Annotated in this window: 109 protein-coding genes and 3 riboswitches (2 of these 112 running past the window's edge); of the genes, 54 read left to right on the top strand and 55 right to left on the bottom strand. The window is 73.4% G+C overall.

Annotated elements, in window-relative coordinates:
• Nucleotides 1-555: the 5' portion of a 3'-5' exonuclease gene (locus tag ABEB06_RS11440; RefSeq protein WP_345696728.1), read on the bottom strand. 63 nt of this gene lie to the left of the window's left edge; only the first 555 of its 618 coding nucleotides appear in the window; it begins with the start codon at nt 553-555; its stop codon lies beyond the left edge, outside the window.
• A 60-nt stretch (nt 556-615) separates the two neighbouring features.
• Between ABEB06_RS11440 and ABEB06_RS11435 the strand changes: the two genes are divergently transcribed.
• Nucleotides 616-804, top strand: coding sequence for a DUF6011 domain-containing protein (locus tag ABEB06_RS11435; RefSeq protein ID WP_345696727.1), 189 nt, complete (start codon nt 616-618; stop codon nt 802-804).
• Between the two features lie 61 nt (nt 805-865).
• Nucleotides 866-1,333: a MarR family winged helix-turn-helix transcriptional regulator gene (locus ABEB06_RS11430; RefSeq protein ID WP_345696726.1), complete on the top strand. Its 468-nt coding sequence runs from the start codon at nt 866-868 to the stop codon at nt 1,331-1,333.
• Nucleotides 1,334-1,442: 109 nt separating this feature from the next.
• Here ABEB06_RS11430 and ABEB06_RS11425 read toward each other — a convergent pair whose 3' ends face one another.
• Nucleotides 1,443-1,811: a DoxX family protein gene (locus ABEB06_RS11425; protein WP_345696725.1), complete on the bottom strand. Its 369-nt coding sequence runs from the start codon at nt 1,809-1,811 to the stop codon at nt 1,443-1,445.
• Between the two features lie 85 nt (nt 1,812-1,896).
• A complete protein-coding gene (locus tag ABEB06_RS11420; RefSeq protein ID WP_345696724.1) occupies nt 1,897-4,227 on the bottom strand; it encodes an ATP-binding protein in 2,331 nt (776 codons plus the stop codon).
• A gap of 207 nt (nt 4,228-4,434) precedes the next feature.
• On the opposite strand from ABEB06_RS11420, the gene ABEB06_RS11415 reads away from it, so the two are divergent.
• Entirely contained in the window at nt 4,435-5,058 is a 624-nt protein-coding gene (locus tag ABEB06_RS11415) for a hypothetical protein (protein ID WP_345696723.1), read from the top strand.
• 121 nt (nt 5,059-5,179) lie between these two features.
• Here ABEB06_RS11415 and ABEB06_RS11410 read toward each other — a convergent pair whose 3' ends face one another.
• Nucleotides 5,180-5,617 (bottom strand): MFS transporter, encoded by a 438-nt coding sequence (locus ABEB06_RS11410; protein WP_425559612.1) that lies wholly within the window; start codon nt 5,615-5,617, stop codon nt 5,180-5,182.
• A 142-nt stretch (nt 5,618-5,759) separates the two neighbouring features.
• Nucleotides 5,760-5,945, bottom strand: coding sequence for a hypothetical protein (locus ABEB06_RS11405; protein ID WP_345696722.1), 186 nt, complete (start codon nt 5,943-5,945; stop codon nt 5,760-5,762).
• Nucleotides 5,946-5,985: 40 nt separating this feature from the next.
• Between ABEB06_RS11405 and ABEB06_RS11400 the strand changes: the two genes are divergently transcribed.
• Nucleotides 5,986-6,330, top strand: coding sequence for a hypothetical protein (locus tag ABEB06_RS11400; protein ID WP_345696721.1), 345 nt, complete (start codon nt 5,986-5,988; stop codon nt 6,328-6,330).
• 347 nt (nt 6,331-6,677) lie between these two features.
• On the opposite strand, the gene ABEB06_RS11395 is transcribed toward ABEB06_RS11400, so the two are convergent.
• Together ABEB06_RS11395 and glnA are read right to left on the bottom strand one after the other, a co-directional pair.
• Nucleotides 6,678-7,028: a DUF6247 family protein gene (locus ABEB06_RS11395; protein ID WP_345696720.1), complete on the bottom strand. Its 351-nt coding sequence runs from the start codon at nt 7,026-7,028 to the stop codon at nt 6,678-6,680.
• 225 nt (nt 7,029-7,253) lie between these two features.
• Nucleotides 7,254-8,666, bottom strand: a complete 1,413-nt coding sequence (gene glnA, locus ABEB06_RS11390) for a type I glutamate--ammonia ligase (protein ID WP_345696719.1) — start codon at nt 8,664-8,666, stop codon at nt 7,254-7,256.
• A gap of 336 nt (nt 8,667-9,002) precedes the next feature.
• On the opposite strand from glnA, the gene ABEB06_RS11385 reads away from it, so the two are divergent.
• Entirely contained in the window at nt 9,003-9,470 is a 468-nt protein-coding gene (locus ABEB06_RS11385; protein WP_345696718.1) for an RDD family protein, read from the top strand.
• Nucleotides 9,471-9,552: 82 nt separating this feature from the next.
• Here the strand turns inward: ABEB06_RS11385 and ABEB06_RS11380 are convergent, their stop codons facing one another.
• The 7 genes from ABEB06_RS11380 to ABEB06_RS11350 form a co-directional block, all read right to left on the bottom strand.
• A complete protein-coding gene (locus ABEB06_RS11380; protein ID WP_393074431.1) occupies nt 9,553-10,251 on the bottom strand; it encodes a DUF4191 domain-containing protein in 699 nt (232 codons plus the stop codon).
• A 133-nt stretch (nt 10,252-10,384) separates the two neighbouring features.
• Nucleotides 10,385-10,537 carry a hypothetical protein gene (locus ABEB06_RS11375; protein WP_345696716.1) on the bottom strand — a complete coding sequence of 51 codons (153 nt, stop codon included), beginning with the start codon at nt 10,535-10,537 and terminating at the stop codon, nt 10,385-10,387.
• 133 nt (nt 10,538-10,670) lie between these two features.
• Nucleotides 10,671-11,624, bottom strand: a complete 954-nt coding sequence (gene lipA / locus ABEB06_RS11370; protein WP_345696715.1) for a lipoyl synthase — start codon at nt 11,622-11,624, stop codon at nt 10,671-10,673.
• Nucleotides 11,625-11,745: 121 nt separating this feature from the next.
• Nucleotides 11,746-12,516: a lipoyl(octanoyl) transferase LipB gene (gene lipB / locus ABEB06_RS11365; RefSeq protein WP_425559770.1), complete on the bottom strand. Its 771-nt coding sequence runs from the start codon at nt 12,514-12,516 to the stop codon at nt 11,746-11,748.
• A 99-nt stretch (nt 12,517-12,615) separates the two neighbouring features.
• Nucleotides 12,616-14,514: a helix-turn-helix domain-containing protein gene (locus tag ABEB06_RS11360; protein WP_345696713.1), complete on the bottom strand. Its 1,899-nt coding sequence runs from the start codon at nt 14,512-14,514 to the stop codon at nt 12,616-12,618.
• An 80-nt stretch (nt 14,515-14,594) separates the two neighbouring features.
• Nucleotides 14,595-15,938, bottom strand: coding sequence for an MFS transporter (locus tag ABEB06_RS11355; RefSeq protein ID WP_345696712.1), 1,344 nt, complete (start codon nt 15,936-15,938; stop codon nt 14,595-14,597).
• A 59-nt stretch (nt 15,939-15,997) separates the two neighbouring features.
• Nucleotides 15,998-16,759, bottom strand: coding sequence for a 3-hydroxybutyrate dehydrogenase (locus ABEB06_RS11350; protein WP_345696711.1), 762 nt, complete (start codon nt 16,757-16,759; stop codon nt 15,998-16,000).
• Between the two features lie 297 nt (nt 16,760-17,056).
• Between ABEB06_RS11350 and ABEB06_RS11345 the strand changes: the two genes are divergently transcribed.
• Together ABEB06_RS11345 and ABEB06_RS11340 are read left to right on the top strand one after the other, a co-directional pair.
• Entirely contained in the window at nt 17,057-18,757 is a 1,701-nt protein-coding gene (locus tag ABEB06_RS11345) for an NsdA family TPR-like regulatory protein (RefSeq protein ID WP_345696710.1), read from the top strand.
• Nucleotides 18,758-19,399: 642 nt separating this feature from the next.
• A complete protein-coding gene (locus tag ABEB06_RS11340) occupies nt 19,400-19,795 on the top strand; it encodes a hypothetical protein (RefSeq protein WP_345696709.1) in 396 nt (131 codons plus the stop codon).
• 95 nt (nt 19,796-19,890) lie between these two features.
• Here ABEB06_RS11340 and ABEB06_RS11335 read toward each other — a convergent pair whose 3' ends face one another.
• Complete coding sequence (locus ABEB06_RS11335) at nt 19,891-21,294, bottom strand: NAD(P)/FAD-dependent oxidoreductase (RefSeq protein WP_345696708.1); 1,404 nt, start codon at nt 21,292-21,294, stop codon at nt 19,891-19,893.
• A gap of 327 nt (nt 21,295-21,621) precedes the next feature.
• Complete coding sequence (locus ABEB06_RS11330; protein WP_345696707.1) at nt 21,622-22,527, bottom strand: TIGR01777 family oxidoreductase; 906 nt, start codon at nt 22,525-22,527, stop codon at nt 21,622-21,624.
• Nucleotides 22,528-22,611: 84 nt separating this feature from the next.
• Here ABEB06_RS11330 and ABEB06_RS11325 point away from each other — a divergent pair, with 84 nt between their 5' ends.
• Together ABEB06_RS11325 and ABEB06_RS11320 are read left to right on the top strand one after the other, a co-directional pair.
• The gene (locus ABEB06_RS11325; protein ID WP_425559611.1) at nt 22,612-23,118 is read left to right on the top strand and encodes a GNAT family N-acetyltransferase; all 507 of its coding nucleotides are present in this window, start codon (nt 22,612-22,614) and stop codon (nt 23,116-23,118) included.
• A 236-nt stretch (nt 23,119-23,354) separates the two neighbouring features.
• Complete coding sequence (locus ABEB06_RS11320; protein ID WP_345696705.1) at nt 23,355-24,290, top strand: DUF2510 domain-containing protein; 936 nt, start codon at nt 23,355-23,357, stop codon at nt 24,288-24,290.
• A 42-nt stretch (nt 24,291-24,332) separates the two neighbouring features.
• Here ABEB06_RS11320 and ABEB06_RS11315 read toward each other — a convergent pair whose 3' ends face one another.
• The 4 genes from ABEB06_RS11315 to ABEB06_RS11300 all read right to left on the bottom strand — a co-directional run bounded on the left by ABEB06_RS11315 (nt 24,333) and on the right by ABEB06_RS11300 (nt 30,066).
• The gene (locus ABEB06_RS11315; RefSeq protein WP_345696704.1) at nt 24,333-24,848 is read right to left on the bottom strand and encodes a DUF4240 domain-containing protein; all 516 of its coding nucleotides are present in this window, start codon (nt 24,846-24,848) and stop codon (nt 24,333-24,335) included.
• Nucleotides 24,849-24,963: 115 nt separating this feature from the next.
• Nucleotides 24,964-26,724 carry a 2-oxoglutarate dehydrogenase, E2 component, dihydrolipoamide succinyltransferase gene (sucB, locus tag ABEB06_RS11310; RefSeq protein WP_345696703.1) on the bottom strand — a complete coding sequence of 587 codons (1,761 nt, stop codon included), beginning with the start codon at nt 26,722-26,724 and terminating at the stop codon, nt 24,964-24,966.
• Between the two features lie 69 nt (nt 26,725-26,793).
• A complete protein-coding gene (lpdA, locus tag ABEB06_RS11305; RefSeq protein WP_345696702.1) occupies nt 26,794-28,200 on the bottom strand; it encodes a dihydrolipoyl dehydrogenase in 1,407 nt (468 codons plus the stop codon).
• Between the two features lie 369 nt (nt 28,201-28,569).
• On the bottom strand, nt 28,570-30,066 hold the full coding sequence (locus tag ABEB06_RS11300) for a leucyl aminopeptidase (protein WP_345696701.1): 1,497 nt from the start codon (nt 30,064-30,066) through the stop codon (nt 28,570-28,572).
• Between the two features lie 279 nt (nt 30,067-30,345).
• Between ABEB06_RS11300 and ABEB06_RS11295 the strand changes: the two genes are divergently transcribed.
• The 3 genes from ABEB06_RS11295 to ABEB06_RS11285 are packed head-to-tail and all read left to right on the top strand — an operon-like array spanning nt 30,346 to nt 36,802.
• Complete coding sequence (locus tag ABEB06_RS11295; RefSeq protein ID WP_345696700.1) at nt 30,346-30,966, top strand: hypothetical protein; 621 nt, start codon at nt 30,346-30,348, stop codon at nt 30,964-30,966.
• Nucleotides 30,966-33,476: a putative T7SS-secreted protein gene (locus tag ABEB06_RS11290; RefSeq protein ID WP_345696699.1), complete on the top strand. Its 2,511-nt coding sequence runs from the start codon at nt 30,966-30,968 to the stop codon at nt 33,474-33,476. The genes ABEB06_RS11295 and ABEB06_RS11290 overlap by 1 nt, the downstream gene beginning before the upstream one ends.
• Nucleotides 33,477-33,496: 20 nt before the next feature.
• On the top strand, nt 33,497-36,802 hold the full coding sequence (locus ABEB06_RS11285; RefSeq protein WP_345696698.1) for a hypothetical protein: 3,306 nt from the start codon (nt 33,497-33,499) through the stop codon (nt 36,800-36,802).
• 188 nt (nt 36,803-36,990) lie between these two features.
• On the opposite strand, the gene ABEB06_RS11280 is transcribed toward ABEB06_RS11285, so the two are convergent.
• The 4 genes from ABEB06_RS11280 to cobU are packed head-to-tail and all read right to left on the bottom strand — an operon-like array spanning nt 36,991 to nt 40,618.
• Complete coding sequence (locus ABEB06_RS11280) at nt 36,991-38,115, bottom strand: ADP-ribosylglycohydrolase family protein (protein WP_345696697.1); 1,125 nt, start codon at nt 38,113-38,115, stop codon at nt 36,991-36,993.
• Between the two features lie 24 nt (nt 38,116-38,139).
• The gene (locus ABEB06_RS11275; protein ID WP_345696696.1) at nt 38,140-38,919 is read right to left on the bottom strand and encodes an adenosylcobinamide-GDP ribazoletransferase; all 780 of its coding nucleotides are present in this window, start codon (nt 38,917-38,919) and stop codon (nt 38,140-38,142) included.
• Nucleotides 38,920-38,927: 8 nt separating this feature from the next.
• Nucleotides 38,928-40,046 carry a nicotinate-nucleotide--dimethylbenzimidazole phosphoribosyltransferase gene (locus tag ABEB06_RS11270; protein ID WP_345696695.1) on the bottom strand — a complete coding sequence of 373 codons (1,119 nt, stop codon included), beginning with the start codon at nt 40,044-40,046 and terminating at the stop codon, nt 38,928-38,930.
• An 11-nt stretch (nt 40,047-40,057) separates the two neighbouring features.
• Nucleotides 40,058-40,618 (bottom strand): bifunctional adenosylcobinamide kinase/adenosylcobinamide-phosphate guanylyltransferase, encoded by a 561-nt coding sequence (cobU, locus tag ABEB06_RS11265; RefSeq protein WP_345696694.1) that lies wholly within the window; start codon nt 40,616-40,618, stop codon nt 40,058-40,060.
• A gap of 111 nt (nt 40,619-40,729) precedes the next feature.
• On the opposite strand from cobU, the gene ABEB06_RS11260 reads away from it, so the two are divergent.
• Nucleotides 40,730-40,933 (top strand): hypothetical protein, encoded by a 204-nt coding sequence (locus ABEB06_RS11260; RefSeq protein ID WP_345696693.1) that lies wholly within the window; start codon nt 40,730-40,732, stop codon nt 40,931-40,933.
• Nucleotides 40,934-40,950: 17 nt separating this feature from the next.
• Here ABEB06_RS11260 and ABEB06_RS11255 read toward each other — a convergent pair whose 3' ends face one another.
• Both ABEB06_RS11255 and ABEB06_RS11250 read right to left on the bottom strand, forming a co-directional pair.
• Nucleotides 40,951-41,661: a methyltransferase domain-containing protein gene (locus ABEB06_RS11255; protein WP_345701812.1), complete on the bottom strand. Its 711-nt coding sequence runs from the start codon at nt 41,659-41,661 to the stop codon at nt 40,951-40,953.
• Nucleotides 41,662-41,846: 185 nt separating this feature from the next.
• Nucleotides 41,847-42,401, bottom strand: a complete 555-nt coding sequence (locus ABEB06_RS11250; protein ID WP_345696692.1) for a DUF3043 domain-containing protein — start codon at nt 42,399-42,401, stop codon at nt 41,847-41,849.
• Nucleotides 42,402-42,724: 323 nt separating this feature from the next.
• Between ABEB06_RS11250 and ABEB06_RS11245 the strand changes: the two genes are divergently transcribed.
• On the top strand, nt 42,725-43,507 hold the full coding sequence (locus ABEB06_RS11245; protein ID WP_345696691.1) for a PspA/IM30 family protein: 783 nt from the start codon (nt 42,725-42,727) through the stop codon (nt 43,505-43,507).
• A gap of 23 nt (nt 43,508-43,530) precedes the next feature.
• Nucleotides 43,531-43,824, top strand: coding sequence for a PspA-associated protein PspAA (pspAA, locus tag ABEB06_RS11240; RefSeq protein ID WP_345696690.1), 294 nt, complete (start codon nt 43,531-43,533; stop codon nt 43,822-43,824).
• 67 nt (nt 43,825-43,891) lie between these two features.
• Here pspAA and nadA read toward each other — a convergent pair whose 3' ends face one another.
• On the bottom strand, nt 43,892-45,076 hold the full coding sequence (gene nadA, locus ABEB06_RS11235; RefSeq protein ID WP_345696689.1) for a quinolinate synthase NadA: 1,185 nt from the start codon (nt 45,074-45,076) through the stop codon (nt 43,892-43,894).
• A gap of 182 nt (nt 45,077-45,258) precedes the next feature.
• Here nadA and ABEB06_RS11230 point away from each other — a divergent pair, with 182 nt between their 5' ends.
• From ABEB06_RS11230 to ABEB06_RS11220, 3 genes are all read left to right on the top strand, one after another.
• Nucleotides 45,259-46,185, top strand: a complete 927-nt coding sequence (locus ABEB06_RS11230; RefSeq protein WP_345696688.1) for an NADP-dependent oxidoreductase — start codon at nt 45,259-45,261, stop codon at nt 46,183-46,185.
• Between the two features lie 84 nt (nt 46,186-46,269).
• Nucleotides 46,270-46,734: an Lrp/AsnC family transcriptional regulator gene (locus ABEB06_RS11225; RefSeq protein WP_345696687.1), complete on the top strand. Its 465-nt coding sequence runs from the start codon at nt 46,270-46,272 to the stop codon at nt 46,732-46,734.
• A gap of 178 nt (nt 46,735-46,912) precedes the next feature.
• The gene (locus tag ABEB06_RS11220) at nt 46,913-48,295 is read left to right on the top strand and encodes a pyridoxal phosphate-dependent decarboxylase family protein (RefSeq protein ID WP_345696686.1); all 1,383 of its coding nucleotides are present in this window, start codon (nt 46,913-46,915) and stop codon (nt 48,293-48,295) included.
• Nucleotides 48,296-48,305: 10 nt separating this feature from the next.
• Here the strand turns inward: ABEB06_RS11220 and ABEB06_RS11215 are convergent, their stop codons facing one another.
• The gene (locus tag ABEB06_RS11215) at nt 48,306-49,187 is read right to left on the bottom strand and encodes a GNAT family N-acetyltransferase (protein WP_345696685.1); all 882 of its coding nucleotides are present in this window, start codon (nt 49,185-49,187) and stop codon (nt 48,306-48,308) included.
• A gap of 207 nt (nt 49,188-49,394) precedes the next feature.
• Between ABEB06_RS11215 and ABEB06_RS11210 the strand changes: the two genes are divergently transcribed.
• Nucleotides 49,395-49,748, top strand: a complete 354-nt coding sequence (locus ABEB06_RS11210) for a HesB/IscA family protein (RefSeq protein WP_253799021.1) — start codon at nt 49,395-49,397, stop codon at nt 49,746-49,748.
• A gap of 72 nt (nt 49,749-49,820) precedes the next feature.
• Here ABEB06_RS11210 and ABEB06_RS11205 read toward each other — a convergent pair whose 3' ends face one another.
• Nucleotides 49,821-50,402: a hypothetical protein gene (locus ABEB06_RS11205; protein ID WP_345696684.1), complete on the bottom strand. Its 582-nt coding sequence runs from the start codon at nt 50,400-50,402 to the stop codon at nt 49,821-49,823.
• 103 nt (nt 50,403-50,505) lie between these two features.
• A complete protein-coding gene (locus ABEB06_RS11200; protein ID WP_345696683.1) occupies nt 50,506-50,724 on the bottom strand; it encodes a hypothetical protein in 219 nt (72 codons plus the stop codon).
• 228 nt (nt 50,725-50,952) lie between these two features.
• Here ABEB06_RS11200 and ABEB06_RS11195 point away from each other — a divergent pair, with 228 nt between their 5' ends.
• Nucleotides 50,953-51,930, top strand: coding sequence for a carbohydrate kinase family protein (locus tag ABEB06_RS11195; RefSeq protein WP_345696682.1), 978 nt, complete (start codon nt 50,953-50,955; stop codon nt 51,928-51,930).
• Between the two features lie 104 nt (nt 51,931-52,034).
• Here ABEB06_RS11195 and ABEB06_RS11190 read toward each other — a convergent pair whose 3' ends face one another.
• Nucleotides 52,035-53,402 (bottom strand): cysteine desulfurase/sulfurtransferase TusA family protein, encoded by a 1,368-nt coding sequence (locus tag ABEB06_RS11190; RefSeq protein WP_425559610.1) that lies wholly within the window; start codon nt 53,400-53,402, stop codon nt 52,035-52,037.
• 306 nt (nt 53,403-53,708) lie between these two features.
• Here ABEB06_RS11190 and ctaC point away from each other — a divergent pair, with 306 nt between their 5' ends.
• From ctaC to ABEB06_RS11170, 4 genes are all read left to right on the top strand, one after another.
• Nucleotides 53,709-54,560 (top strand): aa3-type cytochrome oxidase subunit II, encoded by an 852-nt coding sequence (gene ctaC, locus ABEB06_RS11185; RefSeq protein ID WP_345696681.1) that lies wholly within the window; start codon nt 53,709-53,711, stop codon nt 54,558-54,560.
• Entirely contained in the window at nt 54,557-56,332 is a 1,776-nt protein-coding gene (gene ctaD, locus ABEB06_RS11180) for an aa3-type cytochrome oxidase subunit I (RefSeq protein ID WP_425559609.1), read from the top strand. The genes ctaC and ctaD overlap by 4 nt, the downstream gene beginning before the upstream one ends.
• Nucleotides 56,332-56,748, top strand: coding sequence for a cytochrome c oxidase subunit 4 (locus tag ABEB06_RS11175; protein WP_345696680.1), 417 nt, complete (start codon nt 56,332-56,334; stop codon nt 56,746-56,748). Before ctaD ends, ABEB06_RS11175 begins: the two co-directional genes overlap by 1 nt.
• Nucleotides 56,749-56,945: 197 nt before the next feature.
• A complete protein-coding gene (locus ABEB06_RS11170) occupies nt 56,946-58,166 on the top strand; it encodes a L,D-transpeptidase (RefSeq protein WP_425559769.1) in 1,221 nt (406 codons plus the stop codon).
• Here ABEB06_RS11170 and ABEB06_RS11165 read toward each other — a convergent pair.
• From ABEB06_RS11165 to ctaE, 5 genes are all read right to left on the bottom strand, one after another.
• Nucleotides 58,163-58,537 carry a GntR family transcriptional regulator gene (locus ABEB06_RS11165; RefSeq protein ID WP_345696678.1) on the bottom strand — a complete coding sequence of 125 codons (375 nt, stop codon included), beginning with the start codon at nt 58,535-58,537 and terminating at the stop codon, nt 58,163-58,165. The two genes, ABEB06_RS11170 and ABEB06_RS11165, sit on opposite strands and share 4 nt — an antisense overlap.
• A 78-nt stretch (nt 58,538-58,615) precedes the next feature.
• Complete coding sequence (gene qcrB / locus ABEB06_RS11160) at nt 58,616-60,277, bottom strand: cytochrome bc1 complex cytochrome b subunit (RefSeq protein ID WP_345696677.1); 1,662 nt, start codon at nt 60,275-60,277, stop codon at nt 58,616-58,618.
• Nucleotides 60,274-61,338, bottom strand: coding sequence for a cytochrome bc1 complex Rieske iron-sulfur subunit (gene qcrA / locus ABEB06_RS11155; protein WP_345696676.1), 1,065 nt, complete (start codon nt 61,336-61,338; stop codon nt 60,274-60,276). Before qcrA ends, qcrB begins: the two co-directional genes overlap by 4 nt.
• Complete coding sequence (qcrC, locus tag ABEB06_RS11150; protein ID WP_345696675.1) at nt 61,335-62,159, bottom strand: cytochrome bc1 complex diheme cytochrome c subunit; 825 nt, start codon at nt 62,157-62,159, stop codon at nt 61,335-61,337. Before qcrC ends, qcrA begins: the two co-directional genes overlap by 4 nt.
• Nucleotides 62,160-62,247: 88 nt before the next feature.
• Nucleotides 62,248-62,868: an aa3-type cytochrome oxidase subunit III gene (gene ctaE, locus ABEB06_RS11145; protein ID WP_345696674.1), complete on the bottom strand. Its 621-nt coding sequence runs from the start codon at nt 62,866-62,868 to the stop codon at nt 62,248-62,250.
• A 288-nt stretch (nt 62,869-63,156) separates the two neighbouring features.
• Here ctaE and ABEB06_RS11140 point away from each other — a divergent pair, with 288 nt between their 5' ends.
• The 3 genes from ABEB06_RS11140 (at nt 63,157) to ABEB06_RS11130 (ending at nt 66,379) form a co-directional block, all read left to right on the top strand.
• Nucleotides 63,157-63,582 carry a response regulator gene (locus ABEB06_RS11140; RefSeq protein ID WP_345696673.1) on the top strand — a complete coding sequence of 142 codons (426 nt, stop codon included), beginning with the start codon at nt 63,157-63,159 and terminating at the stop codon, nt 63,580-63,582.
• Between the two features lie 129 nt (nt 63,583-63,711).
• Nucleotides 63,712-64,785 (top strand): anthranilate phosphoribosyltransferase, encoded by a 1,074-nt coding sequence (gene trpD / locus ABEB06_RS11135; protein ID WP_345696672.1) that lies wholly within the window; start codon nt 63,712-63,714, stop codon nt 64,783-64,785.
• Between the two features lie 67 nt (nt 64,786-64,852).
• Nucleotides 64,853-64,970: riboswitch (SAM riboswitch) on the top strand.
• A gap of 47 nt (nt 64,971-65,017) precedes the next feature.
• A complete protein-coding gene (locus ABEB06_RS11130; protein WP_345696671.1) occupies nt 65,018-66,379 on the top strand; it encodes an aminotransferase class V-fold PLP-dependent enzyme in 1,362 nt (453 codons plus the stop codon).
• 7 nt (nt 66,380-66,386) lie between these two features.
• Here the strand turns inward: ABEB06_RS11130 and ABEB06_RS11125 are convergent, their stop codons facing one another.
• Entirely contained in the window at nt 66,387-66,668 is a 282-nt protein-coding gene (locus ABEB06_RS11125) for an Lrp/AsnC family transcriptional regulator (protein WP_345696670.1), read from the bottom strand.
• Nucleotides 66,665-67,519 (bottom strand): rhomboid family intramembrane serine protease, encoded by an 855-nt coding sequence (locus ABEB06_RS11120; protein ID WP_345696669.1) that lies wholly within the window; start codon nt 67,517-67,519, stop codon nt 66,665-66,667. Before ABEB06_RS11120 ends, ABEB06_RS11125 begins: the two co-directional genes overlap by 4 nt.
• Before the next feature lie 147 nt (nt 67,520-67,666).
• Here ABEB06_RS11120 and ABEB06_RS11115 point away from each other — a divergent pair, with 147 nt between their 5' ends.
• From ABEB06_RS11115 to ABEB06_RS11090, 6 genes are all read left to right on the top strand, one after another.
• On the top strand, nt 67,667-67,933 hold the full coding sequence (locus ABEB06_RS11115; protein WP_345696668.1) for a hypothetical protein: 267 nt from the start codon (nt 67,667-67,669) through the stop codon (nt 67,931-67,933).
• 180 nt (nt 67,934-68,113) lie between these two features.
• A complete protein-coding gene (locus ABEB06_RS11110; protein ID WP_345701809.1) occupies nt 68,114-69,475 on the top strand; it encodes an NYN domain-containing protein in 1,362 nt (453 codons plus the stop codon).
• 205 nt (nt 69,476-69,680) lie between these two features.
• Nucleotides 69,681-70,709 (top strand): C40 family peptidase, encoded by a 1,029-nt coding sequence (locus ABEB06_RS11105; protein ID WP_345696667.1) that lies wholly within the window; start codon nt 69,681-69,683, stop codon nt 70,707-70,709.
• Nucleotides 70,710-71,037: 328 nt separating this feature from the next.
• A riboswitch (cyclic di-AMP (ydaO/yuaA leader) is annotated at nt 71,038-71,192 on the top strand.
• Nucleotides 71,193-71,202: 10 nt separating this feature from the next.
• Nucleotides 71,203-72,273, top strand: coding sequence for a C40 family peptidase (locus ABEB06_RS11100; RefSeq protein ID WP_345696666.1), 1,071 nt, complete (start codon nt 71,203-71,205; stop codon nt 72,271-72,273).
• Between the two features lie 144 nt (nt 72,274-72,417).
• Nucleotides 72,418-73,461, top strand: a complete 1,044-nt coding sequence (locus tag ABEB06_RS11095) for a C40 family peptidase (RefSeq protein ID WP_345696665.1) — start codon at nt 72,418-72,420, stop codon at nt 73,459-73,461.
• A 125-nt stretch (nt 73,462-73,586) separates the two neighbouring features.
• Nucleotides 73,587-74,792, top strand: coding sequence for a hypothetical protein (locus ABEB06_RS11090; protein WP_345696664.1), 1,206 nt, complete (start codon nt 73,587-73,589; stop codon nt 74,790-74,792).
• Nucleotides 74,793-74,882: 90 nt separating this feature from the next.
• Here the strand turns inward: ABEB06_RS11090 and ABEB06_RS11085 are convergent, their stop codons facing one another.
• Nucleotides 74,883-75,797, bottom strand: a complete 915-nt coding sequence (locus ABEB06_RS11085; RefSeq protein WP_345696663.1) for a carbohydrate kinase family protein — start codon at nt 75,795-75,797, stop codon at nt 74,883-74,885.
• A 53-nt stretch (nt 75,798-75,850) separates the two neighbouring features.
• Nucleotides 75,851-77,224: a glycosyltransferase 87 family protein gene (locus ABEB06_RS11080; RefSeq protein ID WP_345696662.1), complete on the bottom strand. Its 1,374-nt coding sequence runs from the start codon at nt 77,222-77,224 to the stop codon at nt 75,851-75,853.
• 184 nt (nt 77,225-77,408) lie between these two features.
• Here ABEB06_RS11080 and ABEB06_RS11075 point away from each other — a divergent pair, with 184 nt between their 5' ends.
• A complete protein-coding gene (locus tag ABEB06_RS11075) occupies nt 77,409-78,548 on the top strand; it encodes a glycosyltransferase family 4 protein (protein WP_345696661.1) in 1,140 nt (379 codons plus the stop codon).
• 96 nt (nt 78,549-78,644) lie between these two features.
• On the opposite strand, the gene ABEB06_RS11070 is transcribed toward ABEB06_RS11075, so the two are convergent.
• Both ABEB06_RS11070 and ABEB06_RS11065 read right to left on the bottom strand, forming a co-directional pair.
• The gene (locus ABEB06_RS11070) at nt 78,645-78,992 is read right to left on the bottom strand and encodes a DoxX family protein (RefSeq protein WP_345696660.1); all 348 of its coding nucleotides are present in this window, start codon (nt 78,990-78,992) and stop codon (nt 78,645-78,647) included.
• Between the two features lie 109 nt (nt 78,993-79,101).
• Nucleotides 79,102-80,895 (bottom strand): AMP-dependent synthetase/ligase, encoded by a 1,794-nt coding sequence (locus tag ABEB06_RS11065; RefSeq protein ID WP_345696659.1) that lies wholly within the window; start codon nt 80,893-80,895, stop codon nt 79,102-79,104.
• A gap of 232 nt (nt 80,896-81,127) precedes the next feature.
• Between ABEB06_RS11065 and ABEB06_RS11060 the strand changes: the two genes are divergently transcribed.
• The 7 genes from ABEB06_RS11060 to ABEB06_RS11030 all read left to right on the top strand — a co-directional run bounded on the left by ABEB06_RS11060 (nt 81,128) and on the right by ABEB06_RS11030 (nt 87,275).
• Nucleotides 81,128-81,562, top strand: a complete 435-nt coding sequence (locus tag ABEB06_RS11060) for an SRPBCC family protein (protein ID WP_345696658.1) — start codon at nt 81,128-81,130, stop codon at nt 81,560-81,562.
• An 8-nt stretch (nt 81,563-81,570) separates the two neighbouring features.
• Entirely contained in the window at nt 81,571-82,752 is a 1,182-nt protein-coding gene (locus tag ABEB06_RS11055) for an ArsA family ATPase (RefSeq protein ID WP_345696657.1), read from the top strand.
• A 32-nt stretch (nt 82,753-82,784) separates the two neighbouring features.
• Nucleotides 82,785-83,048 (top strand): DUF5304 family protein, encoded by a 264-nt coding sequence (locus ABEB06_RS11050; RefSeq protein WP_425559608.1) that lies wholly within the window; start codon nt 82,785-82,787, stop codon nt 83,046-83,048.
• A 193-nt stretch (nt 83,049-83,241) separates the two neighbouring features.
• Nucleotides 83,242-84,183 carry an ROK family glucokinase gene (locus tag ABEB06_RS11045; RefSeq protein WP_345696654.1) on the top strand — a complete coding sequence of 314 codons (942 nt, stop codon included), beginning with the start codon at nt 83,242-83,244 and terminating at the stop codon, nt 84,181-84,183.
• A 110-nt stretch (nt 84,184-84,293) separates the two neighbouring features.
• A complete protein-coding gene (locus tag ABEB06_RS11040) occupies nt 84,294-85,004 on the top strand; it encodes an endonuclease/exonuclease/phosphatase family protein (protein ID WP_345696653.1) in 711 nt (236 codons plus the stop codon).
• Nucleotides 85,005-85,025: 21 nt separating this feature from the next.
• Nucleotides 85,026-86,030, top strand: a complete 1,005-nt coding sequence (gene galE, locus ABEB06_RS11035) for a UDP-glucose 4-epimerase GalE (RefSeq protein ID WP_345696652.1) — start codon at nt 85,026-85,028, stop codon at nt 86,028-86,030.
• Nucleotides 86,031-86,066: 36 nt separating this feature from the next.
• Nucleotides 86,067-87,275, top strand: coding sequence for a low temperature requirement protein A (locus ABEB06_RS11030; protein WP_345696651.1), 1,209 nt, complete (start codon nt 86,067-86,069; stop codon nt 87,273-87,275).
• A gap of 105 nt (nt 87,276-87,380) precedes the next feature.
• On the opposite strand, the gene ABEB06_RS11025 is transcribed toward ABEB06_RS11030, so the two are convergent.
• The gene (locus ABEB06_RS11025; RefSeq protein ID WP_345696650.1) at nt 87,381-88,154 is read right to left on the bottom strand and encodes a hypothetical protein; all 774 of its coding nucleotides are present in this window, start codon (nt 88,152-88,154) and stop codon (nt 87,381-87,383) included.
• 19 nt (nt 88,155-88,173) lie between these two features.
• A complete protein-coding gene (locus tag ABEB06_RS11020; protein WP_345696649.1) occupies nt 88,174-88,959 on the bottom strand; it encodes an alpha/beta hydrolase in 786 nt (261 codons plus the stop codon).
• Nucleotides 88,960-89,208: 249 nt separating this feature from the next.
• Between ABEB06_RS11020 and ABEB06_RS11015 the strand changes: the two genes are divergently transcribed.
• From ABEB06_RS11015 to ABEB06_RS11005, 3 genes are all read left to right on the top strand, one after another.
• On the top strand, nt 89,209-90,021 hold the full coding sequence (locus ABEB06_RS11015) for a lysophospholipid acyltransferase family protein (RefSeq protein WP_345701808.1): 813 nt from the start codon (nt 89,209-89,211) through the stop codon (nt 90,019-90,021).
• A 151-nt stretch (nt 90,022-90,172) separates the two neighbouring features.
• Entirely contained in the window at nt 90,173-91,294 is a 1,122-nt protein-coding gene (gene macS, locus ABEB06_RS11010; protein WP_345701807.1) for a MacS family sensor histidine kinase, read from the top strand.
• Nucleotides 91,294-91,968, top strand: coding sequence for a response regulator (locus ABEB06_RS11005; RefSeq protein WP_345696648.1), 675 nt, complete (start codon nt 91,294-91,296; stop codon nt 91,966-91,968). The genes macS and ABEB06_RS11005 overlap by 1 nt, the downstream gene beginning before the upstream one ends.
• A gap of 15 nt (nt 91,969-91,983) precedes the next feature.
• Here the strand turns inward: ABEB06_RS11005 and ABEB06_RS11000 are convergent, their stop codons facing one another.
• The 3 genes from ABEB06_RS11000 to ABEB06_RS10990 all read right to left on the bottom strand — a co-directional run bounded on the left by ABEB06_RS11000 (nt 91,984) and on the right by ABEB06_RS10990 (nt 95,054).
• Nucleotides 91,984-92,121, bottom strand: coding sequence for a hypothetical protein (locus ABEB06_RS11000; RefSeq protein ID WP_345696647.1), 138 nt, complete (start codon nt 92,119-92,121; stop codon nt 91,984-91,986).
• 4 nt (nt 92,122-92,125) lie between these two features.
• Entirely contained in the window at nt 92,126-92,650 is a 525-nt protein-coding gene (locus tag ABEB06_RS10995; RefSeq protein ID WP_345696646.1) for a hypothetical protein, read from the bottom strand.
• 451 nt (nt 92,651-93,101) lie between these two features.
• Entirely contained in the window at nt 93,102-95,054 is a 1,953-nt protein-coding gene (locus ABEB06_RS10990) for an anthranilate synthase family protein (RefSeq protein ID WP_345696645.1), read from the bottom strand.
• 304 nt (nt 95,055-95,358) lie between these two features.
• Between ABEB06_RS10990 and ABEB06_RS10985 the strand changes: the two genes are divergently transcribed.
• Both ABEB06_RS10985 and ABEB06_RS10980 read left to right on the top strand, forming a co-directional pair.
• Nucleotides 95,359-96,690: a class II 3-deoxy-7-phosphoheptulonate synthase gene (locus tag ABEB06_RS10985; protein ID WP_345696644.1), complete on the top strand. Its 1,332-nt coding sequence runs from the start codon at nt 95,359-95,361 to the stop codon at nt 96,688-96,690.
• Nucleotides 96,691-96,814: 124 nt separating this feature from the next.
• Entirely contained in the window at nt 96,815-97,048 is a 234-nt protein-coding gene (locus ABEB06_RS10980; RefSeq protein ID WP_345696643.1) for a (2Fe-2S)-binding protein, read from the top strand.
• Nucleotides 97,049-97,091: 43 nt separating this feature from the next.
• Here ABEB06_RS10980 and bfr read toward each other — a convergent pair whose 3' ends face one another.
• On the bottom strand, nt 97,092-97,571 hold the full coding sequence (gene bfr, locus ABEB06_RS10975) for a bacterioferritin (protein WP_345696642.1): 480 nt from the start codon (nt 97,569-97,571) through the stop codon (nt 97,092-97,094).
• A 173-nt stretch (nt 97,572-97,744) separates the two neighbouring features.
• Here bfr and ABEB06_RS10970 point away from each other — a divergent pair, with 173 nt between their 5' ends.
• Nucleotides 97,745-98,374: a sulfite oxidase-like oxidoreductase gene (locus ABEB06_RS10970; protein ID WP_345696641.1), complete on the top strand. Its 630-nt coding sequence runs from the start codon at nt 97,745-97,747 to the stop codon at nt 98,372-98,374.
• A 5-nt stretch (nt 98,375-98,379) separates the two neighbouring features.
• Here ABEB06_RS10970 and pknB read toward each other — a convergent pair whose 3' ends face one another.
• From pknB to thiO, 4 genes are all read right to left on the bottom strand, one after another.
• Nucleotides 98,380-100,113: a Stk1 family PASTA domain-containing Ser/Thr kinase gene (gene pknB, locus ABEB06_RS10965; RefSeq protein ID WP_345701806.1), complete on the bottom strand. Its 1,734-nt coding sequence runs from the start codon at nt 100,111-100,113 to the stop codon at nt 98,380-98,382.
• A gap of 21 nt (nt 100,114-100,134) precedes the next feature.
• Nucleotides 100,135-100,932, bottom strand: a complete 798-nt coding sequence (locus ABEB06_RS10960; RefSeq protein WP_345696640.1) for a thiazole synthase — start codon at nt 100,930-100,932, stop codon at nt 100,135-100,137.
• 5 nt (nt 100,933-100,937) lie between these two features.
• Nucleotides 100,938-101,147, bottom strand: a complete 210-nt coding sequence (gene thiS, locus ABEB06_RS10955) for a sulfur carrier protein ThiS (RefSeq protein ID WP_345696639.1) — start codon at nt 101,145-101,147, stop codon at nt 100,938-100,940.
• Nucleotides 101,144-102,292, bottom strand: coding sequence for a glycine oxidase ThiO (gene thiO / locus ABEB06_RS10950; RefSeq protein ID WP_345696638.1), 1,149 nt, complete (start codon nt 102,290-102,292; stop codon nt 101,144-101,146). Before thiO ends, thiS begins: the two co-directional genes overlap by 4 nt.
• A riboswitch (TPP riboswitch) is annotated at nt 102,287-102,399 on the bottom strand. (Overlaps the previous gene by 6 nt.)
• A 69-nt stretch (nt 102,400-102,468) precedes the next feature.
• Here thiO and ABEB06_RS10945 point away from each other — a divergent pair.
• From ABEB06_RS10945 to thiE, 3 genes are read left to right on the top strand one after another with little or no spacing between them, the layout of a single operon-like run.
• The gene (locus ABEB06_RS10945) at nt 102,469-103,674 is read left to right on the top strand and encodes an NAD(P)/FAD-dependent oxidoreductase (protein ID WP_345696637.1); all 1,206 of its coding nucleotides are present in this window, start codon (nt 102,469-102,471) and stop codon (nt 103,672-103,674) included.
• Nucleotides 103,675-103,701: 27 nt separating this feature from the next.
• On the top strand, nt 103,702-104,067 hold the full coding sequence (locus ABEB06_RS10940) for an Rv2175c family DNA-binding protein (protein ID WP_345696636.1): 366 nt from the start codon (nt 103,702-103,704) through the stop codon (nt 104,065-104,067).
• Nucleotides 104,064-104,708, top strand: a complete 645-nt coding sequence (gene thiE / locus ABEB06_RS10935) for a thiamine phosphate synthase (protein WP_345696635.1) — start codon at nt 104,064-104,066, stop codon at nt 104,706-104,708. Before ABEB06_RS10940 ends, thiE begins: the two co-directional genes overlap by 4 nt.
• A gap of 34 nt (nt 104,709-104,742) precedes the next feature.
• On the opposite strand, the gene ABEB06_RS10930 is transcribed toward thiE, so the two are convergent.
• On the bottom strand, nt 104,743-105,837 hold the full coding sequence (locus tag ABEB06_RS10930) for a polyprenyl synthetase family protein (RefSeq protein ID WP_345696634.1): 1,095 nt from the start codon (nt 105,835-105,837) through the stop codon (nt 104,743-104,745).
• 157 nt (nt 105,838-105,994) lie between these two features.
• On the opposite strand from ABEB06_RS10930, the gene metF reads away from it, so the two are divergent.
• On the top strand, nt 105,995-106,909 hold the full coding sequence (gene metF, locus ABEB06_RS10925; RefSeq protein WP_345696633.1) for a methylenetetrahydrofolate reductase [NAD(P)H]: 915 nt from the start codon (nt 105,995-105,997) through the stop codon (nt 106,907-106,909).
• Between the two features lie 105 nt (nt 106,910-107,014).
• Nucleotides 107,015-107,809 (top strand): hypothetical protein, encoded by a 795-nt coding sequence (locus tag ABEB06_RS10920; RefSeq protein WP_345696632.1) that lies wholly within the window; start codon nt 107,015-107,017, stop codon nt 107,807-107,809.
• 1 nt (nt 107,810) lies between these two features.
• Here ABEB06_RS10920 and ABEB06_RS10915 read toward each other — a convergent pair whose 3' ends face one another.
• Nucleotides 107,811-109,187, bottom strand: coding sequence for a phytoene desaturase family protein (locus tag ABEB06_RS10915; RefSeq protein ID WP_345696631.1), 1,377 nt, complete (start codon nt 109,185-109,187; stop codon nt 107,811-107,813).
• A gap of 36 nt (nt 109,188-109,223) precedes the next feature.
• Nucleotides 109,224-109,832 carry a DUF4126 domain-containing protein gene (locus ABEB06_RS10910; RefSeq protein ID WP_345696630.1) on the bottom strand — a complete coding sequence of 203 codons (609 nt, stop codon included), beginning with the start codon at nt 109,830-109,832 and terminating at the stop codon, nt 109,224-109,226.
• 556 nt (nt 109,833-110,388) lie between these two features.
• On the opposite strand from ABEB06_RS10910, the gene ABEB06_RS10905 reads away from it, so the two are divergent.
• The gene (locus tag ABEB06_RS10905; protein ID WP_425559607.1) at nt 110,389-110,922 is read left to right on the top strand and encodes an SAV_6107 family HEPN domain-containing protein; all 534 of its coding nucleotides are present in this window, start codon (nt 110,389-110,391) and stop codon (nt 110,920-110,922) included.
• Between the two features lie 72 nt (nt 110,923-110,994).
• On the top strand, nt 110,995-111,542 hold the 5' portion of the coding sequence (locus tag ABEB06_RS10900; RefSeq protein WP_345696629.1) for a methyltransferase domain-containing protein. It continues 205 nt past the right edge of the window; only the first 548 of its 753 coding nucleotides appear in the window; it begins with the start codon at nt 110,995-110,997; its stop codon lies off the right edge, out of view.

Below are 111,542 nucleotides of genomic sequence, written 5' to 3'. Positions count from 1 at the left end.
GGCGTCGTCGAGCGCGTGGTGGGTGTGCGGGAGGTCGGGCAGCAGCCCCCGCGCCATCGAGCGCTTGCCGACGGAGGCCAGCGGGACGCCGGCGCGCGCCGCGTACAGCGTCTTCACGTCCAGGCAGCCGGAGTGGCCGAACGGGCTGCCGCCGGTGAACCGCACCAGGTACCAGGAGAGGAATAGCCAGTCGTACGGCGCCGGGTAGCCGACCATCACCGGCCGGTACCGGCGGCCGTCCGGGCCGGTGCGCAGCCGCTCCACCCAGTCGGTGAACGCCCGCATCGCCGCCGCGGGGTCCGTGCCGTCGCGCAGCAGCGCCGTGCGGTCCAGGCCGGAGACGGCCAGCGCCTGCGGGTCCCACTGCTCGCTGATCGGCCGCAGTTCCCGGTAGAAGCCCTGCTTGCCGTCCGCCCGGCGGAAGCCGTCCGCGTCGTGCCACCCGGCGGTCACCGCGCCCAGGCTCACCATCGAGTACGGGCCCGGGATCGGGCCGTCCGCCTCGATGTCGACCGACACGTAGACGGTGGGGGTGAGGCGCTGTTTCTCCGGCATGCGGGGATTGTGCCGGGCGGCCGGGCCCGAGGCGAGCGCTTTTCCCGGCACACTGGTGCGATGCCCGATCCCGCCCTGCTGCCGCCGATCCCGCCCGCGCCCCGGACCACGGTCCGCTGCCGCCGCTGCGGGCGGCCCCTGCACGACCCCGAGTCCCGGATCCTGCGCCTCGGCCCGGAGTGCCGCACTCCGGACCCGGCCTCGGCGGCGGTCCCCGGCGACCAGGACACGCTGCCCGGGCTGGAGTAGCCGCCGCCGACCCCGCGCGTTTGGGTGACACATCAACCACAACCCCGGATACCCTGGGCGCATGGACGAGACGGCGCTGGGGTGGTCGGCGGAGGAGCAGCAGGCGTGGCGCGGCTTCGTGCGCATGAACGAGCGGCTGGTCGGGCGGCTGTCCCGCCGGCTGCTGGCGGAGTCGCGGCTGTCCCCCGCGGACTTCGCGGTGCTGGCGCACCTCTCCGAGGCGCCGGACGGGCGGCAGCGGGCCCAGGACCTGGCCCGGTCGGTGGAGTGGGAGAAGAGCCGGATGTCCCACCACATCGCCCGGATGGTGGGGCGCGGACTGGTGGTCCGGGAGGGGTGCACGGAGGACGGGCGCGGCGCGTTCGTGGCGCTCACCGAGGCCGGCCGGGCGGCGATCGAGGCGGCCGCGCCGCTGCACGTGACCGCGGTGCGGGAGCTGTTCCTCGATCAGGTCACCCCGGCCGAGCTGCGGATGCTGGCCCGGCTCTCCGAGCGGGTGGTCGAGGCGCTGGACGAGGAACCGGCCTGACCGGGGACTGCCCCGCCTACCCGGACTGCCAGGCCTGACCGGACTACCCGGCCTGACCGGACTGCCCGGTCGGCCCGGCCTCGGCGGTCGGTCGGGCCCGAGCGGTCGGTCAGGCGGCCAGGCCGAGGGTGATCGCGGTGGCGGCGGCGAGCAGGGCCAGCACGATCGGTGCGACGGCGCCGCCGCGGGTCTCGGGGTCGGCGTAGTCGCCGGCCTTGGCGTGGAAGGCGACGGCGCCGACCATGATCGCGGCGAAGCCGATCGCGGCGGCGATCCCGAGCGGCGCCCAGAAGACGCCGACCACCAGGCCGACCACGGCGGCGACCTCGGCGAGGCCGATGAAGCGGATCAGGCCGGCGCTCAGGCCCGCCTGCTGCAGGCCGGCCGAGGCGGGGCCCTTGAGCAGGGTCTTGGGCGCGCCCGCGGCCAGCGAGACGAGGGCGAGCAGCACGCTGAGGACGGTGGCGGCGACGGACATGGCGGATCCCTCCGGGGACGGTTGACGTGTCAACCACGGATCGTAGGATCCGTTGGTTGACACGTCAACCGTTCCGGGGCGCCGGTCAGGCGCCGGACCGGTCGGCGAGTCCGCGCAGGGCGTCCACCGCCTCCTGCCGGCGGGGGCTGTTGAGTTCGACCAGCGAGTCCCGGGCGTCGAGCAGCAGCTGCCACGCCTCCCCGGTGGGGCCCAGTTCCGCCAGCACCAGGCCGAGGTCGAGCCGGGCGGGTTCGCTCCACGACCGCATCCGGGCCGCCTCGAAGCGCGCCAGGGCGAACCGCAGCGGCTCCTCGGCCTCCGCCCACCGGCCCAGCGCCGCCAGGTCGCTGCCGATCTGCTGGCGGGCCACCGCGAGGTACAGCCCGACCAGTTCGTCCGGCTGGCCGGGCAGCCCGGCCCGGCAGATCGCCTCGGTGCGCCGGTGGATCTCCAGCGCCTCGGCGGCCCGCCCGGCGTGCCGCAGGCCGGTCCCGAGCGTGTTGAGCACGGTCAGTTCGCCGAGCTTGGACTGCGGCGAGGGGTCGGCGCCCAGGTGGACGGCGGCCTCCCGCAGCCGCTCGTGCGACTCCTCGATCCGGCCCAGGTGGTGCAGCGCCCCGGCGCTGTAGCCGAGCGCCCAGCCGCACTGCTGACGGTCGCCCAGCTCGCGGGCGACGGCGAGCGCCGCGTCGGCGGCCGCCTGCCCCGACGCGTAGTCGAAGACGCAGAGGTTGAACGCCCAGGCAAGGTAGTTGAGGTGGACGGCCTCCTCGCGGCGGCTGCCGAGCGCCCGGGCCGCCCCCACCGAGTGCCCGAACACCTCCGGCCACAGCTCCCAGTGCTGGTTCCGGTCGGAGAACCAGTGCATCGCCCCGGCGGTGTCCAGCACCTGGCGGTGCCGGCCGGCCGCCGCGGCCCGGCGCAGCGAGGCGAGCCACTGCTCGCGCTCGGCCTCCAGCCAGGCCCGGGCCTGCTCCCGGTCGGCGGGCGCGCTCGCCGGGTCGGGGTCGGTGCGGGTCTCCTCCGCGGCGGCCGCGGGGCGGGGCTCGGCGTCGAAGAACAGCGCGGCGGCGGCCGCCCGGCGCAGCATCCAGCGGTCGGTGCGGTCCTGCGCGGCGGCGGCCCGCTCCGGTCCGTCCTCCGCCTCCACCTGCTCCCGGGCGAAGAGCCGCAGCAGGTCGTGGAAGCGGTACCGGTCGGCGGCCGGGTCGGACTGCAGCAGGCCGGCGTCCACCAGTTCGTCGGCGCGGCGGGAGGCCCGGGCCCGCGGCAGGTCGGCGAGGAGCGCGGCGGTCTCCGGGCCGAAGTCCCCGCCGGCGGCGAGCGAGGCCCGGCGCAGCACCCTGCGGGCCTCCTCGTCCAGCTGCTGGTAGGAGAGCGCGAAGGCCGCCCTGACCTCCAGGCTGCCGGCCTTCAGCAGGTCCAGGCGGCTGCTCTGCTCGGCGAGCTGGGCGGCCAGCTTGGCGAGCCGCTCGTGCGGCCGGCCGACCAGCCGCTGGCCGGCGATCCGGACGGCGAGCGGCAGCTGCCCGCACCGGTCGGCGAGGTCGCGGGCGGCCTGGGCCTCCCGGCCGACCCGGTCGGTGCCGAGGATCCGGGTGAGCAGCTCGACCGACTCCTCGCGGCGCAGCAGGCCGAGTTCGACCCGGTGGACCGCCTCCAGGCCGGCCAGCGCGTGCCGGCTGGTGACCAGGGTCAGCGAGCGGCCGGTGGCCGGCAGCAGCGGCCGGACCTGTTCCTCGTCGGCCGCGTTGTCCAGCAGCAGGAGCAGCCGGCGCCCGCCGGTGAGCTCGCGCAGCAGCCCGGCCCGGTCCTCGGTGCCGGCGGGCAGGGCGCCCTCCGGGGTGCCGAGGGCGCGCAGCAGGCGGGCCAGCGCGTCCCGCGGTGCGGTCGGCTCCGGGCCCATGCCGTGCAGGTCGACGGCGTACTGGCCGTCCGGGAAGTGCTCCGCCAGGTGGTGGGCGGCGTGCACCGCGAAGGTGGTCTTGCCGAGCCCGGGCTGGCCGGAGACCAGGACCACCGGCGGATGGGCCGGGTCGGGGTCGGCGGCGAGCACGAGCAGCCGGTCCAGTGCCCGGTGACGGGCCGTGAAGTCGCCGATGTCCCGGGGCAGCGCCAGGGTGTTGCGGTGCGCGGGCGGCGGCTCCTCGGCCCGGGGGCGGGGCCGGCCGAGGCTCGCGGTGCGCTCCAGCCGCTCGGCGTCGGCCGCGTCCAGCCGCAGCGCCTCGGCGAGCGCCTGGACGGTGCGGCGCTGCGGGCCGCGGGTGCGTCCGCGCTCCAGGTCGGCCAGCGCGCGGACGCTGACCCCGGCGGCGTGGGCCAGCTCCTCCTGGCTGAGGCCGGCCGCGGCCCGCAGCTCCAGCAGCAGCCGCCCGAGCTCCCCCCGGCCGGGCGCGCCGGTCTCCTCGGTGTCCATCGACGCTCCCCGCTGCCGGCGTGCCCGACCCGGTGTCGCGACCCCCGGCAGAAGTATGGCGGACCGCATTCCTGCCGGTGGAACCGCCTGGGCGGGGTCGCCGGCACGTGGTCGACTGGCCGCCGGGGGATGCGGTCGCTCTTGCCGCTGCGGCGGCGAGGGCCGTCCGCCCCCGCCGTCCGCACCGCCGATCCGGGGAATGCCACTGTGTCTGTCCGTCGTCCCGCCGCCAGCCTCCTGCTCGCCGCCGCCGCCCTCGCCCTGACCGCCTGCAGCTCGGGCGGGACGCCGGCGGCCGCCGGATCCTCGGCGACGCCCGCGGCGACCGTCGCCGCGGGCGCGGGCGCGAGTGCCGGCGCGACCGCGGGCAGCGGAGCGGGTACGGGCACCGGCACGGCCACGGCGAAGCCGACCGCGGGCTCCACCGCCAAGCCCTCCGCCAAGCCCGTCCCGGCCGGCGACTGCACCGCGGCCGCGCAGCGCCCCGGCGGCCACAAGGTGATCAGCGCGACCGTCGCCTGGGGCGGCCCGGACCGGATCGGCGCCGCGCCGACCCGCTTCGTCTGCGGCAAGGACGTCCCCGGGGAGGGCCACTGGGAGGCGACCACCGGCGACGACACCTACTTCTTCGCCCCGGGTGCCACCGCCGAGCTGCTGGTCGGCACCCAGGCCAAGGAGGTCCCGGTCGCCCGCGCGCTGCAGCAGGTCGTCGCCTGCGCCACCGACAACAAGGCCTCCCAGGGCGAGTACGGCTGCTACGGCAACCTGTACGAGGTCACCCTGGACGGCGCCGGGAAGATCACCCGGATCGCCGCCATGTACCGCGCCTGACCCGGCGTCCGCCGGGGCCGGCCGGGCCGGGGCGGCGCGTCGCCGGCACCCGACCCGCCGGCGACGCGGCGTCAGCCGCCCAGGTGCGGGCTGTAGAGCGCCGACAGGAAACGGGTGGTCATCACCGCGTACCCGGCGCGCCCGCCACCGGCCAGCGACACCACGGCCGGGGCCAGGCCGCCCGCACCAGGATGCCGACCGTCAGGCAGACGATCCGCCAGACCATGATCCGGGTCCGCACCTCCGGGTGCCCCGACATCTCCGCCGGCAGCGCCACGTACGGCACCTGGAAGAGCGAGAACGCGCTCGACGCCAGCACGAAGGTCACCGCGACCCAGGCCGCCGCGCCCGCACCGGTCACCGGCGACAGGAACATCGCGGCGAACGCGGCCGGCAGCGCCAGCGTGCCCGCCAGCAGGATCCGCGTCCGGCGGCCGGTGCGCAGCGCCTCCCGGTCGCTCGCCGCGCCCACCATCGGGTTGAGCACCGCGTCCCAGACCTTCGGCAGCGCGACCACCAGGCCGGCCGCGCCCGCGGGCACCCCCAGGCCGTCCGTCATGAAGTACAGCAGCAGCAGGCCGGCACGGTCGAGTAGATGCCGGTGCCCACCGAGCCCAGCGCGTACCCGGCCAGCGCCCGCCGCCCCGGCCCGGCGCCGGCCACCGGGGTCCGCCCCGGCTCGGCCCCCGGCCCGGGCCCGCTCACCGGGGGCCGTCCAGGTCCAGCTCCCGGACCACCAGCTGCCGCAGGTGCGCCCGGAAGCGCGGCACCTGGGCGCGGATCATCGACCGGCAGAAGCCGTGCGTGGTCCACAGCACGGTCCACACGGCGAGCTCCGCCCGCTCCGGGTCCAGGCCGGGCAGCGCCTTCGCCAGCGCGTCGCGCACCGACTCCAGCAGCGGCCGGTTGTACAGCTGGATCAGTCGGATGTTCGCCAGCGTGAGCGACTGCGCCGAGTACTGCGCCCTGATTGAGTACTACGCAGCCGAAGGCGCCGTATTGGAGGCCAGGCGTGGTCGTCTCCGCAACGCCTTGGTGCACGGCAACCCGGCCAGCTTCGCGATTGTCGAGTCCGTGCGCGAGCATGCCGAGTTCCTGAGCGGCACTGCCCTCAACCTTGGCCTCGAGTCATACGTCGAGGGCGCGGTGCCCGCTGTCGCGCTGGCGAAGCGGACTGATGAGTTCACCGCGATGCAGGCAGGTCAGGACGCCGCCGGCTACTGGCGGGCTCGACTCACCGCCGAACCTGCGACGAGCGCGAACCCGTCATAGGCGCCGACTTCGGCGCACCGGCGCCACCTCGCCGTCGTCCCTTCGAACCACTGACCACCCTGCTCGGCCGCGAACCACCAAGATCACCGACAGGGTCGAGCTCAGAGTACGGTGACCTGGACGATGAATACCCGTTCGAGCCGCGGGGCGATGAAGTAGTGGAACATCCCGCCAGGACGTCCACCGCCTCCATGCTCGGCCCGGTTCCCTCGAAGGTCGTTCCGTCCAGGTAGAGAGCTTCGGCCATTCTCACCAGCTCGTCGGCTCGCTTCGCCACCTCGGCCAGGAATTCGGCGGGTGCGCCAGCGGCCACGGACGCGGCATCGGGTGGTACTCCCAGGACCAGCTCAACCCCGGACCGCCTGGGTGGCGGCGCGGAGGATCTCGCTCGAGACCGTCAGGTGGTCACGGGCTTCCTCCGGAGCGTCCGCCTGTTGTGCCAGGTACAGACTCCGGTGGTACTTCCGTGCCGTCTCGGGGAAGCGCTCGATCTCGACCATCGCGGACCAGTGCACCAGGAAGGCGTGGACCGGGGTGAGGCTGTCCAACTCGGCGGCTCGGTTGAAGGCTTTCTCCAGGTCTGCCTGCATCTTCGGCAGGAGGTTCGGTGCCACGACCGCCAGGGCGGCCTTCAACGCTGCCGGCGTCTTCGTAGGCCTGGGGATGAGTTCCTCGGCGTGGTGCGCTGCTGTGCTCAATGTGTCCTCCACGGGGTGCCCCGGCCGGTACGGCAGGCGGGCCCGTTCAGCGGTCGGAACCAGCCGTGCCGGCGCCCCCGGTGGCGCTCACGACGGAGCCTGGCAGGTGGCCGGTTCCGGAGATCCCGGCGTTCCCGGCCGGACTGTGTTTCCGCAGGACAGCGCGTCGCCGACCTGCGGGAACGCGAAACTCAACGTTCGCGTTCCCGCAGGTCGGAGGTGCCTCTACAGGTCGTAGTAGAGCTCGAACTCGTGCGGGTGCGGGCGCAGTGCGATCGGGGCGATCTCGTTGGTGCGCTTGTAGTCGATCCAGGTCTCGATCAGGTCGGAGGTGAAGACGCCTCCGGCCAGCAGGTACTCGTGGTCGGCCTCGAGGGCTTCGAGGACGGCGGGGAGGGAGGAGGGGACCTGGGGGACGGCGGCGTGCTCGTCGGGGGCGAGCTCGTAGAGGTCCTTGTCGACGGGCTCGAGCGGCTCGATCTTGTTCTTGATGCCGTCGAGGCCGGCCATCAGCATGGCGGCGAAGGCCAGGTACGGGTTGGACGCCGGGTCGGGCGCGCGGAACTCGATGCGCTTGGCCTTGGCGTTGGACCCGGTGATCGGGATGCGGATGGCGGCGGACCGGTTGCGCTGCGAGTAGACCAGGTTGACCGGGGCCTCGAAGCCGGGCACCAGGCGGTGGTAGGAGTTCACCGAGGGGTTGGTGAAGGCGAGCAGCGAGGGGGCGTGCCGCAGGATGCCGCCGATGTAGTAGCGGGCCATGTCGGACAGGCCGGCGTAGCCCTGCTCGTCGTAGAAGAGCGGGGAGCCCTCGGTCCACAGCGACTGGTGGACGTGCATGCCGGAGCCGTTGTCGCCGAAGATCGGCTTGGGCATGAAGGTGGCGGTCTTGCCGTTCCGCCAGGCGACGTTCTTGATGATGTACTTGAACAGCATCAGGTCGTCGGCGGCGTGCAGCAGGGTGTTGAACTTGTAGTTGATCTCCGCCTGGCCGGCGGTGCCGACCTCGTGGTGCTGGCGCTCCACCTGGAGTCCGGCCTTGGCGAGTTCGAGGGACATCTCGGCGCGCAGGTCGGCGAAGTGGTCGACCGGCGGGACGGGGAAGTAGCCGCCCTTGAACTTGACCTTGTAGCCGCGCGCGTCGCCCTCGGCGGAGCCGCTGTTCCAGGCGCCCGCCTCGGAGTCGATGTGGTAGTACGACTGGTGGGCGGCGGTCTCGAAGCGGACCGAGTCGAAGACGTAGAACTCCGCCTCCGGGCCGAAGTACGCGGTGTCCGCGATGCCGGAGGAGGCCAGGTACGCCTCGGCCTTGCGGGCGACGTTGCGCGGGTCGCGGCTGTAGGCCTCGCCGGTGATCGGGTCCTGGATGAAGAAGTTGATGTTGAGGTGCTTCTCGGCGCGGAAGGGGTCGAGCCGGGCGGTCTGGAGGTCCGGTACGAGGGCCATGTCGGACTCGTGGATCGCCTGGAAGCCGCGGATCGAGGAGCCGTCGAACATCAGGGTCTCGGACGGGTCGAAGGTGGCCGCGGGCACCGCGAAGTGCTGCAGGACGCCCGGCAGGTCGCAGAACCGGACGTCGACGAACTTGATGTCGTTGTCCGAGATGTACTGCTTCACCTCGTCGGCGTTGGTGAACATCCATCCTCCTCAGCTGCGGTCTGGTGGCTCACGTTAGGGACGGGCCGTTTCCGGCTGGTGACTCCACCGTTTCCTGAATGTTAACCGGCCCGGCTGAACGGGCGGCAAAGGCGTACGGTTCCGGGCAAATCGCCGCCCCCGTGGGCGCCCTGCCGGTCGAGTGGTCTAGACCTCCACCGGCAGTCGGAGCAACGCGATTCACCCCGCCGGGGCGCGACCCCGGCGCGGCACCGGCAGCGGCGCGGACACGACCCCGCAGCGGCACGGACGCGGCACCGGACGCGCAACGGGGAGGGCTGGCGAAGATCGCTGGTAAGCCCCGGTTAGTGTGGATTCGTGGACACCAGAGAAGCGTTGGGATCGTGGATCGACGGCCCGAAGGCCGCCGCCGAGAAGATGGGCGCCGACTTCGGGTACCGCGGCGAGCGCCTCGGCCTGCCCAAGGAGGGCCCGGGCTCGGTGGCCGGCGTCGGCCGCCGGCTGGGCGCCCTGTGCGTCGACAGCTGGCTGTGCAGCCTGGTCGCGTACGGGCTGCTCTCCGGCGGAGACCTGAACGGTGCCAACCGCTGGACCCTCCCGCTGTTCTACGTGGTCTGCGTGGTCCTGCTGGCGACCACCGGCACCACCCTGGGCAAGCGGCTGTTCGGCCTGCGGGTGGTCCGGCTGGACGGCGCCCGAGCGACCATCCCGCAGGTGCTGCTGCGCACCCTGCTGCTGTGCCTGGTGATCCCGGCCGCCGTCTGGGACCGCGACACCCGAGGCCTGCACGACAAGGCGGTCGGCACCGTCGAGGTCCGCATCTGACCCCGTACGGCACGGGACAGTCGAACGGCCCCGCCGCGATCAGGATCGCGGCGGGGCCGTGGTGTCGGTGGGGGAGCGGAGGTCAGCGGACCTGGCCGCCCTTCGGCATCCGGGCGCCCTTGGGCATCGGGCCCTTGGGGATCGGCGCCTTGGAGAGCAGGTCGCCGAGGGCCCGCAGCCGGTCGTTGGTCTCGGTGACCTGGGCGGCGGAGATCGAGCGCGGCAGACGCATCAGGTGGATCTGCAGCTTCTTCAGCGGGATCTCGCCCTCGCCGGTGCCGACCATGATGTCGTGCACCGGGATGTCGCCGACGACCTTGGCCATCTTCTTCTTCTCGGACGCCAGCAGCGGCCGCACCCGGTTCGGGTTGCCCTCACCGATCAGCGCGATGCCGGCCCGGCCCACGGCGCGGTACACCGCGTCCTGGTTGCGGGTGACCGCGACCGGGGTGGTGTTGGCGCTCCAGCCGCGGCGGATGTTGTTCAGCACGGCCGCCACGGCGCCCGGCTGGCCCTCCATCTGCCCGAACGCGGCCTTCTCGGCCCGGCGCCCGAAGACGATCGCCATGGCCAGGAAGGCCACGATGAAGCCCAGGATGCCCAGGTAGATGGGGTGACCGATCGCAAAGCCGATGGCGAGGAACACGCCGAAGGTCAGCAGGCCGACGCCGGCGATGATCAGGCCGATCTTGGTGTCGACCTTCTTGGTCATTTGGTACGCCAGGCGGATCTGCTTCAGCCGCCCGGGAGTCTCGGATGTTTCCCTCGCCATAACGCTCATGGTACGTGGGGTGCCTGCGGTTAATCCAAGGGCGGTGCCGGTTCGTGACCCTGGACTTCCCCCTACCGGGCGTGCACGGGCCTTCCCGGTGCTTCCCGGTCCTCCCAGGCGCTTCCCAGTGCCTCCCGGAGCCTCAGGCCGAGCGGGACAGCTTCACGGCCGGCTGGTCCCGGTCCGCCGCCCAGCGGCGGTTCTCGCAGACCGCGGCCCAGGCGTTGCGCCGCGCACCGCGGATCAGGACGAGGTTCTCGGCGTACTTCAGCGCGGATCGGATGCCGCTGCGCATGACCACCACTCCTTGTGCGGGTACCCCCTCAGGGTCGCCGCCCGGTGTTACCGGACGGTGACCCGACCATCAATACCGCATGAAGGAAGGGCGGGCCCCGGTGGACCCGCCCTTCCGGTGAAAAGGTGGGAAATCAGACCGCGGCCTGCTCCCGGTGGGCCAGCGCCTGCCGGTACAGCCGGCCGGCCCGGTAGGAGGAGCGCACCAGCGGTCCGGACATCACACCGGCGAAGCCGAGCTCCTCGGCCTCCTGCTGCAGCTCGACGAACTCGTGCGGCTTCACCCAGCGCTCGACGGGGTGGTGGCGCACCGAGGGGCGCAGGTACTGGGTGATGGTGATCAGCTCGCAGCCGGCGCCGACCAGGTCGGCCAGCGCCTGGCTGACCTCCTCGCGGGTCTCGCCCATGCCGAGGATCAGGTTGGACTTGGTGACCAGCCCGGCCGCGCGGGCCTGGGTGATGACGTCCAGCGAGCGCTCGTAGCGGAACGCCGGGCGGATCCGCTTGAAGATCCGGGGGACCGTCTCGACGTTGTGCGCGAGCACCTCGGGACGGGCGGCGAAGACCTCGTCGAGCAGCGCGGGCACGCCGTTGAAGTCGGGGATCAGCAGCTCGACGCCCGTCCGGCCGCCCTCGCGGTCGGCGGTCATCGCGTGCACCTGGCGGACGGTCTCGGCGTACAGCCAGGCGCCGCCGTCCTCCAGGTCGTCGCGGGCGACACCGGTGATGGTGGCGTAGTTCAGGTCCATGGTGACGATGGACTCGGCGACCCGGCGCGGCTCGTCCCGGTCGAACTCGGCGGGCTTGCCGGTGTCGATCTGGCAGAAGTCGCAGCGGCGGGTGCACTGGTCACCGCCGATGAGGAAGGTCGCCTCGCGGTCCTCCCAGCACTCGAAGATGTTGGGGCAGCCCGCCTCCTGGCAGACCGTGTGCAGCCCCTCCTTCTTCACCAGGGACTGCAGGGCGTTGTACTCCGGCCCCATCTTCGCCCTGGTCTTGATCCACTCAGGCTTCCGCTCGATGGGGGTCTCGCTGTTGCGGACCTCCAGGCGGAGAAGCTTCCTGCCGTCGGGTGCGACAGCGGACACGTGCGGCTCCTAGAACTAGACGGGGTACCCCACAGGGTACGCCTGTGCAATTGCGGCTTGCGCCCGGCCGGGGCCCTGCGATCAGAGGCAACACCGGGCGTGGCGCAGCGATTCCTGAGGGTCAGCGGGCCATGGCCGGCTCGGGCAGCTCGGCGAGGACCGCGGCGAGGTGCCGCCGCACGGTCGGCACGGCGTCGGCGACGGTGAGGTCGCGGCCCAGCTCACCGCTGAGCGAGGCCACCCCGGCGTCCCGGATGCCGCACGGCACGATCTTGTCGAAGTAGGTCATGTCGGGGTCGCAGTTGAGCGCGAAGCCGTGCATCGTCACGCCGCGCGCCACCCGGACGCCGATCGCGGCGAGCTTGCGGTCGTCGCCGCGCTGCCCGGCGTTGGACGGCGCGTACTCGGGGCCGGCCAGGCGCGGGTCGATGCCCAGCGGCAGGCCCATCCGCAGGGTCAGCTTGCCGATCTCCACCACCTGCGCGGGGTCGACCACCGCGCCGGGGATCTCCGCGCCGAGCTTCCAGACGCCGCTGCGGCCCTCGATCCGGGTGGTCTCCACCCCGAAGTCGGCGCAGGCGCGGATCAGCGCCTCCTCCAGCCGCCGCACGTACGCGACCACGTCGATCGGGTCCGGCAGCTTGACGATCGGGTAGCCGACCAGCTGGCCGGGGCCGTGCCAGGTGATCTCGCCGCCGCGGTTCACCTCCACCACCGGGGTGCCGTCCAGCGGCAGGTCCTCGGGGTTGGTGCGCTTGCCCATGGTGTACACCGGCTGGTGCTCCAGCAGCAGCACGGTGTCCGGGATCTCGTCCGCCACCCGCAGCGCGTGGAGCCGCTGCTGCTCCTCCCACGCCTCGGCGTAGGGGACGGTCCGCTCGCCGATCCCCATCGAAACGAAGCGCACGTTCTCGCTCACCGTATGTCGCTCCTTGCCCGGGCGTTCGAGACCAACCTCGCCACTGTACGCCCGTCCGGGTGGCACCGGTCCTTACGGGCTCCCGGAGAGCAGCTGCAGGCGCAGCGCGAGCTGCAGCTCCAGGGACCGCTCGGGGTGGTTCCAGTCCCGGCCGAGCAGGACCTCCACCCGGTCCAGGCGCTGCACCACGGTGTTCACGTGGACGTGCAGGGCGTCCTTGGCGCGGGTCAGGCTGCCGCCGCAGTCGAAGTAGGCGCGCAGGGTGCGGACCAGCTCGGTGCCCCGGCGGGCGTCGTACTCCAGCAGCGGGCCGAGCGCGACGCGGACGAACGCCTCCACGTCGTGCCCGTCGCCCAGCAGCACGCCGAGGAAGCCCAGGTCGGTGGCGGCCGCGCCGTCGCCGTCCCGGCCGAGCACCCGCAGGCCGCGCACGCACCGCACGCCCTCGGCGTGCGCGGCGGCCAGCGCCACCGGCCCGGCGGCCGGGCGTCCGGCGCCGACCGTCACCGGGGCGCCGATCAGCCGGGCCAGGCGCTCGGCGGCCCGGGCGGCGGCCGCGCCGGGCGGCGTGCCGTCCTCGGGCAGCAGCAGGACCACCGCCTCGCCGTGCTCGGCGCTGATCCCGCGCGAGCCGAACAGGTAGCGGGCCGCGGCGCCCGCCAGCCGTTCGCGGGCGGGGGCGTCGCCGGGGTCGGCGACCAGCACCAGGTGGGGGCGGGTCAGGTCGACACCGAGCCGCCGGCCGCGCGCCACCAGGCCCGCCGGGTCGCGGTCCGGCGCGGTCAGCAGGTCGGCCAGCAGTTCGCCGCGCACCCGGTTCTCGGTCTCGGCGACCGAGCGGCGCAGGAGCAGCAGCAGCGCGGTCACCACGCTGGCCCGTTCCAGGATCCGCCGGTCGCCGTCGTCCAGGCCGGGGCGGCCGTGCAGCACCATGCTGCCCAGCAGCTCCTGCCCGGCCAGCACGGCGCACACCCAGTCCTCGCCGTGCCGCACCGCCCGGGCCTGCTCGCGGGAGGCCGCGGCGGCCTCCGCCAGGCCCTCGGCGACGGCGGCCCGGCCGGTCAGCGGGTCGCCCTCGGCGTCGTGCACGGCCACCTCGCCGTCCAGCAGGCCGGCGACCTCGGCCGCCACGTCCGGCACCTCGGCGCCGCGCAGCACCAGGTCGGTGAGCCGGTCGTGGGCCTGCTCGGCGCGCTGCACGGCCGCCGAGTGCGCCCGGATCACCTCGTTGGCGGTGGCCAGCTCGGAGAGCGCCGCCCGGGTGTCGGCGAGCGCCTTGGCGGTGTCCAGCGCGATCGCGGCGTGCGCGGCGAGGGTGCACAGCAGCGCCACCTCGTCGGGGGAGAAGGCGCGGGCCGAGCGGTCGGCGGCGAACAGCACGCCGATCACCCGGCCGCCCAGCAGCAGCGGCACGCCGATGATCGCGACCAGGCCCTCGTCCAGCACGCCCTCGTCGATCTTGCCGGTGTGCCGGAAGCGCTCGTCGGTCCGGTAGTCGGGGGTCGCGTACGGGCGGGAGGTCTGCGCCACCAGGCCGCCGAGGCCGTCGCCGAGGCTCAGCCGCAGGGTCTGGAAGATCGGCGACACCGAGCCGTCGGTGACCCGCATGTACGTGTCGCCGGCCTCCTCGTCCGGGAGGGTCAGGTACGCGGTGTCGGTACCCAGCAGCATCCGGGCCCGGCGGACGATCGCCTGCAGCACCGCGTCCAGGTCGCGGGAGGCGGCGAGGTCGCCCGCGGTGTCGAAGAGCGCGGTCAGTTCCGCCTCGCGGCGGCGGTGCTGGCGCATCGTCCGGTGCACCCGCAGGGCCTGCCAGGTCGCGTCGTCGATCTCGGTCAGCACCTGCGCCGGGGCGCCCTGCCGGCGGGCCTCGGCGAGCACGTCGGCGAAGTCCTCGGTGGCGGCGCCGGTCGCCAGCAGGTCGAGCAGGCGGCGCAGGGCGGGGGCGGAACTGGTCCGGTGGTCGTCCATGGTGCGCGCAATCGTGCCAAACGTGGGGGACGAACAGTAGGGGGCTCGGGGGAGAGGCTTCCCCCGAGCCCCCGCTGCGGCTAACCGACCGGGACGGACTCGCGCTCCTCCACCTCGGCCAGGTCGCTGCCGCGGGTCTCCCGCGCGCAGAGGACGGCGATCACCGTGATCACCGAGGCGATCGCGACGTACACCGCGATCGGGGTGGCGCTGCCGTAGTCCTTGAGCAGCGCGGTGGCGATCAGCGGCGCCGGCGCGCCGGCCGCCACCGAGGAGAACTGGGCGCCGATCGAGGCACCGGAGTACCGCATCCGGGTCGCGAACAGCTCCGAGAAGAACGCCGCCTGCGGCGCGTACATCATGCTGTGGAAGAACAGGCCCACGGTGACTGCGGCGACCAGCGCGCCGAAGCTCCTGGTGTCCACCATCCCGAAGAAGACGAACGCCCACACGCCGACGCCCACCGCGCCCACCAGGTACACCGGCTTGCGGCCCACCCGGTCGGAGAGCGCCCCGAACACCGGGATCAGGGCGAACTGCACGGCCGAGGCGATCAGCACCGCGTTCAGCGCCGTCTGCTTGCCCACGTGCACGTGCCCCACGGCGTACGCCAGCACGAAGGTGGTCATCACGTAGTACGAGATGTTCTCCGCCATCCGGGCGCCCATCGCGATCAGCACGTCCCGCCAGTGGTGGCGGAGGACCGCGACCAGCGGCGGCTGCTCGACCGTGGCGCGCGCCTTCGCGGCCGCCAGCGCCTGCCGGAACAGCGGGGACTCGTCCACCGAGAGCCGGATCCACATGCCGACCGCGACCAGCACCGCCGACAGCAGGAACGGCACCCGCCAGCCCCAGGACAGGAAGGCCTCGTCCGAGAGCACCGCGGTCATCAGCGACAGCACGCCGGCCGCCAGCAGGTTCCCGGCCGGGGCACCGCCCTGCGGCCAGGACGCCCAGAAGCCGCGCCGCTTCGGGTCGCCGTGCTCGGAGACCAGCAGCACCGCCCCGCCCCACTCGCCGCCCAGCGCGAAGCCCTGCACCAGGCGCAGCCCGGTGAGCATCAGCGGAGCCGCCACGCCGACCTGGTCGTAGGTCGGCAGGCAGCCGATCAGGAAGGTCGCGCCGCCCATCAGCAGCAGGCTCACCACCAGCAGCTTCTTGCGGCCGATCCGGTCGCCGAAGTGCCCGAAGACCAGCGCGCCGATCGGCCGGGCGGCGAAACCGATCGCGTAGGTGAGGAACGACAGCAGGGTGCCGGTCAGCGGGTCGGCCTTCGGGAAGAAGACGTGCCCGAAGACCAGCGCCGCGGCCGTGCCGTAGAGGAAGTAGTCGTACCACTCGATGGTGGTGCCGATCAGGCTGGCGCCGACGACCTTGCGCAGGGAGCGGGAGCCCGGTCTCGCGACATCGGGAGAGGTGGCCATGGGGGTGTCCTTCGGTTGCAGCGGGGGGACGGGCGGGGGTGGGGGAGAGGGCTCGGGGGTCAGTGGGCGGTCCAGCCGCCGTCCACGGGCAGGCTGGCGCCGGTGATGTAGGACGCGGCGGGGGAGCACAGCCAGACGGCGAGCTGCGCCACCTCGTCCGGCTCGATCAGCCGCTTCACCGCGGTGCGGTCGAGCATGATCTGCTCGACCACCTCGTCCTCGTGGATGCCGTGCGCCAGCGCCTGCGCGGCGATCTGCTTCTCCACCAGCGGGGTGCGCACGTAGCCGGGGTTGATGCAGTTGCTGGTCACGCCGTACGGGGCGCCCTCCAGGGCGGCCGTCTTGCTCAGGCCCTCCAGACCGTGCTTGGCGGTGACGTAGGCGGACTTGAAGGCGCTGGCCCGCAGGCCGTGCACCGAGGAGATGTTGATGATCCGGCCCCACTCCTGCCCGTACATGTGCGGCAGGGTGCGGCGCAGGATCCGGAACGGGGCCTCGACCATCACCCGCTGGATCAGCGCGAAGCGGTCGACCGGGAACTCGTGCAGCGGCGCGACGTGCTGGAGGCCGGCGTTGTTGACGACGACGTCGGCGTCGTCCGGCAGGGCCTCCACCGCGTCCGGGTCCGAGAGGTCGGCGACCACGGCCGTGCCGCCGATCGCGTCGGCGAGCCGCTTGGCGGGGTCGGCGGCCAGGTCGACGACGTAGACCCGGGCGCCGGCCGCGGCGAAGGCCTCGGCACAGGCCCGGCCGATGCCGGAGGCGGCACCGGTGACCAGGGCGGTACGGCCCGCCAGCTGGGGGGCGGAAGAGGTGTCCATGGCCGAGAACGGTAGGAATCCGCGGCTCCGACTCCTATGTGGGCGACCGCCACAGAAACGGCCCCGGCGGTGGCGGATCCCGCCATGCCGGTGAATCGGGCACAGCAGCTCCCTCACTCAAACACCGCGGGCCCCGGCTTCCCCACAATGAGCGCCACTCAGTCACCCGTTCGGAGGACTGAGGGCCCAGATCCACCCATAGCGCCCGAATGCTCGCTACATTCGCGCCGATTCCCGACAGGGGGCGTCGATCCGGGCAGAGGGGGCCGGGGCGGCGCTCGAGAGGTGATGACTGACATGTCCCAACTTCCCGCAACCGACCGCCCGGCGTACGACCCGCTCGACCCGCTCGACCCGCCCCACCGGCTCGACCCGCTCCACCGGCTCGACCAGCGCCCGGCCGAGCCGGACGACGCCACCGCGCACGCCCTCGACGAGGATTCCGACGAGCACGCGGCGGACGGCCCCGCCGCCGCGCGCCCGCAGAACCCCCTTCTCGCCGCCCTGATCGAGGAGTCCGGCTTCTCGCACGCCGGGCTCGCCCGAAGGGTCGACCAACTGGGTCTCGAGCACGGCCTGGACCTGCGCTACGACAAGACCTCCGTGACCCGCTGGCTGCGCGGCCAGCAGCCGCGCGGCGCCACCCCGGCACTGATCGCCGAGGTCTTCACCCGCCGGCTCGGCCGCCGGCTCACCGCCCAGGACGTGGGCCTGGACGCCTGCGCCCCGGTCTACGCCGGCCTGGAGTTCGCCGAGACCCCGCAGGAGGCCGTCGACATCGTCGCCTCCATGTGGCGCAAGGACAACGGGCCCTACGCCGAGCTGCGCAAGATCGCCTTCACCCCGGCCGGCCTGGTCGTCCCCAGCCGGGACTGGCTGATCGGCCGCACCGACGAGCGGGTCGCCCGGGACGGCTCCACCCTGCCGCCCGAGGAACTGCGCACCGACCCCCACCCCGGCCGGCCCGGGCACCCCGGCGCGCATCCCGGCCCGCACGGCGGGGCGGCCCCCCGGGTCCCGCAGCAGAGCCGCCGCCCGGCGGGCGCGGGGGAGCACCCGGAGGGCGGCGGGCGCGAACACCGGCCGCCGATCCGGGTCGGGCGCGGCGACATCGCCGCCATCCGCGCCGTCGGCGACCTGTTCCGCGCCCTCGACCAGGCGTACGGCGGCGGCCACGCCCGGCAGGCCCTGGTGCGCTACCTGGAGAGCGAGGCCGAGCCGATGCTGCGCGGCCGCTACGGCGAACAGATCGGCCGCGCCCTGTTCGGCGCCGTCTCGGACCTGACCCGGCTCGCCGGATGGACGTCCTTCGACATCGCCGCCCACGGCCTCGCCCAGCGGTACTTCGTCCAGGCGCTGCGGCTCTCCCAGGCCGCCGGCGACCGGGTGCTCGGCGGGTTCGTCCTCACCACGATGAGCCAGCAGGCCGTCCACCTCGGGCACGCCCGGGAGGCGATCCAGCTCGCCCGGGTCGCCCAACAGGGCGTCGGCACCGTCGCCGCACCCGTGGTCCAGGCGCTGATGCACGGCGCCGAGGCCCGCGGGCACGCCCTGCTCGGCGACGTCCGCTCCTGCACCACCGCGCTGGTGCGCTGCGAGCGGGCCCTCGCCGCCGCCCGTCCCGGTGACGAAGTCCCGTCCTGGGCACGGTACTTCGACGATGCCCAGCTCGCCGACGAGTTCGCCCACTGCTACCGCGACCTGCAGCAGTGGCGGCCCGCCGCCCAGCACGCAGAGAAGTCCCTGCGGCTGCGCGCCCCCGCCTACGCCCGCAGCAGGATCCTGTGCCGGCTGGTGCTCGCCAGCGCCCGGCTCGGCATGGGCGACGTCGACGAGTCCTGCTCGATGGCCACCGACGCGCTCCGCGCGGCCGGCGAGATGCGGTCCGCCCGCACGGTGGAGTACCTGCGCGACTTCCACCGCCGCCTCGCCCCGTACCGCACCACCCCGGCGGTCCGCGCCTTCGAGGAGGCCGCCCGCCAGGCGGGCGTGATCTGACGCGGCGTCGCACGACCGAGGGCCGCCGCCCCCGCACGGTGCGGGGGCGGCGGCCTTTCGCCTGCCGGGCCGGCGTATTCGGTGAACCAATGGCCATTGACCGGAATTCCCCTGTTCGACCGCCAACAGCCCTTTGCGGATTCGGCAGGACGACTCAGGCGCGCAAGCGGCTGGGCCGCCATCCAGAACGGGGCGGTGCTGTGCTGGAGGGCGCCGACGCAACCGTCCCTGCCGGTCCTGGAGGTCTTGTCCGACGGTGCGCACCTGTCGGCTGTGGTTGCCGCCGGCCTGGGCCCGCCGCACCTCCTGCCGGGTGAGGAGGACCTTCGGATACCGGCACCCGCCGTGCGGGGCCGCCGAACTCGAAGTCCGCGTCACTCGGGACAGCCCCAGCCGCCACGTCAAGATCAACTCTGGCTTCGTGGCACCGGCCGAGCCCTTCATGTCATCTGGTTCACTGACTCGGGACGTGACGCGGGCCCGGGGGTGCCCCGGAGCCGCAACTCCGAGTGGGGGAGAACGATGAGACGGCTGGGGCGATTGGCCGGGCCCGTGGTTGCCGGTGTCCTTCTGCTGGCCGGCTGCACCGCCGGGGCAGGACCGGGTGCCGGCGGCAGGGACGGTGCCTCCGAAGCAGCGGAGGTGCGCACGGATCCGAAGGCCATCAGTGACCGGCTCCCGAAGCTCGGCGGCTTCGACCGGGCGCGCTGGGAGGTCCGGTCCAGCAACGGGGGGAACCGGGACATCGGACCGAGCGACTACAACGCACGAGGTGTCGCCTGGCTCACCGATGACCGGGTGACCCAACTGCTGGCCGCTGCGGGGAAGTGGAGCCCGGAGGCTCCGGCCGGATTCCCCGCAGGCTTGGACCCGATGCTCGACAACACGGGCGACTGGGTCCACAGCGAGGAGTTCGACCGGTACGTCACCTCCGACCGGTACCACGGCGAGTTCTTCGTGAACAAGAAGGAGCACGCCGTCTACTTCGACGTGATCAACCCGCCGAGTCCGAAGAGCGTGGTCGAGAGCGTCGGCTGATCGAGGGTCGGTTCCACCAGCACTCCGCCCGTACCGGGGGCCGATCGGCCCCCGGTACGGGCGGAGGAGTTCCGTCGCGCAGGTGCCGGCCGCGACTACGCCGCGACGTCCGCCGCGCGGTCGGTGGCCGGGAGGCCGAGGTCGCGGAGCACCGCCTCGGCGGCCCGGCGGCCGGAGACCAGCGCGCCCTGCACGGTGGAGGTGTCCCGGTGGTCGCCGCAGACGTACAGGCCGGCCAGCAGCCGGACCGAGCGCCGGAAGTGGTGCGGCGGCGGCATGGCGGGCACCGCGTCCTGGACGTGCCGCACCGCCAGGAACTCCCAGCCCGCGGTGGAGGTGCCGTACAGCTCCGCCAGCCGCCGCCGGACCGCCGGCTCGTCGCCGGACGGCCCGCCCGAGTCGAAGGTGTGCCGGCCGAGCACGGTGGTGGCGATCAGCGCCTGCCCGGGCGGCGCGTACGAGGGGTCCACCTCGCTGAGCACCAGCGAGTGCGAGATCCCCGAGCGGCCGACGCCGTGCGGGCCGCCGCCGGGGTCGCCCGTGCGGTCGGCGTCGAGCAGCAGCACGGGTTCGCCGAGCGGGCTGCCGTCGGCCGCGTGGTAGTAGGTGGTGACGGGGTGGAAGGCCGGCAGGCGCAGGCCGGGCAGCAGCGCGGCGGCGGACGGCGCGTCGGTGGCGACGACCACCGCGCGGGCCCGGATCCGGCCGTCCTCGGCGGTGCGCACCCCGTCGCAGTCCACCTCGGTGACCTCCACGCCGTACCGGACGGTGCCCTCCGGCAGGCCCTCCGCCAGCTGCGCGGGCACCGCGCCGATGCCGCCGGCGGGCAGGCAGAGCCGGCCGCGGGCGTACGAGCGCAGCACCAGGTCGGCGACCCGGCTGCTGGTCGCGAGCGCCGGGTCGGCGAGCAGGGCGGTGAGCAGCGGCCGCAGGAAGCCGTCGGCGGTGCGGGTGGGCAGGCCGCGTTCGGCGAGCGCCCGGGCGGCGGTGGTCTCCGGCCGGGCGAGCAGCTTGGGCACCGGGGTGGCGGCCAGCCGGGCGAGCGCGGAGCCGAGCCGGGCGCGGTCGAGCGGGCTCCCCAGCCCGCCGCGGCCGGCCGGCTGCCGTCCGCCGCCGGCCTGCCGCGCGCCGGGCTGGCGGACGGCCGCCTGCCGGGCGGGGGTCTGCTGCGGGTCGCCGTAGCGCTGCCGGCGGCCGCCGCTGTGCACCAGCACGCCGGGGGCCAGCGGGCGCAGCTCCAGCCGGTCCAGGTCGAGCCGGCGGGCGGGTTCCGGGTACGCGGTGTTGAGCAGGTGGGCGCCGTGGTCGAGCCGGAACCCGTCCAGTTCGCGGGTGGCCATCCGGCCGCCGACGCGTTCGGTCGCCTCCAGGACGCGGACGTCCAGGCCGCGCTCGGCCAGCGCGCGGGCCGCGGCCAGCCCGGCGACGCCGGCGCCGACCACGACCACGTCCGGGTCGGTGGTGCGGCCGGTGCGGCGGGTGAAGTCGTATGCGGGCACGTGTGTGTGCTCCCTCCCTGACGGAGCCCCTCCGCTCGAACCCTCCGGGTCGGCGAGGAGCCGGGACGCAGTCCGACCATGTGATGCCCCGTCAATGTCTTCGTCAGACCGGAGCTTCCCGGCTAATCGGGGGAGGGGGGCGGTTCGGCGGCACGCTCGCCGCGTGGGGGTGCCCGCCATGCGCCGGGAGGGGCGTACGGGACACCGGAGGGCGCGCGGGGTCGGCCCGCGCGCTGGACGCGCCGCCTACGTACCACCGTGCGCCCCGGCCCGCGCCCCCGCCGGAATGCCCGTCCGCGCCGCCCGCCCGCGCCGCGGGCCCGACCGTCAGAGCGCCGCGCGCACGATCGCGTCCAGGTCGCCGTGCTCGAACCGGAACCCCGCTTCCAGCAGCCGCCGCGGCACCACCCGGTGACTGCCCGCCACCTCCACCGCCATCTCGCCGAGCGCGATGTCCAGTGCGAACTGCGGCACCGCGAACACCGTCGGCCGGCGCAGCGCCCGCCCCAGCGCCTCGGTCAGCTCCCGGTTGCTGGCCGGCACCGGCCCGGCCAGGTTCACCGGACCGCTGATCTCCTCCCGCTCGATCAGGAAGCGCATCGCCCTGACCTCGTCCGCCAGTGAGATCAGGCTCCAGTACTGCTCGCCGGAGGCCAGCCGGCCGCCCAGGCCCAGCCGGAACAGCGGGAGCAGCCGCGCCCCGGCGCCGCCGTGCCGGTCCAGCACCATGCCGGTGCGCGGGTGCACCACGCGGATCCCGGCGTCCGCGGCCGGACGGGCCGCAGACTCCCACTCGACGCAGACCCGGGCCAGGAAGTCGTCCCCGGCCGGCGCGGTCTCGTCGATCACCCGGTCCCCGGTCTGCCCGTAGAAGCCCACCGCCGAGGCGCTGAGCAGCACCTTCGGAGGCTGCTTCAGCCCGGCCAGCGCGTCGGCCAGGGTCTCGGTGCCCAGCACCCGGCTGTCCCGGATCTCCTGCTTGTACGACTCCGTCCAGCGGCGGTCGCCGACACCGGCGCCGGCCAGGTGGACCACCGCGTCCAGGCCCTCCAGCGCGGGCGCGTCGATCTCCAGCCGCTGCGGGTTCCAGCCCACCCCGAGCGAGCCGTCCGGCTGAGGCCCGGTGCGGCTGCGGCGGCGTACCAGCCGCACCACCTGGTGGCCGTCGGCCAGCAGGGAACGGACCAGGGCGGAGCCGATGTGACCGGTTGAACCGGTGACCGCGATGCGCATGCCCCCATCCTTCCAGGCCCCCCGCCGCGGGCGCCCGCACCGGCCCGCAGAAATCCGCTGGACAAAGCGAGTTGCCGAATTAGCATGACGCGCATGTCATCGCACCACCTGACGATCCGCACGGCCACCACGATGGACGACACGGCACTGGCCGAGCTCGACCACGCCGTCTGGTCCACCCTGCACGCCGTCGCGCCGCAGCCCCCCGAGGGCCGGCCGTTCTTCGACGAGGCGCACACCCCGGAGCAGCACCTGGTCGCCGAACTCGACGGCCGGCTGGTGGGGTACGTCCGCCAGGTGCCGCCGACCCCGCTGCGCTCCAACGCGCACGTCCGGCAGATCCAGGGCCTCGGCGTGCTGCCGGACGCCCGCGGGCTCGGCGTGGGGGACGCGCTGATCGAGGCCGCCTGCGAGGCCGCCCGCGCGGCCGGCGCCCGGAAGATGACCCTGCGGGTGCTCGCCCACAACGGCCCGGCCCGCCGCCTCTACGAGCGCCGCGGCTTCACCGTGGACGGCATCCTCCCCGGCGAGTTCCTGCTCGACGGCGCGTACGTCGACGACGTCTGGATGGGCCGCAGCCTCACCGCCTGACCCCGCACCGGCCGGCCTGACCGCGGACCGGCCGGCCCGGCCGCGCACCGGCGCCTGACCACGCACCGGCCGCCTGACCGCGCACCGGCCCGTGGGTGGCCCGTGGGTGGCCAGCCCGACCGTCTCGACCTGGCGCCCCGCCCGGCCCCGACCCGGCGTCAAGGGGCCCGGGCGAGCCGATTCGTGACCTCCGATGCCCTCCCGCCGGTGCAGCGTCGGCCAGTACCGTTACGGGAATGAGCACCCCGACGCCGCCCGGCTGGTACCCCGTCCCCGGCACCACCGAGGAACGCTGGTGGGACGGCACCGCGTGGACGGCCGACACCCGCCCCGCGCACCGGATCGCCGACGCCCCCACCCAGGCCTGGCCCGGCGCCGCCGTCCCGCCGATGCCGTCCCAGCAGCCCGCGCCGCCGCCCGGGCAACTGCCCGCGCCGCCGCGCCGCAACGGCCTGGTGATCGGTGCGACGGTCGCCTCCCTCGCCGTCATCGGCGGCGCGATCGCCGCCGCCGTCGCGTTCATCCCGGGCGGCGACCCGGACCCCACCCCCTCCCGGAGCCCGATCGCGGCGCCGTCCGCCTCCCGCTCGGCCGCGCCCAGCCGCAGCGCCTCCGCGAGCCCGCGCCCCTCCGCCTCCCGGTCCGCGCAGCCCGCGCCTTCCGGCACCGCGCTGAGCGGCAAGGCGCTGGACGACCGGACGCACGGCTGGAGCGTCCCGATCGCCAACGGCTGGGTGCCCCGGCTGACGACCGGCACCACCTCCACCGTGTTCCAGAGCGTCGGCGAGTACGAGTGCGGCCAGACCTCGAAGTGCGTGCGCGGCCAGTACTCGGTGGAGGTCGAGGCCAGCCCGGGCACCGACGCCCGTACGGTCGCCGAGGCCGTGATGGCGGTGTACGCCCCGCGCTCCTTCGGTGACCTGGAGGACCACGAGGAGCTCGGTTCCGGCACCATCACGGTCGCCGGGGCGAAGGGGTACGCGGTGCGCTGGCACGTCACCCCGACCACCGGCGAGGAGGGCTACCTGCTGGTCGTCGCCGTCCCTGCCCCGGGCGGCGGCTACACGATCCTGCACGGCGGCGTGGACGACAGCGCCCAGGCCCCCGACCCGGTGGTCCTCGACCAGATCACGGCCGGCATCCGGACGCTCGGCTCCGGCTCCGGCACCTGATCCCGCCCTCCGCGCACCGAACCACGTGGCAGCCCGCCCGGCTCACTCCCCGAACAGCTCCCACAGCCGCGGGTACCGCTTCGCCAGCTGGTCGGCGTCCGTGAAGTCGAACGGCACGCCGGCCGGCGCGCGCGGCGGCGTTCCGCCGACGTCCGGCAGCGGCAGCCCGGTGAGCTGCTCGTACGCCTCGTCCGCGGCGTAGCCCAGGTCCTCGGCCTCGCCGTCCTCCTCCTCGTCGAAGTCGGGCACCAGCTCCGCCAGGGCGTCCGGCTGGTGCGCCGTGCCCTCGAACACCTCCCGGCCCTGCCCGATCAGCCAGCACCGGAAGTAGTCGAAGGAGTCCTCGGAGGCCCCGCCGAGCACCAGGTGCGCCGCCCCCCACAGTTCCACCGTGTACGCCCGCTGGAACCGCGCCTCGAACAGCCGGGCGAAGTCCACCACGTCGTCCGGGGTCAGCTGGACGAGTCGCTCCACCAGCGCGTCCGCCTGCTCGTCCGGATCCCCGTCGGCGGCGTCCCTGGTCTCGTCGATCAACTGCCAGAAGTCGGTCTCGTCCATCACCGCTCCAGCATCCCCGTTCGCCACCACGCCCGCACGCGCGGCACGCGAAGGCCCCCGTCCGGCGGGTGCCGGACGGGGGCCTTCGGAGTGAGCGTCGCGGACGCGCCGGGCCTTACAGGCCGAGCTCGACCTCGAACTCGCCGGCCTCCAGGATCTCCTTGACCGCGACCAGGTAGCGGGCGGCGTCGGCGCCGTCCACCAGGCGGTGGTCGTAGGAGAGCGACAGGTAGGTCATGTCGCGGATGCCGATGGCGGTGCCGCCGTCGGACTCGATGACCACCGGGCGCTTGACGGTGGCGCCGATGCCCAGGATGGCGACCTGGTTCGGCGGCACGATCACGGTGTCGAACAGGGCGCCGCGCGAACCGGTGTTGCTGATGGTGAAGGTCGCGCCGGACAGCTCGTCCGGGGTGATCTTGTTGTTGCGGACCTTGTCGGCCAGCTCGGCGGTCTTCTTCGAGATGCCGGCGATGTTGAGGTCGCCCGCACCCTTGATGACCGGGGTCATCAGACCCTTCTCCGAGTCCACCGCGATACCGATGTTCTCGGTGTCGAAGTAGGTAATGGTGCCCTCGGCCTCGTTGATCCGGGCGTTGACGACCGCGTGGGCCTTCAGCGCCTGGGCGGCGGCCTTGACGAAGAACGGCATCGGGGACAGCTTCACGCCCTCGCGGGCGAGGAAGGAGTCCTTGGCCCTGCCGCGCAGCGACATGATCCGGGTGACGTCCACCTCGACCACGCTGGTGAGCTGCGCCTGCTCGTGCAGCGCCTTCAGCATGTTGTCGCCGATGACCTTGCGCATGCGGGTCATCTTGACCGTCTGGCCGCGCAGCGCGGACGGCGCGGCGGCGGCCTTCGGGGCGGCGGCAGCGGCCGGGGCGGCGACGGGGGCCGGGGCGGCCTTCGCGGCCTCGGCGGCGGCGATCACGTCCTGCTTGCGGATGCGGCCGCCGACACCGGTGCCGGTGACGGCGGACAGGGCGACGCCCTGCTCCGCGGCGAGCTTGCGGACCAGCGGGGTGACGTAGGCGTCACCGGCGTCGGCCACGGGGGCGGCAGCCGGGGCGGCCGGGGCGGCGACCGGAGCCGGAGCGGCCGGGGCCGGGGCAGCCGGGGCCGGAGCGGCGGCGACCGGCGCGGGGGCCGGGGCGGCCGGAGCAGCCGGGGCCGGGGCGGCGACCGGAGCCGGAGCGGCAGCCGGAGCCGGAGCGGCAGCCGGGGCGGCCGGGGCAGCCGGAGCGGCGGCGGCCGGAGCGGCACCCGGAGCGCCGATCAGCGCGAGCTGGGCGCCGACCTCGGCGGTCTCGTCCTCGCCGACCAGGATCTTCACGACGACGCCGGCGACCGGCGACGGGATCTCGGTGTCGACCTTGTCGGTGGAGACCTCGAGCAGCGGCTCGTCGACCTCGACGGTGTCGCCCTCGGCCTTCAGCCAGCGGGTGACGGTGCCCTCGGTGACCGACTCGCCGAGCGCCGGCAGCAGCACCGGGGTGGCGTCGGCGGCCGGAGCGGCAGCGGCCGGAGCGTCGGCCTCGGGGGCCGGGGCGGCGGCGGGGGCCTCGGCGACCGGGGCCGGAGCGGCCTCGGCAGCCGGAGCGGCCTCGGCGGCCGGGGCGGCGGCCACGGGGGCGCCGCTGCCGTCGTCGATGATCGCCAGCTCGGCGCCCACCTCGACCGTCTCGTCCTCGCCGACCTTGATCGAGGCCAGGATGCCGGAGGCCGGCGCCGGGATCTCGGTGTCGACCTTGTCGGTGGAGACCTCGAGCAGCGGCTCGTCGACCTCCACGCGCTCACCCTCGGCCTTCAGCCAGCGGGTGACGGTGCCTTCGGTCACGCTCTCGCCCAGCGCGGGCAGTGTTACTGAGACCGCCATGGTTTCAGCGACTCCTATCAAGTCTTGCGTACGAGTCGTACAGGTATGGGAAGGAGGAAGCGGGCGCTATCAGTCGTGCGCGTGCAGCGGCTTGCCGGCCAGCGCCAGGTGCGCCTCACCGAGGGCCTCGGACTGGCTGGGGTGCGCGTGGATGAGCTGCGCGACCTCGGAGGGCAGGGCCTCCCAGTTGTAGATCAGCTGGGCCTCGCCGACCTGCTCGCCCATCCGGGCGCCGACCATGTGGACACCCACCACGGCGCCGTCCTTGACCTGGACGAGCTTGATCTCGCCGGCGGTCTTGAGGATCTTGCTCTTGCCGTTGCCGGCCAGGTTGTACTTCAGGGTGACGACCTTCTCCTTGCCGTACTGCTCGACGGCCTTGGCCTCGGAGAGGCCCACCGAGGCGACCTCGGGGTTGGAGTAGGTGACGCGCGGGATGCCGTCGTAGTCGATCGGAACGGTCTTCAGACCGGCCAGGCGCTCGGCCACCAGGATGCCCTCGGCGAAGCCGACGTGGGCCAGCTGGAGGGTCGGGGCCAGGTCGCCGACGGCGGAGATGGTCTGCACGTTGGTGCGCATGAACTCGTCGACCAGGACGTAGCCGCGGTCCATCGCGACGCCCTGCTCCTCGTAGCCGAGGCCGGCCGAGACCGGGCCGCGGCCGATCGCGACGAGCAGCACGTCCGCCTCGATGACCTTGCCGTTCTCGGTGGAGACGCGGATGCCGGTCTCGGTGTACTCGACACCGGAGAAGCGGGCCTTGAGCTCGAACTTGATGCCGCGCTTGCGGAAGGCACGCTCCAGCAGCTTGGAGGAGTTCTCGTCCTCCAGCGGCACGAGGTGCGGCAGGCCCTCGACGATGGTGACGTCGACGCCGAACGACTTCCACACGGAGGCGAACTCGACACCGATCACGCCGCCGCCGAGGATGACGGCCGACTTCGGGATGTAGTCGAGCTTGAGGGCGTGGTCGGAGGAGATGATCCGGTTGCCGTCGATCTCCAGGCCCGGGATCGAGCGCGGCACCGAGCCGGTCGCCAGGACGATGTGGCGGCCCTCGATGCGCTGGCCGTTCACGTCCACCGAGGTCTGGGACGACAGCCGGCCCTCGCCCTGGATGAAGGTGACCTTGCGGGAGGCGACCAGGCCCTGCAGGCCCTTGTACAGGCCCGAGACGACGTCGTCCTTGTACTTGTGGACGCCGTTGATGTCGATGCCCTGGAAGGTGGCGAGGACGCCGAACTCGCCCGCCTCGCGGGTCTCGTCCGCGACCTCGGCCGCGTGCAGCAGGGCCTTGGTCGGGATGCAGCCGCGGTGCAGGCAGGTGCCGCCGAGCTCGCCCTTCTCGATCAGCGCGACGCTCAGGCCCAGCTGGGCGGCGCGGAGCGCCGCGGCGTAACCGCCGCTTCCGCCTCCGAGAATGACTACGTCGAAAACGGTGCTGGCGTCGTTCGCCACGTCACGTCCTCCATGCAAAAGGTGCGGATCGCCGGGCCGGTCGCGGTCCGGTGGGTGGGTGACCCTTGTAAGGGCGCGCCCAGTCGTGCCGGAAATACATCTTTGCACTTGTTGGCGGCGACTGATGTCCGGGGCTGCCACGACGTGGGCCGGACGACCGTACACGAGGGTCGGAATACCCCGTACGTGGGGGTATCAGCGCAGCTCACAGGCGTGATGTCGGAGCGGGGAGGTCGACTTGACAGACCCGTCGAGCGGCCCCGTTCCACTCTGCGGAACAAAGTTTCGCCCGAGGCGAACAGGCGACCGCTCTTGTGCCGGAAGCTACTCGCTGGTAATGCGAAAGGGGCCCCGCACCGGCGGGGCCCCTGACGTCTACCGCGTCGTTCAGACGCCCGCGGCGGTGTCCTCCGCGAAGCGGACCAGGGTGCGCACCGCGCTCGCGGTGCCGCCCTTCGGGGTGTAGCCGTGCGGGCCGCCCTCGTTGAACGCCGGGCCGGCGATGTCGAGGTGCGCCCAGTCGATGCCCTCGGCGACGAACTCCTTCAGGAACAGGCCGGCCACCAGGCCGCCGCCCATCCGCTCGCCCATGTTGGCGAGGTCGGCGACGGTCGACTCGACCATGCCCTTGCGCAGGTCGGCCGGGAGCGGCATCGGCCAGGACTGCTCGCCCACCGCGCCGGCGGTCTCGTGCAGCTTGGTGCGCAGCTCGTCGTTGTTGGCCATCACGCCGAAGGTGCGGGTGCCCAGGGCGAGCACCATCGCGCCGGTCAGGGTGGCGACGTCCACGATCACGTCCGGCTTGTCCTCGCCGGCCTTGACGATCGCGTCGGCCAGCACCAGGCGGCCCTCGGCGTCGGTGTTCAGCACCTCGACGGTCTTGCCGCCGTACATCCGCAGCACGTCGCCGGGGCGGGTGGCGGAGCCGGACGGCATGTTCTCGGCCAGCGCCAGCCAGCCGGTGACGTTGACCTGCAGGCCCAGGCGCTTGGCGGCGACCACGGCGGCGAACACGGCGGCGGCGCCGGACATGTCGCACTTCATGGTCTCGTTGTGGCCGGCCGGCTTCAGCGAGATGCCGCCCGAGTCGTAGGTGATGCCCTTGCCGACGAAGGCGAGCGAGGCCCGGGCCTTCGGGTGGGTGTAGACCACCTTCACCAGCCGCGGCGGGTTGGCGGAGCCGACGCCGACGCCCAGGATGCCGCCGAAGCCGCCCTTGGCCAGCGCCTTCTCGTCCAGCACCTCGACCTTGAGGCCGTGCTCCTTGCCCACCGTCTGCGCGAGCGAGGCGAAGGACTTCGGGTTGAGGTCGTTCGGGGCGGTGTTGATGAGGTCGCGGGCGCGGTTCATCTCCTCGCCGATCGCGGTGGCGCGCTCGACGGCCGCCTTGGCCTCCTTGGAGCCCTTGCGGTCGGTCAGCAGGGCCAGCTCGCCGACCGGAGCCTTGCCGTTCTCGCCCTTGTACAGGCCGAAGGCGTACGAGCCGAGCAGCGCGCCCAGCGCGACCGCCTCGACCTCCTCGGCGGAGCCGGCCGGCAGCGCCAGCGCGACCTTCTTCGAACCCGCCAGGGTGCGGGCGGCGACACCGGCCGCCTTGCGCAGCGCCTCGGCCGGGTAGCCGCCCTCGACGGCCTCGCCCAGGCCCACGGCCAGCACCAGCGGGGCCTTCAAGCCGGCCGCGGCGGGGAGCTTGACCGCCTCACCCTCGGCGCCGGTCGCGCCCAGGGTGGTGAGGACCTCGGCCAGCGTGCCCCCGAAGGCCTCGACGACGGCCTCGGCACCCGAGGTGACGACCAGGCCCTTCGGGCCCTTCGCCACGCCGATCACCAGGGCGTCCGCGCGCAGCGAAGCGGCGGAGGAGGTGCTCACAGACAGTGCAGTCACGTAATGCGTCCTGTTCTTTCGCGGTCCACAGCCGGGTACGGCTCCGTTGCCGTACCGGCGATAACCCCGCCGAACTCCGCGGGGAAACGGGGCGCAGGGCTACGGTGCACCCCGCATGCTAGTCCGCATGCTGGGATTATGCCGCCCCGCCCCGGTCCCGACCGGAGCCGGTCCGCATCCCGGCCATGGTGACGGTGTGTGAGTTCGCATTGAGTACTCTTCTCGCCACCGGGGGGAACGGGCCGGCGTGACGGGGCGGCCCAGGACGGGGGGAGAGGCGTGACCGCGTACCAGGTCGATCCGCAGGCGCTGAAGCTGGCGGCCGACGGCATCAACCACTCGATCGACGAGCTCAAGTCGATCGGGATCGTGGAGACCGCCGAGGTCGGCCGCGGGTTCGAGAACCTGAAACTGACCGGGATGGAGATCGGCCACCCCGATCTGCAGGGCGTCCTCGACGAGTTCTGCGAGCGCTGGGGCTGGGGGGTCCGGGCGATGATCCAGGACGGCAACCAGTTCGCCGAGCGGCTGAACCTGTCCGCCGGGCTCTACCACGACCAGGAGCAGTACGTCTCCGGCGTGGCCAAGGACGTCTACAGCGCCGCGATGGGCAACCCCAACCTGACCCAGGAGGAGGTCGAGGGCCGGTCCTGGGGCGACACGCTCAAGGACAACGCGGTCACCCAGTTCGCCAACGCCGACTACTCGGCCCGGTCCTTCGAGGCCGCGGCCCTGCACTCCGACGCCACCTGGAAGAACACCGGGGCCGACCTGCTGGAGAGCCGGATCGCGCTCGGCCACCCCAACCTCGCCCACGACCCGGAGCACGCCGCGCGCCTCAAGCAGGAGGCCCAGCAGGAGAACGCCGCCTACCAGCAGATGACGCGGGGAGCCCACTGATGGGGTGGCTCGACAGCGTCGGCAACCTGGTCGACTCCGGCAAGCGCGCCGTCGGGGAGTTCGTCGACGCCAACGCCCACGCCGCCGGCGGCCTGCTGGACGCGGTCGGCCTGGACGGCGCCGCGCATGCCGTCGACAAGTGGGGCGACAGCGTCGCCGACTCGATGGGCGTGCACATCGGCGAGCTCGGGCTCGGCATGACCGACGACCCGAAGGAACTGGTCCACGGCGACGTCAAGAAGATCAACGAGACCGCCCAGCACCTCGACAAGTTCCGCACCGCCTTCGACGAGACCGGGTCCGGCCTCACCAAGCTCGACCACGAGCACTGGCGGGGCTCCGCCGCCGACGCCTTCCGCGCCAAGTTCGCCCCGCACCCGCCGATGTGGCTGGCCGCAGCCGACGCCTGCGGCTCCGCCTCGACCGCGCTGTACGCGTACGCCGAGACCGTGCAGTGGGCGCAGGACCAGGCACAGCAGGCGATCGACACCTACAGGACCGCCAAGAAGGCCTCCGAGGACGCCCGCGACGCCCACGAGCGCGCCGTCGACGACTACAACAGGGCCGCCGACCACTACAACAAGACCGCCGCGTCGGGCGGCGACCCCGGTACCCCGCCGAACCGGCCCGGGGACTTCCACGACCCGGGCGAGGCCGGGCTCAAGCAGGCCGTCGAGCAGCTCAAGAACGCCCGCAAGCAACGCGACTCGGCGGCCCGGACGGCCGCCCAGTCGCTGCGCGGCGCGGTCGGCCGGGCACCCGCCAAGCCCAGTTTCATGGACCGCCTCGGCGCCGCCGCCGCGGACTCCTTCGACGTCGCCGCCGTCGGCTACGTCCACCTCCAGGGCGGCGTCGTCAAGGGCGGCGCGGACCTGCTGAAGTTCGCCCGCGGACTCAACCCGATGGACCCGTACAACCTCAGCCACCCCGCGCAGTACATGGACCACGTCAACACCACCCTCGCGGGCCTGGTCACCACCGCCAACCACCCGGTGGAACTCGGGAAGGCGATGGTCGGCACCGGCTGGGGCGACGACCCGTTCGAGGCCGGCGGCAAGATGATCTTCAACATCGGCTCCGGCATGGTCACCGGCGGCGGCAGCGAGGCCGGCGTCGTGGTCAAGAACATCGCCATGAACAGCGCCGAGCGCGGGGCGATCGACATCGCCGAGCGCGGCGCCGTCAACGTCGGTGAGCGGGCCGCGGTCAACACCGGCGAGCGGGCGGGCGCCAACGCGGGCGAGCGGGCCGGGCTCAACGCCTTCGACCCGCCCGGCGCCCCGCCCCGGCAGGCCTGGCCGGAGAACGTCCCGCGCACCGACCAGCCCGCCCCGCAGGCGTACGGCGGCGGCTCCGCCGACCCGTTCAACACCGTCACCCAGCCCACGTCCGCCCCGCACGCCCCGGCCCCCGAGGCCGCGCCCTACCACCCGGCCCCGGAACCCGCCCCGTTCCGCCCGGCGCCGGAACCCGCGCCGGCCCCGCACACGCCGGCGCCGGAACCCGCCCCGGCCCCGCACACGCCGGCGCCGGAGCCGGCCCCCGTCCACGAGCCGGTGGCGGAGCCGGCGCCCGCCCGTCCCCACGAGCCCGCCGACCCGACGCCCGGGCACACACCGGAGCCGGAGCCCGCGCCCGCTCACGAGCCCGCGCCCGAACCGACCCACGAGCCCGTCCACGAGCCGGCCCCGGAGCCCGCGCCCGAGCAGGCCCACGAGCCGACCGCCCCCGACGACGCGCACACCACCGACCCGGACGCCCCGGCCCACGAGGGCGGCGAAGCCCCCGCGCACGAGCCCGAGCCGGCCCCGGCGGAGAAGTCCGAGCCGCCGATGAGCGACTTCGACCGGGCCCGCGCCCTCGACCGGCAGCGCGAGGACATCCGCCACGCCGAGCTGGAGCAGCAGTCCCAGCCCGGCGTGAAGAGGTTCGAGGACTCCGACGCCGCCCAGGCGTACGCCAGGCGGACCTGGGACAAGACCGCCGACGCGCTGCCCCGCAACGAGGAGTACGCCCTGGAGGGGTACACCCGGGGCGAGGGGAACGCGGGTGCCAACAAGATGACGTACGAGAAGATCAACGGCGGGCTCCGGGAGGCGGACGGCGCCCCGCTCGACGCCGGCACCAACCTCGGCGCCTCCGTGCGGGCGATGGACCGGGCGCTCGACCGCCAGCCGCTCCCGCACGACATCGTCCTCACCCGCGGCACCGACCTCGACTTCCTCGGCGGCATCGGCGACCCGAAGCGGCTGGAGGGCCAGGTGTTCACCGAGCGCGGCTACATGTCCACCTCGCTCGGCGGCTCCCCGGCCATGTGGACCGGCAAGGACGCCATCGTGCACCTCAGGGCACCGGCCGGCACCCCCGGCATGTGGATGGAGAAGGTGGGGTCGATCGGCAGCACCGAGCGTGAACTGCTGCTGGGCCGCAACCTCCAATGGCGGGTCAACAGGACGCTGATGGAGGGCAACCAGGTCCACATCTTCGCCGACATCCTTCCCATCGCATGACGACGGAAAAGAGTGAACGAGTGAGTGGCAGGAACCTGGACTACGAATACGAGCGCCTGTCGGCGAGCCTCGAATTCAAGCCCGTCGGTGACGGGCCGCTCCGGTACGCCGACTCCACCGACAAGCCGGTCGAGTACGTCGCGGCGGTCAGCGAGTCCAGGCTGGTCCGGGGCTACCTCTGGATCTGCGACGAGGACGGCGCCGCCGACTTCGAGAGGCACCTGGTCACCGGCGAGTTCAACGGCATGATGTTCTGGGACCGCAAGCTGCGCGACGCCCGCGCCCGGGGCGTCCTGCCGTCCCAGGTCCTCGAGGAACTCCTCGCCGAGGAGGGGGACTTCCTCTCCGGACGGCTCGACCCCGCGACCCGGGCCGTGGGGACCCTCGCCGAGGTGAAGGCGCTCGCCGCGGAGGGCTACCGGCCGCCCAAGGAGCCGCAGCGGCCGCGCGGCTGGCGCCCGGACCCGAAGCTCGACGACGAGCGCGCCGAGAACGCCGCCGCGGCGGGCGGCTGGGTGTACCAGGTGGACGAGGGCCACGACCCGGCCGGCCGCGTCCCGCCGGAGGCCGTCGCCGGGGCGTGGCAGGTCAACGAGTGGGGCTCCGTCAGGCGCTTCTGGCACAACCCGGTGTACGGCCACGACCCGGCGCGCGGCCACGACCCGGCGCGCGGCGAGGCACCCGACGGCACGGCCCCGGCCGGCGAGGCGGCCCCCGTGCCGCCGCTGCGCGCCGGCCGCCGCCCGGCCGGACTGGCCCTGCTCGCCTGGCTGGAGGACCCGCGGGCGCCGCGCACCTGCCGGATCGCCGGCTCCTCCGGAAGCGGCCGCACCCACCTGCTCGACTGGCTCGCCGAGGCCTGCCCGCCGGACAACCCGCGCGCCGGCCGCCGGGTCCACGCGGCGCTCTCCGCCGAAGGCCTGACGGTCCGTAGTGCCACCTGGCTGCTCGCCGAGCGGCTCGGCCTGGTCGCCCGCACCCCCGACGACCTGATGGCGGCCCTCCAGGACGGCGTGACCCGCACCCTGGTCCTCACCGACCTGGACCGGGCCGGCGGCGACCTGCTGCCGGACATGCCCGAGCGGATCGCCGCCGAACTGCTCGTCCCGCTGCTCCAGGTCCCGTGGCTGCGCGTCCTGGTGGAGTCCGCGTCCGGCACCCCGGCCGCCGCCGTGCTGGCCGCCGCCGCGCCCGCCTGCGCCGTCCTCGACCTGGACGACCCCAACTGGACCGACCCCGAGCGCTTCGCCGCCTGGTGCGCCGGGCTGCCGGGCCACCACCCGGTCGCCGCTGACCAGGTCTACCCCAGCCCGGCCCTCGCCCACCTCGCCAACCGGACACCGGTCGCCGTCCCGCTCGACCCCGCCGCCCCGCTCGCCGAACGGGCCGCGGCCCTCGCCGCCGCCTGGTGGGCGAGCCTCCCGGTGGCCGTCCCGCCCGCCCTCCACGCGCTCGCCGCGGCCGGACGACCGGTCACCACGGAGGAGTGGATCGCCCTCCCGGGCTCGGACGGGGCCCGGGCCGTCCACGCGGCCACCGCCCACCTGCCGCCGGACGACTCCGGCAGCTGGCGGCTGCGGCCCGACCGGGTCGCCGAGCAGGTCGCGCAGGCCGCGCCGCCCGTCGACCACGCCGCGCTGCTGCGCGACATCGCGGGCGCCATTCCCCGCGACGACGACGGACGGCCGCTGCTGGAGAGCACCGACCCCGGCTGGCTCGGCCTGCTGCTGCGCCACGCGGTCCACTCCGGCGCCGGCGACCAGCTGCTCACCGACCCCGCCTTCCTGGTCCACACCGACCCGGCCGCGATCACCGCGGCCTTCGAGCGGCTCCAGCCCGCCGACGGCGGGCAGACCGCCCTGGCCCAGGCCTGGCACCTGGCCGGCCCGGTGCGCCCCGCCGCCTCCACGCCCGCCGAGCGGGCGGCCGCCCTGTACACCTGGCTGGCCGGCCGCGACGAGCAGGCCGCCGCGTACTGCGCGGCCGTCTCCGGGCAGCGCTGGCGCGTCGCCTGGTCCGGCCCGTTCGACGGGCCGCTCCCGGCGCAGCAGCCGCGCGGCGGGACCGAGGTCCGCGGGATGGTCCGCGGCCACGGCCCGTACGCCGACCACCTGCTCGTCGCGTGCACGGGCGTGCTCCGGTTCGTCGAACCCGGCACCGGTCTGGACTCCGCGACGATCGACCTCAGCCGGATGCCCGACGGCCAACTCGCCTACGCCTGCGGCCAGGAGGGATCGATCTTCCTGCTCGGACGCAACGGGAAGAACGCGACCTGGCCCTACCCGGCGGACAAGGGCGGCGACCCGACCACCGCCGTCGACTGGGCCACCAGGAACCTCGAAGGCGGCGTCACCGTCCTGAGCACCTCCGTCGGTGCCGCCGGTCCGCTGCTGGCCGCCGGCACCGGCGACGGCCTGGTCGCCTGGCACGCCATGGACGGCGGGCGGCACGGGATGCCCGACCGGCCGATCCACCGCGGCGCGGTCACCGCGGTCGACCTCACCGCGACCGCCGACCGCGTCACCGTCGTCAGCGGCGGAGCGGACGGCGCGGTGCTGGCCTGGACCGACGGTCCCGACGGTCCCGACGGCCCCGGTGAGCCGGTCGACGTCCGCGACCACCCGGTGACCTCGGTGGCCGTCGCCACCACGCCCGACGGCGCGCTGGTCGCCGCCTGCTGGGCGGACGGGCTGCTGCGGGTGCGCCGACAGGGCGCCGTCCCGGCCGTGCTCGACCTGCGCCTCGGACTGCCCGCCCACGCCCTGGTGGCCGACCCGGCCGGGCGGGTGTTCGCCGCCCTGCCGGAGGGCGTCGTCGCCCTCGACCTGGCCGACGCCCTCGCGCCGCAGGGCGAGCCCGCGCCGCGGCAGGAGGAGCCGGCCGAGCAGGCGGCGACCTCCTACGAGCTCCGCCACGACCGTCCGGGCGTCCTCGCGGTCAGCGCCGCCGGCACCGCCCCGTGCCGGGTCTCCTGCTGGTTCGACGGCCGGGCCGCCGACCGGCGCGAGCTGTACGCGGTCCTGGTGGACGGCCCGTGGGGCCGGGTCGAGGCCCGGGCGGGCGACGCCTTCGGCGCCCTGCAGGACGTCCGCCGGCAACTCGAGGCGCACGGCTGGCTGCTCGCCCTGGCCGGGGCCCGCCGCGACGTATGGCCCAGCGGCGTGCTCCGCGACTCCGGCGGCGAGGAGGGCCACCTGCTGGCCCCGACCGCGCCCGGCGAGCACCCGCGGTCGGTCTCGATCTTCGCCGACGCCCCGCCCGAGGCGGTGGCGACGGTCGCCGACCAGCAGGCCGCGGCCGACGCCTGGCACCGGCACCACGGCTGAGCGCTCCCCGGCGGACCAGCGGTCGCGGGCCGCTCGGCCGGCGGGCACCGCGCGGCGGAGCTCGCGTCGCCCCCCGGCCGGGACGGTGACTGCCGGGGGCACCCCGCAGGCTTCCCGTTGACCGTCGACGCGCTCCCGGCCCCCGCCCCGGCCGGGAGGTGGCCGTCGGCCCGGGGGAGGGCGGCGGCCTAGTCGTACTCCCAGGGCCGCCGTTCACCCGGGTGGACGGCGGCCGCGAAGTCGTCGGCCAGGGCGGCGATCACGGCCCGCCCCTCGACGAGGGCGAGCCAGTGGGGCGGGAGCAGCCCGTCGCCGTGCCGGGCGCCGAGCAGGTTGCCGCAGATCGAGCCGGTGGAGTCGCTGTCTCCGGAGTGGTTGACGGCCAGCAGCAGGGCCGACTCGATCGGCGTCCGGTGGTTCCAGTACTCGGTGCGGGCGAGCGCGCAGTACACCGCGATGGCGAGCGCCTCCTCGGCGACCCAGCCCGCGCCCAGCGACTCCACCGTCCCGGGGGTCGCCGGTCCGCCGGTCGCCGCGAGGTCGACGGCGCGGTGCAGGGCGGCGGAGGTCTCCTCGTGTCCGGGGTAGTCGGCCAGCAGCTCCATGGCGAGCCGCACCGCTTCGCCGAGCGGCTCCCCGCCGACCAGGTGGCTGACCATCGCGGCGAAGGCGCCGGCCGCGTAGTAGCCGGTCGGGTGGCCGTGGGTGATCTGGGCGCACCGGGCGGCGAGTTCGAACGAGGCCCGGGGCTCGCCCCCGGTGAAGCCGAACGGCGCCGAGCGCATCACCGTGCCGCAGCCCTTGGAACCGGGGTTCACCGGCCCCGGGGTGCCGTCGATCACGCTGCGCGGATCCGGTGCCCAGCCCTCCCGCAGTCCGGACAGGCAGGCCAGGCCGGGGGCCCTGCGCGCGTACAGCCACGGCTCCTCGCGCAGCGGTCCGCCGCGGTGCCGGGTGCCGTCGTGCGGCGGCGGGCCGTCGAAGTCCTGGGTGTCCAGCCAGCGCAGGTACGCGTCCTTCACCAGCTCGACCTCGGCGCCGCTGATGCCCTTGGCCCGGATGCGCCGGTAGCCGTTCAGCCAGCCCTCGGCGGTGAACAGGGTCATCTGGGTGTCGTCGCTGATCAGGCCGGTCCGCCCGGTGCGGTCCTGGACCGGCCCGGTGACGCCGGTCGGCCCGTACCGGGCGCGGATGGTGCCCAGCGACAGCCCTTCGACGGGGAAGCCGAGCGCGTCCCCGACCGCCCCGCCCAGCAGGCAGCCGCGGACCCGGGCGCGGTACGCGGCCAGCTCCTCCCACGAAAGTTCCCGCACGGCTCCCCGTTCCCCTCCGGGCCGTCAGCTGACGGCGAGTGCGACCAGCACCCCGGTCGCCGCGGTCTCCGCCATCGCACCGAGCACGTCCCCGGTGATCCCGTCCAGCCGCCGTACGCAGCGCCGCAGCAGCAGCCAGGCGGCGCCCAGTCCGACCGCCACCGCCGCCGGGTAGCGGAGCGCCGCCCAGCCCTCGGCCGACGAGGCCCACGCGGCCGCCCCGAGCGCGGCCGCGCCCAGCGCCGACACCCCGAGCGCCGCCGCCGGACGGACCGTGGACGCCACCATCGCGCCCAGCCCGCCGGGCCGCGCCGCGGGGACCGACCGCAGGCAGCCCCAGGCGAGCGCGCAGCGCGCCGTGACCGCGGCCGTGAGGACGGCGAGCGCGCCCTGCCGCAGCGAGCCGGCGAACTCCCCGGCCAGTGCCGCGACCTGGGCGAGCAGGACCAGCAACAGCGTCAGCACGCCGAACGGGCCGATGTCCGACTGCTTCATGATCCGCAACGCGTCCTCGGCGGGCTTGCCGCTGCCCAGTCCGTCGGCGACGTCCGCCAGCCCGTCCAGGTGCAGGCCGCGGGTCAGTGCCGCGAGCACCGCCACCGCGCCGACCGCGCCGAGCGGCGGGCCGCCGCGCCACGCCAGCAGCGCCCCGGCGCCCGCCGCGAGTGCGCCGAGCACCACCCCGACCGCCGGCGCGACCACCATCGCCGCGCCGCCGGCCTCCCGGTCCCACCGGTCCACCCGCACCCGCAGCACGGACAGCGTGCCGAAGGCGAACCGCAGGCCGGGAACGAGGAGCTCCACCCCGGTCCTCAGAACCGGCCGAGCAGCTCCGCCGCCGTCGGCAGCTTCGCCGGCGCGCGGGGGGCGAGCGGCTTCGCGGACGGCACGGCCGTCGGCTCGGCCAGCGTGTCGGAGGCGGCCTGGAGCAGCGGCAGCGCGAGCACCGCGCCGGTGCCCTCGCCCATCGTGACGCCGAGTTCCTGAAGCGCCGTCAGGGTCAGCCGGTCGTACGCCTTCAGCTGGGCGGGCTCGCCGCTCGCGGTGCCGGCCCGCCACCACTCGGGGGCCCGGAACGCGATCCGCTGCGCGACCAGCGCGCACGCCGCGGTGACCACGCCGTCCAGCACCACGGGGAGCTTGCGCACCGACGCCTGCAGCAGGAAGCCGGTGAGCGCCGCGAAGTCCGCGCCGCCGGTGGCGGCCAGCAGGGCGATCTGGTCGCCGAGCACCGGCCGTGCGCGGCGCAGCGCGTCGCGCACGGTGGCGCACTTGACCATCCACACCCGGTCGTCGATCCCGGAGCCGCGCCCGGTGACGGCGGCCGCGTCGGTGCCGCACAGCGCGCCGACCAGCACGGCGGCGACGGTGGTCGAGCCGACCCCGAGGTCGCCGAGCAGCACCAGGTCGGTGCCGGCGTCGGCCTCCTCGTCGGCGACGGCGACGCCGGCCCGGAAGGCCTGCACGGCCTCGGCCTCGGTGAGCGCGTTCTCGATGTCGATCCGCCCGGAGCCGCGCCGCACCCGGTGCCGCACGACGTCCTCGGGGAACTCGGCCGGGTCGGCGTCGACGGCCATGTCGACGACCCGCACGCCGGCGCCGTAGCGGCGGGCGAGGACGGCCACCGGCGCCGTCCCGTCGAGGACGGCGCGCACCCGGTCGGCGGTGCCGGTCCTCGGGTCGAGGCGGGAGACGCCGAGCGAGGCGACGCCGTGGTCACCGGCGAACAGCAGCACCTTGGCGGCGGCCAGCGGCCGGGTCGGTGCCTCGCCCTGCACCGAGGCGAGCCAGGCGCCGAGCTCCTGCAGCCTGCCGAGGCCGCCGGCCGGCACCACGAGCTGCTGCCAGCGCTCCTCGGCGGCTCGCCGCGCGCCCTCGTCGGGCCGCTCGACGGCGGAGGAGAAGGTATCGAGATCCACGGTGGTGTCCATCGCGAGGCAGCCTATACGTCCGTTGACTTGATGGTCAGCACCTGTCCGGCGACCACCAGCAGCACCTTCTCGGAGGCGTCGGCGACCGCCATGTTGAGGCGGCCCAGGGTGTCCCGGAAGCGCCGTCCGGCGGCGGTCGCGGGGACGACGCCCATGCCGACCTCGTTGCTGACCGCGACCGCGGTGCGCCCGCCGGCGGCCCAGGCCTTCGCCAGCGCCTCGCAGCGCGCCGTGACGGCCGCCTCGCCGCCGCCGTACCAGACCTCGTCCTCCCAGGCCCGGTGCTCGTCCATCACGGCGGTGAGCCACAGCGCCAGACAGTCGATCAGCACCGGCGCCGGGTCCGAGGCGTCGGCCAGGACGGCCTCCAGCTCGCAGGTCTCCGCGGTCCGCCAGCTGCCGGGCCGCCGCTCGCGGTGCAGCCGGACCCGCTGCGCCCACTCCGCGTCGCCGTCCCGCAGGCCGCCGGTGGCGACGTACAGCACGTCCTGGTGGTCCGCCAGCAGCTGCTCGGCCCGGGTCGACTTCCCCGACCGGGCCCCACCGAGAATCAACGTCCGAGCAAGCACCATGCCCGCCATCCTGCCGGACGGGTCGCGAGCGCAGGCATGCGGGCCGCCGCACCGGGCACGCTACTGTTCGCAGCGCGACAGGCGCAGAAGCGAGCGCGGGAGGAGCCGGGCATGGTGTGGACGTGGCGGTACGAGACGGCGGACGGCGCGGTGGTCACCCCGGCGGGCGGGGCCGAGGAGTTCTCCAGCCAGGGCGACGCGGAGTCGTGGATCGGCGAGGAGTGGAAGCGCCTGCTGGACGAGGGCATCGACCGGGTGGTCCTGCTGGAGGACGAGCGGGAGATCTACCCGATGAGCCTGCACGAGGCCGAGTAGGGCTCGGCGCCGGGGAGCTACTTCCCGGCGACGACGTGCAGCAGGGCCGCCACCGCCCGGTAGGGGTCCTGCCGCCCGGCCCGTTCCTCGGCGTCGAGGAGCTGGGCGAGCTGGCGGCCGTCGACGGGCGCGGCCTCGTCGGGGGTGGTGTCGGTGAAGACCCGGACCCCGTACCAGTGCCGGACCGGCACGGAGAACTCGCCGAGCGTGGTGGTGAGGTCGGCGAGCCGGTCGGCGCGGGCGGGCAGGCCGAGGCGGTTGGTGTAGCGGGTGGCGTCGAAGGCCTCGGCGCAGGCCCGCCAGTCGCCGGTGAGCCCGGCCCGCATGGCGAGCGCGTCGGCGTTGCGCACCAGCAGGGAGAGCAGCCCGCCGGGCGCGAGGATCCGCGCCATCGAGGCGAGCATCGGGTCGGGGTCGGCGAGGTACATCAGCACCCCGTGGCAGAGCACCACGTCGAAGCTGCGCGGCCCGAACCAGCGCCCGCACTGGTGGCCGTCGCCGGTGAGCAGCTGGACCCGCCGGCGGACCGGCTCGGGCTCGGCGGCCAGCGCGGTCTGCGCGGCGGCGAGCATCGCGGGGTCGGCGTCGATCCCGGTGACCAGGTGGCCGGCCCGGGCGAGCCGCACGGCCTGGGTGCCCTGGCCGCAGCCGACGTCCAGGACGCGCAGGCCGGTGAGTCCGGCGAGCTGCTCGGCGAGCTGCCGGGCGACCAGCTCCTGGCGGACCAGGTTGTGCAGGCCCCCCTGCCGCTCCAGCCAGGCGCCGGCACCGCTGTGGTACGCGACGCCGCGGGCGGGCAGCCGGTCGTGCCGGCCGAAGCCCTGCGCGGGCAGCGCCCCGGGGAGGGCCGCATGCCGACCGGGCCCGTCCGGTGCGGCCGGATGGGCCCAGTACGGCGGCACGGCCTCCGCGGTCAGGGCCGCTCGCCCCGCTTGACCTGCGGCTTGGGCAGCCGCAGTCGGCGCATCTGCAGGGTGCGCATCAGGCCGTAGGCGACGGCGCCGCGGGTGTTCTCGTTCGGGAAGCGCTCGGCGAGGCTCTTGCGCAGGGTCAGGCCCAGGCGCACGAAGTCCAGGACGACGACCACGAAGAACAGCATGAAGAGCAGCGTCGAGGCGAGCTGCAGCACCGGCACCCGGACGATCGAGAGCACCAGCACGACCACCGCGTACGGCAGGAAGAACTCGGCGGCCGACCAGCGGGAGTCGATGAAGTCGCGGGTGAAGCGGCGGACCTGGCCCTTGTCGCGGACCGGCAGGTAGCGCTCGTCACCGTCGAGCAGGGCCTGGCGCTGCTTGTCGCGCTCGGTCCGCATGCGGTCGCGGGCCTGGCGGTTCGCCTCCTTGCGGTCCTTGGGGACGGTGACCCGGGTCTTCCGGTTGGCCTCGGCCTCACTGCGCTTGGGCGTGGGCCGGCCCTTCGGGGCCTGCGGGTCGCGGGGCAGGTTCTTGTCGTCCTCGACGGCCATCACGGCGGTGGAGGAATCTTCGGAGCGGCGTCGGAACACACCCCCAGCGTACGTGTTGACCGGGCGCTTTCCCCCGGGTCCTCGGACCCGAACCGATATCAATCACATTCCGGGCGGCCCGGCGCGTCCCCCTACGGGTGGCCGACCGGTCGGCGGATCATGGTCTCAGGGGCGTCTCCACCTCGCGGACGATGCCGCGGCGCACAGCCCTGTAGCAGTCTTGTTGCAGGCTCGTGCACTGCGGCGAGAAGGCCGCCGCGCATACACTCGACCTGTTACGAGACGCAAACCCGCAGGCCCGAAGAAGGGGGCTATCGGAGCCCATGAGCGACGGAATCATGAAGCGTATGGGGCTGATCTTCCGCTCCAAGGCGAACAAGGCCCTGGACCGGGCGGAGGACCCGCGCGAAACGCTCGACTACTCCTACCAGAAGCAGCTGGAACTGCTGCAGAAGGTGCGCAGGGGCGTCGCCGACGTGGCCACCTCGCGCAAGCGCCTCGAGCTCCAGCTGACCCAGCTCCAGCAGCAGTCCGCGAAGTACGAGGACCAGGGCCGCAAGGCGCTCTCGCTGGGCCGCGAGGACCTGGCCCGGGAGGCGCTGACCCGCAAGGCCAACCTCCAGTCGCAGATCACCGACCTGGAGACCCAGTACCAGGCGCTGCAGGCCGAGGAGGAGAAGCTCACGCTCGCCTCCCAGCGGCTGCAGGCCAAGGTGGACGCCTTCCGCACCAAGAAGGAGACCATCAAGGCGACCTACACCGCCGCCCAGGCGCAGACCCGGATCGCCGAGTCCTTCTCCGGCATCTCCGAGGAGATGGGCGACGTCGGCCTGGCGATCCAGCGGGCCGAGGACAAGACCGCCCAGATGCAGGCGCGGGCCGGTGCGATCGACGAGCTGCTGGCCTCCGGCGCGCTCGACGACGCCAGCGGCCTGGGCCGCAAGGACGACATCGAGGCCGAGCTGGAGCGGGTGGCCGGCGGCAGCGACGTCGAGCTGGAGCTGGCCCGGATGAAGGCCGAGCTCACCGGTGGCTCCCCGGCGTCCGCGCCGCAGGCCATCGAGCAGGGCCAGCAGGACCAGTCGAAGATCAACTACAACAAGTAACCCGAACAGGGAGACGCACCGGCATGATCATGAGGGTCATGGGTGAGGGTCAGTTCGAGGTCGCCGAGGGCCACCTCAACCGGCTGAACCAGCTCGACGACGAGCTGCTCACCGCCGTGGAGTCGGGCGACGAGCAGGCCTTCCGGGCCGCGCTCGCGAGCCTGCTGGAGGCCGTCCGCGAGTTCGGCAGCCCGCTGCCGGACGATTCGCTGGAGCCGTCCGACCTGATCCTCCCGGACGCGGAGGCGACCGTCGACGAGGTCAAGGCGATGCTCAGGGACGAGGGCGACGGCCTGATCCCGGGTCTCCCCGGGTGACCGGTTTCTCGTAGCAGCAGGAAGGGCGGGCCCCCGCGGGGGCCCGCCCTTCCGGTGTTCCCGGGGGCTACGGCAGGGCCAGCATCCGGTCCAGCGCGGCCTTGGCGTACTTCTCGGTCTCCGGGTCGACGGTGATCACGTTCGGCACCCGGCCCTCGACCAGCGACTCCAGCGCCCAGACCAGGTGCGGCAGGTCGATCCGGTTCATGGTCGAGCAGAAGCAGACCGTGCGGTCCAGGAAGACGATCTCCTTGTCCGGGTGCGCCTTGGCCAGCCGGCGGACCAGGTTCAGCTCGGTGCCGATGGCCCACTTGGAGCCGGGCTCGGCGGCGTCCAGCGCCTTGATGATGTACTCGGTCGAGCCCACCATGTCGGCGGCGGTGACCACCTCGTGCTTGCACTCGGGGTGCACCAGCACGGTCACGCCGGGGATCCGCTCGCGGACCTCGTTCACCGAGTCCAGCGAGAACCGGCCGTGCACCGAGCAGTGGCCGCGCCAGAGGATCATCTTCGCGTCCCGCAGCTGCTCGGCGGTCAGGCCGCCGTTCGGCTTGTGCGGGTTGTAGAGGACGCAGTCGTCCAGCGACAGGCCGAGGTCCAGCACGGCGGTGTTGCGGCCGAGGTGCTGGTCGGGCAGGAAGAGCACCTTCTGACCCTGCTCGAAGGCCCACTCCAGCGCGCGCTTCGCGTTGGAGGAGGTGCAGATGGTGCCGCCGTGCTTGCCGGTGAAGGCCTTGATGTCGGCGGAGGAGTTCATGTACGACACCGGCACGGTCACGTCGGCTATCCCGGCCTCGGTGAGCACGTCCCAGCACTCGGCGACCTGCTCGGCGGTGGCCATGTCGGCCATCGAGCAGCCGGCCGCCAGGTCGGGCAGCACGACCTGCTGGGCGTCCGTGGTGAGGATGTCGGCGGACTCCGCCATGAAGTGCACACCGCAGAAGACGATGTACTCGGCCTCGGGCCGGGCGGCGGCGTCGCGGGCCAGCTTGAACGAGTCGCCGGTGACGTCGGCGAACTCGATGACCTCGTCGCGCTGGTAGTGGTGGCCCAGGATGAAGACCCGGTCGCCGAGCGCGGCCTTGGCGGCGCGGGCGCGCTCGACCAGGTCCGGGTCGGAGGCTGCGGGCAGGTCGCCGGGGCACTCGACGCCGCGCTCGCTGTTCGGGTCGGCCTCGCGGCCGAGGAGCAGCAGCGCGAGCGGCGTCGGGGTGGGGTCGACGCCGTGGGGGGTCTCTACGGTGGTGGTCACGGGCGGGTGCCCTCCTGTGCGGCCGGCACTGTCTACCAGCCTTCTCGTCTATCTGACGCTATCTATGATAACCGGTTAGCGTCACAGTGACGATGGCCGTCCTGTCGATGTGACGAGCACCGCTCACCGGGTTGGATGTTTCCCGCGCGAGAATTCCAGGTCTTCCGGCTTGGCTGGACGGCATGAAGGCAATCGCGATCCACCGCTACGGCGGCCCCGAGGTGGTCGAGTACACCGAGCTCCCCGACCCGAAGATCGGGCCCGACTCCGTCCTGGTCCGGGTGCGGGCGGCCGGCGTCAACCCGGTCGACTGGAAGATCCGGGACGGGCACCTGGACGGCATGCTGGACGCCCACTTCCCGCTCGTCATGGGCTTCGACTGCGCCGGTGTCGTGCAGGCGGTCGGCGGCGGCGTCACCGAGTACCGGCCGGGCGACGAGGTGATCGGCTACGTCCGCAAGGACTGGGTCGAGCACGGCACGTACGCCGAACTGGTCGCCGCCCCGGTGCGCACCCTGGCCCGCAAGCCCGCCGCGCTCGGCTGGGCGCAGGCCGGCGGCCTGCCGCTGGCCGGGCTCACCGCCCACCAGGCGCTGGTCGGGGCGCTCGCCGTGCGGGAGGGGGAGACCGTCCTGGTGCACGCCGCCGCCGGCGGGGTCGGCTGCCTGGCCGTCCAGATCGCCAAGGCGCGCGGCTGCCGGGTGATCGGCACCGCCAGCGAGCGCAACCACCACTTCCTGCGCGGCCTCGGCGCCGAACCCGTCGCGCACGGCCCCGGCCTCGCCGACCGGGTCCGCGAGCTGGCCCCCGGCGGGGTGGACGCCGCCCTCGACCTGGTCGGCGGCGACGCCGTGGAGACCTCCGCCGAACTGGTCGCCGACCCCGGCCGGATCGCCTCGGTCGCCGACTACCGGGTCGCCGCACTCGGCGGCCACTACGTCTGGGCCCGCCCCGACCACGCCGACCTCACCGAACTCGCCCGCCTCGCCGACGACGGCAGGCTCACCGTCCCCGTCGTCTCCACCTTCCCGCTCTCCCAGGCCGCCTCCGCCCAGGCGCTCAACGCCGAGGGCCGCACCCGCGGCAAGATCGTCCTTCTGGTGGATTGAGGGCCGACTTCGGCGAGAATGGCCCCGCAGAGTCGTTTCTCCCGGCTCGCACACCCTCGTACGCACCACCGTGGAGCCCTGGCCATGAGCACTCATGTACCGCCCGACCTGGCCGGGGCGCCGCTGGACGACACCGACCGCCTGCTGCTGGAGCACCTCAGCCGCGACGGCCGCGCCTCCTACGCCGAGATCGGCCTGCTCGCCAACCTCTCGGCCACCGCCGTCCGCCGCCGGATCGACCGCCTGCGGGCCCGCGGCGTGGTCCGCGGCTTCACCGTGGTCCTCGACCCGACGCTGCTCGGCTGGCGCACCGAGGCCTTCGTCGAGGTCTACTGCCGCGCCCGGACCTCGCCCGAGGAGCTGCTGGCCAGCCTGCGGCAGTTCCCCGAGGTGGTCGCCGCCTGGACGGTCACCGGCGACCCGGACGCGCTGGTCCACCTGCGCGCCGCCGACACCCGGCACCTGGAGGCCGTGATCGAGCGGATCCGCAAGGAGCCGGGCGTGCAACGCAGCCGCAGCTCGGTGGTCCTCTCCCGGTTGATCGGCTGACGCCCTCCGTTTCCGGCGCGCAGGATTCCTGCGCACGGCTCCCGAAAACGCCGGAAAGCTGCCCCGCGCGGCCCCGTTCCGACGCGCGCCCGTGCCCCCCCGCTGCCTACGCTGATCATGTCCGGACACCCCCTCAGTACCGGGCGCCCCGACACCCTCAGCAGCGAGAGGCACACCCGTGTTCGCAGCCCCCGACCGCATGCACCGGCCCGACAACCAGCTGGTCGACCTCGTCTTCGACTACATGCGCGAGCGGCTGCAGTACAACCCCGTCCCGCTCGACCACCCCGGCGACGGCGAACACCTGCGCCGCCACCTGGACGGCCTGCTGAACGCGCACGGCAACAACCCCGCGGACGTGCTCAAGCTCTACGACCACGAGCTCTCCCGCGCCGTGATCTCCGCCGACAGCCCGCGCTACCTCTCCTTCATCCCGTGCGCGCCGACCAAGGCCGCCCTGCTCTTCGACATGGTCGTCTCCTGCGCCTCGCTGCAGGGCATCTCCTGGCTGGAGGCGGCCGGCGCCATCGCCGCCGAGAACCAGGTGCTGCGGTTGATAGCGGACCGGGCCGGCCTGCCGGAGAGCGCCGGCGGCACCTTCGTCTCCGGCGGCTCGGCCGGCAACCTCTCGGCGCTGGTCGTCGCCCGCGACACCGCCCGCCGCCGCCTGGGCGTCGGCCCCGAGGCCCGGCTGCGGATCGCCGTCGCCGACCAGGTGCACTCCTCGGTGAAGAACACCTTCAACATCATCGGCGTCGAGGCCTTCGTGGTGCCGACCGTGGACCGCCGCTTCACCGGCGAGGCGCTGCGCGCCGCGCTGGCCGCCGACCCGACTGCGACCGATCCTTCTGGCTCGCCCGTGATCGCGGTGGTCGGCACCGCCGGCACCACCAACGAGGGCATCGTCGACGACCTGCAGGGCCTCTCCGAGGTCACCCGGGAGCGCGGCCTGTGGTTCCACGTGGACGGTGCCTACGGCGGCGCCGGCCTGTTCGCCCCCTCGGTGCGCGAGCGCTACAACGGCATCGAGCACGCCGACTCGTTCGTGGTGGACCCGCACAAGTGGCTGTTCGCCCCGTTCGACTGCGCCGCGCTGATCTACCGCAACCCGCAGCTCGCCCGCGCCGTGCACACCCAGGACGCCTCCTACCTGGACGTCCTGCACACCGAGGGCGACGAGTGGAACCCCACCGACTACGCCTACCACCTGACCCGGCGCGCCCGCGGCCTGCCGCTCTGGTTCTCGCTCGCGGTGCACGGCACCGACGCCTACACCGACGCCATCGAGACCGGCCTCGCGCTGGCCCGGGACACCGCCGGGGTGATCCGCGACAGCGACCACCTGGAGCTGCTCCACGACCCGCAGCTCTCCGCGGTCTGCTTCCGCCGCAAGGGCTGGACCAACGAGGACTACTACCGCTGGTCCCAGCAGTTGCTCGCCGACCAGATCGGCTTCGTCACCCCCACCGGCTGGGACGGCGAGACGGTCGCCCGCTTCGCCTTCCTGCACCCGGGCACCACGATGGAGATGGTGAACGAGATCCTCGACACCATGAAGTGAGCCGCGGGACTCACAGGAAGCCGCCGTTCGGCACGTACGGGCTCGGCGGCTTCATGCCCCGCACCGCCAGGTAGCCGCGGGTCTGCAGGCCCAGGCCGAGCTCCAGGCCGACGTCCACCGCCCACTCCTGCTCGGCGGTGAGGAACTGGACGCAGGCCTCGGTGCCCTCCGGGACGCGGGCCAGCGCCTCGCGCAGCAGGCGGGCGGCGATCCGCTTGGAGGTGGCGGCGAGGAGCACCACCTCGCCGCCGTCCCGGTAGCAGTAGCCGCTGCCGGCCAGGGCGTCGACCACCAGCAGCTCCTCGAAGTGGGCGAGCATGAACCCGTGGTCGACGCCGTGCGCCGAGCCGCGCAGCCGGCGGTCCACCGAGTCGAGCAGGTGCAGCTGGGTCGCGTTGCCCGGGTGCACCGGAATGTCGCCCGGGTCCACCAGCCCGGACCGGTCGACGGCCCCGGTCAGCCGCATCGCCGGGTGCAGGGTGAACCCGGCCTTCCGGTACCGCCGGGCCGCCGCCGGTGACGGCGAGGCGCACAGCATCCCGCGCAGGCACCCCCGCCCGTACGCGGCGGCCCGCTCCAGCAGCAGCCGCCCGACCCCGTTGCCCTGGGCCTCCGGCCGGACCACGAACAGGGTGAGCACCCACAGGCCCTCCCGCCGCAGCGAGAGCGCCGCGCCCACCGGCTCGCCCTCGTGCTCGGCCAGCCAGCAGCCGTCCGGGTCGGTGCGGGCGAGGTGCCGGGCCCGGGCGGCGTTGCGCACCTCGCGCCGCGCGCCGGCGGCGGTCACGGGCTCGTCGGGCGACCGCCCGTCGAGGTCGGCGAACGCGGCCCGGGCGACCGCCAGGACGGCTTCGGCGTCAGCCGCGGTGTCTCGGAGCGGGCGAACCATCACGGGGTCCATCCTGGTCCGCGGGCGGCCCCGGCGGGGGCGGTTTGCCCGGACGGGACCGTGACCACCCTCCGGCGGTGTGCGAGCATGGAGTGCGTGGGGGAGTGGGCGACGAAAACGTCCCCCGAACGCACCACCGACCGGAAATGAATCCGGGAGGCCGCTGGTTTGCACTGGCGGCACATACGTCGTCACAGACCGGGAGTAAGCATGACCGTCCAGGACGAGACCACCGTCGAGAGTGGCATCCTCCTCACCGATGCCGCCGCGGGCAAGGTCAAGGCCCTGCTGGACCAGGAGGGCCGCGACGACCTCGCGCTGCGCGTCGCCGTGCAGCCCGGCGGCTGCTCCGGCCTGCGCTACCAGCTGTTCTTCGACGAGCGCTCGCTTGACGGCGACGTCGTCAAGGACTTCGGCGGCGTCAAGGTCGTCACCGACCGGATGAGCGCCCCCTACCTGGGCGGCGCCACGGTCGACTTCGTCGACACCATCGAGAAGCAGGGCTTCACGATCGACAACCCGAACGCCACCGGCTCCTGCGCCTGCGGCGACTCGTTCAGCTAAGCCCGAACGACCACGAGGGCGGCCCCGGTCCCACCGACCGGGGCCGCCCTCGTGGCACGTCCGGGGCCGCGGCTAGCGCGGCCCGCCCGCCGGGACCGAGGAGTTCGGCGACAGCTGCTGGCCGGAGGCCAGATCGACCACCGCGCCGCTCTTCACCGGCTTGGTCAGCGTCGCGGTCACCTGCTGCGCCTTGACCACCTGCGGGCAGGCCTGGCCGCGCGGCGCCGTCTGGGTGATCACCACCCGGACCTTCAGGATCGGGGGAGTGTCCTCCTCCACCTTCAGCCCGTACTTGTCGCAGATGCCGGCCTCGAAGAAGACCGTGATCGACGTCGGGCTGTCCAGCCGGTACCCGGTGGCGGGGATCTTCACCGCGGTCGGGTCCGGCTCGCCGACCGCGATGCCCGGCGTGGTGGGCTGCGGGGTCGGCTGCGAGGCGCTCGCCGACGGCGCGGGCGACGCGCTCGCGGACGGGCTGCCCGGCGCCGGCGAGGACGGGGCACTGCTGCTCGGAGATCCGCTCACACTCGCTCCCGCGCTCGACGCCGAACCGCCCGACCCGCTCCCGCACGCGGTCAACACGCCGGCGGCCAGCAGTGCACCCGCCATGACGGCGGCCCGGCGGCGGTTCGAGGTGGTCCTGTGCTCGTCCATGGTCTGCGTTCCTCCCGAGGGTCGTGCAGCGCGCTGCGGCGGCACTGCCCGGGTTTGACGTGCTCGGGAGGAACTCGGTTCCGTCCGGGTGCCGCGCCCGGGGTCAGCCGCCGTACTCGGCCATCCCCGCGACCACTCGGCGGGCCTCGGCCGGCACCCGTACCCCCGTCGACAGCGGCGGGTACGGCTCCGGCCGGGTCTCCGCCGGCGGCCAGAACCGGACCAGCCGGCGCGAGGAGGAGAGCAGCAGTTCGAGGGAGTCCGGGTCGGCGTCGCCGCGCGGGGTGCTCGGGATCCAACCGGCGGAGTGACTGGGCTTCATCGGTTCAACGCTCCGATCGCCGGGCCGCGGCGACGCTGCCGCGGACCTCAAGAGGGCGGGCGGAAAGGCCCCGCCGCTGTCGACCCTAGGCCGACCCGTCGCGACAGACCAGGTCTACTCGGGGGTAGTACCTGTTCGGGGCGTACCGGCCGCCCGGCCGCCGCCCTGTACCGTGGGTGAGTTGTTGCCGCAGCTCTCGGCCCCTCCGGGCCGCCCAAGGAGACCCCCGTGCGTATCGCCGTCGCCGGCTCGATCGCCACCGATCACCTCATGACCTTCCCCGGCCGGTTCGCCGATCAGCTGGTCGCCGAGCAGCTCCACACCGTCTCGCTCTCCTTCCTGGTGGACGCCCTCGACATCCGCCGCGGCGGCGTCGCCCCGAACATCGCCTTCGGCATGGGCGTGCTCGGCCTGCGCCCGATCCTGGTCGGCGCCGCCGGTGCCGACTTCGAGGAGTACCGCAGCTGGCTGGAGCGCCACGGCGTGGACTGCGACTCCGTGCACATCTCGGAGACCCGCCACACCGCGCGCTTCATGTGCACCACCGACGAGGACCACAACCAGATCGCGTCCTTCTACACCGGGGCGATGGCCGAGGCCCGGCAGATCGAGATCAAGCCGATCGCCGACCGGGTCGGCGGGCTGGACCTGGTGCTGATCGGGGCGGACGACCCGGCCGCGATGGTCCGCCACACCCAGGAGTGCCGCACCCGCGGGTTCGCCTTCGCCGCCGACCCCTCCCAGCAGCTGGCCCGCCTGGAGGGCGACGACATCCGGGAGATCGTGGACGGCGCCGCGTACCTGTTCACCAACGAGTACGAGGCCGCGCTGATCGAGACCAAGACCGGCTGGGGCGCGGAGGAGATCCTCGACCGGGTGGGCACCCGGGTCACCACGCTCGGCGCGAAGGGCGTCCGCATCCAGCGCAAGGGCGAGCCCGACATCACCGTCGGCTGCCCGGCGGAGGAGCGCAAGGCCGACCCCACCGGCGTCGGCGACGGCTTCCGCGCCGGCTTCCTCGCCGGCCTCTCCTGGGAGCTCGGCCTGGAGCGCGCCGCCCAGATCGGCTGCATGCTCGCCACCCTGGTGATCGAGACCGTCGGCACCCAGGAGTACGAGCTCCGCCGCGGCCACTTCATCGAGCGCTTCACCGCCGCCTACGGCGACACGGCAGCCGCCGAGGTCACGGCCAAGCTCGCACGGTGAGTTCACCGGGGGGCTCGGGGAACCGCGAGGCCAACCCGTGATCGGCCGACAGCGCACGTAGGGCCGTCCGCGTGGTCGGCCTCGCGGTTCCCCGAGCCCCGCTCTCAGAACGTCCGTCGAACCGTGAAGCGAGTGCCCTCCGCGCCCAAGTACTCGTGGCCCCGCATCTCGCACCAGGCCGGGATGTCCAGCCGGGCCGCCGCGTCGTCGGCCAGCACGACGACCGTGCCGCCGACCGGGACGTCCCCGATCCGCTTGGCCAGCTCGATCACCGGGACCGGGCAGCGCTTGCCCAGGGCGTCGACGACGAGGGTCCCGACCGTGGCCTCCGGCGCGGGGAGGTCGAGGCCGAGCGGGGCGCGGACGCCGGCGACGATCCCGGGCAGGACGTCGAGGAAGCGGTCGACCGCCTCCTCCGCCACCCCGAGCGGCAGCGAGACACGGACGTTGCCCTCGGTCAGGACGCCCATCGCGGCGAGCACGTGGCTCGGTGTCAGGGTGCTCGACGTGCAGGACGAGCCGGAGTTGACGGCGAAGCCGGCCCGGTCGAGCTCGCCCAGCAGCACCTCGCCGTCCACGTACAGGCAGGAGAAGGTGACCAGGTGCGGCAGTCGGTGGACGGGGTCGCCGACCACCTCCACCTCGGGCACGGAGCCCGGGACCCGGGCCCGGATCCGGTCGACCAGCGCGCGCAGCCTGGCGTCCTCGGCGGCCGCCTCGGCCCGCACCGCCCGCAGCGAGGCGGCCGCCGCGACGATCGCCGGCACGTTGACGTACCCGGGCACCCGGCCGCGCTCCCGCTCGTCGGCGGGCAGCGGCGAGGACCAGCGGACGCCCTTGCGGACGGCGAGCACCCCGACGCCCGCCGGTCCGCCCCACTTGTGCGCGCTGGCGGTCAGCAGCGACCAGCCGCCGGGCACCGCCGCCCGGCCCGCGCTCTGCGCGGCGTCGACCAGCAGCGGGACCTCGCCGAGCAGTTCGGCGGTCTCGGTGACCGGCTGCACCGTGCCCACCTCGTGGTTGGCGGACTGCAGCACCGCCAGCGCGGTGTCCGGCCGGACGGCGGCGGCGAAGGCCCCGGGCGCCACCCGGCCGTGCCGGTCCACGCCGACCGCGGTGACCGAACCGCCCTCGGCCCCGTGCCGCTCCGCGACGTGCAGGACGCTGGAGTGCTCCACCGCCGAGTGCACCAGGTGCGCTCCGCGCCGCCGGTTGCCGCGCAGCGCGCCGAGCATGCCGAGCTGGACGGCCTGGGTGCCGCTGGCGGTGAAGGAGATCTCGTCGGGCCGGGCGCCGAGCGCCTCGGCGACGGTCTCCCGGGCGGCGTCCAGCAGCATCCGGGCCTGACGGCCCGACCGGTAGAGCCGGGCCGGGTCGGCCCAGCCCTCGTCGAGCGCGGCGGTCAGCGCCTGCCGCGCGACGGGGTGGAGCGGGGCGGTTGACGCGACGTCGAAGTAGTGCACGGAACCCATCCAATCAGGCGTACCGGAAAGGCCCCGGACGGGCTCCCGACGGTCCGTCACCCGCGTGTCGCAATGGCCTCCCCCGATCGGGCGTGCGACCCTCTTACGGCTGCGATGACCTGCGACTCCACCCCTGTGGGGGCTTATCGGGTACCCGGGCGGCGCGTTAGCGGGGGCTGCTCGTGAGTGCCGCATAAGGATGGAGTAGCGTTTGGCCCGCATAAGCATTCAAACCGTGCCCGTGACCGGGTCGCCGGGGAGGACTCGACTCCCGGGGTGATGCGAGTCGCGGGCGAGACTTCGGGAAGGCGCTACGTGAGTCCCAACGGCTCCGACCGCTCGCCGCGGCGCACGATGCGGCGGAAGCTGCCTCAGGCGCTGGCACTGGGCCTCGTCATCGCGACCGCCACCGGCTGCTCGGCCAACGACCTCCCCAGGCTTGGCCTCCCGACGCCCGTCACGCAGGAAGGCCCCCTGGTCCTCCACATGTGGCAGGGCTCGTGGATCGCGGCACTGGTGGTCGGCGCACTGATGTGGGGTCTGATCCTCTGGAGCGTGATCTTCCACCGGCGCAGCCGCACCAAGGTGGAGATCCCCGCTCAGACCCGGTACAACGTGCCCATCGAGGCGCTGTACACCGCGGTCCCCCTCGTCATCGTCTCGGTGCTGTTCTACTTCGTCGCGCGCGACGAGGCCCGCCTGACCGAGGTGTCTGCCAAGCCGCAGCACACCATCAACGTGGTGGGCTTCCAGTGGAGCTGGGCGTTCAACTACGAGAACTCCGAGACTCCCGACCCGTCGAGCACGACCGCCGCGTACGACGTCGGCACCCCGCAGGACGAGCCGACGCTGTGGCTGCCGGTGAACGAGTCGGTGAAGTTCCGCCTCACCTCGCGGGACGTCATCCACGACTTCTGGCCGATCGACTTCCTGATGAAGATGGACGTCGTGCCCGGCGTGGTGAACGAGTTCGAGGTCACCCCGACCGCGCTCGGCACCTACCGCGGCAAGTGTGCGGAGCTGTGCGGTGTCGACCACTCGCGCATGCTCTTCAACGTCAAGGTCGTGACGCACGACGAGTACGAGCAGCACCTCAAGGAGCTGCGGGCCAAGGGCCAGGCCGGCGCGGTGCCTTCCGGCATCACGGGCATTGAAGGTGAGAAGTGACTATCCTCAACGAGCCCGCTGCGGCCGGCGGGGGCTCCGGGGCCGTCACGGCCGGCGCCCAGCGCGTCCGCAAGCCGGGCAACGCGATCATCAAGTGGCTGACCACCACTGACCACAAGACGATCGGCACGATGTACCTGGCGACCTCGTTCGCCTTCTTCCTGATCGGTGGCATCCTCGCCCTGGTCATGCGCGCCGAGCTGGCCCGTCCGGGGACGCAGATCCTCTCGAACGAGCAGTTCAACCAGGCGTTCACCATGCACGGCACGATCATGCTGCTGATGTTCGCGACCCCGCTCTTCGCGGGCTTCGCGAACTGGATCATGCCGCTGCAGATCGGCGCCCCCGACGTCGCCTTCCCGCGCCTGAACATGTTCGCCTACTGGCTGTACCTGTTCGGCTCGGTCATCGCGGTGGCCGGCTTCCTCACCCCGCAGGGTGCGGCGGACTTCGGCTGGTTCGCGTACTCGCCGCTGTCGGACGCGGTCCGCTCGCCGGGCGTCGGCGCCGACATGTGGATCATGGGTCTGGCCTTCTCCGGCTTCGGCACGATCCTCGGTGCGGTCAACTTCATCACCACCATCATCTGCATGCGCGCCCCCGGCATGACGATGTTCCGGATGTCGATCTTCGTCTGGAACGTCCTGCTGACCGCCGTGCTGGTGCTGCTGGCCTTCCCGGTCCTCGCCGCCGCGCTCTTCGCGCTGGAGGCCGACCGCAAGTTCGGCGCGCACGTCTTCGACCCGGCCAACGGTGGCGCCATGCTGTGGCAGCACCTGTTCTGGTTCTTCGGTCACCCCGAGGTGTACATCATCGCGCTGCCGTTCTTCGGCATCGTGTCGGAGATCGTCCCGGTCTTCAGCCGCAAGCCGATGTTCGGCTACTCCGGCCTGATCGCGGCCACCATCGCGATCGCCGGTCTGTCCGTGACGGTGTGGGCGCACCACATGTACGTCACCGGCCAGGTGCTGCTGCCGTTCTTCTCCTTCATGACCTTCCTGATCGCGGTCCCGACCGGTGTGAAGTTCTTCAACTGGGTCGGCACCATGTGGAAGGGCTCGCTCAGCTTCGAGACCCCGATGCTGTGGACGATCGGCTTCCTGGTCACCTTCCTCTTCGGTGGTCTGACCGGTGTGCTGCTGGCCTCCCCGCCGATCGACTTCCACGTCTCGGACTCGTACTTCGTCGTCGCGCACTTCCACTACGTGGTCTTCGGCACCGTCGTCTTCGCGATGTTCGCCGGCTTCCACTTCTGGTGGCCGAAGATGACCGGCAAGATGCTGGACGAGACCCTCGGCAAGATCACCTTCTGGACGCTGTTCATCGGCTTCCACACCACCTTCCTGGTGCAGCACTGGCTGGGTGCCGAGGGCATGCCGCGTCGCTACGCGGACTACCTCGCCTCGGACGGCTTCACCACGCTGAACACCATCTCGACCATCGGCTCCTTCCTGCTCGGCCTGTCGATCCTGCCGTTCCTCTACAACGTCTGGAAGACCGCCAAGTACGGGGAGAAGATCGAGGTCGACGACCCGTGGGGCTACGGCCGTTCGCTGGAGTGGGCCACCGCCTGCCCGCCGCCGCGGCACAACTTCACCACGCTGCCGCGGATCCGCTCCGAATCCCCGGCGTTCGACCTGCACCACCCGGAGATCGCGGCGCTGGACTACCTGGAGAACCACGGTGAGCCGGCCAGCCACTTCGCCGGTGTGACCCCCGCGCAGTACGACCGTCCCGAGCTGGGCAAGGGCAAGAAGGAGGGCGACGCCTGATGAAGGAGCAGGGCAAGATCTTCATGGGCTTCGCCGCCTTCATCCTGGTGATGGCGATCGTCTACGGCCTGTGGACCATGAACTCCGACACGGGTCTGGAGGCGGCCGGCACCACCGCGCTGTTCCTCGCGTTCGGCCTGTGCGCCTTCATCGGCTTCTACCTCGGCTTCACCGCCAAGCGGGTCGACACCGGTGCCGGTGACAACCCCGAGGCCGAGGTCGCGGACGACGCCGGCGAGGTCGGTTTCTTCGCTCCGCACAGCTGGCAGCCGCTGTCGCTGGCCATCGGTGGCGCCCTCGCCTTCCTGGGGGTCATCTTCGGCTGGTGGCTGCTCTACTGGTCGATCCCGATCATCCTGATCGGCCTGTACGGCTGGGTCTTCGAGTTCTACCGGGGCGAGAACCAGAACCAGTAGGTTCCCCTCGCACCACGGCGGGCCGGGCTTCCCTTCGGGGGGGCCCGGCCCGTCGCCGTTCCCCCGGAAGGATCAGTCGGAGTGCCGAACGGATGAGCCGTTCATACGCTTCGAGTCAGATCGGACCCAGGGAGGTTCCGTTGAACGGCACTCGAATAGGTCGAATAGGCACCAGCGCTCGTTCCCTCGCGGTGGCCCTGCTCGTTCTGACGCCGCTCGTGGCCTGCTCCGCGGAGAGCACGGGCGGGAACGAGACGGCGGGCACCACCTTCCACCAGGTCGACGCCGCCGGGTTGGTGCACACCTCCGCGGCCGAGCTGGTCGACCCCTCCCAGCCCTTCACCGTCACCGCCGAGCCCGGCGCCAGGATCACCGACGTCACGGTCACCGGGCCGGACGGACAGCTGGTCGCCGGAGAGCTCGCCGCCGACCAGCAGAGCTGGAAGACCACCGGCCATCTGAGGGCCGGGACCCGCTACACCGTGAAGGTCGCCGCCGACGACGGCAAGGGCGGCCGCGGCGAGACCACCGCCACCTTCACCACCCAGCAGGCGCAGGACCTGCTCACCGCCGAGCTCGGCCCGGACTCCTCCGGCAGCGGCGTCTACGGCGTCGGCCAGCCGCTCACCGTGAAGCTCTCCGAGGCGGTCAAGGACCCGGCGGCCCGCCAGGAGGTCGAACGCGGCCTCACCGTCGTCTCCCAGCCCGCCGTGACCGGCGCCTGGTACTGGGTGGACGACAAGGAACTGCACTTCCGCCCGCAGGAGTACTGGCCCGCCAACGCCACCGTGCAGCTGGCCTTCGACCGGGCCGGCGTGCGGATATCCGACGGCCTGTACGGCGGCGAGGCGCAGACCCTGTCGCTGAAGACCGGCGACCGGGTGGAGGCGGTGGTCGACGCCGCCGCGCACCAGCTGACCTACCGCCGCAACGGGCAGCTGGTGAACACCATCCCGGTGACCACCGGCAAGCCCGGCTTCTCCACCCGCAACGGCATCAAGGTGGTGCTGGGCCAGGAGGCCGACGTCCGGATGAGCGGCGAGACCATCGGCATCGCGGCGGGCAGCAGCGAGTCCTACGACCTGGACGTGAAGTGGGCGACCCGGGTCACCTGGAGCGGCGAGTACGTGCACGCCGCGCCCTGGTCGGTGGGCTCCCAGGGCAAGGACAACGTCAGCCACGGCTGCACCGGCATGTCGACCGAGAACGCGCACTGGTTCTTCCAGAACACCCGGGTGGGCGACATCGTCCAGGTGGTCAACAGCAAGGGCCACGAGATGGAGCCGTTCGGCAACGGCTTCGGCGACTGGAACGTCCCGTGGGCCGAGTGGGTGAAGCACAGCGCGCTCGGTGCACCGGTCTCCACGGCGGCGGCCACCGGGAACGGCGTGCAGAGCGCGCTGGCGCCGCAGACCTAGGAACGCTGCCGGTAGGCGACGTCCAGGGCGGTGAGCACGGACGCCTGGGCCTCCTCCAGGGAGAGGCCCAGGCGTTCGGCACGCTCGGCGTAGGCGGCGGCCGCGGCGGCGGCCAGCCGGTGCGCGGTGTCGCCGGTGGCGGCGACCAGGGTGCCGCGCCGGCCGTGGGTCTCCACCACGCCGTCCGTCTCCAGCTCGCGGTAGGCGCGGGCCACCGTGTTGGCGGCCAGCCCCAGCTGCTCGGCCAGCGCGCGGACGGTGGGCAGCTTGGTGCCGACCGGCAGCGTGCCGGTGCGGGCCTGCTCGGCGACCGCGTGGCGGATCTGCTCGTACGGGGGCGTGGGGGAGTCGTGGTCGATCGTCAACTGCATGGGGGTGGCTCCGCTCCTGGAATGCGCTGAGGGCCCCCTCGGCGAGGGGGCCCTCAGGCTGTGGCGATCAGTGGCTGATCAGTGGTGGCCGTGGCCGCTGGTGATCTCCGCGTGCTCCTCGGCGGTCGGCTTGGCGATCTGGGCGGACTCGCCGTAGAAGCCCTCGGAGAGCTTCGAGCGGGTCTTGGCCAGGACGCCGGCCTTGCGGGCGACGCCGTTCTCGTCCACCTCGGCGGGCAGCTCGATCGGCTGCGGCTGCTCGTGCGCGGTGAGCTTGAACTTGTCCTGCGCCGAGAGCTCGGCGTGGACCTCGATGAACTCACCGTGCGGCAGGCGCTTGATGATGCCCGACTCGCGGCCGTGCAGCACCTTCTCCTTGTCGCGGCGCTGGAGACCGAGGCACCAGCGCTTGGTGATCACGAACACGACCACCGGGACGACGAAGAAGCCGATGCGGACCGCGTAGGTGATGGTGTTGATCGACAGGTGCAGGTGGGTGGCGATCAGGTCGTTGCCACCACCGGCGAGCAGGATCAGGTACAGCGAGATCCAGGCGGCACCGAAGGCGGTGCGGACCGGCGCGTTGCGCGGACGGTCGGCGATGTGGTGCTCGCGCTTGTCGTTGGTGACCCACGCCTCGACGAACGGGTACAGCCAGATGACGGCCAGCACCAGCGGGAAGACCATCAGCGGGATGAACACGCCCAGGTTGAGGGTGTGGCCGCCCCAGACCGAGATCTCCCAGCCCGGCATGACGCGGATCAGGCCCTCGGAGAAGCCCATGTACCAGTCGGGCTGCGCGTCGGTGGACACCTGGTCCGGACGGTACGGGCCGTACGCCCAGATCGGGTTGACGGTGGCGATGGCGGAGATCGCCGCGATGACACCGAACACCAGGAAGAAGAAGCCACCGGCCTTGGCCATGTAGACCGGCATCAGCGGCATGCCGACGACGTTCTTCTCGGTCCGGCCGGGACCCGCGAACTGGGTGTGCTTGTGGTAGAAGACCAGGATCAGGTGCGCCACCAGCAGGCCCAGCATGATGCCCGGGATGAGCAGCACGTGGATGGTGAAGAACCGCGGCACGATGTCGGTGCCGGGGAACTGGCCGCCGTACAGGAACATCGCCAGGTAGCTGCCGACGATCGGCACCGCCAGGATCGCGCCCTCCATGAAGCGGATACCCGTACCGGAGAGCAGGTCGTCCGGGAGCGAGTAGCCCATGAAGCCGTCGAACATGCCGAGGAAGAGCAGACCGGCGCCGAAGAGCCAGTTGATCTCGCGCGGCTTGCGGAACGCGCCGGTGAAGAACACGCGCATCATGTGCACGAGCATCGCGGCGACGAACACGATCGCGGCCCAGTGATGGATCTGACGGATCAGCAGACCACCGCGGACCTCGAACGAGATGTTCATGGTCGAGGCGTACGCCTCGGACATCCGGATGCCGTTCAGCGGCACGTACGAGCCGTGGTACACGGTCTCGGCCATGCTGGGCTTGAAGAACAGCGTCAGGTAGACGCCCGTGAGGATGATGATGATGAAGGTGTAGAGGCAGATCTCACCGAGCATGAAGGACCAGTGGTCCGGGAAGATCTTGCGCAGGTTGGACTTGGCCAGGGTGTAGATGCCCAGGCGGCCGTCCACCCAGTCCGCGGCCGACTCGACCTTGTTCGCGGGCTTGGCGCGGGTACTGCTCGGCTTGGTTGCACCGGTGCTGGTGCCGCTTGCGCTGCTCATCGCGGACGCTCCCAGTAGCTCGGGCCGACGGGCTCGTCGAAGTCGCCGGTGGCGACCAGGTAGCCCTGCTCATCGGTGGTGATCTTCAGCTGCGGCAGCGGGTGGCCGGCCGGGCCGAAGATGACGCGAGCGCCGTCCGCCAGGTCGAAGGTCGACTGGTGGCAGGGGCAGAGCGCGTGGTGGGTCTGCTGCTCGTACAGCGAGATCGGGCAACCGACGTGGGTGCAGATCTTCGAGTAGGCCAGGATGCCCTCGAAGCCCAGCTCACGGGACTGGTTGTCCTTGATGTCCTCCGGGGCGATCCGGACGAGCATCAGCGCGTCCTTGGCGATCTGCACCTGGAAGTCCTCGGCGTCCTCCTCCAGGCCCTCGGGCTTGGCGAAGGTGAGGGACCCTTGGATGATGTCCTCGGCCTTCATCGGCTTGTTGGTGTTCATGTTCACCAGCGCGATGGGGTTCTGCGGGGTCGCCTTGTCCCAGCCGGTGTGCGCGAGCTTCTGCTCCGGCAGCGGGCCCAGGTCGCGCAGCAGCACGACACCGGAGAGCGGCACCAGGGCCATCGAGCCGATCAGCGTGTTGCGGAGCATCTTGCGGCGGCCGAAGCCGGACTCCGCGGCACCCGTCTTGAATTGCTCGATGACGTCCGCGCGCAGCTCGTCGTCGGCCTCGATCGGGTGGCGCTCGGCGGGCAGCTCGTGGTCCGACATCAGCGTGCGGGCCCAGTGGACTGCGCCCGCGCCGATGCAGAACAGCGCCACGCCGAGGGTCAGGCCCAGGGCGAAGTTGAGCGAGCTGACGTGGCCGATCGGGAAGATGTAGACGATCTCGTCGATCGGGAAGACCACGTACGAGGCGATGAAGCCGATGGTGGCCAGCATCGACACGATGAAGAGCAGGGAGACCTGGCGCTCGGCGCGCTTGGCGGCCCGCTCGTCGATGTCGGTGCGACGCGGCTCGTGGGCCGGCAGGCCCGGGTCGGCGAACGGGTCCCCGTGGGTGGCGACCGCGCCGTGGGAGGCGTCGTGCGCCTCGGGCATGTTGTCGGAAGTGTCGTGGCTCATGACTTCTTGGCCTTGGTGGTGTGGGCGGCGACCCAGATCGCGACGACGATGAGGAGGCCGAGACCGAAGATCCAGCCGAACAGGCCCTCGGTCACCGGACCGAGGCTGCCCAGGGTCAGACCGCCGGGGTTGGGCTCGTCATTGGTCGTGTGGCGGACGAAGGCCACGATCTGGCGCTTCTGCTCCTCCGGCATGGTGGTGTCGGGGAACGACGGCATGTTCTGCGGGCCGGTCTGCATGGCCTCGTAGATGTGCTTCGGGTCGACACCCTCCAGCGAGGGGGCGTACTTGCCGTTGGTCAGGGCTCCACCCTGACCGGCGAAGTTGTGGCACTGCGCGCAGTTGGTGCGGAACAGCTCGCCACCCTTGGAGATCTCCTCACCGGCCACGGCCGGGTCGGTGGAGGGCGTGTACGCCTCCTCCTTGGGGACGACCGGGCCGGGGCCGAGCGAGGCCACGAAGGCGGCCAGCTGGTCGATCTCGGTCTGCGAGTAGATGACCTTCTTGCGCGGGACCTGGGCACCCGGCTGCTGCGCGGGCATGCGGCCGGTGCCGACCTGGAAGTCGACCGCGGCGGAGCCGACGCCGACCAGGCTCGGACCGTCGGAGGAGCCCTGGCCGTTCAGGCCGTGGCAGGAGGAGCAGCCCACGGCGAAGAGCTTCTTGCCCTCGTCGATCGCGAGCGACTGCGCGGAGGTGTCGGCCTGCGCCTTCTCGGCGGGCGCGAACGCGGCGTACAGCCCCCCGGTGGCCGCCAGGGCGAGAAGTAGGACGACCAGCGCTGCCAGTGGGTGGCGCCGTCGTGCGGAGAGCTTTTTCACGGAATAACCCCGGTGTCAGGATCGGTCGACAGCCGGCCCGCCCCGACGTCCCGGCGGCTGAGACCGGGTCAGGGGCGTGGTCGGCTGGTTACTTGATCAGGTAGATGGTCGCGAACAGGCCGATCCACACGACGTCGACGAAGTGCCAGTAGTACGACACCACGATCGCGGCGGTGGCCTGCTCGTGCGTGAAGCGCCGCGCCGCGTAGGTCCGTCCGAGGACCAGCAGGAAGGCGATCAGACCACCCGTCACGTGCATACCGTGGAAGCCGGTGGTCAGGTAGAAGACCGTGCCGTACGGGTCCGAGGACAGCGACAGGCCGTCCTTCTTGACCAGCTCGGTGTACTCGAAGATCTGCCCGCCGATGAAGATCGCGCCCATCACGAAGGTGATGTAGAACCACGAGCGGAGCTTCTTCACGTCGCCGCGCTCGGCGGCGAAGACGCCCATCTGGCAGGTCAGGGACGAGAGCACCAGGATGATGGTGTTCGTCAGGGAGAACGGCACGTTGAGGGCTTCGGCCTTCTCGTGCCAGTACTCTGCGCCCTTGACGGAGCGGAGGGTGAAGTACATCGCGAACAGGGCCGCGAAGAACATCAGCTCCGAGCTCAGCCAGACGATGGTTCCCACGCTGACCAGGTTCGGCCGGTTGACCGCTCCGTGCGCGTGTCCGGTTTCTGTTGCTGTTGCTGTCGCCACGACGGACATTATGTCGGTCCCTTATTCCGTCTTCACGCCGGGGGGTCTCCCTCGGAGTGTCCGGTGCGTGCGGTATGCCCACCTGGGGCTCCGTCCGTTTTCTGATGGTTGTTCGGTCTGGCGGTGGCGGCGTCCCCCGGGCGGGTGACCGGCGGGCGTGGCGCGTTGAAGGAGATCGCGTCAGGGGCTCACGGGCGGGGGTGCGCGGGAGTAGCATCCGCAGTGAACGTGGTCCGGATCACACTGGGCCGTTCGGAGCGGCACATATAAGAGGACGAGCACCCGGGAGCAGGGCCCATGGCGCACACGACCGACGAGACGCTCACCGTTCTCGTCTACAGCGACGACCGCAACACCCGTGAGCAGGTCACCCTGGCGCTGGGCCGCAGGCCCGCCGCGGACCTCCCCGCGATCGAGTACCTGGAGTGCGCCACCACCCCGGCCGTGCTGAAGGCGCTGGAGCGCGGCGGCGTCGACCTCTGCGTGCTGGACGGCGAGGCCGTGCCGGCCGGCGGGCTCGGACTCACCCGGCAGCTCAAGGACGAGATCTACGGCTGCCCGCCGGTGCTGGTGCTGATCGGCCGCCCGCAGGACTCCTGGCTGGCCGCCTGGAGCCGGGCCGACGCCGCCGTCTCGCACCCGGTCGACCCGGTGGCGCTGGCCTCGGCGGCCACCACGCTGCTGACCGCCCGCGTGGCCCGCCGGACGCCCGCGCACCACTGACGGTCGGACCTGTCTCACCTGGAGAGATGCGGGTCGGGAACGGCCCGCATCGCTCCCGCCGCTCTCGCTAGGCTGGCTCACATCCTTCCGGCGGCCTTCCGCCGGTACCGAGACGAGCTGGAGACGGCCATGGTGAACGTGCACTCTGCGAACGGCGGTAGCGACCCCGCGCAGGTGGTCCGCACCTGGCCGGACGTCCTGTCGGTCCTGCTCCGCGGCGAGGACCTCGGCCGGGCGGACACCGCCTGGGCGATGGACCGCATCATGAGCGGCGAGGCCAGCCCCGCCCAGGTGGCCGGCTTCATGGTCGCGCTGCGGGCCAAGGGCGAGACCGTCGAGGAGGTCTCCGGTCTGGTCGAGTCGATGTACGCGCACGCCGAGCCGCTGCACATCCCCGGCCCCGCGGTGGACATCGTCGGCACCGGCGGCGACCGGGCGAAGACCGTCAACATCTCCACCATGTCGGCGGTGGTCGCGGCCGCCGCCGGCGCCAAGGTGGTCAAGCACGGCAACCGGGCCGCCTCGTCCGCCAGCGGCGCGACCGACGTGCTGGAGAAGCTGGGGATCAGCCCCGACGTCAGCACCCGCCGGGTCGCCGAGATCGCCGAGGAGGTCGGGCTGACCTTCTGCTTCGCGGCCCGCTTCCACCCGGCGATGCGGCACGCCGCCCCGGCCCGACGGGACCTCGGGGTGCCGACCGCGTTCAACATCCTCGGCCCGCTGACCAACCCCGCCCGGGTCACCGCACACGCGATCGGCTGCTTCGACACCCGGCTGGCCGGGCTGATCGCCGGCGTGCTCGCCGCCCGCGGTGCGAGCGCACTGGTGTTCCGGGGTGACGACGGGCTCGACGAGCTGACGATCTCCACCACCTCGCACGTCTGGGTGGTGCGGGGCGGCGCGGTCACCGAGACGCAGTTCGACCCGCGCGAGGTCGGGATCGACCTGGTGGGCATCGAGGCGCTGCGCGGGGCCGACCCCGAGTACAACGCGGGCGTCGCCCGCCGGGTGTTCGCCGGCGAGCGCGGCCCGGTGCGCGACGCCGTGGTGCTGAACAGCGCGGCGGCGCTGGTCGCCCTCGACCTGACGGACGCTCCGCTGGCCGAGCAGATCGCCGCGGCGATGGAGCGCACGGTGGCCGCGATCGACTCCGGCGCGGCCGAGGCCACCCTGAAGCGCTGGGCCGAGGCGACCACCAAGTAGCCCTCGAACGACGCGTGGTCTTCGGGGGCTGCGGAGCCCCCGAAGATCATGCTATGGTCTGGCACTAGGTCATGAGTGGCAGCGACAAGCCCCAGCTTGCTGTCCGGCAACCCTCCGTCCGTGGCGGGGTGCCCTGGGTGAGGACCGGGCTTCGCGGCGATCCGTCCGCGCGGCAAGCGCGGACCACCGGTCGATGCACTCCGGGGTCCTTACCCCAGGAGGAGTGCATCCCATGGCCGTTTCCACCGAGATCTGTGCCCCCCTCGCCGTGCTCGGCCACGACGTCCAGGTGCCGCTGGCCTCCGGCGAGAAGGTCGGCTACGCCGCGCTCGACTACGCCGCCAGCGCGCCCGCCCTGCAGCGGGTCTGGGACGACATCGCCGCCTACGCCCCGTACTACGGCAGCGTGCACCGCGGCGCCGGCTACCTCTCGCAGCTGTCGACCGACCTGTTCGAGCAGAGCCGCCGCACCGTCGCCGACTTCCTCGACCTGCGCGCGGGCGACCAGGTGGTCTTCACCCGGGCGACCACCGACTCGCTGAACCTGCTTGCCGGGGTGCTGCCGGCCGGCACCCGGGTGTTCGCGTTCGAGACCGAGCACCACGCCTCCCTGCTGCCGTGGCGCCGCGAGGGCCTGACGGTGTCGTACCTGCGCGCCCCGCGCTCGCACGCCGAGGCGGTCGCCGCCCTGGACGCCGCACTGGCCGAGGCCCCCGAGGGCCCCAAGCTGTTCTGCGTCACCGGCGCCTCCAACGTCACCGGCGAGCTCTGGCCGGTCGCCGAGCTGACCCGGGTCGCGCACCGGCACGGCGCCCGGGTGGTGCTGGACGCGGCCCAGCTCGCCCCGCACCACCGGGTGTCGGTGCGGGAGCTGGACGTGGACTGGATCGCCTTCTCCGGCCACAAGCTCTACGCCCCGTTCGGTGCCGGTGTGCTGGCGGGCCGGGCGGACTGGCTGGACGCGGCCGAGCCGTACCTGGCCGGCGGCGGGGCGAGCCGGACGGTGGCGCGCGAGGTGGACGGCTCGGTCGCGGTGGAGTGGCAGCAGGGCCCGGCCCGGCACGAGGCCGGCTCGCCGAACGTGATCGGCGCCTACGCGATCGCCTCCGCCTGCCGGGCGCTGGGCGAGGCGGGCTTCGACGAGCTGGAGGCCCGCGAGCAGCAGCTGGTCGAGAAGCTGAAGAAGGGCCTGGCGGAGGTGCCCGAGGTGCGGGTGCTCAGCCTGTTCGGCGAGGACGCCGCCCGGGTCGGCGTGCTGTCGTTCGTGGTGAAGGGCTGGAACAGCTCGCACTTCTCGGCGGCGCTCTCCGCCGAGTACGGGATCGGCGTCCGCGACGGGCTGTTCTGCGCGCACCCGCTGGTGCGCACCCTGCTGGGCGGCGAGGAGGCCGCGCCGAGCGAGTGCGGGGCGCCGGAGCCGTCGCTGCCGGGCGAGCGGAGCCTGAACGCGATCCGGGTGAGCTTCGGCGCGGGCACCCCCGAGGAGCACGTGGACCGCTTCCTGGCGGCCGTCCGCGAGCTGGTCGCGGACGGCGCCAAGTGGACCTACCGCAACGAGGACGGCCGCTGCGTGGCCGACACCTCGGGCAGGTGAGCCCGGGCTACTCGTCCAGGCCGAGCGCGAAGGCCGCCTCGAGGTCGTGCTGCGAGTAGGTGCGGAAGGCGATCTGGGTCTCGGTGTGCGTGACGCCGGGCACCTTGTTCACCTGACCGGGGATCACCTCGGCGAGGTCCTCGTGACGGCGCACCCGCACCATGGCGACCAGGTCGTAGGAGCCGGTCACCGAGTAGACCTCGCTGACCCCGTCGATCGCGGCGACGGCCTCGGCGATCTCGGGGATCCGGTCGACGCTGGTCTTGATGAGGACGATCGCAGTGATCACTCTGGCGCTCCTGTAAACGGGGGTGCGGCCAGCGTATCGGCCGCCCCGTCGCCGCGTCTCCCGGTCGGCGGGCGGGCGGCGGGCGGGCCCGCGGTCCGCGGGCAGGCGGCCCAGGTGAACAGCCAGCCGGCGGTGAAGCCGATGACGTGCACCAGGTACGCGACGCCCGAGCCGCCGTCGCGCACCGACCACCACTGCAGGGCGAACCACAGGCCGAGCACCAGCCAGGCGGGGAAGCGCAGCGGCAGGAAGAGCAGCACCGGCACCAGCGCGGTCACCCGCGCCCTCGGGTACAGCCGCAGGTAGGCGCCGAGCACCCCGGCGATCGCGCCGGAGGCGCCGACCAGTGCCCGGACCGCGTCCGGGGTGCGGGCCTCGGCCAGCGCGAAGCCGTACGTGGCGAGGTAGCCGATCGCCAGGTAGCAGAGCAGGAAACGGGCCCGGCCCAGCCTGCGCTCCACCCCGGGGCCGAAGACGAAGAGGAAGAGCAGGTTGCCCAGCAGGTGCAGCCAGCCCGCGTGCACGAACAGCGAGGTCAGCACCGAGAGCGCGGGCACCTTCCCCGGGGTGGGGGAGAGCACGCAGTCCGGGGTGACCGGGGCGACCTGCCGGAGGCGCTCGGCGGAGAGCGGCCGACGGTCGATCAGTTCGGCGGGGACGGCCCCCCAGCGGTGCTCGTAGCGCTGCTCGGCGCACAGCCGGGCGGCCCCGGTGCCGTACAGCGGATTGACGCCGCTCGGACCGAGCAGCAGCACCAGCGCCGAGACGGCGATCAGCGCGTACGTGACCACGGGGGCCGGGCCCGGCCCGGTAGCGGGCGGAGCGGCCCGGTCGAGGACGGGGAGCACCATGCCGGGGAGCATTCCTCGGGGCCGCCCCGGCGACACCGGGGGTGCTGCGGACGGGTGAAGTGTCCGCGCCGTGGACCGGTTCCCGGGCGCGTCGGCGCAGGCAATAGGCTTGGAAGTCCGAGCCGGAACCCGCCGAGAGGACCCCTGGTGACCATCGCCGCGCCGACTGACGAGACCCGCTGGCGCTGCACGCTGTGCGGCAACCTGACCCGTTTCGACGTGACCCGCTCCTCCCGGGTGATCGACTTCGTGCACTTCGACCTGTCCGGCGACTCCAAGGTCGAGGAGACCGAGGTGCTGGCCGAGACCATCGAGTCGGTGCGCTGCCGCTGGTGCAACGCGGTGGACCAGGTCGAGCTGGTGGCCCGTCCGGGTGCCGAGGAGGCTGCCGCCGAGGGCGAGCAGCAGGCCTGACGCACGTCGCCCGCCCCGCGTCCCGCCCCCGTCCGGGGTGGGCCGCGGGGCGGACTCGTCGCGGGGGTGCTGTCGGTGCGGCAGGGTAGACGGGACAATTGCAGGGAGCGGTGAGTTCCAGGGCGTCGGCAACCGGCCGACCGGCACCGCCCAGTGATCAGGATCGGAGCCGACGACGTGGTGGAGGCAGCGAGCGGGCCGGCGGAGGGTTCCGGGCCCGCCGAGGAGCCGGCCGAGGTGCTGGACCGGCCGCTGCCCGAGGGGGTGCGGCGCCGGGTGGTCGGGATCGCCGCGGACGCCCTCGGCGCCATCCCGCCGGCCGAGCTGCCCGCCTCGCTGCGCCAGTACGCCAAGTTCACGCCGGCCCGCCGGGCCAAGTACGCGGCGACCGCGCTGGCCGCGGCGTTGGAGGCCGAGCCGGCCTTCCGGCTGCGGATAGCCGAACGGCTGCGGCTCGGCCAGCCCGATCTGGTGAAGTCGCTGGAGGCCGGGTCGGTGCCCTCGGCCGCCGACCCGATGGACGTGGCGGCCGCCGCCTACCTGCTGCGCACGCCCGGCTGGACCCGGGTGGTCGCGGAGGCCGGCGAGGAGGCCGAGCGGGTCGACGCCGAGGGCGCGGCCGCCGAGGCCGGCCGCCTGGTGGAGAAGCTCCAGGCGGAGCTGGCCGAGGCGCGCGGCGCGGCCCGGGCCGAGCAGGAGCGCCAACGGGCGGACGCCGAGGGGGTGCGCCGCGAGGTGGAGTCGCTGCGCAAGCGGGTGCGGACGCTGGAGAGCGACACCCGGCGGGCGCAGGCGGAGGCCCGCAAGCTGCAGGCGGAGCTGGACGCGGCGCGGACCGCGGCGGCGACCGAGCGGAGCACCGCGGAGTCCGAGGCGCGCCGGCTGCGGCACCGGGTCTCCGAGCTGGAGGCGGCGGTGGAGGCCGGCCGCCGCTCGGCCCGCGAGGGCCGCTCGGTGGAGGACATGCGGCTGCGGCTGCTGCTGGACACGGTGCTGCAGTCGGCGCAGGGCCTGCAGCGGGAGCTGGCGCTGCCGGTCGCGCAGATCCGGCCGGCCGACCTGGTGGAGGCGGTGGTCCCGGGCTCGGCCTCGCCGAACGACGTGGCCCGCCGGGGCCTGGCGGAGGACGACCCGGCGCTGCTGGACCAGCTGCTGGCCATCCCTCAGGTGCACCTGGTGGTGGACGGCTACAACGTGACCAAGACCGGCTATCCGACGCTGCCGCTGGAGCAGCAGCGGCTGCGGCTGCTGGGCGGGCTGGCGATGCTGGCCCAGCGCACCCAGGCCGAGGTGACCTGCGTCTTCGACGGGCAGGACCTGGACGTGCCGGTGATCATGGCGCCGCCGCGCGGGGTGCGGGTGCGGTTCAGCCGGACCGGGGAGACCGCGGACGAGCTGATCCGCCGGCTGGTGCGGGCCGAGCCGGAGGGCCGTCCGGTGGTGGTGGTCTCGGCCGACCGGGAGGTGGCGGACGGGGTCCGCAAGGCCGGTGCCCGGCCGGTCGCCTCGGTGCTGCTGCTGAATCGGTTGTCCCGGAGCTGAGCCGGGCTCAGGCGCTCCGTCGGTGCTGGTCGGGGCGCCCGGGTGGCCGCGATGTGTCGATCGCGTGAAGCCCGCCCGGGTTGGGAAGTTCGTGGGGGTGGGGGAGTGGCGCGGGAGCGCCGAGTTCACTAGGGTCTGGCGTCAAACCTATTTTCCGGACTATCGCCCGAACGGGTGAGTCCAGCTGGAAGAAGGAGCTACACCCTTGGCCTCCCACCGCCGTCCCAAGCAGCCGAGCCGTGCGCGGGTCTCCGTGCTCACCGCTGCCGCCGCGACCGCGGTCGCCCTGTCGGCCCAGGTGAGCGCGCACGCCGCGCCCGCCCAGCCGAACAAGGACGAGGTGAAGGCCCAGGTCGACAAGCTCCTCGAGGAGCAGGAGCAGGCGGCCGAGAAGTACAACGGCGCCAAGGAGCGGGCCGACCAGCTGCACAAGCAGGCCGACCAGCTGCAGGACCAGATCGCCCGCAGCCAGGCCCAGATGACCGACCTGGCCGGCGGCCTGGCGGCGGTCGCGGCCGACGAGTACCGCACCGGCGGCGTCGACCCGTCGATGCAGCTGATGCTCTCCACCGACCCGGACAAGTACCTGGCGCAGGCCTCCAGCTTCGAGCAGGCCGCCAACACCCAGGCCGACACCCTCCGGTCGCTCAAGGACCAGCAGCGCCGGCTGGACCAGCAGAAGCAGGAGGCCGCGGCCGTCCTCGCCGAGCTGGACAGCTCCACCCAGGCGCTGAACGACGCGAAGAACCAGGTCCAGGAGAAGCTGAAGGAGGCCCAGAAGCTGCTGAGCAAGCTCAGCGCCGCGGACCGGGCCGCTATCCTCGGCGGCGGTGCCGCCGCCTCCCGCAGCGACTCCCGCTACGACCTCTCCAGCCTGCCGCAGCCCGGCGGCTACGCCGGTGTCGCGGTCAACGCGGCGATGGGCAAGCGCGGTTCGGCGTACGTCTGGGGCGCCACCGGCCCGAGCACCTTCGACTGCTCCGGCCTGATGGTCTGGGCGTACAAGCAGGCCGGGGTCTCGCTGCCGCGCACCTCGCAGTCCCAGGCCTCGGTCGGCACCGGGGTGCCGCTGTCCGCCGCCCAGCCGGGCGACCTGGTCATCTACTACGGCGACGCCCACCACGTGGGCATGTACATCGGCAACGGCCTGGTGGTCCACGCGCCGCGCACCGGCGACGTGGTGAAGGTGATGGCCGTCGACACCCTCCCGATCAAGACCATTCGTCGGGTCTGACCGTTTCGCCCGGCTCCTGACGGGCCGTGACACGCCCGGACGCGTCGAGATCGCCCTGTGATCTGCGACACGTCCGGGCTTCGTGTTTTCCAGGCTTATGATGCGAATAAATCAGCGGTCGGTAACTGCGTGATCACAAGCGGTCATATTTGAAATCGAAATTGAGCCTCTTTCAGATTTTTTTCTGACAAGGATTTGAACGGATCACGGTTGGGTTACTAGGGTCATGCCTCGACCGCCGTGAAGTCGATCGCCCAGCCCGGGCGACGGCGGTGGTCGCCGCCGAGTCCGTGAAGCAGCGGGGCAGCTGGTCTGCCGCGGGGAAGCCCTTGCGGGGGTGCTGTGGAACGGAGCCGGGGAACCACCAGTTCCTCCGGGGTGAATCGGCGCCAGGACGGCCGCGCGAGCGGGCGGGGAGGCGTCGTAGGGCAGCTCTTCGCCCGAACCCGTCAGCTCACCTGGTAGGCGGTGTGAGGAGAAGGAGTCCGCCTTCGTGGCGTCCCATCGTCGTCCCAAGCCCGCCGGCCGCGCCCGCATCTCGATCCTGACCGCCGCTGCCGCCACCGCGGTCGCGCTCTCCGCCCAGGCCGGTGCCCACGCCGACCCGGCGCCGACCAAGGACCAGGTCAAGCAGCAGGTCGACGAGCTCAACGAGCAGGCAGAGGTCAAGACGGAGGCGTACAACGCCGCCGTCGAGAAGCAGCAGACCCTGCAGAAGCAGGTCACCCAGCTCCAGGACCAGGTCGCCCGCCAGCAGGCCCAGGTGACCACGGTTCAGGACACCCTGGCCGGCATCGCCGTCGAGCAGTACCGCACCGGCGGCATCCCGCAGACCGTCCAGCTGATGCTCTCCAGCAACCCGGACGTCTTCCTCGGCGAGGCCGGCCGCCTCGACCAGGTCGGCGCCACCCAGGCGGACCTGCTGAAGGCCTTCAAGGACGAGCAGGGCAAGCTCGACCAGCAGCGCAAGGAGGCCGAGCAGAAGCTCGGCGAGCTGGACTCGACCACCAAGAGCCTCAAGGCCGGCAAGGAAGAGATCCAGGGCAAGCTGGCCAAGGCCCAGGAGCTGCTGAACTCGCTCACCCAGAAGGAGCGCGAGGACCTCGCCGCCGCCGAGGCCAAGGCCGCCGCCAGCTCCCAGGCCGCCGCCGAGCGCGCCTCGCGCGACACGCCCCGGGCGGACCTGGCCCCCGCCAACCTGCCGGCCGGCTCCGGCTACGCGGCCGCCGCCATCGCCGCCGCCCAGTCCAAGCTGGGCAGCTGGTACTCCTACGGCGCGGCGGGCCCGTCCACCTTCGACTGCTCCGGTCTGATGCAGTGGGCGTACGCCCAGGCGGGTGTCTCGATCCCGCGCACTTCGCAGTCCCAGGCCGGCGCGGGCACCAGCGTGGGCAGCAACATCGCCAACGCCAAGCCCGGTGACCTGATCATCTACTACGGCGACCAGCACCACGTCGGCATGTACGTCGGCAACGGCCAGATCATCCACGCGCCGCACACCGGCGCGCAGGTCCGCTACGAGTCGGCGACCGCGATGCCGATCAACCGGATCGTCCGGGTCTGACGCCCCGTGACTCCCGGAGGGCCCGGCACCCCACAGGGTGCCGGGCCCTTCGCGCACCGGTCGGACTTCTGTCCGATTTGGGGTCAAATATTCGGTGGTGGAGGGGTTTGGACTAGATCGGGGCGACTCGCTAGCCTCTGGCCCATGTCACTGCACCGCCGCCCCACTCTGCCGGGCGTCCAGCGGCTGGCCTGCGCGCTGGCCCTCACCGCAGCCGCGACCAGCGCCATCGGCGTGACCGTCACCCCGGCCCAGGCCGAGCCGACCAGCAGGCAGGACGTCAAGGCCCAGATCGACCAGATCTACGACGAGGCCGAGCAGGCCTCCGAGAAGTACAACGCGGCCCAGGAACTCCAGCGCAGGCTCCAGGCCGAGACCTCCGCGCTGCAGGACCAGATCGCCTCCGGCCAGGAGGAGCTCAACCTGCTCCGCCAGGACCTCTCCGCGGTCGCCGCCGCCCAGTACCGCTCCGGCGGCATCGACCCCGGCGTCCGGCTGATGCTCGACTCCGACCCGGCCGGCTACCTCGCCCGTGCCCGCTCCCTCGACCAGGCCGTCGAGCGGCAGAACGAGACCCTGCGCCAGGTGCTCGACCGGCAGGGCCGGCTCGACCAGCGGCGCGCCGAGGCCACCGGCAAGCTCGCCGAACTCGACCGGGTCCGGCAGACCCTCGCCGAGTCCAAGGACGAGATCCGGCAGCGGCTGCTCAAGGCGCAGAAGCTGCTCGACGGCCTCGGCACCGCCGAGCGCGCCCGGATGGCCGCCGACGACGCCCGCGAGGCCGAGCAGCGCGCCACCCGCGGCACCGACCGGCTCGACCTCGGCACCCTGCCGCCCTCCTCCGACCGGGCCGCCGTCGCGCTCGCCGCCGCGATCAGCAAGATCGGCTCCCCCTACGTGTACGGATCCACCGGCCCCCGTGCCTTCGACTGCTCCGGTCTGATGTACTGGAGCTGGAGGCAGGCCGGAGTGACCCTGCCCCGCACCTCGCAGGCCCAGGCCTCCGCCGGCCGGCGGATCAGCCTCGCCGAAGCACGACCGGGAGACCTGGTGATCTTCTACAGGGACATGCACCACGTCGGCATGTACGCCGGCGGCGGTGTCGTCGTGCACGCGCCCTACCCGGGCGCGCGGGTGCGGTACGAGAGCGTCAACGCGATGCCCGTCACCGGGGTGGTGCGGGTCTGAGCTCCACGGATCCCGCGGCCGACGGCCGGCCCGCCCCCCGACCGGGGGCGGGCCGGCCGCTGCTGTCGCGCCGCGCCGCCCTGCTGCTGGCCGCCGGCGGCCTCGCGCAGCTCTCGCTGCCCCGGGTGACCGCCCCCGCGCCGGTCGGCGCCCCGCTGCCGACCGTGCCGTCCCCCGCCGGCCCGACCGGGTCGCCGTCCGGTCCGGCGGCCGGCTCGTCGCTCGGCCGGGCAGAGCTGGAGGCGCTGCTCGCCGCCCGGGCGGCCGCGCTGCGCACGGGCGACCGGGCGGCGCTGCTCGGCGGCTCCGCGCCGGGCGCGGCCGAGGCGCAGGCGGCCCTGCTCGGGTGGACGGCCGGGGTGCCGTTCGCGGAGCTGGCCTACCGGGTCGGGCCCTCCTTCGCCGAGCCGGGCCCGCAGGCCGCTTCCGCCTCGGTGCCCGTGGAGCTCGCCTTCCGGCTCGCCGGCGTCGACGACCACCCGGCGGTGCTGCAGCGGAAGGTCGACCTGGTCCGGGACGGCGGGCGCTGGCTGGTGGCCGGCGAGGAGCCGGTCGGGTCGGTGGCCCTGTGGGACCTCGGCGGGACGGTGCGGACCGCCTCCGGCAAGCGGTGCCTGGTGCTCGGGACGGCCGATGCCGCCGAGCTGGGCGAGGTCGCGGGCCTCGCCGACCGGGCCGTGCCCGCGGTCAGCGAGGTCTGGGGCGCCGGGTGGGGCGGGCACCTGCTGCTGGAGCTCGCCGAGACCGAGGAGCAGTTCGCCCGGCTGCTGGACGTGCCCGCCGACACCTACCGGGGCATAGCCGCGGTCACCCTGGCGATGGCGGGCGCGCCGGTGCGGACGCCGGCCGACCGGGTGCTGGTCAACCCCGAGGCCTACCGGGACCTGAGCGAACTCGGCCGGCGGGTCGTGGTCACCCACGAGGCCACCCACGTGGCCACCCGCGCCGACACCCGCGCCTGGACGCCGCTGTGGCTCTCCGAGGGCGTCGCCGACTGGACGGCGTACCGGGAGAGCGGGCGGACCGCCCGGCAGATCGCGCCGGAGCTGGCGGCCGAGGTCCGGGCCGGACGGGTGCCGACCGCCCTGCCGGACGACGCCGCCTTCGCCGCCGGGACGGCCGGGATCGCGCAGGCTTACGAGATGTCGTGGCTCGCCTGCGACCTGGTCGCCCGGCAGCACGGAGGGGCGACGCGCCTGGTGGCGCTCTACCGCGCCGTCGCCGCGGCCGGGTCGGGCCAGCTGGAGAAGGCGTTCCGCACGGAGCTGGGGATCGGCGTCGCGGAGTTCACCCGGCAGTGGGCCAAGGACCTGACCGCCCGCCTCGGCTGACCACGGGCGGCTGCGGTGCCGGCTGCCGCCGGATCTCCGGTACCGGCTGTCGCAGGCCCAGGGCGCCCGGCGGGTGGTCCGGGGCGGGGGTCAGGCGGTGTTCAGGAGGGGTTCGAGTTCGGCCGCGGTGATGAAGCTGGTGTGGGTGCCCGCGGTGGTGCAGGCGTGGGCGCCGGCCAGGGTGCCGGCGCGCATGGCGGTGGCGTGGGGGCGGCCGGCGAGGTGGGCGGCGAGGAAGGCGGCGACGAAGGAGTCGCCGGCGCCGTTGGTGTCGACGATCGGGAGGCCGGGGTCCAGCGCCGGGTGGTGGCGGACGGTGGGGTCCTCGCGGGTGAGCAGGTAGCTGCCGTCCGCCCCCGCGGTGGCGACCACGACGCGGGCGACGCCGTCCGCGAGGATGCCGCGCATGACCTCCTCCGGCCGGCCGTCGCAGCCGGCGGCGGAGAGGAACACCAGGTCGGAGCGGAGCGCGTACCAGCGGTGGTGCTCGCTCAGGCCGTCCCAGGCGTGCAGGTCGGTGGAGGAGCTGAGGCCGAGCGCGCGGACGTCGTCGTACATGTCGCGGGTGACGCCGGTGATGGAGAGGTGGACGTGCCGGGCGCGCCGCAGGTGGGGGAGGTGGAACGCGCGGGGCAGCCGCAGGTCGGCCGGGTGACGGCCGTCGTAGAAGGAGAACCGGCGGCCTTCGGCGTCGACCAGGTTGACCCCGCGCGGGGTGCCGGCGGGGGAGACCAGGTGGCTGAAGTCGAGGCCGCGGCGGCGGTACTCGGCGAGGACGAGTTCGCCCTGCGGGTCGTCGCCGAGGAAGTCGATCAGCTTGGTGCGCAGGCCGAGGGCCTGGCAGCCGAGGGCCACGCCGTTGCCGGTGTGGCCGACGTAGTCGACCACCGGTGGGACGCCGACGGAGTCGCCGGCGGGGATCTCCAGGGAGTCGACGCGGACGATGGTGTCGACCCCGACGCCGCCGGCGACCAGGACGTCGTACGCGATCTCGTGTTCGGGCATGCCGAAGATCGTGCCAGCGCGCCCACCGGGCCCGCAAGAACTTGCTGAAACTTTCAGGTGGTGGCTCGCCCGGCCGGCTGGCCCAGGTCGTCCAGCAGGGCCTGCTCGTACGCGATCCCCGGGCGGACCGGGTAGCCGGCCACCGGCTCGACGGCCGGCAGCACCACGGTCGGGTCGGCGTCGGGGCGGCGGGTGGAGCGCCACAGCCGGCGGCAGGAGACCAGGGTGGCGGCGAGCAGCAGCAGGTTGCGGGCGCTGAGCACCAGGACGCCCCAGAACTGGCTCTTGTGCACCTGCCCGAACAGCACCGGGAACTCCAGCGTGGTGAGCACGGTGGCGATCAGGATCAGCACCGCCACCGGCCGCTGGCTGGTGCCGCGCACGGTCAGGCAGACGGCGGTCAGGCCGATCAGCCAGACCAGGTACTGCGGGGAGATCACCCGGCTGGTCACGGTGAAGACCAGCAGCGCGGTGAGCGCCGCGTCGTACGTGGTCGAGGCCTGCCAGCGGCCCGCGCGCAGGCGCCACAGCAGCAGCCAGCCGAAGCCGGTCACGGTCAGCGCCACCATCACCTTGGAGACCACCGGCACCCACGGGCCGAGCATCTCGACCGAGCCGTAGTTCATGGTGACGGTGCCGTGCCAGTTGCCGGTCAGCCGGGCGAAGTGCAGCGGCAGGGCGCCCAGCGACTCGATCTCGATGCCGCGCTCGGTCTGGAACTTCAGGAACTCGAAGGCGCCGTTCATCCCCGCGGTCAGCAGGAAGCCCAGGGCCGCGGCGGTCGCGGCGGCGGCCGTCCAGGAGCGGCGGGTCCGGCGGCCGCGCGGGGTGCCGATCAGGGCCAGCAGCGGCCAGATCTTCAGCAGGCCGCCCAGGCCCAGCAGCAGGCCGCCGAAGCCGGGCCGCCGCGCCACCGCGAGCAGGCCGGCGATGGCGATCGCGGTCACCAGGATGTCGTAGCGGCAGTACACGGTCGGGCCGAGCAGCGGCACGCCCGCCACCCACATCCAGCCGCCGAGGAAGCTGCGGCCCTTCCGCGTTCCCGCCCGGACCAGCAGGAACATCGCCAGCGCGTCCAGCACGCCGCAGAGCACGAAGAACGAGGTCAGGTACGACCACGGCAGCAGCCCCGGCGCCAGGATCACCAGCGCGGCCCCGGGCGGGTACTGCCAGGTGACGTCGTCCAGCGGGAAGGTGCCCGTGCGCAGCACCTCGTACCAGCCGTGGTAGATCACCGACACGTCGGTGGAGACGTCGGTGTTGGAGATCTTGAGGATGCCCAGGATCATCAGGACGATCAGCGTCCGGGTGGCCAGCCAGCCCCCGGTCAGCGCCCAGAGCGGCCCGCGGGTGCGGGTCGGAGCGGAGCCCGAGGGCAGCGCCAGATGCGCGGTACTGCCGGTCCGGCCGGCCGGGGCCAACTCCACAACGCTCCTTCGGTTCGTCTCGTACGCCGTGGGCACCTACTAGGACCGGCCCCGAGCAGAAACGGTTGCGTGGGCAGGCTTCGTTCCCGATACACCTTCGTTCCCGACACACCGCGGCGGTGACCTATCGTACGGATCACCCACCCGTCCACCGAGCACCCCCCTACCGAGCGAGCCGCGGCAGATGCACAAGACCCTCATCGTCACCAACGACTTCCCGCCGCGGCCCGGTGGGATCCAGGCGTTCGTCCACAATATGGCCGTCCGCCAGCCGGCCGGGTCCATTGTGGTCTACGCCTCTCAGTGGCGGGACGGGACCGAGGTCGCGAAGTTCGACGCCGAACAGCCCTTTCCGGTGATCCGGGACCGGACCCGGATGATGGTCCCCACGCCCCGGGTCACCCGGCGGGCGGCGGAGATCCTCGAGGCGGAGGGCTGCACCTCGGTCTGGTTCGGCGCGGCCGCGCCGCTCGGCCTGATGGCGCCCCGGCTGCGCCGGGCGGGCGCCGAGCGGCTGCTCGGCATGACGCACGGCCACGAGGCCGCGTGGGCGCAGCTGCCGGTCTCCCGGCAGCTGCTGCGCCGGATCGGCGAGGGCACGGACACCCTGACGTACCTGGGCGAGTACACCCGTTCGCGGATCGCCGCGGCGGTCGGTCCGGAGGCGGCCCGGCGGATGGTGCAGCTGCCCCCCGGCGTCGACGAGCAGACCTTCCGGCCGGACTCGGGCGGCGCGGAGATCCGGGCCCGGCTGGGGCTGACGGACCGTCCGGTGGTGGTGTGCGTCTCGCGGCTGGTGCCGCGCAAGGGCCAGGACACGCTGATCGAGGCGATGCCGCAGATCCTCGCCGACGTGCCGGACGCGGTGCTGCTGATCGTGGGCGGCGGGCCGTACCGGGCGGACCTGGAGAAGCTGGCCGAGGCCCGCGGGGTCGCGCGGTCGGTGGTGTTCACCGGCGCGGTGCCGTGGGAGGAACTGCCGGCGCACTACGGGGCCGGCGACGTGTTCGCCATGCCCTGCCGAACCCGGCGCGGTGGCCTGGACGTGGAGGGCCTCGGGATCGTCTACCTGGAGGCGTCCGCGACCGGGCTGCCGGTGGTGGCCGGCGACTCCGGCGGGGCGCCGGACGCGGTCCTGGAGGGGGAGACCGGCTACGTGGTGCCCGGGCGGGAGGCCGGGGCGGCCGCGGAGCGGATCGTCCGGCTGCTGCGGGACGAGGCGCTGCGCCGCACGATGGGCGAGGCGGGGCGGCGGTGGGTGCACCGCGCGTGGCGCTGGGACATGCTCGCCGAGCGGCTGACCTCGCTGCTGGCCGCGCCGTAGCCCCCGGGAACGCCGTACCCGGCGGTCCGTCAGCGGGCTGACGGGCGGCCGGGCGCGGGGCGGGGCGCGGGGACGGGCGTCACCGCGCGGGCGGGGTCAGGCGGCGAGGCCGAGCCCGAGGGTGACGGCGACCGGGGCCAGGTAGAGCAGCGGGAACGGGACGGTCCCGTACGACCGGGCCCGGACGCAGGTGGCCACCGCGCCGAGGAAGTAGAGGATCAGGCCGACCGCCGCGGCGACGCCGATCGCCGGGACGGCGAGGCCGACCAGCAGGCCGGCGGCCCCGGCCAGCTTCGCCAGGGCGAGCGGGGTCCACCAGGTGCGCGGGACGCCGTACTCGACCAGGGGCTGGGTGACGAACTCGGCGCGGCGGGCGAGCGAGACGCCCGAGAAGCCGACCCAGAGGGCGCTGACGACGGCGAGGACGGCGTGGGCGACGGACATGGCGGGTACCCCGGATTCCTGACGGCTGCGAGAGGTGCGGACACTCCCTCGACGGATCCCGCCCGGCGGTTGTGACAGCGCGGGCGCAGGAATTCCGGGGTACCGGCGGCTACTTCCGGTAGAGGCCCTCGACCTCGGCGGCGAAGTCCTTGAGGACGACGTTGCGCTTCAGCTTCAGGGACGGCGTCAGGTGGCCGCTGTCCTCGGAGAAGACGGTGTCGAGCAGGCGGAACTTCTTGACCGCCTCGGCGTGCGAGACCGCCTGGTTGCCGTCGTCCACGGCGGCCTGCAGGGCGGCCAGCAGGTCCGGGTCGTCGGCGAGTTCGGCGACGGTGGCGGTGGCGGGCTTGCCGTTGAGCTCCTTCCAGCGGGGGAAGAACTCGGGGTCGACGGTGACCAGGCAGGCGATGAAGGGCTTGCGGTCGCCGACCACCATGACCTCGCCGACCAGGGCGTGGGCGCGGATCCGGTCCTCGATCACCGCGGGGGCGACGTTCTTGCCGCCGGCGGTGACGATGATCTCCTTCTTGCGCCCGGTGATGGTGAGGTAGCCCTCGGAGTCCAGGCTGCCGAGGTCGCCGGTGGCGAACCAGCCGTCGCGCAGCGCCTCCGCGGTGGCGACCGGGTTGTTCCAGTAGCCGGTGAAGATCTGCGGGCCCTTCAGCATGACCTCGCCGTCCTCGGCGATCCGGATCGAGGAGCCGGGCAGCGGCTGGCCGACGGTGCCGATCTTCGGCTTGTCGTTGGGGTTGAAGGCGGTGGCGGCGCAGGACTCGGTGAGGCCGTAGCCCTCCAGGACCTTGAAGCCGATGCCACGGTAGAAGTGGCCGAGGCGCTCGCCGAGCGGGGCACCGCCGGAGATGGCGGCGTTGCAGCGGCCGCCGAGCGCGGCGCGCAGCTTGCCGTAGACCAGCCGGTCGAAGACGGCGTGCTTGACCTTGAGGCCGAGCCCCGGGCCGCCCGCGTCCAGCGCGCGGCTGTAGGCGATCGCGGTGTCGGCGGCCTTGTCGAAGATCCCGCCCTTGCCGTCGGCCTGGGCCTTGGCCCGCGCGGTGTTGAAGACCTTCTCGAAGACCCGGGGGACGCCGAGGATCAGGGTCGGGCGGAAGGAGCCGAGTTCCTCGGTGACGTTCTTGATGTCGGAGACGTGGCCGAGCTTGATCGGGGCGATCGCGGCGGCGATCTCGGCGATCCGGCCGAGCACGTGGGCGAGCGGCAGGAAGAGCAGGACGGAGGACTCGCCGGTGCGGAACAGCTCGGGCATCCGGGCGACCACGTTGCCCAGCTCGGCGATGAAGTTGCCGTGGGTGAGCTGACAGCCCTTGGGGCGGCCGGTGGTGCCGGAGGTGTAGACGATGGTGGCGATCGCGTTCTCGTCGGCGGTGGCGCGGTACTCCGCCACGGTCGCGTCGGGGACGTCGACGCCGGCCCGCACGAGCGCGGCGATGCCGCCGGCCTCGATCTGCCAGGTGTGCTCCAGCTCCGGCAGCTCGGCCCGCACCGAGTCGACGACGGCGGCGTGCGCGGCGGTCTCGGTGACCACGGCCAGCGCGCCGGAGTCGCCGAGGATCCAGGTGACCTGCTCGGCGGAGGAGGTCTCGTACACCGGGACGGTGATCGCACCCGCGCACCAGATCGCGAAGTCCAGCAGCGTCCACTCGTAGCGGGTGCGCGACATCACGGCGACCCGGTCGCCGGGGCGGACGCCGGTGGCGATCAGGCCCTTGGCGACCGCGTGCACCTCGGCGAGGAACTGGACCGCGGTGAGGTCCTGCCAGCGGCCGTCCACCTTGCGGCTGAGCACGGCGGTGTCGGGGTGCCGCTCGGCGTTCTGGTGGACCAGGTCGGAGAGGTTACCGCCGCTCGGTACCTGAAATCGGGCCGGAAGGCTGAACTCGAGCAAGACTGCTCCTCGTCTGCGACGCTGCGGGACGGCAGGACGTTACTGCCCGGTAGGTCGATTCGGCCAGGGGGGTCGGCTCCGGTGTTCGAAGCGTCACATCGCAGGTCAGGTCGTGATTGTTCCGACTCGCACCTTAGACCAGGGGTCCGCGGACCGGGCAGGCGACCGGCGGGTCCGCCACCCGCGATAGCCTTCGCTGGGCTGCAGTACAGAAGAGGACGCGGAGGCCGCCATGGCGGAGCACACCAGGTCGAGCATCATCATCGAGGCCACCCCGGCCGAGGTCATGGCGGTCATCGCCGACTTCGCCGCCTACCCCGAGTGGACCGGGGAGGTCAAGGAGATCGAGGTGCTGTCCTCCGCCGAGGACGGCCGCGCCGCCGAGGTCCGCCTGCTGCTCGACGCCGGTGCGATCCGCGACGAGCACGTGCTCGCCTACACCTGGGACGGCGACCGCGAGGTGTCCTGGACGCTGGTCAAGAGCCAGATGCTGCGCTCCCTGGACGGCTCCTACACGCTGGCCGCGCGCAGCGGCGGCGGCACCGAGGTCACCTACCAGCTGGCCGTGGACGTCAAGATCCCGATGCTCGGCATGATCAAGCGCAAGGCGGAGAAGGTCATCATCGACCGGGCGCTGGCCGGTCTGAAGAAGCGCGTCGAGGGCTGACCGGGGGCGTGGTCACCCGGACGATCCTGGTCAGCGGCGCCGCCTCGGCCGCCGTCGCAGCCGCCACCGCACTGCACTCCGCCGCGCAGGGCCGCCGGACCCTGCTGCTGGCCGCCGACGACCCGCACCGCACCGTCGACGACCTGCTCGACACCCGGCTCCCCGCCGAGCCCGCCGCGTACGCCGAGCGCCTGGCGGTCGCCCGGATCGACGAGCAGGCCGCCTTCCGGGACGCGCTGGAGGGCCACCGCGGGCGGCTGGCCCCCGTCCTCGACCTGATCGGCGCCGAGCCGCTCGACCCGGAGGAGCTCACCCCGCTCCCCGGCACCCGCCCGCTCGCCCTGCTGCGGGCGCTGCGCGCCGCCGCGGCGGACGACCGGGCGGACGTGGTGGTCGTCGCCGCGCCGCCGCCCGCCGAACTGATCGCCGCCCTCGCCCTGCCCGAGCAGCTGGAGCGCTACCTGGCCCGCCTGCTCCCGGAGCAGCGCCAGGCCGCCCGCGCGCTGCGCCCGCTGCTCGCCGCGGTGGCCGGCGTGCCGATGCCCGCCGAGTGGCTGTTCGAAGCCAGGACCGCCGCGAGCACCGCACTGGCCGGAGCGCAGGCCGCGGTGCGCGCCCCCGGTCTGACCGTGCGCCTGACGGTGGACGCCGCCCACCCGGCGCTCGGCGAGCTGAACCGGATCCGTGCCGGACTCGCCCTGCACGGCCTGCGCGCCGACGCCGTGGTCGCCCACGGCGCCTACCCCGCGCAGGCGGTGACCTCGCCCGACCCGTGGCTGGCCGCGCACGCCGCCCGCCAGCAGGAGCGGCTGGCCGAGCTCGGCGAGCGGCTCGGCCTCCCGCTGCTGGTCACCCGGCAGCCGGAGACCGCGCTGGAGGCCCTCGCCGAGCAGCTGTACGGCGAGGGCGCGCCCGCGGTGCCGGCGCCGTCCGAGCCCTGGGTCGAGGACCGGCGGGCCGAGGACGGGCTGCTGGTCTGGCACCTGCCGCTGCCCGGCGCCGACCGCACCGAGCTGGACCTGGTCCGGCGCGGCGACGAGCTGGCGGTCGGGGTCGGCCCCTACCGGCGGCTGCTGCCGCTGCCGTCCGCGCTGCGCCGCTGCACGGTGAGCGGCGCCGGCCTCGCGGACGGCGTGCTGGCGGTGCGGTTCACCCCCGACCCGCAGCTGTGGCCGTCCGCGCTCGCATGACCCCCGATGGCGCCCTAGGTACAGGAGTGCAGATGTCCGAGGAGTCCGGCGACCGGACCGCCGAGCTGGTGGAGGAGGTGCGCCGGTTCGCCTCCGCGGTCGGCGCCAAGGCCCAGGAGGTGGGTGCGCGGCTGCGCGAGAACAACCCCGAGGTGTACGGACATCTCGCGGCCGCCGGGGGGGAACTGCTGGCCGCCTACCGGGCGGCCGTCTCCGGCCACGAACGCCGCTGGGCCGGATCCGGACACGCCGAGGCGGAGCGCATCGACCTGGACGAAGCCACCGACAACAAGTGAAGCCGCAGGTCAGCAGAGGTCACGATCGGGCGATCATGCGTGACGGAGCGAGACCGCTGATACGACTTCTGAAGGCATGACATGCCATAGTCCGCGAAATGTCTTCGAATAATGTAGGCCTGGGTGTGTACGGGAACCCCTGTGTACCGGTAGCGTTCCGCTCAGCGGGAACGAGTGAATAGCTGAGGGACACATGGCTCTGACCATTGGCGTCGATGTCGGCGGGACGAAGATCGCGGCTGGCGTGGTCGACGAATCCGGCGAGATCCTGGCGAAGACCCGGGTACCCACCCCGGCCGACCCCCAGTGGGCGGTCGACGCCATCGCGCAGGCCGTGCGGGAGCTCAAGGAGCAGTACCCGGACGTGGCCGGAGTGGGCGTCGGCGCCCCCGGCTTCGTCGACCGGGAGCGCTCCACGGTGATCTTCGCCCCGAACATCGCCTGGGAGAACGAGCCCCTCCAGCAGCGGATCGAGGAGCTCACCGGCCTCGGCACCGTGGTGGAGAACGACGCCAACTGCGCCGCCTGGGCCGAGTTCCGCTTCGGCGCCGCCGCCGCGCACGAGGACATGGTCCTGATCACCGTCGGCACCGGCATCGGCGGCGGCATCGTCCTCGACGGCCGGCTGCACCGCGGCCGCTTCGGCGTCGCCGGCGAGATCGGCCACCTCAACATGGTCCCGGACGGCCTGGAGTGCGGCTGCGGCGGCCACGGCTGCTGGGAGCAGTACGGCTCCGGCCGGGCGCTGCGCCGCTACGGCCGCGACAAGGCCGCCGCCGACCCGATCGCCGGCAAGCGGATGCTGGAGCTCAACGACGGCGTCGCCGAGACCATCCGCGGCATCCACATCACCGAGGCGGCCGAGGACGGCGACCCGCTCGCGCTGGAGTGCTACAGCGAGCTGGCCGACTGGCTGGGCCGCGGCATGGCCGACCTGGCCGCGCTGTTCGACCCGGGCGTCTTCGTGCTCGGCGGCGGCGTGTCCGACTCCGGCCGCCTGCTGCTCGACCCGGTGGCCGCCGCGTTCGAGAAGTACCTGACGGGTGGTCCGGCCCGGCCCCGCGCCGAGGTCGTGCTCGCCTCCATGGGCTCGGCCGCCGGCATCGCCGGCGCGGGCGACCTGGCCCGGATCTGACCCGCGGGATCCAATCACTCGGACCGGCCACTCGGACCGGCCACTCGGATCAGGCCAATTCAGGGCGCGGGGCCGAGCCCCGCGCCCCGGTCTGCTCTAGCATCGACGGTGTGACTCCGGTGCGGGTGCTCAGCTACAACGTCCGTTCGCTGCGCGACGACCGGGACGCGCTGGTGCGGGTGATCCGCGCCTGCCGCCCGGACCTGATCTGTGTTCAGGAATCACCGCGCTACTGGAAGCCGCTCAAGCAGGCGGCCCGGCTCGCGCACGCCACCGGCACGGTGATCCTCTCCGGCGGCGGCCGGATCGCCGCCGGCCCGCTGCTGCTGGGCGGCCTCGGCGTGACCGTGCTGGAGGTCCGCGACCGGCTGCTGCCGAAGACCCGCGGCCTGCATGCCCGCGGCTTCGCCACCGCCCTGGTCCGGATCGGCGACTCCCAGCCGTTCTCGATCACCAGCTGCCACCTCTCGCTCGACCCCGCCGAGCGGCTGCGCCAGTTCGCGCTCCTGCCCGAGCAGCTGAAGGCCGGTGAACTCGGCGTGATCGCCGGTGACTTCAACGAGCACCCGGACGGACCCGGCTGGCAGTCGCTGGCCAAGGGCTTCCAGGACGGCTACCCCACCGCGCCGTGGGGCGGCGAGTTCACCTCCGTCCCCGAGAACCCCCACCAGCGGATCGACGCCGTCTTCGCGAGCCCCGGCATCGAGGTGCTCTCGTGCGGCGTCCCGCACGACGAACCCGGCGTCGACCCCGCCGACCTGCTCGCCGCCACCGACCACCTGCCGGTGCTCGCCGTACTCCGGATTCCGGACGCCCGCTAGGGTCCGGCTAGAGTGCGGCGGATGAAGATTCTGATCGCAGGCGGAGCGGGATTCATCGGCAGCACCATCGCCTCGGCGTGCCTCGACGGCGGCATCGTCCCGGTCGTCCTCGACAACCTGGTCACCGGCCGGCGGGAGTTCACCGAGGGCCGCCCCTTCTACCGGGGCGACATCGCCGACGGAGACCTGATCGACCGGATCTTCGCCGAGCACCCCGACATCCACGCCGTGATCGACTGCGCCGCCCTGATCCTCGTCCCGGAGTCGGTCACCAACCCGCTCGGCTACTACCGGGAGAACGTCGCCAAGGGCATCCAGTTCGTCGAGCACCTGGTGCGCAACGGCTGCACCCGCCTGATCTTCAGCTCCTCCGCGTCGATCTACCGCGCCGACCCGGGTGACTTCTCGGTCGACGAGGACTCCGCGATCGAGACCCTCAGCCCGTACGCCCGCACCAAGGCGATCTTCGAGACGATCCTCGCCGACGTCGCCGCCGCCGGCACCGTGCGCGTGATCTCGCTGCGCTACTTCAACCCGATCGGCGCCGACCCCGAGCTGCGCACCGGCCTCCAGGTCCGCCGTCCCAGCCACGCGCTGGGCAAGATGATCGACATCCACCACGCCGGGGAGACCTTCGCCGTCACCGGCACCGACTGGCCCACCCGCGACGGCTCCGGCATCCGCGACTACGTGCACGTCTGGGACCTCGCCGACGCCCACCTGCGGGCCGTCCGGCACTTCGACGAGGTCGCGACCGCCGAGCACCCCTCCCGGGTGATCAACCTCGGCACCGGCGACGGCACCACCGTCCGCGAACTGCTCGCCGCCTTCGAGTCGGTGATCGGCGAGCCCCTGCCGACCGTCGAGACCGGCCCCCGACCGGGCGACGCCGCCGGGGCCTACACCCGCTCCACGCTGGCGGCCGAACTGCTCGGCTGGAAGCCGCAGTTCTCGCTGGAGGACGGCATCCGCGACTCGCTGCGCTGGTTCGCGGTGCGCGACACGGTGATCGGAAGCGCCGAGTAGGCGCCCGACCGGCGCCCGGTGCCGCAGAGTTGGGCCGTGAGCGAGAACGCGGCGGGAGCGGCGGAGAACAGCGGCCCGGAGCCGGAGGGCCCGGAGCCGGAGGACCACCGGGCGGGCTGGTTCGAGCTGTTCTTCGACCTGGTCTTCGTGGTCACCGTCGCCGTGCTCGCCCACGGGCTGCACGGCGACCCCGGCGCCGCCGACTTCGGCACCTTCCTGGTGCTGTTCTTCCCCGCCTGGTGGGCCTGGGTCAACCTGACCGTCACGGTCAACGTCTTCGGGTCCGGCGACGCCCGGATCCAGGCCACGCTGCTGGGCGCCATGCCCGGCCTCGGCCTGATGGCCGCCGCCGCACCCGAGGGCCTCGGCGACCGCGCCTGGGCGTACGCGCTCGGCGCCGCCTGGGTCCGCGTCGCCATCTTCGCCATCTGGTGGGACCACGCCCGCCGCCGCGACAACCCGCTGCCGCTCTGGCGCCCGCTGACGTACGGGCTCGCCACCGCCGCGCTGTGGGCCGTGTCCGCCGCGGTGCCGAGCCCCGCCCGGTTCGTCCTGTGGGCCCTCGCCATCGCACTGGAAGTCGTCCTGCTGGCCGTCCGCACCGGGCTCTCCCCGGACATCTACCAGCGGCTGTCCACCGAGCACCTGGTCGAACGGATCGGCCTGTTCGTGGTCATCGTCCTCGGCGAGAGCGTCTTCGTCGTCGTCTCCACCCTCGCCGACCACTTCACCGCCGAAGCGGCCGCGGCCGCCCTGCTCGGCTTCGTGGTCGTCGCCGAACTCGCCATGGTCTTCTTCGCCTGGGGCACCTCCAGCGCCCTGCGCGGCCTCGACCGCGCCCAGGCCGGCCGGGCCGACCGGGCGATGCGCGACACCGTGATGTACCTGCCGTACCTGCTGGTCTCGGCGATCACCGTGCTCTCCGGCGCCCTCGGCACCGCGGTCGCCGAACCCGGCCACACCCTGCCCACCGGCGCCCGCTGGGCGCTGTGCGGCGGCGTCCTCGGCTTCTACACCGCCAACGCCGCCATCGCCCTGCGCTACGGCGACGAAGTCGGGTCGGTCGCCGCCTGGTACCTGCCCAGCCTGCTGCTGGTCGCCGGCGCCCTCGTCCCCGCCGCCGCCCTGCTCCCGGCCTGGGCCGCGGTCGGCATCGCGGCGGCGGTCGTCCTGCTCCTCGCCAAACTCGCCCGCCACCGCATCGCCCGGGCCGCCCGCGACGCGCCGCCGACCACCGCCGGGTGACGGCCGTGGAGCGGGCGGACGCGCGCGTCCGGGGCCGGGGTTGGGGCCGGGGTTGGGTTGGGGTCGGGGCTTGGGCCGGGGTTGGGATCGGGGCCTGGGCTGGGGTCAGACGACGGCGCCGTCGTGCGGGTCCTGCGGGCCCTCGTCCTCGTCGTTGTTCTTCATCCGGGCGACCAGGGTGGCGAAGCCGCCGAGGAACGCGGTGACGCCGACCCAGGCCGGCCAGCCCGAGACCTCGCGCCAGACCAGCGCGTCGAACAGCAGCAGCGCCGGCCCGCCCAGCACCGCGAGCCAGGCGAACTTGGCGGTGGTGTCCGCCTGCGGCAGCGGCGGCGGCTCCGGCGGAACGAAGTGGCCCTCGTCCGGGTCCTCCGCGACCTCGTAGTCGCGCGGGCCGGCCGGGACCGCCGCACCCGCCCCACCCGCCGCAGCGGCCGGGCTGCCGCCCTGCCGGGGTCGGGGCTCGGGGGCGAAGTCCGCGAGGCCGGGGTCGGCGGCGGTGGCCCGCTTGCGCTCGTTCTGCGCGCGGAGGTTCTCCACCTCCGGCCACTGCGGATTGTTCAGGTCGACCGGGTCGTCGAACTGCGCGACCAGCGCGGCGAAGATCGCGTCCTGCTCGGCCTGGCTGCCGATGGACGGCCTGCGGACGGCCTCCGGCGCCTCCTTCTCGGACGCGATGTCCGTGCCCGTGGCCGTGCCCGCGTCCGTGGCCGTGCCCGCGTCCGCGGGCGCCGCGTCGGGCTGCGCCTCGGCGTCGGCCTTCGGCCGGGTGTCCCCGTGCACGTCCCTGTGCCCGTCCCCGTGCGCGTCCGCGTCGCGGGCGGCGGTGGTCTCGCGGGGCAGCTCCTCGTCGCCGCCCGCCCTGCTGGTGTCGTTCAAAGCCGGCCCTTCAGCCCTTTCAGCCCGAGTGGTTCTCGGCGTCGACCTCGACCGCGGCCACCGGGGCGAGCCGCCGGACGAAGTCGAGGCTCGCCTCGAAGATCAGACCGGCGTCGTGGTCCAGCGTGGCCACGTGGAAGCTGCGCTCCAGGAGCAGCTCCGTCACATCGGTCGAGGATATCCGGGCGAGCACGAGTGCCGAGTTGCCCGGCGAGACCACGTGGTCCTGCGGGCTGTGCATCAACAGAACCGGCTGGGTGACCTTCCCCATTCCCGCCCGGACGGTCCGCCACAGCCGGCTGAGCGACCAGGCGGCGTGCAGCGGCACCCGGTCGTAGCCGAGTTCCACCGAGTCGTCCTTCGCGATGTCGTTGGCGACGCCCGGCAGGCTCGGCAGCAGGTGCCGGAGGACCGGCAACAGCACACTCGCGGGGTTGTCGGAACGCACCGACGGGTTGACGAGCGCCAGCCCGGCGATCCGCCCGCCGTGCTCGGCGGCCAGCCGCAGGGCGAGCGAGCCGCCCATCGAGAGCGCGAAGACGAACACCTGCTCGCACTCGGCGGAGAGTTCGCGCAGCGCCCGGTCGGCCTCCGCGTACCAGTCCTCCCAGCGGGTCACCTGCAGGTCCTGCCAGCGGGTGCCGTGGCCGGGCAGCAGCGGGAGCGACACCGAGTACCCGGCGGCCGCGAGGTGCTCGGCCCAGGGCCGCATCGACTGCGGCGACCCGGTGAAGCCGTGCACCAGCAGGACGCCCACCGGCCCGGCGCGGTGGCGGAACGGTTTGGCACCCGGCAGCAGCGGCATCGGTGGAGCTCCCTCGACTCGGGCGGAACCTCGGACACGTCTTCGAACGGGGCCGCGGACCGGACTCATGACGGAACGGAGCGGGGGCAGAATCGTCCCACGGTGGCGATGCGCCGTACAGGGGCCCCGGCTCCGCCCGTACCGGGGCTCCGGCCCCGATCCCGGCCCCGCCGGTGCACCGGCCGGACCGAGCTGGCATTAGGATCGTGCGGTCCGCATAACAGGAGGCCCGGGTTGTTCTACCGACTGATGAAGATGATCGTCGCACCGCTGCTGCGGATCTTCTTCCGGCCCTGGATGGAGGGCGAGGACAACATCCCCGACGAGGGGCCGGCGATCCTCGCCAGCAACCACCTCTCCTTCTCGGACTCCTTCTTCCTGCCCGCGCTGCTCAAGCGCCGGGTCACCTTCATCGCGAAGGCCGAGTACTTCACCACGCCGGGCCTCAAGGGCCGGCTGACCGCCGCCTTCTTCAAGGGCGTCGGCCAGCTCCCGGTGGACCGCTCCGGCGCCCGCGGCGCCGGTGAGGCGGCGATCCGCAGCGGCATCGCGGTGATCGAGCGCGGCGAGCTCTTCGGCGTGTACCCCGAGGGCACCCGCTCGCCCGACGGCAAGCTGTACCGCGGCAAGGTCGGCGGCCTGGCCCGCGTCGCGCTGGCCACCGGCGCGCCGGTCATCCCGATCGCCATGATCGACACCGAGAAGGTCCAGCCGCCCGGCCAGGTCGTCCCCAACTTCGGCATCCGCCCCGGCATCCGGATCGGCCGCCCGCTCGACTTCTCCCGCTACCAGGGCATGGAGAACGACCGCTTCATCCTCCGCTCGGTCACCGACGAGGTGATGTACGAGATCATGCGGCTCTCCGGCCAGGAGTACGTCGACATCTACGCGACCGCCGCCAAGCGCCAGATCACCGAGGACAAGAAGCGCGCCGACGCGGAGCGCAAGGCCACGCAGAAGGCGGAGAAGGAGGCCGAGAAGGCCGCCCTCGAAGCCGAGAAGGCCGAGGCGGCCAAGGCCGAGTCCGAGTCCGGGTCCGAGTCCGAGAAGAACGCCGAGTAGCTCCACGTCCGGGCGGGGGAGAGCAGCACACATGGACGACCACAGAGCCGTCGACGTACGCCCCGCGGGCCGGGCCGTCGTCCGCCCCGGCGGCGGCGCGCTCGGCGCTCTCGGCCCGCGCGGCTCGCTCGGTTCGCTCGCGGGCGGCGGGATGTCCGTCGAACTGCCGCTCTGGCGCGCCATCTCGTACTTCCGGGTGCTCGCCCTCGCCTACGCGCTGCTCCGCTACCTGAACTCCTTCCACGAGTTCGACCACCCGGTCTCCGGCTGGATCTACTTCGGCGCCCTGGTCATCTGGACGCTCGCCACCACCCGCGCCTTCGCCGGGCCGGAGCGCTGCACCTGGCCCGTCCTCGGCACCGACCTGACCTTCGCGGTCTTCGGCATCGTGATGAGCGGCTTCATCGACAGCGCGGCCCGCATCCACGCCGGCGCCCCGACCCTGCCGACCATCTGGGCGGCCGGCACCGTCCTCGGCTTCGCCGGCAAGGGCGGCTGGAAGCCTGCCGCGTTCGCCGCGACCGTGATCGGCGCCGCCAACATCCTCGGCCACGGCGGCATCTCGCCCGACAACATCCACAACATCGTGCTGCTGATGGTCGCCGGCTGCGCCATCGGGTACGTCATCGAACTCGCCCGCGCCAGCGAGGCCGTGCTCACCCGCGCCCTCCAGGTCGAAGCCGCCACCCGCGAACGCGAACGGCTCTCCCGCGACATCCACGACGGCGTGCTCCAGGTCCTCGCCCTGGTCCAGCGGCAGGAGGGCGACGCCCGTGAACTCGGCCGCCTGGCCGGCGAACAGGAACGCGCCCTGCGCGCCCTGATGGCCGGCGGCCCGCTGCCCGCCGACCCCGCTTCTGCGGGCGCCGACCCGGACGCCGTCCAGGACCTGCGCCGGCTCATCACCCGGCACGAGAGCGAACGGATCACCGTCTCCGCCCCCGGTACGCCCGTCCTCCTCCCCGGCCGGGTCGCCGGCGAACTCGCCGCCGCCGTCGGCGCCGCCGTCGACAACGTCCGCAAGCACGCCGGCGCCGACGCCCGCGCCTGGATCCTGATCGAGGACGAGCCCGACGCCGTCACCGTCTCCGTCCGCGACGACGGCCCCGGCTTCCCCGCAGGCCGCCTAGGCGAAGCCGAAGCCGCCGGCCGCCTCGGCGTCTCCCAGTCCATCCGCGGCCGCCTGCTGGACCTCGGCGGCACCGCCGAGCTGTACTCGGTGCCGGGCGAAGGCGTCGAGGTCGAACTGCGCATACCGAGGAGCTCCGCCTGATGACCGATCACGCCGCGCAGGTCCGGGTCATGGTCGTCGACGACCACCCGATGTGGCGCGACGGCGTCTCCCGCGACCTCGGCGAAGCCGGCTTCGCGATCGTCGCCACCGCGGGGGACGGCGAGGAGGCCGTCCGCCGCGCCCGCGCCTCCTCGCCGCAGGTCGTCGTGCTCGACCTCAACCTGCCCGCGCTGCCCGGCGCCGAGGTCTGCCGCCAGATCGTCACCGCCGACCCGACCGTCCGGGTCCTCGTCCTCTCCGCGAGCGGCGAGCACGCCGACGTCCTGGAGGCCGTCAAGTCCGGCGCCACCGGCTACCTGGTCAAGTCCGCCGGCCGCGACGAGCTCATCGACGCCGTCCGCCGCACCGCCGTCGGCGACCCCGTCTTCACCCCCGGCCTGGCCGGCCTCGTCCTCGGCGAGTTCCGCCGCCTCGCCACCGAACCCCCCGCCGCGGCCACCGGCGCCGCCCCCCAGCTCACTCCCCGCGAGACCGAAGTCCTCCGCCTCGTCGCCAAGGGCCTCTCCTACCGCCAGATCGCCGACCGCCTGGTCCTCTCCCACCGCACCGTCCAGAACCACGTCCAGAACACCCTCGGCAAGCTCCAGCTCCACAACCGCGTCGAACTCGTCCGCTACGCCATCGAACAGGGCCTCGACGACGACCTCTCCTGACCCGCCGGTCCGGCGTCACGAGGCGCCGAAGACCTGGTCGGCGTCCGCCGCGAACTCCAGGACTTCCCGTTCGTCGATCTTCCCGGGAAATTCGGTGACCCGGTAGACGAGCGTCGAGAAGATCGCTCCTCCATAGCGTGCGGAGAACGTCACCGCGTCACATCCGAGGACCTCGTCTTCGTCGGTGCACAGGGCGGAGAAGCCGTCTGCGGTGATGCCCACCGGTCGGTCGATGCGTCTCGGCGGCTTGGTCCATTAGTCGCTGTTGATCTTCTCGTACGAGAACCGGTCGAACGCTCGCTCCGCCGATGCCGGCGTCGCGTAGTACCGGACCGCGACACTGACCATGCATGCCTGGAGCCGCCAGCTCGCGGTTGAGTAGTTCACCGTACTCGGCGGTGCTGCCGTCCACCACCGGCTTGGGCAGCGGCTTCGGCCAGGAGAGCTTCAGCTCCTTGCCGGCGTTGGCGATCCTCACCAGCGGCTGCGCGCTGCCGCCGCCGGAGAACTCGACGTCGGCGGTGGCCGCCTTGGGCGCCACCGCGCCGTTCGGCAGGGTGTGCAGCGCCGGGTCGATGTCGACCCACGCGCCGCCCTTGCGGACGCGCTTGGGTTGGACGTACGTCGTCGTGACCAGCTTGCCGTCCGGCTGCGCCACGGTGTCGCTGGACTCGCTGCGCATCACCGCGACGTCGACCGGCTTGCCGGTCCGCCGGGCCTCCTTGACCGCGAGGCTCTAGGGAGTGTCCTCCTCCCGGGGCGCCCCCGCCGTCGTGCTGCGCTTGCCGTCGGCGGCCGCCGCGGGAGTCGCCGGCGACGGGGTCACCGTCGAGCCGACGACTGCCGCGGCGGCCAGCGCCGCGACCGTCCAGGCGCGTATGCCGCGCTTTCTATCTGTACTGACCACTGTCCCCAGCCTTGGAATTCGTAAAAGAACCTCAAAGTCGGGATGGATCCTGGCGGTGCACGGAGAGTGCGTCAATGGATTAGCTGGGTGACGGTCGGCCTCCTACCACGGAGTAGTGGTTCGTTAACGGCATTACCGAGTGCAAATCGGGCGTCGCTGCGAGCCATGGTGTGACTGGATTCACACCGTGTGCTGACCGAGCGTCAGATGTGTGGGTGGTCCGTGGTCAGATGGCCGACGCGGTGCGGGTCCTGAGGAGGTCGGCGACGATGTGGATGCCGTCGCGGGTGAGGACGGACTCGGGGTGGAACTGGAGGGTGGCGAAGCCCGGGCCGCGGAGGGCGTGGACGTCGTGGGTGCGGGGGTCGCGGGAGACCTCGATGCCGTCGGCGGCCAGGCGGGCGGCGTCGGTGTCCTCGCACTTGGCGGTGAAGGTGTTGTAGAAGCCGACGGTGCGCCGGGTGCCGAAGAGGTCGACGGTCTCCTGGGCGCCCTGGTAGGGGACGGCCTTGCGGGAGAGCGGGAGGCCGAGCTGCGCGGAGACCAGCTGGTGGCTGAGGCAGACGGCGAGGAGCGGGGCGGTGCGCCTCCCGGAGCGGACGGCGGCGAGGGCGTCGGCGGTGATCGGTCGCAGGACGGCCATCTTGGGGTCGGCGGGGTCGGCCGGGTCGCCGGGGCCGGGGCCGAGGACGAGCGGGCCGGTGTGGGCGGCGACGAGGGTGTCGAGCCGCGGGGTGTCGTAGCGCAGGACGGACACCCGGTGGCCGAGCGAGGTCAGCAGGTGGGCGAGCATCGAGGTGAAGGTGTCCTCGCCGTCGACGACGAGGGTGTCGAGGCCTTCCTGGTGCGGCACCGGCTGCTGCATCCGGAGCCAGAACGGGGCGAGGTCGGCGCGGCGGGCGTCGAGCGCGGCCTGGACGCGGTGGTCGTCGGCGAGCCGCGGGCCGTCGGAGTCGCCGGGGCGACCGGGGCGACCGGGGCGGGGCGCGGCGGGCCGGGCGCCGATCGCGGCGAGCACGCCGGCGGCCTTGGCGTGGGTCTCGGCGACCTCGGAGTGCGGGTCGGAGTGGCGCACCAGGGTGGCGCCGACCCGGACGACCAGCGAGCCGTCGGTGGGGGCGATGTCGACGGCGCGGATGCAGATGGGGGAGTCGAGCTGCTGCCCGCCGCTGGCGGAGCGGCCGATCAGGGCGAGCGCGCCGGAGTAGTAGCCGCGCCCGGCGGACTCGTACCGCTTGATGACGCGGGTGGCGTTCTGGACCGGGCTGCCGGTGACGGTGGCGGCGAACATGGTCTCGCGGAGCACGTCGCGGACGTCGAGCGAGGTGCGGCCGCGCAGCTCGTACTCGGTGTGGGCGAGGTGCGACATCTCCTTGAGCCGGGGGCCGAGCACCTGGCCGCCGAGGTCGCCGACGGTGCACATCATCTTGAGTTCCTCGTCGACCACCATGGTGAGCTCCTCGAGCTCCTTGGGGTCGTGCAGGAAGTCGAGCAGCGACTCCGCGGTGGGGCCGCCGGCGGGGTAGCGGTAGGTGCCGGAGATCGGGTTCATCACCACGGTGCCGCCGGACTGGCGGACGTGGACCTCGGGCGAGGCGCCGACCAGCACGCGTTCCCCGGTGTGCACCAGGAAGGTCCAGTACGCGCCGCGCTCCTGCTCCAGCAGCCGGCGGAACAGCGAGAGGGCGGTGGCGGTGGAGAAGCCGTCCAGGGCGGCCCGGAAGTCGCGCCGGATCACGAAGTTGGCGCCCTCGCCGCGGCCGATCTCGTCCTCGATGACCCGGCGGACGATGTCCGCGTACTCCTCGTCGGTGATGTCGAAGGTGCCGCCGCGCAGCTCGACCGGGGTGTCGGGCAGGGCCGCGAGCAGCTCGCCGAGGGGGAGGGCGTGCTGCTCCTCGACGGCGAGGGCCTGCAGCGGGGTGCCGTCCTGGTGGGCGTCGAAGCCGCGTTCGCGGATCTGCGCGTAGGGGACCAGGGCGAGCAAATCGTGCCGGGGGCCGTCGGCGGGGACGCCGCGGCGGACCGGCAGGTCGGCGAGCGAGTCGTGGACGGCGACGGTGCCGAGCAGGACCTCGACGGTGTCGGGGGCCAGGCGCGGGGCGCGGCGGTGCAGCAGGGCGAAGGCGGGGGCGCCGGGTGCGGTGAGGCGGGCGAGCAGGTCGGCGGAGCTGGTCACGGCTGCTGCGTTCCTTCCAGGAGTGGATGTGGCGGGTGCTGGACCACACTTCCCGGGAGGGCTTTCGGCTTTCGATACGCCGACGGCCGCCCCGAGGGGCGGCCGTCGTGTCGTCTAGGGACGCGCGAGCTGTGGGCCACCCATGGGGTCGGCCCACCACCAGGAGGAGGTGCGCGGCGCGTTCACGGGACCACCGTAGCCGATCCCCCGGCGGTGTGAAGCCGATCACCGGAATGTCCACGGCGCGTCTCACCCACCGAGCGGCGGCGCCAATTCGCTTGTCACACCCCGTAGCCTTGGGCCTGTGACCGTGACAAACCACTCCTGGCAGTCCCTGCCCGCGGCGCAGCAGCCTGAATGGCCGGACCAAGAGGCTCTGCGCAAGACCCTTGCGGACCTCGCCTCGTATCCGCCGCTCGTCTTCGCCGGCGAGTGCGACCAGCTGCGCGCCCGGCTCGGTGCCGTGGCCCGTGGTGAGGCGTTCCTGCTGCAGGGCGGCGACTGTGCCGAGGCGTTCGACGCCGTCTCGGCCGACCACATCCGCAACAAGCTGAAGACCCTGCTCCAGATGGCGGCCGTGCTGACGTACGCCGCGTCCGTGCCGGTCGTGAAGGTGGGCCGGATCGCCGGCCAGTACTCCAAGCCCCGCTCGAAGTCGACCGAGACCCGGGACGGCGTGACGCTCCCGGTGTACCGCGGCGACTCGGTGAACGGCTTCGAGTTCACCCCGGAGTCCCGGATCCCGGACCCGGAGCGCCTGAAGCGGATGTACAACGCCTCCGCGGCGACGCTCAACCTGGTCCGTGCCTTCACCACCGGTGGCTACGCCGACCTGCGCCAGGTCCACGCCTGGAACCAGGACTTCGTGCGCAACTCGCCGGCCGGCCAGCGCTACGAGCAGCTGGCCCGCGAGATCGACCAGGCGCTGGCCTTCATGAACGCCTGCGGGGTGGCCCCGGAGGAGTTCAGGACGGTCGAGTTCTTCTCCTCGCACGAGGCGCTGATCCTGGACTACGAGACGGCGCTGACCCGCACCGACTCGCGCACCGGCGACCTGTACGACGTCTCCGGCCACATGGTGTGGATCGGTGAGCGCACCCGCCAGCTGGACCACGCGCACATCGAGTTCGCGTCCAAGATCCGCAACCCGATCGGCGTGAAGCTCGGCCCGACCACCACGGTCGACGAGGCGCTCACCCTGATCGACCGCCTGGACCCGGAGCGCGAGCCCGGCCGGCTCACCTTCATCACCCGGATGGGCGCGGGCAAGATCCGCGACCACCTGCCCACCCTGGTGGAGAAGGTCACCGCCTCCGGCGCCCAGGTCGTGTGGATCTCCGACCCGATGCACGGCAACACCTACGAGGCCTCCAGCGGTCACAAGACCCGGAGCTTCGACGACGTGCTCGACGAGGTCAAGGGCTTCTTCGAGGTGCACAACGCGCTCGGCACCCACCCGGGCGGCATCCACGTCGAGCTGACCGGTGACGACGTCACCGAGTGCGTCGGCGGCGGCGACGAGGTGCTGGTCGACGACCTGCACCAGCGCTACGAGACGGCCTGCGACCCGCGGCTCAACCGCAGCCAGTCGCTGGACCTGGCGTTCCTGGTCGCGGAGATGTACCGCAGCCACTGAGCGCCCGGCCCCGGGCAGTGTGACGAAGGCCCCTCCGCCGGTCGGCGGAGGGGCCTTTTCGCTGCGTGTACAGGCGGGTAAGGTAAGGCTCAGTAAACCCGCACGACCCCCGGGAGTGGCCGCGATGTTCGTCTGCATGTGCCATGCGGTCACCGAGGAGCAGGTCAAGCGCGAGATCGACGGCGGCGCCGTCACCCCGCGCCAGATAGCCAAGGGCTGCAAGGCCGGCACCGACTGCGGGTCGTGCGTGCGACGGATCCAGGCGCTGCTCGGGGAGCACGGCGCCCGCCCTTGTCCCACGGCTCGGCTGGCCGCCAAACTCGGGCTGGCTGAGCCGGTGGAGGCGCAGGCGGCGTAGTGACCCGGATCGGGGTGGCCCGGAACGGGCGTGGTGACCCGGATCAGGACTCGGGCTGCTCGATGAGCTGCGCCAGGTAGAGCGCCTCGCCGAGCTTCTCCAGGAGCTCCAGCTGGGTGTCCAGGTAGTCGATGTGGTGCTCCTCGTCCTCGAGGATGGCCTCGAAGATGTTGGCCGACGTCACGTCGTTCTTGGCGCGCATGACCACGATGCCCCGCTTCAGCCGGTCGATCGCCTCGACCTCGATCTGTCGGTCCGCCTCGAACATCTCCTTGACCGTCTGCCCGATCCGGACGTGGAACAGCCGCTGGTAGTTGGGCAGGCCGTCCAGGAACAGGATCCGGTCGGTCAGCGTCTCGGCGTGCTTCATCTCGTCGAAGGACTCGTGCCGGGTGTACTTGGCGAGCTTGGTCCAGCCGAAGTTCTCCTGCATCTTCGCGTGCAGGAAGTACTGGTTGATGGCCGTGAGCTCGGCGGTGAGCTGCTCGTTGAGGAACTCGATGACCTCGGGGTCGCCCTGCATGGGGTGCCTTCCTGCCGTTGCGTCGCTTGGGGGAATCGTTGCACCGGTCGGGCGGTGACTTCCAGTAAGTTCACACTTACCCGTACATGTGTCGGATTGTCCGATTAGGGGATCCCCGGGTGCGCGCGAGGGGCGCGCACTGCGCGGTGCCCGCCGTCTGTCACCATGGAGACATGGGTCAGCACGAACAGGAACAGCCTCAGCCGTCTGACCCGAGGCTCCCCCCGGGCCAGCGCCTCCAGCGCGGATGGCCGGTGCTGCACTACGGGCCGGTGCCCCGCTTCAAGCCGCAGAGCTGGGACTTCCAGGTGTTCGGCGCCACCGTCGACGCCGAGAAGGCGGTCTGGGACTTCCCCGCCTTCCACGCCCTGCCCCGGGTCACCGTGCGCGGCGACTTCCACTGCGTGACCCGCTTCTCGATGCTCGGCAACGAGTGGAGCGGGGTGGCCGCCAAGACCGTCCTCGACCTGGTGCCGCCCGCGCCCGAGGTCACCCACGTGATGGTCTGGGCCGAGTACGGCTACAGCGCCAACCTCCGGCTCGCCGACTTCGCCGACCCGTCGACCGTCTTCGCCACCCACCACAACGGCGAGCCGCTCACCCTGGAGCACGGCTTCCCGGTCCGCCTGGTGGTGCCGCACCTGTACGCCTGGAAGGGCCCCAAGTGGGTCCGCGCGGTCGAGTACATGCGGGCCGACCGGCGCGGCTTCTGGGAGGAGCGCGGCTACCACAACCTCGCCGACCCCTGGTCCGAGCAGCGCTACTCCTACCAGGAGGAGCCGGGCGACGGCCCGCTGCGGTAGCCCGGCTAGAACAGCCCGAAGGTGATGGTGACCACCGCGCCCTGCGGGCGCGTCTGGCCGGCCGTCGGGGTCTGCGCGACCACCTTCCCGGTGCCGAACAGGTTGAGGCCCGAGGCCTCCACCCGGAACCCGGCGTCGGTGAGCGCCTTGGTGGCCTGGTCCTTGGTCATCCCGACCACGTTCGGGACCGGCGTCTGGCCCTTGGACACGGTCAGCGCGACCGGGCTGTTCGGGCGCAGCCCGCCGCCCGCGGCGGGGGAGGAGGAGATCACCGACCCCTTGGGGACGGTGTCGTCGAACACCTCGGTGACCGCCCCCGGCGCCAGCCGGGCGTCTCCCAGGGCCTTCCGCGCGTCGGCCAGCGTCCGCCCGGCCAGCAGCGGGACGGCCACCTGCTCCGGGCCCTTGGAGAGCACCACCCGGACGGTGTCGCTCTTGCGGACCCGCGCGCCCACCCCCGGGTCGGTGGAGATCACCTGGCCGGCCGGCACCGTCTCGCTGAACTGCTCGCTGAACGCGCCCTGCAGGTCCCGCCCGTCCAGCGTCGCCACCGCCTGCTGCCGGGACTGCCCCAGCACGCTCGGCACCGTCGCGTACACCGCGCTGGACAGCGTGTACGTCACGCCGCCGATCAGCAGCAGCGCGGCCAGCCCGATCGCCGACCAGACCAGCGGCTTGCGGGAGCGGCCCGGTGCCCGGCGCCCGGCCCGGCCGGAGGCCGGGGGAGGGTCCTGGACCGGGCGGGGCGGCGGCAGCAGCAGGTCCGGCGGGAGGTCGAGGACGCTGGTGCGCTCCGTCGGGCGGTCGACCACGGCGGTCGCCTCGCCGGTCGGGAACTGCGGGCTCGGCCGGGTGGAGGCGGGCGGCTCGGCGTCCAGTTGCGCGGGGGAGAGCGACCGGCGGGCCCGCTGCAGGGCCGCCAGCAGCTCCACCGCGTCCCACGGCCGCGCCTGCGGGTCGCGCGCGGTCGCGGCGGCCACTATCGCGTCCAGCTCCGGGCCGACCGCGGGCGCGGTCGCCGACGGCGGCGGGACGTCCTCGTGCAGGTGCCGGTACATCACCTGGGCGGGGTTCTCCCCGGTGTGCGGCTTGGTGCCGGTCAGCGTCTCGTACAGCAGGATGCCGGACGCGTAGACGTCCACCCGCTGGTCGGTCGGGGCGTCCTGGCTGATCTGCTCCGGGGCCAGGTACGAGACGGAGCCGAGCAGCGGGCCGGTGCTGGAGGTCACCGAGGTGTCGGCGCCCGACAGCAGCCGGACCAGGCCGAAGTCGGCGACCTTCACCAGGCCGCCGTCGGTGATCAGCACGTTCTCCGGCTTCACGTCCCGGTGGACCAGGCCGGCGCGGTGCGCGGCGCCGAGCGCGGCCAGCACCGGCTCCACGACGTCCAGCGCGGCCCGCACCGACAGCGCGCCCCGGTCGATCAGCACGTCGCGCAGGGTGCGGCCCGGCACGTACTCCATGGCCATGAACACCGCACGGCCGTCCGCGCCCTGGTCGAGGACGTTGACCACGTTCGGGTGGGCGAGCCGGGCGACCGCCTTCGCCTCGCGGATGAACCGCTCGGTGAAGCCCGGGTCGCCCGCCAGCGAGGGGTGCATCACCTTGAGCGCCACCACGCGGTCCAGCCGCAGGTCGGTGCCCCGGTACACGGTGGACATGCCGCCCACGGCGATGCGCTGCTCCACCCGGTACCGCCCGTCCAGCAGCGCACCGATCAGCGGGTCGTCCACGGTCATGTCCACCTGAGGAGTCTAGGGCTAGAAGGCGGGGCGTTCCCTGGTGTCGAGGTCGGCGCGGCCGGCCATGGTGGAGGAGGCCTCGGCGTGGAAGCGGCGGGGGATGCGGCCGGCGCGGTGGGCGAGGCGCCCCGCCTCGACGGCGCGGCGCATCGCGTCGGCCATCAGCACCGGCTCCTGGGCGCGGGTGACGGCGGAGGCCAGCATCACGGCGGAGCAGCCGAGTTCCATGGCGAGGGCCACGTCGGAGGCGGTGCCGGCGCCCGCGTCCAGGATCACCGGGACGCCCGCGGCCTCGACGATCAGCTGGAAGTTGTGCGGGTTGCGGATGCCCAGGCCCGAGCCGATCGGCGAGCCCAGCGGCATGATCGCCGCGCAGCCGACGTCCTCCAGCTTGCGGGCCAGCACCGGGTCGTCGTTGGTGTACGGCAGGACCGTGAAGCCGTCGTCGACCAGGGTCTCGGCGGCGTCGAGCAGCTCGATCGGGTCGGGCAGCAGGGTGCGCTCGTCGGCGATCACCTCCAGCTTGACCCAGTCCGTGCCCAGCGCCTCGCGGGCGAGGCGGGCGGTCAGCACCGCCTCGCCCGCGGTGTAGCAGCCGGCCGTGTTCGGCAGCACCCGGATCGCGTTGCGGGACAGCACGTCGAGGACCGAGCCCTGGGTGGAGGCGTTCACCCGGCGCATCGCCACGGTGGTCAGCTCCGTCCCGGACACCTGCAGGGCCTGCTCCAGCACCTCCAGGCTGGGGGCGCCGCCGGTGCCCATGATCAGCCGGGAGGTGAAGGCGGTGTCGGCGATGGTGAGAAGGTCGTCGGCCATCGGGGTCAGCCTCCCTGGACTGCGGTCAGGATCTCGATCCGGTCGCCCTCGGCCAGCGCCGTGGCCGGCCACGAACCGCGAGGCACCACGGCCTCGTTGAGCGCCGCCGCCACCCCGGTGTTGGCGCCGCTCAGCTCGGCCACCACCTCGGCGAGGGTGGCCGCGGCGGACAGCGTGCGCCGTTCGCCGTTGACGGTCAGTGAGATCTCGTTCATGCCAGGGCCTTTGAGAAGCGGTCGGGGGAGAAGGCGGCGGCCAGGTCGGGGACGGTGCCGGTGGCCAGGTAGTCGGCGAGCAGGTCGCCGGTGGCCGGGGTGAGCAGCACCCCGTTGCGGTAGTGGCCGGTGGCGGCGGCCAGGCCGGGCAGCGCGGTCGGACCGAGCAGCGGCGCGTTGTCGGGGGAGCCCGGCCGCAGGCCCGCGTTGGTCTCGACGAGCGGCAACTCGGTGATGCCGGGCACCAGTTCGTGGGCGTCGCGGAGCAGCTCGTACACCCCGCCGGCGGTCACCTGGGTGTCGTACCCCTGCTCCTCGCTGGTCGCGCCGATCACCAGCTCGCCGTCGGCGCGCGGCACCAGGTAGATGTGCTGCCCGCGCACCACCGCCCGGACGTTGCGGGACAGGAACGGCGCGTACAGCTCCGGGATCCGCAGCCGCAGCACCTGGCCCTTGACCGGGCGGATCGCCGGCAGCAGCCCGTCCGGCAGCCCGGGCAGCAGGTGGCTGCGGGAGCCGGCCGCGAGCACGACCTGCGCCGCGTGCACGGCGCCGCCGTCGGCGAGCCGGACGCCTGCCGCCCGGCCGCCGTCGGCCAGCAGCTCGGCGGCCTCGGCGGCCAGCAGCCGCACGCCCGTCCGCTCGCAGGCCGCCACCAGGGCGCGGGCCAGCCGGCGGCCGTCCACCTGGTGGTCGTCCTTGACGTGCAGGCCGCCCCGGACACCGGGGGCGAGCATCGGCTCCAGCTTCCGGCACTCGCGGCCGGTCAGCCAGTGTGAGTCCAGGCCGAGGCGCTGGTGGAAGGCGTGCAGCTCGCGCAGCTCCTCGCGGTCGTCCGCGTCGAGGGCGACGGCCAGCGTGCCGGTCCGCCGGTAGCCGGTGTCCACGCCGGTCAGCGCGGTCAGCTCGGCGGCGAAGTCGGCGTACCGGGCGTTGGACGCCATGCCCAGGTGCAGCAGCGGCTCCTCGCCGTACTGCAGCTCGGTGACCGGGGCCAGCATGCCCGCCGCGACCTGTGCGGCGCCGCCGCCCGGGTGCGGGTCGACCACGGTGACGGCGAGCCCGCGCTGCGCGGTGCGCCACGCGACCGCGAGGCCGATGATGCCGCCGCCGACCACCAGGACGTCGGTGTCGGTCCGTGCCAAGGCTCTTCAGCTCCCTTCGCCGGTATGACCCGGATCAGGTTCGGACGGTCGCGGGCCGCTCCAGCCCGCCTCTCAGCCCGGTGCACCGGGCTCCCGTGGAGTTGTGACTCCCACCATAACGCCGGGCCGAGGGCGTGCTGAAGGCGCGTACGAGGGGTGGACACCGGCTCGGTAGGGTGAGCGGCGTGGCAGAGCTGAACCGAACGGACAGGGTCGTCGTCGTCGGCGCCGGAATGGCGGGCGCGCAGGCCGCGCTCGGCCTGCGGCAGGGCGGCTGGCAGGGCCGGATCGCCCTGGTCGGGGACGAGCCGCACCGCCCCTACGACCGGCCGCCGCTCTCCAAGGACGTGCTGGTCGGCAAGGCCGACGCCACCACCTTCGACATCGACTGGGAGCACCTCGGCATCGAGCTGCTCACCGGCCGCCGGGCGGTCGGCCTGGACCCGGGCGTGCTGCGCACCGACGCCGGGGACGTCCCCCACGACGGCCTGGTGATCGCCACCGGCGCCGAGGCCCGCGAGCTGCCCGGCGCCACCGGGACGCACGTCCTGCGGACCGTCGACGACGCGCTCGCCCTGCGCGCCCTGCTCACCCCCGGCCGCCGGATCGTGCTCGTCGGCGCGGGCTGGATCGGCGCCGAGACGGCGACCGTCGCCCGGCAGCTCGGCTGCGAGGTGACCGTGGTCGAGGCCGGCCCGGCCCCGCTGCCCGGCGCGCTGCCCGCCGAACTCGGCGCGCTGATGGCCGACTGGTACGCCGCCGCCGGGGCCGAACTGCGCTGCGGGGTCGGCGTCGCCGCCGTCGAACCCGACGCGGTGCTGCTCACCGACGGCACCCGGCTGGACGCCGACGAGGTGGTCGTCGGCATCGGCGCCCGCCCCGCCACCGGCTGGCTCGCCGGCAGCGGCGTCGAACTCGACGCCGGCGGCGCGATCCTGGTCGACGAGCGGCTGCGCACCTCGGTGGACGGCGTCTGGGCGGCCGGCGACTGCGTCGCGTACCCGTCGGCGCGGTTCGCCACCCGGCTCGGCGTGCAGCACTGGGACCACGCGCTGCAGTCCGGCGGCGCGGTCGCCGCCTCGCTGCTGGGCTCCGACGCCCCGTACGACCCGGTGCCGTACTTCTGGTCCGAGCAGTTCGGACGGATGGTGCAGTACGCCGGGCGGCACGCGGACGCCGACGAACTGCTCTGGCGCGGCTCGGCGGCCGACCCCGCCTGGGCGGTGCTGTGGCTGCGCGGCGGCGCGCTGGTCGGGATGCTGGCCGTCGACCGGCCGCGCGACCTCAACCAGGCCCGCAAGCTGATCGACCGCGGCGCGGTCCTCGACCGGGCGCTCGCCGCCGACCCGGGCGTGCAGCTCAAGGCGGCCACGGCCGGTTGACGGGCTCCGCGTGGGTAGGCTGGTCCCGTGAGTGAGATCGATCCCAAGATTGACGCCCTGGTCCCCGCGTGGATGTACCTCCCCGACATCTCCGAACAGTGGGGTGTCGTGGTCACCCAGGTCCGGGAGATGGTGAAGTCCGGCACCCTGCTGGCCGTCCGGCGCGGCGAGAACAAGTCGCTCCAGGTCCCGGCGGCCTTCATCGACGCCGACGGCCCGGTCAAGCACCTGGTCGGCACCCTGACCGTGCTGCGCGACGGCAGGTTCACCGACGAGGAGATCCTCGAGTGGCTGTTCACCGAGGACCCGTCGCTGCCCGGCACCCCGATCCAGGCGCTGCGCGAGAACCGCGGTACCGAGGTCAAGCGCCGCGCCCAGGCCATGTCCCTGTGACCGCGCCCTCCCCGCGGGCCGCGCTCGCCGACGCCCGGCTCTACCTCTGCACCGACGCCCGCCGCGAGCGCGGCGACTTCGCCGAGTTCGTCGACGCGGTCTACCACGGCGGCGTGGACATCGTGCAGCTCCGCGACAAGGGCCTGGAGGCCAAGCAGGAGCTGGAGCACCTGGAGATCCTCGCGGACGCCGCCCGCCGGCACGGCAAGCTCTTCTCGGTCAACGACCGGGCGGACGTCGCCCACGCCGCGAAGCCGCACGTGCTGCACCTCGGGCAGGACGACCTTCCGGTGCCCGCCGCCCGCGCGATCCTCGGCGAGGACGTGGTGATCGGCCGCTCCTGCCACGCCGAGTCCGAGGTCGACACCGCGATCGTCGAACCCGGCATCGACTACTTCTGCACCGGGCCCGTCTGGCCCACCCCCACCAAGCCCGGCCGCCACGCACCCGGCCTCGACCTGGTGGCCTACGCCGCGAAGGCGGTCACCGACCGCCCCTGGTTCGCCATCGGCGGCATCGACCTCACCAACCTCGACCAGGTCCTCGCCGCCGGCGCCACCCGCGTGGTCGTCGTCCGCGCCCTGACCCGGGCCGACGACCCGGCCGCGGCAGCCGCGGAGTTCGTGCGCAAGCTCCGGTGATCACGCGAGCCCCTGCCGGGGCTCGTGACGGGGCTCAGTACTTGCGTGCCGTCGCGGCCTCGGCGAGGGCCCGGAGGGTGGCGCGGGCGGGGCCGTCGGCGAGGGGGGCGGCGTCGAGTGCGGCGAGCGACTGCTCCATCAGTTCGTCGATGCGGTGCTCGACGAGGCCGGCCGCGCCGCTCTTCTCGATCAGGGCCCGCATCCCGTCGACGTCCTCGGCGACGCCGAGCTGGGCGTCGAGGCGGGCTGCGTCCCCGGCCGGCAGGCCCCGCATCGCGTGCGCGATCAGCAGCGTCCGCTTCCCCTCGCGCAGGTCGTCGCCGGCGGGCTTCCCGGTCACGGACGGGTCGCCGAACACGCCGAGCAGGTCGTCCCGCAGCTGGAACGCCTCCCCGAGCGGCAGGCCGAACGCCCCGAGCGCGTCGACCAGCTCCGCCGACCCGCCGGCGAGCAGCGCGCCGACCTGCAGCGGCCGCTCCACCGTGTACTTCGCCGACTTGTAGTGCAGCACGGTCCGGGCGCGCTCCAGCGACCCGGCGTCCGTGGAGTCGCCGGCCACCGGTTCCAGCACGTCGAGGTACTGCCCGAGCATCACCTCGGTGCGCATCAGGTCGAACACCGGCTTTCCGGCCCTGACGGCCGCGGCGTCCAGCCCGCAGCCCTGGAACAGCTCGTCGCACCAGATCAGCAGCAGGTCGCCGAGCAGCACCGCCGCCGAGGCGCCGTACTGCTCGCGGTCGCCGCGCCAGCCGCTGTCGCGGTGCATCGCCTCGAAGCGGCGGTGGACGGACGGCAGCCCGCGCCGGGTGTCGCTGCGGTCCATCAGGTCGTCGTGGACGAGCGCGCTGGCCTGCAGCAGTTCGAGGGCGGCCGCGGCCCGCTCGATGCCCGCGCTCCGCTCCGGGCCGCCGGCCGCCCGCCAGCCCCAGTAGCAGAAGGCGGGCCGCAGCCGCTTGCCGCCGTCGAGCAGGAAGTCGCGCAGGGCGTCGGCGACCGGGCCGAGCTGGGGGGAGATGGTGGAGAGCAGTGCCTGCCGGTCGTCCATGAACGCGGCGAGTGCGGCGTTGACCCGCTCGCGGACGGCCTCCGCGTCGACGGGGTTGGCGGTCAGGCTGGTGGGCGAGGGCACGCGGGACTCCGGTATCTATCGGCTGACAGTCAGACTAACCGGGCGGGCCCGCCCGGCCGGAATCGCGCCCTCACCACCCCGCCCGCCGTCTCGGCGGCCGTCTCACCCCGTGGAACGCGTTTGTTCGGCCCCCTTTATCCACGGATAACCTGCCAACATGGCACTCGGCATTCCCTCCACCAGAAGCGATCGCGCACAGACCGTGCGCGATCTGCTGGCGGCAGGCGACCGCTCCTTCTCGTTCGAGTTCATGCCTCCGCGCAGTGAGGAGGCCGAGCGCAAGCTCTGGGACGCGATCCGCCGGGTCGAGGCGCTCGACCCGAACTTCGTCTGCATGACGTACGGCGCCGGCGGCTCCTCGCGCGGCCGCACGGTCAACCTGGTCGGCCGGATCGCCACCGAGACCACGCTGACCCCGGTCGCGCACCTCACCGCCGTCGACCACTCGGTCGCCGAGCTGCGCAACATCATCGGCCAGTACGCGGACGAGGGCGTGCGCAACGTCCTCGCCGTGCGCGGTGACCCGCCCGGCGACCCGATGGGCGAGTGGGTCCGCCACCCGGAGGGCGTCACCTACGCGTACGAGCTGGTCGAGCTGATCAAGGGCATCGGCGACTTCTGCGTGGGCGTCGCGGCCTTCCCGCAGATGCACCCCCGCTCGGAGAACTGGGACGACGACATCCGCCACTTCGTCGCCAAGTGCCGGGCCGGCGCGGACTACGCGATCACCCAGATGTTCTTCGAGCCGGAGGACTACCTGCGGCTGCGGGACCGGGTGGCCGCGGCGGGCTGCGGGACGCCGATCATCCCGGAGATCATGCCGGTCACCAACATCCGCCAGCTGGTGCGCTTCCCGCAGCTGTCCGGTTCGGACTTCCCGCCGGAGCTGGTGCGCCGCTTCGAGGCGGTCGCCGACGACCCGGCGGCGGTCCGCGCGGTGGGCATCGAGCACGCCACCGCGATGGCCGAGCGGCTGCTGGCCGAGGGCGCGCCCGGTCTGCACTTCATCACGCTCAACCACTCCACCTCGACCCTGGAGATCTACCAGAACCTGGGTCTGCACCGCCGCTGACCGCCGCCGCGCGGCGGCGGCCGGCGTCCACGGATGCGGTGCTGTTCGCCCGGAGGCGGTACAGTCGCCCGCAACCGCGCGGCGCGTGCATCTGGAGGTAGCGGGATGGGCATCGGAAACCTGCTGCTCCACGGCGCCCTGGCGGTGGTCGCGCTCTGGCTGATCGCCGAGCTGCTGCTGCAGAACCGCGCCCCGCTGGTCTGGCGGGCGGTCGCGCTCGGCGGTTTCCTGCTGGTGGTCGCCGGCATGCAGCTGAGCTCCGTGCTGGTGATAGGGGCCGGCGCGGCCGGATTCGCCGTCGGCCAGACCTTCGTCACCCTCTCCGTGAAGCGCGGCCGCGTGGTCGGCTGGTCGCTGCGCCGCGCCGACGGCGCCCTGCCCGGTCCGCTCGCCAGGGTGCCGCTGCTGGCGGCCGCGACCGGCGGTGCCGTCGCCGCGGCCGACGAGGCGGAGGACGTCCCGGTGGTCGGCGAGGTCGGCCCGATCGAGGACGAGCCGGTGGCCGTCGAGCCCGTCGCGTACGAGCAGTACCAGGAGCTCGCCGACGACGGCGTGTACGCCGCCGAGCCGACGCCGGTCGGCTACTACCCCGACCAGCAGCAGGCGTACTACCCGCAGACCGGGTACGACCAGCAGCAGTGGGGCTACTACCAGCAGGGCTACCAGCAGCAGCAGGCGTACGCCTTCCCGCAGCAGCAGTACCAGGACCCGTACGCGCAGCAGCAGCAACAGCAGCAGCAGTACCAGGACCCCTACGGCGGCCAGCCGCAGGGCTGGGACCAGCAGCAGGCGTACCCCGGCATCCCGCAGCAGCCGGGCTACGGGTACCAGGCGCAGCCCCAGCTCCAGCCCCAGGCGCAGCCGCAGCAGCAGAACTGGGACTACCAGCAGCAGCTGTGACTCACGCCGGGCCGATCAGCCCCGCGGTGATCGAGGCGGACATCCCGACCCGGGGCAGCCCGCCGCCCGGGTGGGCGGTGCCGCCGATCCGGTAGAGGCCGGGCACGCCGGTGCGGTTGTCGGCGGCGAGCGGCGCCCCGGCCAGTGACGGCTCCGGCACCTGTGCGGTCACCCGGGTCTCGTGCCACAGCACCCGGTCGCGCAGGTCCACGCCGGCCTTCGCGAGGTGGTCCAGCAGGTGCGCGGCGTACGCGTCGTGGTCGGGGCCGATCCCGTCGAGGACCCCGCCGTTCGGCACCGTCACGGTGAGCGTCGCCGACTCGTGGTCCGCGTCCGGGACGAGCGCCGGGTCGTCCGGGCGCAGCAGCTGGACGGTCGGGTGCTCCGGCAGGTCCTCGTGCTGGAAGAGCCGGTCGAACTCCTGCTCCGGATCGGCGGCGTGCACCACCGTGCGGTGGACGGTCCCCCCGGGCCGGGCGCCGCGCAGCGCCAGCAGCACGGTGAACCGCCCGAGCGCCCGCGACCCGGACGGCACCGAGCTGAGCACGATGTCGGCGGGGATCCGACTGCCGTCGGCCGTGCGCACCCCGGTCAGCACGCCGTCCTCGACCAGCGGCTCGGCGGGGGTGTCGAAGCGGAACTCCACCCGGCGCTGCTCGCAGCGCCGGAACACCGCGTCGGCCAGCGCCCGCATTCCGCCCCGGACGTACCAGACGCCGAAGGTCTGCTCCATGTACGGCAGCACGGTCGCGGAGGCCGGGCTGTCGCTGCCGAGCCCGTGGCGCAGCGCGTACTCGGTGAGCAGCGCGGTCAGCCCCGGGTGCCCGCCCAGCTCGTGGCGGGCCACGTCGGCCAGGGTGTACCGGCCGCGCGGCAGCCAGCGGCCGAGGCCCCGGCGGGGCGGCACGGGGTACGGGTCGTCGGGCCGCCGCTCGGGGCGCGGCTCCTCCAGCAGGGGCCGGCGGGTGGCCTCCCAGACCGCCCGGCCGCGGTTGACCACCTCGCCCCAGCGCTCGCCGGAGCCGGTGCCGAAGGCGGCGTCCAACGCCTGGCCGACCCCGCCCCGGGAGGCGTTGGGCAGCAGCAGCGCGGTGCCGTCGGGGAACAGGTGACGGCTCTCCGGGTCGACCGGGGCCAGCTCGACCAGTTCCTCCAGCGGCTCCCGGCCGGTCTTCAGCGCGAGGTCGCGGTAGACGGCGGGCAGCGCGAGCAGGCCCGGGCCGGTGTCGAACGCGAACCCGTCGCGCTCGTACCGGCCCACCATCCCGCCGTACGTCGGCGAGGCCTCGCAGACCGTCACCCGGTGGCCGAGCGTGCCCAGCCGCGAGGCGGCGGCGAGCCCGCTCATTCCTGCGCCGATGATGACGATCCGTGCCATGGCCAACGATCCTAGGCTCTGTCCGGGGAGCGGACCCTAGCCGGCCCCGACCGGCACGCCGCCGCGGGCGGCCCGGCGCTCCCTGCGGCGCTGGAGGAAGCGGCGGATCCGGGTGACCGCGAACCAGACCAGCAGGCCGCCCAGCACCAGCAGGACCGCGGCGCCGGTGGCGGCGATCCACGGGTGGAAGACGGCCAGTACCACCAGGCCCGCCACGGAGAGGTCCTCCAGCAGGCTGATCGCGATGTTGGAAGCCGGCTCCGGCGAGGTGTTGACTGCCATCCGCAGCGAGGCCTTGATGCCGTGGCTGACCAGCGCGGTGGTGCCGCCGACCGCTCCGGCGGCGACCTCGCCGAGCGAGCCCGGGTCGTGCGAGGCGAGCAGCGCGCCGACGGTGGCACCGGCGATCGGCCGGATCACGGTGTGGATCGCGTCCCAGACCGAGTCCACGTACGGGATCTTGTCGAAGACCGCCTCGCACAGGAAGAGCACGCCGGCGGCGACCAGCACGTCGGTGCGCTCCAGTACCGGCGGCACCGACCCGGCGTCGCCGAAGCGGCCGAGCAGGCCGAGCAGCAGCACCACGGCGTAGGCGTTGACGCCGCTGGCCCAGCCGCTGGTGAAGATCAATGGGATGGCGTTCAACCCCTGGTTCCCCCTTCTCCGCGACCGCCGTGATGCGCGGCGGCCGACCGTTCAGGGTACCCGGCCGACCGGCGGGGGCGGCCTGAGTACCCGTACTCAGAGCACCGGTTGAGTAGCCGAGCGGATACCCGCCGACCAGTGCGGACGGGCAGAGTTGGGGTCACCGGGAGGGCGGGGACGACAAGCCCCCGCCGACCCGGGGCGCCCCGTGCCGGCCGCCGCCTGTGGGGGATCGGCGGCCGATGCAGCGGCCGGGGCGCTGTCAGCCGGAACGGGCCCGCGCACCGCCGACACGGGGCGGCGGAGCGGGGGCCGAGGGGGCCGGTTGTACGGGGGAACCGGGGGGAAACCGGGGGCAATCGGTGCGCTGTGCGGCAGCGTCACCGGTCGACGTGCGGGGCGGTCCGCCGTGGACGTCCGGAGTGTGCGAGCACTCCGGGCGGACACGGCGGCCGCCCTCGCGGCGTTCGGGCGGGTTCGAGTGTCAGTGCCACCGTTCACGATGGAACGGCACGGACCGTCCGGTCCGGGCGCCCGCCTCGGAACGGAGGAGACCGTGCACGTCAGCCGTCCTGAGTTCGTCACCGCCCGCAGTGCCGCAGACCGTCCCGACGACCCGCAACTGCCCGTCCACCTGCCGCCCGCCGGCCCGCTGCCGTTGCCCTCCGTGCGGGAGCGCGGTTCGGACGTCCATCCCGTGCTGCGCCGGGCCGGGGCCCCACCCGCCGCCGTCGACCTGCTGCGGCAGGCGCACCGCACGCTGGTCCGGGCCCGCGGCTGCGAGGATCCGCTGGAGCGCTACGCGACCGCGCACCTCGCCGCGCTGCGGACCACCGCCGCGGTGCTGGCGGTGCGGGGGCGCCCGGAGCGCAACCCGCGGCGCCGGCAGGCGATCCGCAGCGCGTGGGAGCTGCTGCCCGAGGTCGCGCCCGAGCTCGCCGAGTGGGCCGCCTACTTCGCGGCGGGCGCCCGCCGCCGCGCGGCCGCGGAGGCCGGCATCGCGGGCTCGGCCAGCGCCCGGGACGCGGACGACCTGATCCGCAACACGGCGCTGTTCCTGCGCATCGTGGACCGGCTGCTGACTCGCTGACGGAGGGGCGGCCACGGCGCGTTGTAGCGTGGTGTCCGTCCGGCTGAATCGGCTTGCCAGAGGAGCTCCGCCTTGTACCCGACGCGTCCCCGCAGTGCCCTGCGTACCGCTGTGGTGTGGGAGGTGGTGCGGGCGGCCCTGGAGCGGCGGTCCGCGGAGTTGGAGCGCCCGGTCCTGGAGGTGGTGGACACCGGCGGCGGCACCGGCAACTTCGCCGTGCCGGTGGCCAGGCTGGGCCACCGGGTGACCGTGGTGGACCCGAGCCCGGACGCGCTGTTCGCGCTGGAGCGGCGGGCCTCCGAGGCGGGCGTCACCGACCTGGTGCGGGCGGTCCAGGGCGACACCCAGACCCTGCCGGAGGTGGTTCCGGCCGGGTCGGTGGACGCGGTGCTGTGCCACGGCGTGCTGGAGGTCGTGGACGACCCGGCGGAGGCGCTGGGCAGCCTGACCGGGGCGCTGCGCAAGGGCGGCCTGGTCAGCCTGCTGGCGGCGAACCGGACCGGCGCCGTGCTGGCCCGGGCACTGGCGGGCCACTTCACCGAGGCACAGGCCGTGCTGGACGGCCCCGACGGCCGCTGGGGCACCGGTGACCCGATGCCGCGCCGCTTCACCGGCGACGA

The sequence above is a fragment of the Kitasatospora terrestris genome, from assembly GCF_039542905.1.
Taxonomy (GTDB): domain Bacteria; phylum Actinomycetota; class Actinomycetes; order Streptomycetales; family Streptomycetaceae; genus Kitasatospora; species Kitasatospora terrestris.
This window is presented reverse-complemented; position numbering and strand designations above follow the sequence as displayed.

Bases quoted from the DNA above. Each gene is read 5' to 3' on its own strand.
- ABEB06_RS11245 (WP_345696691.1), top strand. From the start codon at position 42,725: ATGAGCGACGGAATCATGAAGCGTATGGGGCTGATCTTCCGCTCCAAG.
- sucB (WP_345696703.1), bottom strand. From the start codon at position 26,724: ATGGCGGTCTCAGTAACACTGCCCGCGCTGGGCGAGAGCGTGACCGAA.
- ABEB06_RS11345 (WP_345696710.1), top strand. From the start codon at position 17,057: ATGTCCCAACTTCCCGCAACCGACCGCCCGGCGTACGACCCGCTCGAC.
- ABEB06_RS11355 (WP_345696712.1), bottom strand. From the start codon at position 15,938: ATGGCCACCTCTCCCGATGTCGCGAGACCGGGCTCCCGCTCCCTGCGC.
- ABEB06_RS11425 (WP_345696725.1), bottom strand. From the start codon at position 1,811: ATGTCCGTCGCCGCCACCGTCCTCAGCGTGCTGCTCGCCCTCGTCTCG.
- ABEB06_RS11435 (WP_345696727.1), top strand. From the start codon at position 616: ATGCCCGATCCCGCCCTGCTGCCGCCGATCCCGCCCGCGCCCCGGACC.
- ABEB06_RS11075 (WP_345696661.1), top strand. From the start codon at position 77,409: ATGCACAAGACCCTCATCGTCACCAACGACTTCCCGCCGCGGCCCGGT.
- ABEB06_RS11260 (WP_345696693.1), top strand. From the start codon at position 40,730: ATGGTGTGGACGTGGCGGTACGAGACGGCGGACGGCGCGGTGGTCACC.
- ABEB06_RS11050 (WP_425559608.1), top strand. From the start codon at position 82,785: ATGTCCGAGGAGTCCGGCGACCGGACCGCCGAGCTGGTGGAGGAGGTG.
- ABEB06_RS11060 (WP_345696658.1), top strand. From the start codon at position 81,128: ATGGCGGAGCACACCAGGTCGAGCATCATCATCGAGGCCACCCCGGCC.
- ABEB06_RS11200 (WP_345696683.1), bottom strand. From the start codon at position 50,724: ATGAAGCCCAGTCACTCCGCCGGTTGGATCCCGAGCACCCCGCGCGGC.
- ABEB06_RS11320 (WP_345696705.1), top strand. From the start codon at position 23,355: ATGAGCACCCCGACGCCGCCCGGCTGGTACCCCGTCCCCGGCACCACC.
- ABEB06_RS11015 (WP_345701808.1), top strand. From the start codon at position 89,209: ATGAAGATGATCGTCGCACCGCTGCTGCGGATCTTCTTCCGGCCCTGG.
- ABEB06_RS11420 (WP_345696724.1), bottom strand. From the start codon at position 4,227: ATGGACACCGAGGAGACCGGCGCGCCCGGCCGGGGGGAGCTCGGGCGG.
- ABEB06_RS10920 (WP_345696632.1), top strand. From the start codon at position 107,015: ATGGGCATCGGAAACCTGCTGCTCCACGGCGCCCTGGCGGTGGTCGCG.
- ABEB06_RS11085 (WP_345696663.1), bottom strand. From the start codon at position 75,797: ATGCCCGAACACGAGATCGCGTACGACGTCCTGGTCGCCGGCGGCGTC.
- ABEB06_RS11315 (WP_345696704.1), bottom strand. From the start codon at position 24,848: ATGGACGAGACCGACTTCTGGCAGTTGATCGACGAGACCAGGGACGCC.
- ABEB06_RS11070 (WP_345696660.1), bottom strand. From the start codon at position 78,992: ATGTCCGTCGCCCACGCCGTCCTCGCCGTCGTCAGCGCCCTCTGGGTC.
- ABEB06_RS11045 (WP_345696654.1), top strand. From the start codon at position 83,242: ATGGCTCTGACCATTGGCGTCGATGTCGGCGGGACGAAGATCGCGGCT.
- ABEB06_RS11165 (WP_345696678.1), bottom strand. From the start codon at position 58,537: ATGCAGTTGACGATCGACCACGACTCCCCCACGCCCCCGTACGAGCAG.
- ABEB06_RS11205 (WP_345696684.1), bottom strand. From the start codon at position 50,402: ATGGACGAGCACAGGACCACCTCGAACCGCCGCCGGGCCGCCGTCATG.
- ABEB06_RS10960 (WP_345696640.1), bottom strand. From the start codon at position 100,932: ATGGCCGACGACCTTCTCACCATCGCCGACACCGCCTTCACCTCCCGG.
- metF (WP_345696633.1), top strand. From the start codon at position 105,995: ATGGCACTCGGCATTCCCTCCACCAGAAGCGATCGCGCACAGACCGTG.
- pknB (WP_345701806.1), bottom strand. From the start codon at position 100,113: ATGACCGTGGACGACCCGCTGATCGGTGCGCTGCTGGACGGGCGGTAC.
- qcrA (WP_345696676.1), bottom strand. From the start codon at position 61,338: ATGAGCCACGACACTTCCGACAACATGCCCGAGGCGCACGACGCCTCC.
- macS (WP_345701807.1), top strand. From the start codon at position 90,173: ATGTCCGTCGAACTGCCGCTCTGGCGCGCCATCTCGTACTTCCGGGTG.
- ABEB06_RS11005 (WP_345696648.1), top strand. From the start codon at position 91,294: ATGACCGATCACGCCGCGCAGGTCCGGGTCATGGTCGTCGACGACCAC.
- ABEB06_RS11210 (WP_253799021.1), top strand. From the start codon at position 49,395: ATGACCGTCCAGGACGAGACCACCGTCGAGAGTGGCATCCTCCTCACC.
- ABEB06_RS11230 (WP_345696688.1), top strand. From the start codon at position 45,259: ATGAAGGCAATCGCGATCCACCGCTACGGCGGCCCCGAGGTGGTCGAG.
- thiS (WP_345696639.1), bottom strand. From the start codon at position 101,147: ATGAACGAGATCTCACTGACCGTCAACGGCGAACGGCGCACGCTGTCC.
- ABEB06_RS10915 (WP_345696631.1), bottom strand. From the start codon at position 109,187: ATGGCACGGATCGTCATCATCGGCGCAGGAATGAGCGGGCTCGCCGCC.
- ABEB06_RS11095 (WP_345696665.1), top strand. From the start codon at position 72,418: ATGTCACTGCACCGCCGCCCCACTCTGCCGGGCGTCCAGCGGCTGGCC.
- ABEB06_RS11175 (WP_345696680.1), top strand. From the start codon at position 56,332: ATGAAGGAGCAGGGCAAGATCTTCATGGGCTTCGCCGCCTTCATCCTG.
- ABEB06_RS11410 (WP_425559612.1), bottom strand. From the start codon at position 5,617: ATGACGGACGGCCTGGGGGTGCCCGCGGGCGCGGCCGGCCTGGTGGTC.
- galE (WP_345696652.1), top strand. From the start codon at position 85,026: ATGAAGATTCTGATCGCAGGCGGAGCGGGATTCATCGGCAGCACCATC.
- pspAA (WP_345696690.1), top strand. From the start codon at position 43,531: ATGATCATGAGGGTCATGGGTGAGGGTCAGTTCGAGGTCGCCGAGGGC.
- lipB (WP_425559770.1), bottom strand. From the start codon at position 12,516: ATGGGGATCGGCGAGCGGACCGTCCCCTACGCCGAGGCGTGGGAGGAG.
- ABEB06_RS11380 (WP_393074431.1), bottom strand. From the start codon at position 10,251: ATGAGCGTTATGGCGAGGGAAACATCCGAGACTCCCGGGCGGCTGAAG.
- ABEB06_RS11225 (WP_345696687.1), top strand. From the start codon at position 46,270: ATGAGCACTCATGTACCGCCCGACCTGGCCGGGGCGCCGCTGGACGAC.
- ABEB06_RS10970 (WP_345696641.1), top strand. From the start codon at position 97,745: ATGGGTCAGCACGAACAGGAACAGCCTCAGCCGTCTGACCCGAGGCTC.
- bfr (WP_345696642.1), bottom strand. From the start codon at position 97,571: ATGCAGGGCGACCCCGAGGTCATCGAGTTCCTCAACGAGCAGCTCACC.
- ABEB06_RS11330 (WP_345696707.1), bottom strand. From the start codon at position 22,527: ATGCGCATCGCGGTCACCGGTTCAACCGGTCACATCGGCTCCGCCCTG.
- ABEB06_RS11430 (WP_345696726.1), top strand. From the start codon at position 866: ATGGACGAGACGGCGCTGGGGTGGTCGGCGGAGGAGCAGCAGGCGTGG.
- glnA (WP_345696719.1), bottom strand. From the start codon at position 8,666: ATGTTCACCAACGCCGACGAGGTGAAGCAGTACATCTCGGACAACGAC.
- ABEB06_RS11120 (WP_345696669.1), bottom strand. From the start codon at position 67,519: ATGGTGCTCCCCGTCCTCGACCGGGCCGCTCCGCCCGCTACCGGGCCG.
- ctaE (WP_345696674.1), bottom strand. From the start codon at position 62,868: ATGTCCGTCGTGGCGACAGCAACAGCAACAGAAACCGGACACGCGCAC.
- qcrB (WP_345696677.1), bottom strand. From the start codon at position 60,277: ATGAGCAGCGCAAGCGGCACCAGCACCGGTGCAACCAAGCCGAGCAGT.
- ABEB06_RS11190 (WP_425559610.1), bottom strand. From the start codon at position 53,402: ATGGGTTCCGTGCACTACTTCGACGTCGCGTCAACCGCCCCGCTCCAC.
- trpD (WP_345696672.1), top strand. From the start codon at position 63,712: ATGGTGAACGTGCACTCTGCGAACGGCGGTAGCGACCCCGCGCAGGTG.
- ABEB06_RS11140 (WP_345696673.1), top strand. From the start codon at position 63,157: ATGGCGCACACGACCGACGAGACGCTCACCGTTCTCGTCTACAGCGAC.
- ABEB06_RS11375 (WP_345696716.1), bottom strand. From the start codon at position 10,537: ATGCGCAGCGGCATCCGATCCGCGCTGAAGTACGCCGAGAACCTCGTC.
- ABEB06_RS11270 (WP_345696695.1), bottom strand. From the start codon at position 40,046: ATGGACACCACCGTGGATCTCGATACCTTCTCCTCCGCCGTCGAGCGG.
- cobU (WP_345696694.1), bottom strand. From the start codon at position 40,618: ATGGTGCTTGCTCGGACGTTGATTCTCGGTGGGGCCCGGTCGGGGAAG.
- ABEB06_RS11020 (WP_345696649.1), bottom strand. From the start codon at position 88,959: ATGCCGCTGCTGCCGGGTGCCAAACCGTTCCGCCACCGCGCCGGGCCG.
- ABEB06_RS11325 (WP_425559611.1), top strand. From the start codon at position 22,612: ATGACGCGCATGTCATCGCACCACCTGACGATCCGCACGGCCACCACG.
- ABEB06_RS11360 (WP_345696713.1), bottom strand. From the start codon at position 14,514: ATGGACGACCACCGGACCAGTTCCGCCCCCGCCCTGCGCCGCCTGCTC.
- ABEB06_RS10980 (WP_345696643.1), top strand. From the start codon at position 96,815: ATGTTCGTCTGCATGTGCCATGCGGTCACCGAGGAGCAGGTCAAGCGC.
- ABEB06_RS11250 (WP_345696692.1), bottom strand. From the start codon at position 42,401: ATGGCCGTCGAGGACGACAAGAACCTGCCCCGCGACCCGCAGGCCCCG.
- ABEB06_RS11290 (WP_345696699.1), top strand. From the start codon at position 30,966: ATGGGGTGGCTCGACAGCGTCGGCAACCTGGTCGACTCCGGCAAGCGC.
- ABEB06_RS10995 (WP_345696646.1), bottom strand. From the start codon at position 92,650: ATGCGCAGCGAGTCCAGCGACACCGTGGCGCAGCCGGACGGCAAGCTG.
- ABEB06_RS11130 (WP_345696671.1), top strand. From the start codon at position 65,018: ATGGCCGTTTCCACCGAGATCTGTGCCCCCCTCGCCGTGCTCGGCCAC.
- ABEB06_RS11350 (WP_345696711.1), bottom strand. From the start codon at position 16,759: ATGGACACCTCTTCCGCCCCCCAGCTGGCGGGCCGTACCGCCCTGGTC.
- ABEB06_RS11400 (WP_345696721.1), top strand. From the start codon at position 5,986: ATGTTCGCCAGCGTGAGCGACTGCGCCGAGTACTGCGCCCTGATTGAG.